Annotated in this window: 112 protein-coding genes, 1 tRNA gene and 7 pseudogenes (1 of these 120 only partly in view); 46 read left to right on the top strand and 74 right to left on the bottom strand. The window is 70.3% G+C overall.

The annotated features are described in order from the left end of the window. A protein-coding gene (locus ABD340_RS11335) for a coiled-coil domain-containing protein (protein ID WP_344588709.1) crosses the window boundary here: on the bottom strand, nt 1-592 show its beginning. Its footprint begins 731 nt before the window's first position; only the first 592 of its 1323 coding nucleotides appear in the window; its start codon is at nt 590-592; its stop codon lies off the left edge, out of view. Between the two features lie 461 nt (nt 593-1053). Further along, the gene (locus ABD340_RS11330) at nt 1054-1551 is read right to left on the bottom strand and encodes a GbsR/MarR family transcriptional regulator (protein WP_344588708.1); all 498 of its coding nucleotides are present in this window, start codon (nt 1549-1551) and stop codon (nt 1054-1056) included. A 98-nt stretch (nt 1552-1649) separates the two neighbouring features. Between ABD340_RS11330 and ABD340_RS11325 the strand changes: the two genes are divergently transcribed. The 3 genes from ABD340_RS11325 to ABD340_RS11315 all read left to right on the top strand — a co-directional run bounded on the left by ABD340_RS11325 (nt 1650) and on the right by ABD340_RS11315 (nt 4501). Next, nucleotides 1650-2594, top strand: coding sequence for an ABC transporter ATP-binding protein (locus ABD340_RS11325; RefSeq protein WP_344588707.1), 945 nt, complete (start codon nt 1650-1652; stop codon nt 2592-2594). Beyond that, nucleotides 2591-4183 carry an ABC transporter permease gene (locus tag ABD340_RS11320; protein ID WP_344588706.1) on the top strand — a complete coding sequence of 531 codons (1593 nt, stop codon included), beginning with the start codon at nt 2591-2593 and terminating at the stop codon, nt 4181-4183. Before ABD340_RS11325 ends, ABD340_RS11320 begins: the two co-directional genes overlap by 4 nt. 129 nt (nt 4184-4312) lie before the next feature. Further along, nucleotides 4313-4501, top strand: coding sequence for a hypothetical protein (locus tag ABD340_RS11315; RefSeq protein ID WP_344588705.1), 189 nt, complete (start codon nt 4313-4315; stop codon nt 4499-4501). Here ABD340_RS11315 and ABD340_RS11310 read toward each other — a convergent pair. From ABD340_RS11310 to hrpA, 6 genes are all read right to left on the bottom strand, one after another. Then, nucleotides 4489-5259 (bottom strand): sugar isomerase domain-containing protein, encoded by a 771-nt coding sequence (locus ABD340_RS11310; protein ID WP_344588704.1) that lies wholly within the window; start codon nt 5257-5259, stop codon nt 4489-4491. The genes ABD340_RS11315 and ABD340_RS11310 overlap by 13 nt on opposite strands. Further along, nucleotides 5259-5759, bottom strand: coding sequence for a PTS sugar transporter subunit IIA (locus tag ABD340_RS11305; RefSeq protein ID WP_344588702.1), 501 nt, complete (start codon nt 5757-5759; stop codon nt 5259-5261). Before ABD340_RS11305 ends, ABD340_RS11310 begins: the two co-directional genes overlap by 1 nt. Beyond that, nucleotides 5756-6052 carry a PTS sugar transporter subunit IIB gene (locus tag ABD340_RS11300; RefSeq protein ID WP_344588701.1) on the bottom strand — a complete coding sequence of 99 codons (297 nt, stop codon included), beginning with the start codon at nt 6050-6052 and terminating at the stop codon, nt 5756-5758. Before ABD340_RS11300 ends, ABD340_RS11305 begins: the two co-directional genes overlap by 4 nt. Nucleotides 6053-6144: 92 nt before the next feature. Further along, nucleotides 6145-7641, bottom strand: a complete 1497-nt coding sequence (gene ulaA / locus ABD340_RS11295; protein WP_344588700.1) for a PTS ascorbate transporter subunit IIC — start codon at nt 7639-7641, stop codon at nt 6145-6147. Between the two features lie 135 nt (nt 7642-7776). Beyond that, complete coding sequence (locus ABD340_RS11290; protein ID WP_344588699.1) at nt 7777-8508, bottom strand: GntR family transcriptional regulator; 732 nt, start codon at nt 8506-8508, stop codon at nt 7777-7779. 152 nt (nt 8509-8660) lie between these two features. Next, nucleotides 8661-12611 (bottom strand): ATP-dependent RNA helicase HrpA, encoded by a 3951-nt coding sequence (gene hrpA, locus ABD340_RS11285; protein WP_344588698.1) that lies wholly within the window; start codon nt 12609-12611, stop codon nt 8661-8663. A gap of 219 nt (nt 12612-12830) precedes the next feature. Here hrpA and ABD340_RS11280 point away from each other — a divergent pair, with 219 nt between their 5' ends. Next, nucleotides 12831-14249: a serine/threonine-protein kinase gene (locus tag ABD340_RS11280; RefSeq protein WP_344588696.1), complete on the top strand. Its 1419-nt coding sequence runs from the start codon at nt 12831-12833 to the stop codon at nt 14247-14249. Nucleotides 14250-14313: 64 nt separating this feature from the next. Here ABD340_RS11280 and ABD340_RS11275 read toward each other — a convergent pair whose 3' ends face one another. From ABD340_RS11275 to ABD340_RS11265, 3 genes are all read right to left on the bottom strand, one after another. Continuing rightward, entirely contained in the window at nt 14314-15774 is a 1461-nt protein-coding gene (locus ABD340_RS11275; RefSeq protein WP_344588695.1) for an NADH-ubiquinone oxidoreductase-F iron-sulfur binding region domain-containing protein, read from the bottom strand. Further along, on the bottom strand, nt 15771-16484 hold the full coding sequence (locus ABD340_RS11270) for a hypothetical protein (RefSeq protein WP_344588693.1): 714 nt from the start codon (nt 16482-16484) through the stop codon (nt 15771-15773). The genes ABD340_RS11275 and ABD340_RS11270 overlap by 4 nt, the downstream gene beginning before the upstream one ends. A gap of 166 nt (nt 16485-16650) precedes the next feature. Further along, a complete protein-coding gene (locus ABD340_RS11265) occupies nt 16651-17172 on the bottom strand; it encodes a hypothetical protein (RefSeq protein ID WP_344588691.1) in 522 nt (173 codons plus the stop codon). Nucleotides 17173-17291: 119 nt separating this feature from the next. On the opposite strand from ABD340_RS11265, the gene ABD340_RS11260 reads away from it, so the two are divergent. Next, nucleotides 17292-17453 (top strand): hypothetical protein, encoded by a 162-nt coding sequence (locus ABD340_RS11260; RefSeq protein ID WP_344588690.1) that lies wholly within the window; start codon nt 17292-17294, stop codon nt 17451-17453. A 21-nt stretch (nt 17454-17474) separates the two neighbouring features. Here the strand turns inward: ABD340_RS11260 and ABD340_RS11255 are convergent, their stop codons facing one another. The 3 genes from ABD340_RS11255 to ABD340_RS11245 all read right to left on the bottom strand — a co-directional run bounded on the left by ABD340_RS11255 (nt 17475) and on the right by ABD340_RS11245 (nt 20062). Next, entirely contained in the window at nt 17475-18317 is an 843-nt protein-coding gene (locus ABD340_RS11255; protein WP_344588689.1) for an NAD(P)H-binding protein, read from the bottom strand. Nucleotides 18318-18395: 78 nt separating this feature from the next. After that, nucleotides 18396-19304, bottom strand: a complete 909-nt coding sequence (locus tag ABD340_RS11250; protein WP_344588687.1) for an SDR family oxidoreductase — start codon at nt 19302-19304, stop codon at nt 18396-18398. Next, entirely contained in the window at nt 19301-20062 is a 762-nt protein-coding gene (locus ABD340_RS11245) for an SDR family oxidoreductase (RefSeq protein ID WP_344588813.1), read from the bottom strand. Before ABD340_RS11245 ends, ABD340_RS11250 begins: the two co-directional genes overlap by 4 nt. A 61-nt stretch (nt 20063-20123) precedes the next feature. On the opposite strand from ABD340_RS11245, the gene ABD340_RS11240 reads away from it, so the two are divergent. The 4 genes from ABD340_RS11240 to ABD340_RS11225 all read left to right on the top strand — a co-directional run bounded on the left by ABD340_RS11240 (nt 20124) and on the right by ABD340_RS11225 (nt 23611). Continuing rightward, nucleotides 20124-20876 (top strand): enoyl-CoA hydratase family protein, encoded by a 753-nt coding sequence (locus tag ABD340_RS11240; RefSeq protein WP_344588686.1) that lies wholly within the window; start codon nt 20124-20126, stop codon nt 20874-20876. Next, entirely contained in the window at nt 20873-21736 is an 864-nt protein-coding gene (locus ABD340_RS11235) for a CoA transferase subunit A (RefSeq protein WP_344588685.1), read from the top strand. Before ABD340_RS11240 ends, ABD340_RS11235 begins: the two co-directional genes overlap by 4 nt. Before the next feature lie 38 nt (nt 21737-21774). Beyond that, nucleotides 21775-22470 (top strand): CoA-transferase subunit beta, encoded by a 696-nt coding sequence (locus ABD340_RS11230; RefSeq protein WP_344588812.1) that lies wholly within the window; start codon nt 21775-21777, stop codon nt 22468-22470. A 73-nt stretch (nt 22471-22543) separates the two neighbouring features. Continuing rightward, nucleotides 22544-23611 (top strand): NAD(P)H-dependent flavin oxidoreductase, encoded by a 1068-nt coding sequence (locus ABD340_RS11225; protein ID WP_344588684.1) that lies wholly within the window; start codon nt 22544-22546, stop codon nt 23609-23611. A 23-nt stretch (nt 23612-23634) separates the two neighbouring features. On the opposite strand, the gene ABD340_RS11220 is transcribed toward ABD340_RS11225, so the two are convergent. From ABD340_RS11220 to ABD340_RS11140, 17 genes are all read right to left on the bottom strand, one after another. Further along, entirely contained in the window at nt 23635-25248 is a 1614-nt protein-coding gene (locus ABD340_RS11220) for a chloride channel protein (protein ID WP_344588683.1), read from the bottom strand. Between the two features lie 223 nt (nt 25249-25471). Next, nucleotides 25472-26449: a quinone oxidoreductase family protein gene (locus ABD340_RS11215; protein WP_344588682.1), complete on the bottom strand. Its 978-nt coding sequence runs from the start codon at nt 26447-26449 to the stop codon at nt 25472-25474. Beyond that, complete coding sequence (locus ABD340_RS11210) at nt 26449-27456, bottom strand: aldo/keto reductase (RefSeq protein ID WP_344588811.1); 1008 nt, start codon at nt 27454-27456, stop codon at nt 26449-26451. The genes ABD340_RS11215 and ABD340_RS11210 overlap by 1 nt, the downstream gene beginning before the upstream one ends. 102 nt (nt 27457-27558) lie before the next feature. Continuing rightward, on the bottom strand, nt 27559-28422 hold the full coding sequence (locus tag ABD340_RS11205) for a helix-turn-helix transcriptional regulator (RefSeq protein WP_344588681.1): 864 nt from the start codon (nt 28420-28422) through the stop codon (nt 27559-27561). Between the two features lie 46 nt (nt 28423-28468). Next, on the bottom strand, nt 28469-29359 hold the full coding sequence (locus tag ABD340_RS11200) for an oxygenase MpaB family protein (RefSeq protein WP_344588680.1): 891 nt from the start codon (nt 29357-29359) through the stop codon (nt 28469-28471). A gap of 85 nt (nt 29360-29444) precedes the next feature. Further along, on the bottom strand, nt 29445-30629 hold the full coding sequence (locus tag ABD340_RS11195) for a CaiB/BaiF CoA transferase family protein (RefSeq protein WP_344588679.1): 1185 nt from the start codon (nt 30627-30629) through the stop codon (nt 29445-29447). Between the two features lie 24 nt (nt 30630-30653). Beyond that, a complete protein-coding gene (locus ABD340_RS11190; RefSeq protein WP_344588678.1) occupies nt 30654-31835 on the bottom strand; it encodes an acyl-CoA dehydrogenase family protein in 1182 nt (393 codons plus the stop codon). Between the two features lie 23 nt (nt 31836-31858). Beyond that, entirely contained in the window at nt 31859-32635 is a 777-nt protein-coding gene (locus tag ABD340_RS11185) for an enoyl-CoA hydratase/isomerase family protein (RefSeq protein WP_344588677.1), read from the bottom strand. Between the two features lie 107 nt (nt 32636-32742). Further along, nucleotides 32743-33456 (bottom strand): GntR family transcriptional regulator, encoded by a 714-nt coding sequence (locus ABD340_RS11180; RefSeq protein ID WP_344588676.1) that lies wholly within the window; start codon nt 33454-33456, stop codon nt 32743-32745. 90 nt (nt 33457-33546) lie between these two features. Beyond that, nucleotides 33547-34356: an HTD2 family dehydratase gene (locus tag ABD340_RS11175; protein WP_344588674.1), complete on the bottom strand. Its 810-nt coding sequence runs from the start codon at nt 34354-34356 to the stop codon at nt 33547-33549. Then, nucleotides 34353-35540 (bottom strand): CoA transferase, encoded by a 1188-nt coding sequence (locus tag ABD340_RS11170; RefSeq protein ID WP_344588673.1) that lies wholly within the window; start codon nt 35538-35540, stop codon nt 34353-34355. The genes ABD340_RS11175 and ABD340_RS11170 overlap by 4 nt, the downstream gene beginning before the upstream one ends. A 55-nt stretch (nt 35541-35595) precedes the next feature. Further along, nucleotides 35596-36750 (bottom strand): acetyl-CoA C-acetyltransferase, encoded by a 1155-nt coding sequence (locus ABD340_RS11165; RefSeq protein WP_344588672.1) that lies wholly within the window; start codon nt 36748-36750, stop codon nt 35596-35598. Nucleotides 36751-36796: 46 nt separating this feature from the next. Further along, complete coding sequence (locus ABD340_RS11160; RefSeq protein ID WP_344588671.1) at nt 36797-37423, bottom strand: TetR/AcrR family transcriptional regulator; 627 nt, start codon at nt 37421-37423, stop codon at nt 36797-36799. 12 nt (nt 37424-37435) lie between these two features. Next, nucleotides 37436-38227, bottom strand: coding sequence for an SDR family oxidoreductase (locus tag ABD340_RS11155; RefSeq protein WP_344588670.1), 792 nt, complete (start codon nt 38225-38227; stop codon nt 37436-37438). Next, nucleotides 38224-39399 (bottom strand): acyl-CoA dehydrogenase family protein, encoded by a 1176-nt coding sequence (locus ABD340_RS11150; RefSeq protein WP_344588669.1) that lies wholly within the window; start codon nt 39397-39399, stop codon nt 38224-38226. The genes ABD340_RS11155 and ABD340_RS11150 overlap by 4 nt, the downstream gene beginning before the upstream one ends. 33 nt (nt 39400-39432) lie before the next feature. After that, nucleotides 39433-41280: a PP2C family protein-serine/threonine phosphatase gene (locus ABD340_RS11145; protein WP_344588667.1), complete on the bottom strand. Its 1848-nt coding sequence runs from the start codon at nt 41278-41280 to the stop codon at nt 39433-39435. Nucleotides 41281-41406: 126 nt separating this feature from the next. Then, complete coding sequence (locus tag ABD340_RS11140; RefSeq protein ID WP_344588666.1) at nt 41407-42141, bottom strand: hypothetical protein; 735 nt, start codon at nt 42139-42141, stop codon at nt 41407-41409. Between the two features lie 228 nt (nt 42142-42369). Here ABD340_RS11140 and ABD340_RS11135 point away from each other — a divergent pair. Beyond that, a tRNA-Pro gene (locus ABD340_RS11135) sits at nt 42370-42443 on the top strand. Between the two features lie 213 nt (nt 42444-42656). Here ABD340_RS11135 and ABD340_RS11130 read toward each other — a convergent pair. Next, nucleotides 42657-43061 (bottom strand): integrase core domain-containing protein, encoded by a 405-nt coding sequence (locus tag ABD340_RS11130; RefSeq protein WP_344588665.1) that lies wholly within the window; start codon nt 43059-43061, stop codon nt 42657-42659. A 284-nt stretch (nt 43062-43345) separates the two neighbouring features. Then, nucleotides 43346-43735 carry a hypothetical protein gene (locus ABD340_RS11125; RefSeq protein ID WP_344588664.1) on the bottom strand — a complete coding sequence of 130 codons (390 nt, stop codon included), beginning with the start codon at nt 43733-43735 and terminating at the stop codon, nt 43346-43348. A 55-nt stretch (nt 43736-43790) separates the two neighbouring features. Between ABD340_RS11125 and ABD340_RS47950 the strand changes: the two are divergent. From ABD340_RS47950 to ABD340_RS11110, 4 genes and pseudogenes are all read left to right on the top strand, one after another. After that, nucleotides 43791-44471: pseudogene (locus ABD340_RS47950) on the top strand (reverse transcriptase domain-containing protein); the annotation flags it as partial. Nucleotides 44472-44499: 28 nt separating this feature from the next. Further along, on the top strand, nt 44500-44967 hold the full coding sequence (locus tag ABD340_RS47945) for a group II intron maturase-specific domain-containing protein (protein WP_425547336.1): 468 nt from the start codon (nt 44500-44502) through the stop codon (nt 44965-44967). Between the two features lie 750 nt (nt 44968-45717). After that, nucleotides 45718-46983: a serine hydrolase domain-containing protein gene (locus ABD340_RS11115; protein WP_344588662.1), complete on the top strand. Its 1266-nt coding sequence runs from the start codon at nt 45718-45720 to the stop codon at nt 46981-46983. Between the two features lie 1222 nt (nt 46984-48205). Next, on the top strand, nt 48206-50239 hold the full coding sequence (locus ABD340_RS11110; RefSeq protein ID WP_344588810.1) for an SNIPE associated domain-containing protein: 2034 nt from the start codon (nt 48206-48208) through the stop codon (nt 50237-50239). A 314-nt stretch (nt 50240-50553) separates the two neighbouring features. Here the strand turns inward: ABD340_RS11110 and ABD340_RS11105 are convergent, their stop codons facing one another. Further along, nucleotides 50554-51429: a hypothetical protein gene (locus ABD340_RS11105; RefSeq protein WP_344588661.1), complete on the bottom strand. Its 876-nt coding sequence runs from the start codon at nt 51427-51429 to the stop codon at nt 50554-50556. Between the two features lie 395 nt (nt 51430-51824). Beyond that, nucleotides 51825-52832 carry an SDR family oxidoreductase gene (locus ABD340_RS11100; protein WP_344588660.1) on the bottom strand — a complete coding sequence of 336 codons (1008 nt, stop codon included), beginning with the start codon at nt 52830-52832 and terminating at the stop codon, nt 51825-51827. A 48-nt stretch (nt 52833-52880) separates the two neighbouring features. Here ABD340_RS11100 and ABD340_RS11095 point away from each other — a divergent pair, with 48 nt between their 5' ends. The 9 genes from ABD340_RS11095 (at nt 52881) to ABD340_RS11055 (ending at nt 62056) form a co-directional block, all read left to right on the top strand. Then, nucleotides 52881-53720: an MBL fold metallo-hydrolase gene (locus tag ABD340_RS11095; RefSeq protein ID WP_344588659.1), complete on the top strand. Its 840-nt coding sequence runs from the start codon at nt 52881-52883 to the stop codon at nt 53718-53720. A gap of 85 nt (nt 53721-53805) precedes the next feature. Next, complete coding sequence (gene mhpA, locus ABD340_RS11090) at nt 53806-55470, top strand: bifunctional 3-(3-hydroxy-phenyl)propionate/3-hydroxycinnamic acid hydroxylase MhpA (protein WP_425547335.1); 1665 nt, start codon at nt 53806-53808, stop codon at nt 55468-55470. Further along, nucleotides 55467-56759, top strand: coding sequence for a PucR family transcriptional regulator (locus ABD340_RS11085; RefSeq protein WP_344588656.1), 1293 nt, complete (start codon nt 55467-55469; stop codon nt 56757-56759). The genes mhpA and ABD340_RS11085 overlap by 4 nt, the downstream gene beginning before the upstream one ends. Nucleotides 56760-56866: 107 nt before the next feature. Beyond that, nucleotides 56867-57721 (top strand): fumarylacetoacetate hydrolase family protein, encoded by an 855-nt coding sequence (locus ABD340_RS11080; RefSeq protein ID WP_344588655.1) that lies wholly within the window; start codon nt 56867-56869, stop codon nt 57719-57721. Between the two features lies 1 nt (nt 57722). Then, complete coding sequence (locus tag ABD340_RS11075; protein WP_344588654.1) at nt 57723-58643, top strand: VOC family protein; 921 nt, start codon at nt 57723-57725, stop codon at nt 58641-58643. Beyond that, entirely contained in the window at nt 58640-58825 is a 186-nt protein-coding gene (locus ABD340_RS11070) for a hypothetical protein (RefSeq protein WP_344588653.1), read from the top strand. Before ABD340_RS11075 ends, ABD340_RS11070 begins: the two co-directional genes overlap by 4 nt. 38 nt (nt 58826-58863) lie before the next feature. After that, nucleotides 58864-60735, top strand: a complete 1872-nt coding sequence (locus ABD340_RS11065; RefSeq protein ID WP_344588652.1) for an acyl-CoA synthetase — start codon at nt 58864-58866, stop codon at nt 60733-60735. Further along, nucleotides 60732-61016 carry an FAD-dependent monooxygenase gene (locus ABD340_RS11060; RefSeq protein WP_344588651.1) on the top strand — a complete coding sequence of 95 codons (285 nt, stop codon included), beginning with the start codon at nt 60732-60734 and terminating at the stop codon, nt 61014-61016. The genes ABD340_RS11065 and ABD340_RS11060 overlap by 4 nt, the downstream gene beginning before the upstream one ends. Continuing rightward, nucleotides 61013-62056, top strand: a complete 1044-nt coding sequence (locus ABD340_RS11055; RefSeq protein WP_344588649.1) for an MBL fold metallo-hydrolase — start codon at nt 61013-61015, stop codon at nt 62054-62056. The genes ABD340_RS11060 and ABD340_RS11055 overlap by 4 nt, the downstream gene beginning before the upstream one ends. Before the next feature lie 10 nt (nt 62057-62066). Here the strand turns inward: ABD340_RS11055 and ABD340_RS11050 are convergent, their stop codons facing one another. Both ABD340_RS11050 and ABD340_RS11045 read right to left on the bottom strand, forming a co-directional pair. Then, nucleotides 62067-62201, bottom strand: coding sequence for a hypothetical protein (locus ABD340_RS11050; protein WP_344588648.1), 135 nt, complete (start codon nt 62199-62201; stop codon nt 62067-62069). A gap of 513 nt (nt 62202-62714) precedes the next feature. After that, on the bottom strand, nt 62715-63665 hold the full coding sequence (locus tag ABD340_RS11045) for an NADP-dependent oxidoreductase (RefSeq protein WP_344588647.1): 951 nt from the start codon (nt 63663-63665) through the stop codon (nt 62715-62717). A 97-nt stretch (nt 63666-63762) separates the two neighbouring features. Here ABD340_RS11045 and ABD340_RS11040 point away from each other — a divergent pair, with 97 nt between their 5' ends. Further along, nucleotides 63763-64353: a TetR/AcrR family transcriptional regulator gene (locus ABD340_RS11040; protein ID WP_344588646.1), complete on the top strand. Its 591-nt coding sequence runs from the start codon at nt 63763-63765 to the stop codon at nt 64351-64353. A gap of 390 nt (nt 64354-64743) precedes the next feature. Here the strand turns inward: ABD340_RS11040 and ABD340_RS11035 are convergent, their stop codons facing one another. From ABD340_RS11035 to ABD340_RS11010, 8 genes and pseudogenes are all read right to left on the bottom strand, one after another. Continuing rightward, nucleotides 64744-65901, bottom strand: coding sequence for an acyl-CoA dehydrogenase family protein (locus tag ABD340_RS11035; protein ID WP_344588645.1), 1158 nt, complete (start codon nt 65899-65901; stop codon nt 64744-64746). 24 nt (nt 65902-65925) lie between these two features. Further along, nucleotides 65926-66141: a hypothetical protein gene (locus ABD340_RS11030; protein ID WP_344588644.1), complete on the bottom strand. Its 216-nt coding sequence runs from the start codon at nt 66139-66141 to the stop codon at nt 65926-65928. After that, nucleotides 66138-67098: pseudogene (locus ABD340_RS11025) on the bottom strand (NmrA family NAD(P)-binding protein). Before ABD340_RS11025 ends, ABD340_RS11030 begins: the two are co-directional and overlap by 4 nt. Before the next feature lie 27 nt (nt 67099-67125). Next, nucleotides 67126-67593: an SDR family NAD(P)-dependent oxidoreductase gene (locus tag ABD340_RS11020; protein ID WP_344588643.1), complete on the bottom strand. Its 468-nt coding sequence runs from the start codon at nt 67591-67593 to the stop codon at nt 67126-67128. After that, a pseudogene (locus ABD340_RS47940) lies at nt 67496-67882 on the bottom strand (SDR family NAD(P)-dependent oxidoreductase); the annotation flags it as partial. The gene ABD340_RS11020 and the pseudogene ABD340_RS47940, both read right to left, overlap by 98 nt. 69 nt (nt 67883-67951) lie before the next feature. Next, on the bottom strand, nt 67952-68167 hold the full coding sequence (locus ABD340_RS47935; RefSeq protein ID WP_425547334.1) for a CBS domain-containing protein: 216 nt from the start codon (nt 68165-68167) through the stop codon (nt 67952-67954). Nucleotides 68168-68180: 13 nt separating this feature from the next. Beyond that, nucleotides 68181-68531 (bottom strand): CBS domain-containing protein, encoded by a 351-nt coding sequence (locus ABD340_RS11015; protein WP_425547333.1) that lies wholly within the window; start codon nt 68529-68531, stop codon nt 68181-68183. Nucleotides 68532-68646: 115 nt separating this feature from the next. After that, nucleotides 68647-69642 (bottom strand): aldo/keto reductase, encoded by a 996-nt coding sequence (locus ABD340_RS11010; RefSeq protein WP_344588642.1) that lies wholly within the window; start codon nt 69640-69642, stop codon nt 68647-68649. A gap of 129 nt (nt 69643-69771) precedes the next feature. On the opposite strand from ABD340_RS11010, the gene ABD340_RS11005 reads away from it, so the two are divergent. Continuing rightward, a complete protein-coding gene (locus ABD340_RS11005) occupies nt 69772-70632 on the top strand; it encodes a helix-turn-helix transcriptional regulator (protein WP_344588641.1) in 861 nt (286 codons plus the stop codon). A gap of 45 nt (nt 70633-70677) precedes the next feature. Here ABD340_RS11005 and ABD340_RS11000 read toward each other — a convergent pair whose 3' ends face one another. The 4 genes from ABD340_RS11000 to ABD340_RS10985 form a co-directional block, all read right to left on the bottom strand. Further along, nucleotides 70678-71160, bottom strand: coding sequence for a hypothetical protein (locus ABD340_RS11000; protein WP_344588640.1), 483 nt, complete (start codon nt 71158-71160; stop codon nt 70678-70680). Further along, complete coding sequence (locus tag ABD340_RS10995; protein WP_344588639.1) at nt 71157-71681, bottom strand: RNA polymerase sigma factor; 525 nt, start codon at nt 71679-71681, stop codon at nt 71157-71159. Before ABD340_RS10995 ends, ABD340_RS11000 begins: the two co-directional genes overlap by 4 nt. A gap of 1399 nt (nt 71682-73080) precedes the next feature. Beyond that, nucleotides 73081-73737 (bottom strand): integrase core domain-containing protein, encoded by a 657-nt coding sequence (locus tag ABD340_RS10990; RefSeq protein WP_344588638.1) that lies wholly within the window; start codon nt 73735-73737, stop codon nt 73081-73083. Then, nucleotides 73722-74132 carry a hypothetical protein gene (locus ABD340_RS10985; protein ID WP_344588637.1) on the bottom strand — a complete coding sequence of 137 codons (411 nt, stop codon included), beginning with the start codon at nt 74130-74132 and terminating at the stop codon, nt 73722-73724. The genes ABD340_RS10990 and ABD340_RS10985 overlap by 16 nt, the downstream gene beginning before the upstream one ends. A 437-nt stretch (nt 74133-74569) precedes the next feature. On the opposite strand from ABD340_RS10985, the gene ABD340_RS10980 reads away from it, so the two are divergent. After that, nucleotides 74570-75811 carry an IS701 family transposase gene (locus ABD340_RS10980; protein ID WP_344588809.1) on the top strand — a complete coding sequence of 414 codons (1242 nt, stop codon included), beginning with the start codon at nt 74570-74572 and terminating at the stop codon, nt 75809-75811. Between the two features lie 10 nt (nt 75812-75821). Here the strand turns inward: ABD340_RS10980 and ABD340_RS10975 are convergent, their stop codons facing one another. Beyond that, complete coding sequence (locus ABD340_RS10975; RefSeq protein WP_344588636.1) at nt 75822-76244, bottom strand: nuclear transport factor 2 family protein; 423 nt, start codon at nt 76242-76244, stop codon at nt 75822-75824. Nucleotides 76245-76378: 134 nt separating this feature from the next. Between ABD340_RS10975 and ABD340_RS10970 the strand changes: the two genes are divergently transcribed. Next, nucleotides 76379-76981, top strand: coding sequence for a TetR/AcrR family transcriptional regulator (locus ABD340_RS10970; protein WP_344588634.1), 603 nt, complete (start codon nt 76379-76381; stop codon nt 76979-76981). A gap of 274 nt (nt 76982-77255) precedes the next feature. Here ABD340_RS10970 and ABD340_RS10965 read toward each other — a convergent pair whose 3' ends face one another. Next, a complete protein-coding gene (locus tag ABD340_RS10965) occupies nt 77256-78128 on the bottom strand; it encodes a GIY-YIG nuclease family protein (protein ID WP_344588633.1) in 873 nt (290 codons plus the stop codon). Between the two features lie 456 nt (nt 78129-78584). On the opposite strand from ABD340_RS10965, the gene ABD340_RS10960 reads away from it, so the two are divergent. Continuing rightward, nucleotides 78585-80516, top strand: a complete 1932-nt coding sequence (locus ABD340_RS10960; RefSeq protein ID WP_344588632.1) for a hypothetical protein — start codon at nt 78585-78587, stop codon at nt 80514-80516. A gap of 218 nt (nt 80517-80734) precedes the next feature. Here the strand turns inward: ABD340_RS10960 and ABD340_RS10955 are convergent, their stop codons facing one another. Further along, nucleotides 80735-81622 carry a helix-turn-helix domain-containing protein gene (locus ABD340_RS10955; RefSeq protein WP_344588631.1) on the bottom strand — a complete coding sequence of 296 codons (888 nt, stop codon included), beginning with the start codon at nt 81620-81622 and terminating at the stop codon, nt 80735-80737. A 105-nt stretch (nt 81623-81727) separates the two neighbouring features. On the opposite strand from ABD340_RS10955, the gene ABD340_RS10950 reads away from it, so the two are divergent. Continuing rightward, complete coding sequence (locus ABD340_RS10950) at nt 81728-82441, top strand: SDR family NAD(P)-dependent oxidoreductase (RefSeq protein WP_344588630.1); 714 nt, start codon at nt 81728-81730, stop codon at nt 82439-82441. A 639-nt stretch (nt 82442-83080) separates the two neighbouring features. On the opposite strand, the gene ABD340_RS10945 is transcribed toward ABD340_RS10950, so the two are convergent. From ABD340_RS10945 to ABD340_RS10910, 8 genes and pseudogenes are all read right to left on the bottom strand, one after another. Then, complete coding sequence (locus ABD340_RS10945; protein WP_344588629.1) at nt 83081-84535, bottom strand: hypothetical protein; 1455 nt, start codon at nt 84533-84535, stop codon at nt 83081-83083. Beyond that, the gene (locus ABD340_RS10940; RefSeq protein ID WP_344588628.1) at nt 84532-85845 is read right to left on the bottom strand and encodes a GMC family oxidoreductase N-terminal domain-containing protein; all 1314 of its coding nucleotides are present in this window, start codon (nt 85843-85845) and stop codon (nt 84532-84534) included. Before ABD340_RS10940 ends, ABD340_RS10945 begins: the two co-directional genes overlap by 4 nt. A 71-nt stretch (nt 85846-85916) precedes the next feature. Next, nucleotides 85917-86924, bottom strand: a complete 1008-nt coding sequence (locus ABD340_RS10935) for a Gfo/Idh/MocA family protein (protein ID WP_344588627.1) — start codon at nt 86922-86924, stop codon at nt 85917-85919. A 79-nt stretch (nt 86925-87003) separates the two neighbouring features. Then, a complete protein-coding gene (locus tag ABD340_RS10930; RefSeq protein ID WP_344588808.1) occupies nt 87004-87165 on the bottom strand; it encodes an ABC transporter ATP-binding protein in 162 nt (53 codons plus the stop codon). A 168-nt stretch (nt 87166-87333) separates the two neighbouring features. Beyond that, nucleotides 87334-87774 (bottom strand): annotated as a pseudogene (locus ABD340_RS10925) (ATP-binding cassette domain-containing protein); the annotation flags it as partial. Continuing rightward, on the bottom strand, nt 87771-89462 hold the full coding sequence (locus tag ABD340_RS10920) for a dipeptide/oligopeptide/nickel ABC transporter permease/ATP-binding protein (RefSeq protein WP_344588626.1): 1692 nt from the start codon (nt 89460-89462) through the stop codon (nt 87771-87773). The gene ABD340_RS10920 and the pseudogene ABD340_RS10925, both read right to left, overlap by 4 nt. Continuing rightward, nucleotides 89459-90400 (bottom strand): ABC transporter permease, encoded by a 942-nt coding sequence (locus ABD340_RS10915; RefSeq protein WP_344588625.1) that lies wholly within the window; start codon nt 90398-90400, stop codon nt 89459-89461. Before ABD340_RS10915 ends, ABD340_RS10920 begins: the two co-directional genes overlap by 4 nt. Before the next feature lie 29 nt (nt 90401-90429). After that, nucleotides 90430-90813 (bottom strand): hypothetical protein, encoded by a 384-nt coding sequence (locus tag ABD340_RS10910; protein WP_344588624.1) that lies wholly within the window; start codon nt 90811-90813, stop codon nt 90430-90432. Between ABD340_RS10910 and ABD340_RS10905 the strand changes: the two genes are divergently transcribed. Beyond that, a complete protein-coding gene (locus ABD340_RS10905) occupies nt 90770-91726 on the top strand; it encodes an oxygenase MpaB family protein (RefSeq protein ID WP_344588623.1) in 957 nt (318 codons plus the stop codon). The two genes, ABD340_RS10910 and ABD340_RS10905, sit on opposite strands and share 44 nt — an antisense overlap. Further along, entirely contained in the window at nt 91680-91871 is a 192-nt protein-coding gene (locus tag ABD340_RS10900) for a hypothetical protein (protein WP_344588622.1), read from the top strand. The genes ABD340_RS10905 and ABD340_RS10900 overlap by 47 nt, the downstream gene beginning before the upstream one ends. 183 nt (nt 91872-92054) lie before the next feature. On the opposite strand, the gene ABD340_RS10895 is transcribed toward ABD340_RS10900, so the two are convergent. After that, entirely contained in the window at nt 92055-92894 is an 840-nt protein-coding gene (locus ABD340_RS10895; RefSeq protein WP_344588621.1) for an oxidoreductase, read from the bottom strand. 251 nt (nt 92895-93145) lie between these two features. Here ABD340_RS10895 and ABD340_RS10890 point away from each other — a divergent pair, with 251 nt between their 5' ends. The 3 genes and pseudogenes from ABD340_RS10890 to ABD340_RS10880 form a co-directional block, all read left to right on the top strand. Beyond that, nucleotides 93146-94063, top strand: a complete 918-nt coding sequence (locus tag ABD340_RS10890; protein WP_344588620.1) for a helix-turn-helix transcriptional regulator — start codon at nt 93146-93148, stop codon at nt 94061-94063. After that, nucleotides 94060-94857, top strand: a complete 798-nt coding sequence (locus tag ABD340_RS10885; protein WP_344588619.1) for an SDR family NAD(P)-dependent oxidoreductase — start codon at nt 94060-94062, stop codon at nt 94855-94857. Before ABD340_RS10890 ends, ABD340_RS10885 begins: the two co-directional genes overlap by 4 nt. A 256-nt stretch (nt 94858-95113) precedes the next feature. Then, a pseudogene (locus tag ABD340_RS10880) lies at nt 95114-95572 on the top strand (Tn3 family transposase); the annotation flags it as partial. 87 nt (nt 95573-95659) lie between these two features. Here the strand turns inward: ABD340_RS10880 and ABD340_RS10875 are convergent. Next, the gene (locus ABD340_RS10875) at nt 95660-96565 is read right to left on the bottom strand and encodes a helix-turn-helix transcriptional regulator (RefSeq protein WP_344588618.1); all 906 of its coding nucleotides are present in this window, start codon (nt 96563-96565) and stop codon (nt 95660-95662) included. A gap of 231 nt (nt 96566-96796) precedes the next feature. On the opposite strand from ABD340_RS10875, the gene ABD340_RS10870 reads away from it, so the two are divergent. From ABD340_RS10870 to ABD340_RS10850, 6 genes are all read left to right on the top strand, one after another. Beyond that, complete coding sequence (locus ABD340_RS10870; protein ID WP_344588617.1) at nt 96797-97942, top strand: MFS transporter; 1146 nt, start codon at nt 96797-96799, stop codon at nt 97940-97942. A 151-nt stretch (nt 97943-98093) separates the two neighbouring features. Next, entirely contained in the window at nt 98094-98621 is a 528-nt protein-coding gene (locus ABD340_RS10865; RefSeq protein ID WP_344588616.1) for an SDR family NAD(P)-dependent oxidoreductase, read from the top strand. A gap of 249 nt (nt 98622-98870) precedes the next feature. Next, a complete protein-coding gene (locus ABD340_RS10860) occupies nt 98871-99410 on the top strand; it encodes an alcohol dehydrogenase catalytic domain-containing protein (protein WP_344588806.1) in 540 nt (179 codons plus the stop codon). Next, nucleotides 99335-99643: a zinc-binding dehydrogenase gene (locus ABD340_RS47930; RefSeq protein WP_425547332.1), complete on the top strand. Its 309-nt coding sequence runs from the start codon at nt 99335-99337 to the stop codon at nt 99641-99643. Before ABD340_RS10860 ends, ABD340_RS47930 begins: the two co-directional genes overlap by 76 nt. Beyond that, on the top strand, nt 99556-99771 hold the full coding sequence (locus tag ABD340_RS10855; protein ID WP_344588615.1) for a zinc-binding dehydrogenase: 216 nt from the start codon (nt 99556-99558) through the stop codon (nt 99769-99771). Before ABD340_RS47930 ends, ABD340_RS10855 begins: the two co-directional genes overlap by 88 nt. Nucleotides 99772-99817: 46 nt before the next feature. After that, nucleotides 99818-100861 carry a zinc-dependent alcohol dehydrogenase family protein gene (locus ABD340_RS10850; protein WP_344588614.1) on the top strand — a complete coding sequence of 348 codons (1044 nt, stop codon included), beginning with the start codon at nt 99818-99820 and terminating at the stop codon, nt 100859-100861. Nucleotides 100862-100977: 116 nt separating this feature from the next. Here the strand turns inward: ABD340_RS10850 and ABD340_RS10845 are convergent, their stop codons facing one another. Next, nucleotides 100978-101880 (bottom strand): NADP-dependent oxidoreductase, encoded by a 903-nt coding sequence (locus tag ABD340_RS10845; protein WP_344588613.1) that lies wholly within the window; start codon nt 101878-101880, stop codon nt 100978-100980. 105 nt (nt 101881-101985) lie between these two features. Here ABD340_RS10845 and ABD340_RS10840 point away from each other — a divergent pair, with 105 nt between their 5' ends. Both ABD340_RS10840 and ABD340_RS10835 read left to right on the top strand, forming a co-directional pair. After that, complete coding sequence (locus ABD340_RS10840; protein ID WP_344588612.1) at nt 101986-102384, top strand: winged helix-turn-helix transcriptional regulator; 399 nt, start codon at nt 101986-101988, stop codon at nt 102382-102384. Between the two features lie 490 nt (nt 102385-102874). Beyond that, complete coding sequence (locus ABD340_RS10835) at nt 102875-103663, top strand: hypothetical protein (RefSeq protein WP_344588611.1); 789 nt, start codon at nt 102875-102877, stop codon at nt 103661-103663. A 258-nt stretch (nt 103664-103921) separates the two neighbouring features. On the opposite strand, the gene ABD340_RS10830 is transcribed toward ABD340_RS10835, so the two are convergent. Next, complete coding sequence (locus tag ABD340_RS10830; protein ID WP_344588610.1) at nt 103922-105049, bottom strand: alpha/beta hydrolase; 1128 nt, start codon at nt 105047-105049, stop codon at nt 103922-103924. Nucleotides 105050-105301: 252 nt separating this feature from the next. On the opposite strand from ABD340_RS10830, the gene ABD340_RS10825 reads away from it, so the two are divergent. The 4 genes from ABD340_RS10825 to ABD340_RS10810 all read left to right on the top strand — a co-directional run bounded on the left by ABD340_RS10825 (nt 105302) and on the right by ABD340_RS10810 (nt 106744). Next, entirely contained in the window at nt 105302-105481 is a 180-nt protein-coding gene (locus ABD340_RS10825; protein WP_344588609.1) for a hypothetical protein, read from the top strand. 95 nt (nt 105482-105576) lie between these two features. Further along, nucleotides 105577-105873 carry a transposase gene (locus tag ABD340_RS10820; RefSeq protein ID WP_344588608.1) on the top strand — a complete coding sequence of 99 codons (297 nt, stop codon included), beginning with the start codon at nt 105577-105579 and terminating at the stop codon, nt 105871-105873. Nucleotides 105874-105935: 62 nt separating this feature from the next. Then, nucleotides 105936-106313 (top strand): IS3 family transposase, encoded by a 378-nt coding sequence (locus tag ABD340_RS10815; RefSeq protein ID WP_344588607.1) that lies wholly within the window; start codon nt 105936-105938, stop codon nt 106311-106313. Then, nucleotides 106253-106744 (top strand): IS3 family transposase, encoded by a 492-nt coding sequence (locus ABD340_RS10810; protein WP_344588606.1) that lies wholly within the window; start codon nt 106253-106255, stop codon nt 106742-106744. Before ABD340_RS10815 ends, ABD340_RS10810 begins: the two co-directional genes overlap by 61 nt. Before the next feature lie 48 nt (nt 106745-106792). Here ABD340_RS10810 and ABD340_RS10805 read toward each other — a convergent pair. The 10 genes and pseudogenes from ABD340_RS10805 to blaOXA form a co-directional block, all read right to left on the bottom strand. Next, nucleotides 106793-107133 (bottom strand): annotated as a pseudogene (locus tag ABD340_RS10805) (transposase family protein); the annotation flags it as partial. Between the two features lie 258 nt (nt 107134-107391). Further along, on the bottom strand, nt 107392-107706 hold the full coding sequence (locus ABD340_RS10800; protein ID WP_344588605.1) for a hypothetical protein: 315 nt from the start codon (nt 107704-107706) through the stop codon (nt 107392-107394). 66 nt (nt 107707-107772) lie between these two features. Beyond that, on the bottom strand, nt 107773-108237 hold the full coding sequence (locus ABD340_RS10795) for a hypothetical protein (RefSeq protein WP_344588604.1): 465 nt from the start codon (nt 108235-108237) through the stop codon (nt 107773-107775). A gap of 503 nt (nt 108238-108740) precedes the next feature. Beyond that, nucleotides 108741-109025 (bottom strand): hypothetical protein, encoded by a 285-nt coding sequence (locus ABD340_RS10790; protein WP_344588603.1) that lies wholly within the window; start codon nt 109023-109025, stop codon nt 108741-108743. A 3-nt stretch (nt 109026-109028) separates the two neighbouring features. Next, a complete protein-coding gene (locus ABD340_RS10785; RefSeq protein ID WP_344588602.1) occupies nt 109029-109187 on the bottom strand; it encodes a hypothetical protein in 159 nt (52 codons plus the stop codon). After that, nucleotides 109114-109305 carry a transposase gene (locus ABD340_RS47925; protein ID WP_425547331.1) on the bottom strand — a complete coding sequence of 64 codons (192 nt, stop codon included), beginning with the start codon at nt 109303-109305 and terminating at the stop codon, nt 109114-109116. The genes ABD340_RS10785 and ABD340_RS47925 overlap by 74 nt, the downstream gene beginning before the upstream one ends. 127 nt (nt 109306-109432) lie before the next feature. Continuing rightward, nucleotides 109433-110101, bottom strand: coding sequence for a hypothetical protein (locus ABD340_RS10780; RefSeq protein ID WP_344588601.1), 669 nt, complete (start codon nt 110099-110101; stop codon nt 109433-109435). A gap of 88 nt (nt 110102-110189) precedes the next feature. Next, nucleotides 110190-111095, bottom strand: a complete 906-nt coding sequence (locus ABD340_RS10775) for an MFS transporter (protein ID WP_344588600.1) — start codon at nt 111093-111095, stop codon at nt 110190-110192. A 13-nt stretch (nt 111096-111108) separates the two neighbouring features. Continuing rightward, nucleotides 111109-111315: pseudogene (locus ABD340_RS47920) on the bottom strand (hypothetical protein); the annotation flags it as partial. Between the two features lie 89 nt (nt 111316-111404). Then, nucleotides 111405-112295: a class D beta-lactamase gene (blaOXA, locus tag ABD340_RS10770; protein WP_344588598.1), complete on the bottom strand. Its 891-nt coding sequence runs from the start codon at nt 112293-112295 to the stop codon at nt 111405-111407. Nucleotides 112296-113178: the final 883 nt, after the last annotated feature.

Genomic DNA, 113178 nt, shown 5'->3' with positions numbered 1-113178 from the left:
GGGCCGCCTCCAGCGCGGCCAGCAGTTCGGTCTCGCGGGCGGCGATGCGGTCCCGCTCGCTCTCGGCGGCCAGCTTGGCCGAGACGGCCTGCTGGGCGATCTGGTGGGCCTCCTCCCAGGCCTGCTGGGCGGCGTCGCGCTTGGCGGTCGCGAGCTTGGACTCCTCGCGGGCGCGGCCGGACTCCTGCTCGGCGGTGTCGGCGCGCTGCCGGGCGGACGCGGCCTCCTGCCAGGCGTCCTCGGCCTGGCGCTGGGAGGCGTCCCGCTCGTTCTGCGCGATGGACAGCTCGCGGGCGGCCTCGGCGCGGACCTCGGCGACGCGGCGCTCGACCCCGGCGACGCTCAGCTCGGAGGTGAGCGAGTCGGCGAGCAGGTCGGCGGCCTTCTCCAGCCGTTCCACCATCTCCCAGGTGGAGGCGACCTGGCCGGTCAGCCCGGGGGCGTCGCGGCCGCGCTCGCGGCGGCCGCGGGCCTCGCGGGCGCAGGCGCCTTCGTTGTCCTGGCAGTAGCGGACGGCGCGGACGGCCCCGACGGGCTGCGGCACGGGACGTCCGCAGTTGGCGCACGGCCAGACGGCGACGGGCTCCCCCATGCGGGCCACTGTGGCCTCGGCCACCGGCTCGGGAACCGGCGCCGTCCCTTCTCCCCCGGATGGGGCGCCACCGGACCCCGGTGCGGACGTGGAAGCAGAGCCGGTGCCGGTCCCCTCGCCGGCCGGCTCCGCCCCGGGTCTCGGGGCGTCGGTGACGGTCCGGCCCGAGGGATCCTCGGCTCCGCCATCGTTCTTGGTCATGGAGGGAGGCGGGGCAGGGGGCGCGGCGGGGGTGGCATTGTTGCTCGTTCCAGCCTCGGAGACCGCGCCTTCGGAAGTCCCGGCCTGCCCCCTGGGGCCGCTATTGTCGCGCTCATCACTCGTAGGCATGGAATGAACCATACGCACTAGTCAGCATGGCTGCAGTTACTTGCGCGCCATGCGATATCTCGCACTTCGCGGGCCCACCGCACCGGATCCGCACCATGACCTCCACCAGGTGACGAAGGGTACGATCGCGATCACCGGGGGTCGTACTTGGCGCGCAGTTCGTCCCGGTGCGCCCGCCAGCGTTCCATCATTCCGCCGAGTTCCTGCTGCAAGAACATGAAGAACTCGACGGACTCGGTGAACCGGCGCCCGGCGGGGGTCTCCGGGCCGAGCAGGTCGGCCGCCTCGCTGAGGCGCGCCTCCCACTGGGTGAGCACCGGGTCGCGCCCCATCACGGCATCGTGCCAGGCATCGTTGCGCACCCGATAGATGTCGCGCCGGGTGCCCGGCTGCCGTTCGCGCGTGACCAGGTCGAGCCGGCCCAGATAGCGCACCGCTCCCGAGACCGCCGCCGGGCTCACCTGGAGCCGCTCGGCCAGTTCCGAGGCCGTCATCGCGCCGGAGTCGTGGGTCATCAGCGCCATGAAGACCCGGGCGGACATGCGCTGCCAGCCCGCGTCGCTCAGCAGCGCCGCGAACGTCTCCACGAACTGCGACACGGCCTCCTCGTCCCGTTCCGGAGGGGTCATCTGAGTCACCCGGCATCAACTCCCTGGTCAGACATGCGGAGTATTTTAGCTGGTTCACAAGATTCACGATTTTATGAAAGTAGTGTACCTTCAAAAGCATGAACACCGCCCTCTCGGTGTCCGGCCTCGTCAAGACGTTCGGCCGGACCCGCGCGCTCGATGGACTGGACCTCACCGTCACCACCGGGGAGGTGCATGGTTTCCTCGGTCCGAACGGTGCCGGGAAGTCCACCACCATCCGCGTCCTGCTCGGCCTGCTGCGCGCCGACGCCGGCACCGCCACCCTCCTGGGCGGCAACCCCTGGCGCGACGCCACCCGACTCCACAAACGCCTCGCCTACGTCCCCGGCGACGTCACCCTCTGGCCCAACCTCTCCGGCGGCGAGGTCATCGACCTCCTCGGCCGCATGCGCGGCGGACTCAACCCACGCCGCCGCGCCGACCTCCTCGAACGCTTCGAACTCGACCCCAAGAAAAAAGGCCGCACCTACTCCAAGGGCAACCGCCAGAAAGTCGGACTCGTCGCCGCCCTCGCCTCCGACGCCGAACTCCTCATCCTCGACGAACCCACCTCCGGCCTCGACCCCCTCATGGAAGAGGTCTTCCAGCAGGCCATCGCCGAGGAGAAGAAGAGCGGGCGCACCGTGCTGCTGTCCAGCCACATCCTCAGCGAGGTAGAGGCGCTCTGCGACCGCGTCACCATCATCCGCAAGGGCCGCACGGTGGAGACCGGCACGCTCACCGAGCTGCGCCACCTCACCCGGACCTCCGTCCACGCCGAGCTGGCCGCGCCGCCCGACGGGATCTCCGAACTGGCCGGCGTGCACGACGTCGAGATCGACGGCGCCCGGGTCCGGCTCGAGGTCGACACCCCTCAGCTGGACGCCCTGCTGCGGCGGCTCACCCAAGTGGGCGTGCGCAGCCTGACCAGCCAGCCGCCGACGCTGGAGGAGCTGTTCCTGCGGCACTACGAGGACGACCTCGCCGCCAACGGCCACGGCCGGCACGCGGAGCGGGACGAGCGCGAGCGGGTGAACCGATGAACGCGCTCACGGGGACCGGCACGCTGCTCCGGCTGGGACTGCGCCGCGACCGGGTCATGATCCCGATCTGGGTGCTGGTGCTGGCCAGCTTCCCGATCACCACGCTGTCCAGCTACCAGGGCCTTTACAAGACGCAGGCCGAGCGCGCGGACTTCATCGCCGGCGTCAACGGCAACGCCACGCAGCTGGCCTTCTACGGCGAGGCCCACAGCGCCTCGCTCGGCGGGCTGACTGCCTGGCGGATGACCACGCTGGGCGTCACACTGCTCGCGATCATGACGCTGATGCTGGTCGTCCGGCACACCCGCGCCGAGGAGGAGGAAGGCCGCCTGGAACTGGTCGGGTCCGGGGTCGTCGACCGCCACGCGCCGCTCACCGCGGCGCTGCTGGTGGCGGTGGTGGCCAACGCGGCGCTCGCCCTGCTGGCCGCGCTCAGCCTGGCCGGGCAGGGCCTGGCGGGCGCGTTCGCCTTCGGTCTGGCCTGGTTCGCCGGAGGCTTCTTCTTCGCCGGCGTCGCCGCCGTCGCCGCCCAGGTCACCGAGAACTCCCGCGCGGCACGCGGCATCACCGTCGCCGTGATCGGCCTGGCGTTCGCGATCCGCGCCGTCGGCGACTCCTCCGAAGGGGCCGGCTGGCTGACCTGGCTGTCGCCGATCGGGTGGAGCGAGCACGTCCAGGCGTTCGCCGGGAACCGCTTCTGGGTGCTCGCGGTGCCGCTGGTGCTGGGCGCGGCGCTGATGGCCTCGGCGTACGGGCTGATCGGCCGCCGCGATCATGGCGCGGGCCTGGTGCCCTCGCGGCCCGGGCCGGCCACCGCGGCCCCGGCCCTGCGCAGCCCGCTCGCGCTCGCCTGGCGGCTGCAGCGCGGCTCGCTGATCGCCTGGGTGACCGGGTTCGCCGCCTACGGAGTGATCCTCGGGACCATGGCCGACGGGGTCCGCGACCTGGTCGGCGACAGCGAGGGCACGCAGGACATCGTCACCCGGCTGGGCGGAGCCTCCGACCTGGTCGACGCCTACCTGGCCGCGATGGTCGGCCTGCTGGCCGGGATCGCCTCGATCTACGGGGTGCAGGCCGCGATGCGGCTGCGCACCGAGGAGACCGCGCAGCGCGCCGAGCCCGTGCTCGCCACCGGGATCGGCCGTGTCCGCTGGGCGTGCAGCCACCTCGCCATCGCCCTCGCCGGGACGCTGGCGATGCTCCTGGGCGCCGGGCTGATGATCGGTCTCGCGCACGGCGCCGCCACCGGCGATCTCGGCGGCGAGGTGGCCGACGAGCTCGGCGCCGTCCTGGTCCAGGTGCCGGCGGTCTGGCTGGTCACCGCCATCGCGGTGGCGCTGTTCGGCCTGGCCCCCCGGTTCTCGGTCGGCGCCGCCTGGGGCCTGGCCGGGACCTTCCTGCTGATCGGCCAGCTGGGCCCGCTGCTGGAGGTGAGCCAGGCGGTGATGGACCTCTCCCCCTTCACCCACGTGCCCAAGCTCCCCGGCGGCACGGTGACGGCCACGCCGCTGGCCGCGCTGCTCGCGATCATGGTGGTGCTCATCGGCGCGGGCCTGTACGGCTTCCGCCGGCGCGACATCGCGACCTGATCCGCCGGGAAGGGGAACCGCCGCCCGGCACGGCCGCCGCCGTGCCGGGCGCGCCGTCGACAGCGCATCGTGTTCATGCCGCTACCATCCTGCGGGATGAATGGGATGAGATGCACCCATTGCGGTGCGATGGAACTAGACCCGGGATATATCGAGGACGGCGGCCAGGCGGCCCGAGCCGCCCGTTGGGTGCTGGGGCCGCCCAAGGTGGGCGCGTTCGGAGGGCTGAAGCGCAAGGGCAGAGCCGTGTTCCTGGTCGATGTCTACCGCTGCCGCCAATGCCTGCACCTGGAATTGTTCGCCGCTCACCCCGGCTGAACCTCCGGCCCGGTCCGCGTCCCGCCTTCCAGTTCGGGGACGCGGTCGCCGTAGCGGGCCAGCAGGGCCCGGTTGGCCTCGTCGCCTCCGGGGACGTTGGCGCTGGTCCAGCGGGGCAGCTCGACGCCGCGGGCGACCGCGAGATCGTCCAGCTCGGCGAGCACCCGCGACCAGGTGTAGGCCGCCAGGACGGTGGAGACCGCGGCGGTGCGCGGCGCCTCCGGCGGGTGCAGCACATCGCCCGGCGGTACCGCGGTGTCCAGCACGATCGTGGCGTGATCGGCCAGCACGGTCGGGGCCCGCGGGGCGGCGCCACGGGACGCCCGCGGGGAGGTCACCGCGATCACCGGCACCCGGCGGGCGGCGCACTCGGCGGCGATCTCGACGGGGTAGGGATTGCGCCCGCTGGTGGAGAACACCACGGCCACGTCCGGCGGGGCGGGCGCCGCGGCCCGCACCACCGAGCGGCCCAGGCCCTCGGCGCGCTCCGCGCGGGTGCTGCGCAGGGCGTCGTCCAGGGGCAGCACCGCGGGGTCCCAGAGCGGCCGGACCGCGGCGAGGCCGCCGGCCCGGTAGAACGTCTCGAAGACCAGCGCCAGCGAGTGCCCGGCGCCCGCGACGTGCACGATGCCGCCGGCCTCGATGGCCGGCAGCAGCAGTGCGGCGGCACCGGCGATGGCCGCGCCGGAACGGGTGTCGACCTCGTCGAGCAGGGACCGGACCCGGTCGGGGTAGGAGGGCCGGGGGTCCTCGGCCATCAGTCGGCGCCCCCTTCTCCCGGCCCCTGCCCCGGCGTGCCCGGTGGCGGGGCCTCCTTCCGCAGCGCCCGCTCCAGCTCGGCGGCCATCTCGGCGCGGCCGGCCGCCGCACGCAGCCGGTCGGCCAGCCCGGCGCTCAGCGCCCGCGCCACCGCCGACAGGGACGAGACGTGCGCGTCGGCGTCCGGGGTGCAGAACGCCAGAAGCAGGTCGACCGGGTCGTTGTCGGGGTGGCCGAACTCGACCGGCGCGGCCAGCCTGGTGGCGGCCACGCCGACGCCGAGCCCGCCGTCCTCGGGGCGGGCGTGCACCAGCGCGAGCCCCTTGGTCAGCACGATGTAGGGGCCGTTCTGCTCCACCACCCGGGCGCAGGCGCCGGGATAGCCCTCCCCCGCGACGCCCATCCCGACCAGAACCTGGGCCGCCTCCTCGACGGCCTCCCGCCAGCCGGCGGCGCGCACCCCCTCCCGCGCGCCGACCGCGGCCCCGGCGGCCGTCATGCCAGCCAGCCCTGCGCGGTCAGCCGCTCGCGCAGCTTCGTCTGCAGCCCCTCCTGGTCGAGGAAGTCGGTGACCGTGATCACCACCGGGGCCAGATCGGCGATCTCGCTCGTGTGCATGCCCTGGCCGATGATCACGTCGGGGGTCATGCCGCGGGCGGTGGAGAGGTCGGTGTTCTCCACGCGGGCGTCCACGTCCAAGGCGCGCAGCGCGTCCTCGGCGGTCATCTTCAGCATCAGGCTCGATCCCATGCCCACGCCGCAGACGGCCAACACCTCCAGCGTGCGGTCCATCGCCATCTCCTCGGTTCCCCTTTCTCCGCTGGACAACGCACCGGGCCCGGTCCTTCGCCCACGGTACGCGCAGGCCGGGGCCGCCGCTCGGGTCAGGCCGTCCCGCCCTCCGCGGCGGGTTCGGCGCCGGGCTTTCCTTCGGTCTTCACCGCGGGCTCGGTGCCGGCCCCGGTCGTCGGCGTGTCCTCGGCGGTGCCCTCTGTCAGCGCCTGGCGCCGCTCGCGGCGGCCCAGGATCAGCAGCGTGCCGACCGTGAGGGCCAGCGCCACCACGGGGACGGCCCACACCGAGGCGTCACCGACGATGGGGTCGACCGCCTTGAGCAGCCAGGCGATCGCATACCAGTCGGGGTCGGCCAGGGTGGCCAGCTCGGGCGCGGTCTTCTCGAACAGGCCCCAGGTCACGGCCTGCCCGATCGCCAGCATCAGCCCGGTGATCACGCCGCCGAGCACCGCGCCCCGCCAGCCGGCCACCACGTTCCCGAACAGCGCCGCCGCGCCGCCCACGAAGAACAGCATGATCATGGGCGGGGCCAGCGTGAACCAGCCGGCCGCCGCGAAGATCCCCAGGCAGGCCAGGAACACCGTGGTGGACGCCACGAAGCCGATCATCACCGCGGTGGGCGCCACCGGGAACACGGTCGGGGCGTCCAGCGCGGGCCGGGTGCCCGGGATCACCCTGTCGCTGAAGCCCTTGAACGCCGGGACGATCTCCGCCAGGAACATCCGCACGCCGAACAGCAGGATCGCGATGCCGCCCGCGAAGCGCAGGCCGACCAGCAGCGCCCACACCCACGGCGACAGCTTCTCGTCCATCTCGGCGGCCAGCTTGGCCACCACCTGGTCGTCGGCGAACGCCACCGACACCAGCATGATCAACGAGATGACCAGGGCGGTGCTGACGTTGACGTCCTTGAAGAACGACAGCTGGCGGGGCAGCCTCACCTTCTCGGTGTCGTGCCGCCCGCGGTCCCCGAGCGGGCGGGCGAGGTACCCGGTGGCCAGCGCGGCCAGCGAGCTGGTGTGCGCGAACCCGAACCGGTCGTCGGGCATCACCCGGCGCATCAGCGGCCGCATCCACAGCGGCTGCAGCGTCCAGTACGCCGCCACGAACCCGGCGCCGCACAGCACCAGCGTCGGCTGGTCGGCGCCCGGCGCGACGGTGACCAGCGAGGCCACCACCACGGTGCTGATCCAGAACATCAGGTGCCCGGTCAGGTAGAGGTACCGGGCGGCCGGGAAGATCCGCACGATCGCCACGTGCAGCAGGAACGCCACCGTGATGACCAGCGCGACCGTCCCGCCCTGGCCGGTGAGGAAGTCGGCCAGGGTGTTGCCGGCCTTCGGCGGGGCGGTGCCCATCGCGTCGGCCAGCACGGTCTGGAAGCTGGTCAGCCCGCCGGTGAAGATCTCCACGCCGATGAACAGGATGACCACGCCGATGGTGGCGCGCAGCGCGCCCGCGAGGGTGTCCTCGAACCGCTTGCGCTGCAGCAGCAGGCCGATCAGGGTGATCAGTCCGATGAGGATGGGCACCTGGCCGAACACGTTGTCGGCCAGGAAGGTGAGGGTGTCCTTGACGAAGTCCACGGTCAGGTATCTCCGTTCCTGCGGGGCACCGAACCCTCGGCCGGCTGCGCGGGCGGACGGGCGGGGGGTCGGGTCCGTCGGTGCGCCGGTGCCCCCGCCGGCGCGGGTGAAGCGAGGGGCCGTGCCGCGCCCGGGTCAGCGCGGAACGGGTTTGAGCTCCAGCTCGAGCCGGTAGCGGTCGCCCCGGTAGAGCGACCGGACGTACTCCACCGGCCTGCCCTCCTCGCTCTGGGTGATCCGCTCGAACAGGAACGCGGGCGCGTGCACCGGCACGCCCAGCACCTCGGCCTCCTCGGCCGTGGTGACGGTCGACTCGATCGTCTCCCGGCCGGAGGCGAGGACGATGCCGCGTTCCCGCAGCAGGGCGTAGAAAGACCGTCCTTCCAGATCCTCGCGGCGCAGCTCCGGCACCAGCGCCCTGGGGAGGTAGAGCGTCTCGATCGCCATGGTGGCCCCGTCCGCCAGCCGCAGCCGGCGAATGGTAAATACCTCTTCCATCGGGGAGACGGCCAGCCTGCGGCCGATCCTCGCCCCGGCGGCCTCGGTGCGGAACGACAGCACCCGGCCCCCCGGGCGCATGCCGCGCCGGATCATGTCCTCGCTGAACGAGGTCATGGTCAACGCCACCGCGATCTTGCGTTCGGCCACGTAGGTGCCGCTGCCCTGGCGCCGGTCCAGCAGCCCCTGAGCGGCCAGCTCGTCGATCGCGACGCGCAGCGTGGGCCGCGACACGCCCAGCTCCGCGGCCAGCCGGCGCTCGGACGGCAGCGCGTCGCCGACGTCCAGCCGCTCCAGCATGGCCAGCAGCTCGCGGCGCACCGCCCGCCGTTTCGTGGTCGCCGGGCCCGGCTCACCGACGGATCGCACGCCGCTCACCTCCCGTCCCGTTCGTACCGTCGACCCTCAGGGTAGGCTTCCCCCGACAACTGGTCAATACCAATTTGGAACGGTCTCGCAAACGTGATCACCCCCGCGCGCCGGGGCGCACGGGGGTGCGGAAGGGACGGCGGACGGCGCGGTCAGCGAGGCTGCTGCGCCATGGCCTTGCGGATGCGCTTGTCCGACACCGGGTAGCGGGTGCCGAGCTGCTGGGCGAACAGGCTGACCCGCAACTCCTCCAGCATCCACCGGACCTGCCGCACCTGCTCGTCGTCGCGCCGCGCCGGATGCAGCCGCTGGACGAACGCCTCGTACTCGGCCTCCAGCACCGCGGCCTGGTTCATCAGCTGCCGGTCGCGGCCCGGGTTCTCGGGGAGCTTGTCGAGCCGGATCTGCAGCGCCCGCAGGTAGCGGGGCAGGTCGGGCAGCCGCTGCCAGCCGGTCTCGGTGACGAACCCGGTGTGCACCAGCCGGGACAGCCGTTCGCGGATGTCGGTCAGCGCGGGCACCAGGGTGAGGCTGGTCGTGCCGCGCAGCCGCCGGTCGATCTCGTGCGACTCGGCCAGGATCCGCTCGACCTGCGCCACGATCGCGGCCGTGGCGTCGTGCAGGCCGGCGCGCACCCGGTCGTACAGCGCCCGGTGGCCCGCCTCGTCCCACGCCGGCCCCCCGGCCTCGGCGATCAGCCGGTCGGCCGCGGCGGTCACGCAGTCGTCGAAAAGGGCCGCCACCGAACCGTGCGGGCTGTGGCTGAGCGCCAGCTTGCCCTGGTTGGTGAGGCGGCCCCGGATGAGCTTGACCGGGGACGGGGCGTTCAGCAGGATCAGCCGCCGCGTCCCGCGCCACATGGCGGCGCGCTGCTCGGCCTCGGTCTCGTACATGCGGACCGCGACGCTTTCGCCCTCGTCGGTCAGCGCCGGATAGCCCTTGACCTCGTATCCGGCCTGCTTCTCCTGGTAGGTGCGGGGCAGCTCGCCGATCGTCCACTCGCGCAGGCCGGCGCGCTCCACTCCCCCGGCGGCGGCCGCCTTGGAGAGGGTTCCGCGCACCTTGCCCTTGAGCCGGCGTTTGAGCACGTCGAGGTCGGTGTCCTCGGCGAGGGTGCGCTTGCGGTCGTCCACGACGCGGAAGGTCATCCGCAGGTGGGCGCCGAGTCGGCCGAGGTCCCACGCCTCGCGCGCGATCTGGACGCCGGTCATGTCGCGCAGCTCGCGTTCGAGGGCGTCCAGCAGGGGCTCGGCGCGGGGCGTGAGCCGTTCCAGCACCTTGCGCGCGTAGTCGGGCGCCGGGACGAAGTTGACCCGCAGCTGCTTGGGCAGGGACCGGATCAGCTCGGTGACCAGCTCGGCGCGCAGCCCGGGCACCTGCCACTCGAAGCCGTCCGGACGCACCTGGTTGAGCACCTGCAGCGGAATGTGCACCGTCACGCCGTCGGCGTCGGCGCCGGGCTCGAACTGGTACGTGAGCCGCAGCCGCAGCGGGCCCTGCCGCCAGGCGTCGGGGTAGTCGGCCTCGCTGACGTCCCCGGCGTTCTGGTTGATGAGCATCGACTTCTCGAAGCTCAGCAGGTCGGGCTCGGTGCGCCGGGCGTCCTTCCACCAGGCGTCGAAGTGCCGCCCGGAGACGACGTCCTCGGGGACGCGCTCGTCGTAGAAGTCGAACAGGGTCTCGTCGTCGACGAGGATGTCGCGGCGCCGGGCGCGGTGCTCCAACTCCTCGACCTCCTCCAGCAGCGCCCGGTTGTCGTGGAAGAACCGGTGCCGGGTCTCCCAGTCGCCCTCCACGAGCGCGTGCCGGATGAACAGCTCCCGCGACAGCGCGGGGTCGATGCGGCCGTAGTTGACACGGCGCCGCACGACGATCGGGACGCCGTACAGCGTGACCGTCTCGTACGCCATGACCGCCGCCTGCTTCTTCGACCAGTGCGGCTCGCTGTGGTTGCGCTTGACCAGGTGCCCGGCCAGCGGCTCGACCCACTCCGGCTCGATCTTCGCGTTGATCCGGCCCCAGAGCCTGGACGTCTCGACCAGCTCGGCCGCCATCACCCAGCGCGGCGGCTTCTTGAACAGCGCCGAGCCGGGGAAGACGGCGAACTTCGCGCCGCGGGCGCCGATGTACTCGTTCAGCTGGCGGCGCCGCTGACCGCCGCCCTCGTCCTTCTTCTCGGCGTCCATCAGGCCGATGTGCGACAGCAGCCCCGACAGCAGCGAGATGTGGATCCGGTCCGGTGGCGCGTCGGTGGTGTTGGGCGTCACGCCCAGGCCTTTGGCGACCTGTTTGAGCTGGGAGTGCAGGTCCTGCCATTCGCGGACCCGCAGGAAGTGCAGGAACTCGTTCTTGCACATCCGCCGGAACTGGCCGCCCGACAGGTCCTGCTGCCGTTCCCGCAGGTAGTTCCACAGGTTGAGGTAGGCGAGGAAGTCGGAGGTAGGGTCGGCGAAGCGGCGGTGCTGCTCGTCGGCGGCCTGCTGGTGCTCGGCGGGACGCTCGCGCGGGTCCTGGATGGACAGCGCGGCCGCGATGATCAGCACTTCGCGGACGCAGCCGTTGGCCTCGGCCTCCAGCACCATCCGGCCCAGCCGCGGGTCGATCGGCAGCTGCGCCAGCCGCCGGCCGCTCTCGGTGAGCCGCTTGCGCGGGTCCTTCTCGGCCGGGTCGAGGGCGCCCAGCTCGTGCAGCAGGTCGACGCCGGCCTTGACGTTGCGGCGGTCCGGCGGCTCGACGAACGGGAACGCGGCGATGTCGCCCAGACCCAGCGCGGTCATCTGCAGGATGACCGAGGCCAGGTTGGTCCGCAGGATCTCCGGGTCGGTGAACTCGGGCCGCGACTCGAAGTCGTCCTCCGGGTACAGCCGGATGCAGATGCCCTCGGACACGCGCCCGCAGCGGCCCTTGCGCTGGTTCGCCGACGCCTGCGAGATCGGCTCGATCGGCAATCGCTGCACCTTGAGCCGGTGGCTGTAGCGGGAGACGCGGGCGGTGCCGGGGTCGACGACGTACTTGATGCCGGGGACGGTCAGGGACGTCTCGGCGACGTTGGTCGCCAGCACGATCCGCCGCCCCCGATGGGACTGGAACACCCGGTGCTGCTCGGCGGACGACAGCCGCGCGTACAGCGGCAGGACCTCGGTGGCCTCGCCCCGCCGCCCCCGCAGGTGCTTGGTGAGCGCGTCGGCGGTGTCGCGGATCTCGCGCTCGCCGCTGAGGAACACCAGGACGTCGCCGGGCGCCTCCAGCGCCAGCTCGTCCACCGCGTCCAGGATGCCCTGGACCTGGTCGCGGTCGGGGTCGGCCTTGGGATCCTCAGGATCGGTGAGCGGCCGGTATCGGACCTCGACCGGATAGGTGCGGCCGGACACCTCGACGATCGGGGCGTCGTCGAAGTGCTGGGAGAACCGCTCGGGATCGATGGTCGCCGAGGTGATGATGATCTTGAGGTCGGGGCGCCGCGGCAGGATCTCCTTGACGTACCCGAGCAGGAAGTCAATGTTGAGGCTGCGCTCGTGCGCCTCATCGATGATCAGCGTGTCGTACCGCCGCAGCAGCCGGTCGGTCTGGATCTCGGCCAGCAGGATGCCGTCCGTCATCAGCTTGACCAGCGTGTCGTCACTGGACTTGTCGGTGAAGCGGACCTTGTAGCCGACCGTCTCGCCCAGCTCGGTGCCCAGCTCCTCGGCGATCCGGTCGGCGACGGTGCGGGCCGCCAGCCGGCGCGGCTGGGTGTGCCCGATCGTGCCGAGCACGCCGCGGCCCAGTTCCAGGCAGATCTTGGGCAGCTGGGTGGTCTTCCCCGAACCGGTCTCCCCCGCCACGATCACGACCTGGTGGTCGCGGACGGCCGCGGCGATCTCGTCCCGCTTCTGGCTGACCGGCAGCTGCTCCGGATAGGTGATCGCGGGCACCGCGGCGCGGCGGCTCGCGACCCGGGCCTCGGCGGCCTCGACGTCGGCGGCGATCTCCCGGACCACCCGCTCGCGCCGGGCGTCGTCGCGCATCTTCTGCGTACCGTCGATACGGCGGCGCAGCCGGTGCCGGTCCAGCGGCATCAGCTCGGGCAGTCGCGCGCGCAGGTCGGCGAGCGGCGCTTTCACAGGAGTCCTCATTAGCTTCGACAAGGATAGGCCGCGGCCGTCAATGATCTTGCAGCACGGGCGGGGCCACGACCTACGCACGTTAGCCGCCGCCCCCGGCCCCGGGCGATCGATTTTCCCACCCGCCGCTGCAACGCCCACAACGGGAGCAGGATTCCATCCCCATCGTGACATCGAGCACCGTGCGAACCGGCCGGGGATCGTTCAGGATGGACGAACATGGGAACTCCCAGTTCGGCGGGACGCTATCGCATAGAGAGATTGCTGGGATCGGGGGGATTCGCGGCGGTCTGGCTGGGCCATGACGAGGAGCTCAACGCCCGCGTCGCCGTCAAGATCCTCGCCGATCACTGGACGCTCCGCGAAGACGTGCGGGAACGGTTCGTCCAGGAGGCGCGGCTGCTGCGCCAGGTCGACTCGCACCGGCTGGTGCAGGTGTTCGACATCGGCGAGCTGGACGACGGCCGCCCCTACTTCGTGATGACCTACGCCGACCGCGGCAACATGGAGGAGCGCCTCACCGCCGGAGGGCTGCCGCTCAACGAGGCCCTGCGGACGGCCCGGGAGATCGCCGAAGGAGTGCAGGCGCTGCACGAGCGCGGCATCGTGCACCGCGACCTCAAGCCGTCCAACGTGCTCCTGCGCTCCACACCGGACGGCGACCGGACCATGCTGTCCGACCTGGGCATCGCGCGCACCGGCGACCGGCTGTCCAGCCTGACCCTGCCGGCCGGCTCGCCCGGCTACATGGCCCCCGAACAAACACAGATCGACGGCGCGCCGGACCAGCGGTCGGACGTGTACGGGCTGGGCGCGCTGACCTACCACCTGCTGACCGGCGAGCCGCCGGGCGAGGCGCGGCGCCCGCCCAGCGCACTCCAGCCCGCGATCCCGCCCACGGTGGACGCGATCGTCCTGCGCGCGCTGGAGCCGGAACGGGAGGCGCGCTGGCCCTCGGCCGCCGCGTTCGGCGCCGCCCTCGACCGGCTCACCAGCAAGATCGACACAGACCCGCTGGCCGAGCTCGCCGTGACCCGCGACCACCGGCCCGAACGGCGCCGACCAGGCCGACGCGCAATGGTGATCGCCGGAAGCGCCGTGGCCGGCACGGCGATGACCGCGGGCGCGTTCCTTGCCCTTGCCGGCGGGGACGACAAGGGCGCCGATCCGGAGGGCCGCTGGCTGCGCACCGACGCCGGGATCCCGGTCCAATACCGCGGGCAGATCGTCCAGGCGGGCACGTGGTGTCAGATGAAGGGCCTGTCCCCGGCGCTGATCGCGGCGATGCTGAAGGCGGAGAGCAACTTCGACCCGCACCTGTCCGACCCGAAGATGGACGAGTACGGCATCGCCCGCTGGACGCCGCGCGTACTCGTGCACTGGCAGTCGGGCGGCCTCAACAACCCCGAACCGCGCCCGGCGCAGATCACGCCCGAGATGTCCATCCCCGCGATGGGCCGCTACCTGTGCTACTGGGGCAAGGACTTGACCGCCGTCCCAGGCGACCCCGCCCTCAACCTGGCCGCGACGTACCGCAGCTCGGCCAAGACAGTCCGAGAGGCCAAGGGCATACCACCCAAGTACCGTCCGTACACGGACAAGGTCGGCCGCTACATCAATGAGTACAAGCCCCGCTGACCCATGGGTTCAGCTCAGGCGCCCGCCTTGATCCCGGCAACGAAGTTCGCCGGATACCGCAGGGTCAGGAGTTGTGGCGGGCCACCAGGCGCAAGGCCAGGCCGGGGCATCTGGCCACGGCTTTGCGGGCGTCGGGCTCGAGGCGGGCGGGGATCGGCTCGGCGGGGATGACCGGGTAGCCGTACTCGTCCATCCGCACCAGGCCGTGCAGGACGTCGGCGCAGAGGCCGTGGCCGTCGCAGCGGCTCCAGTCGACCTCCAGCCGCAGCCGCGCGTCGGTCCCGGCGGGCAGGACGCCGCGAACGGGCCGCCCGCAGCCGCCGTGCCGGACGTGCCGGTCGGCGTCGGCGGCGAACACCTCCAGCGCCGACAGCACGAACCGGGCCGTCCCGTCGGGGTGCGCGCACGCGCCGCGCCCGGACGCCATCCGCGCGGCCCGCCTGATGGTCTCCCCCGCCGCCGCGGTGTCCCGTCCCTGGGTGAGGGCGTCCAGGGCTCCGGCGATGTCGGGGAGGCCGAGGCGGCAAGGGCCGCACTGTCCAGCCGACTCGGCGGCCAGGTAGCGCGCGACCCGGGCGCACTCCCCGAGCGGGCAGGTGCCGCGGCCGAGCGGCATCACGATGCCCGCCCCGAGGGTCCCGCCGACCTCCCGCAGGCCCGCCCGCGACACCCGCGCGCCGATGGCGGCGGCCCCGTCGATCCAGGCGCCGTGGTAGCCGCCGACCAGGACGCCCTCGCCGGCGCGGGCGCCGCACAGGTCCAGCAGGTGCCCGAGCGGCGCCCCCGCCGGGGTCTCCACCACGGCGGGGAAGCGGGCGGAGCCGGTCACCGTCAGCAGGACGGTGCCGGGCTCGTCCGGCGTTCCGATAGATCCGTACCGGGCCGGTCCGAGCCCGGCGAGGAGGGCCAGCTGGGCGTAGGTCTCGGCGTTGGACAGCAGCGTGGGCAGCCCGCCGACGCCGCTGGTGGAGGCGCGCGCCTTGCGGCCGGGCGGCACCGGCGGCCTGCCGTTGATCCCGCGGATCAGCGCGCCGCTCTCGCCGGTGATGAAGCGCTCGGGCAGCCGGACGACGCGGGCCCGCTCGGACAGTCCGCGCTCGTCGGCGGCCCGGCCCAGGGACGCGGCCGCCGCCTCGTCGGTCACGCCGAGGACGATCTCGGCGGCGCCGAGCGCGGTGGCGGCGAGCGTGGCGCCGTCCAGGACCAGGTGCGGGGTACGGCGGAGCAGCACCTTGTCCTTGGCGCTGCCGGGCTCGCCCTCGGTGCCGTTGACCACGACGACCGGCCGGCGCTTCCGCCGCGCGGCGCTGTCGGCGACCGCGCGGAGTTTGCGGGCGAAGGGGAAGGCGGCGCCGCCCCGGCCGTGCAGCCGGCCCTCCTCGGCGAGCGCGATCAGCCTGTCGGAGGTGAGCGGCCGCGGCTCGGGGTGGACGCGGCGGTGGGCGTCCCAGTCGAGGCGGGCGGTGCCGTCGAGGCCCGCGGTGAGGCGGGGCGGGCCGATGTGGCGCAGGGCGAGCGGCGTCACGACCGCCTCCGCAGGACCGGGCGGGCGACCAGCGCGGCCGCCACGCCGCCGAGGCAGCACAGGTAGGCCCCGGTGACCCAGGGGGCGGGGGCCCGACCGGCGGTGAGGCCGTGCCCGATCGCCAGCGGCCAGGCTGCATAGGCGGTCAGGTGAAGCGCGCGCCACGTGCCGGGCCTGCTGGACGCGGCGAACCGTCCGCGCGCGATGCCGCTGGCGATCGCCACGATGAGCAGGTACATGGCCACCGTGCCGGCGCCGGAGGTGCGCACCGCGTCCGCGGTCAGCGGCAGCAGCGCCTGGACGGGCCCGACCCGGTGCCGCAGGAGCTGGGTGGCGAGGTGGAGCAGCAGCATCGCCAGGGCGGTGAACGCCGCGGCCTGGTGCAGCGCCTGCGCGCGGACGCGGTTGCGCGAGGACAGCAGGGTCCGCTCGGCCGCCAGGATGCCGATCATGACCGAGACCGACAGCGCCACCAGGGCGAAGACCCCGCAGTAGAAGTCGAGGAAGTCGCCTGCCGCGGCGAGCGCCGGGGCGGCCCAGCCGAGCGAGATCGCCAGCCCGAGGAGCAGCCCGGCGACGGCCGGGGCGGCGGCGTTCCGCCACGTCAGCCCGCCGAGCGGGCGGGGGCGGCGCGCTCGCGGCGTGCCCCCGCCCGGTCGGCCGAGGCCGAAGCCCGCGGTCAGCCCGGGGGGCGGACGGTCGGAATCCATGGCCTCTACGATGTCGGCGGCGACCCCTACGGTTCGGTGACACCTCCGTTCCCCTCAGTGATCAATGCCGAGGGACGTCCAGGTCACAGCCCGGGCCGCGACCGGTTCCGGTCCGCCCGCCGCGGCCGTGTTCGCCGACTTCGCGGAACACGGGAGTGGCACACGGTCAGAGACGCCACGAATTGGCCAGATCTTCGGTGATCACCACCTGCTGAGGTGCATTTCGCGAGAAGGCCCAGATCCGGCCCGCGGTACTGACCGCGGTCACTGTGGTCTCATCCACGGTGACCTCGCAGAACGGATTGGACCACCTGGAGACCGCGACCCATTCCAAGGCGTCTTCGTCATTCTCCCGGGTCAAGGCGACCCAGCCGATGCTCCCGTGCGCGCATGACTCGCCCGCCAGGGCGCGGCTTCCGTCATGAGCGTGCGAGGAGAGCACAGCTTCGACGTCCACCCAGTTGACAGCACTCCACGCGGTCGCTCGCAGGAGCTCGATCCACTGCCAGCGCTCGGCCTGCGGCTGCTCAGGTTGACCGGGCGGCGGGAGGAAGCGCAACAGGTCCATCACTATGAGAGAGCCGTCGGCGAACATGATGAAGTCCCCGTCGGGCGCCTCCCGAGCGCGCCACCGGCGGTGCACCTGGTGGGCAGCGGCTGTCGCGTCCGGAGCATCCATGCCCAGCATGCTGGCATGGAGCGGATACGGACATGGAACCGCGGCCTGAACGGGCAGGTGCACCACCCGTGGTGGCCACGTCCGGCATCCCCGGCGACAGGGCGACCGGACGCCGGTCCAATGGAGAGGTGAGCAACGAAAGCTCCCACTCCGACACCGCAAACGGCGATGGCAGCGAAGGCGGCGCAGCACCGCCGGGCGCGGTCGACGAGGGATGGCTGTTGTTGTGGAGAGTCGTGGCGCTGGTCGTCGGTGTGCTGATCACGGACCAACCGGCCGACGCCAGTTGATCAAGCCGGCCCAGTTGCCCTTCACCCGCGAACCTTCCAGACACCCGTCGCGGCGGCCTCCTCGACGTAGTCGGCGAACGGGCGCGGGTCGCGGCCGAGCGCCCGGCGGACGCCGTCGCCCACCCGGTCGCCCGCCCCCTGCCGGAGCGTGTCCATCATTTCGGCGACGTCCCTGGCGAGATCGTCCGGCACCTCCTGGGAGCGCAGCAGCGCGATGAAGTCGGGCACCTCCAGCGGCGTGTAGCGGATCTCCCGGCCGGACGCCGCCGAGATCAGCTCCGCGACGGTCCGGAACGACAGCGGCTCGGGGCCGCTCAGCTCGTAGGTCTGCCCGGCGTGGCCGTCCCCGGTGAGGGCGGCCACGGCGACGTCGGCGATGTCCTCGGCGTCCACGAACGCCTCGCGGCCCTCGCCGGTCGGCAGTGCCAGCTCGCCGGCCAGGATCGGCGGGAGGAGGTAGTCCTCGCTGAAGTTCTGCGAGAACCAGGCGGGCCGCAGGATCGTCCACTCGGCACCCGACCCGCGGACCGCCTCCTCGGCCTCCTCCTGGCCGGGCAGGACCTCGCCGCCCGCCGTGCGCGCCGACAGCAGCACCAGCCGCCGGACGCCCGCGGCCGCGGCCTCGCCGACGAAGGCGGTCACAGCGGCCGCGTCCACGAACTCGGCCATCGGGACGAGGTAGACGGCGCCCGCGCCGTCCAGGGCCGGGGCCCAGGTGGCGCGGTCGGCCCAGTCGAAGCGGGTCCCGGACGACTCCGTGCGGGAGGCGGCGCGGAAGGGGACGCCGAGGGCGTCAAGGCGGGAGACGACGCGGCGGCCGGTCTTGCCGCGGGCACTGGTGACGAGGATCGGTGTGTCGTTCATGCGTTCCATCTCACCGGCGGAGGGCCGGGCCCTCCATGGGCGTCCGTACCGCGCGCATGGGCGATCGTCCCGGCCGGTTCAGCCGGCGCCGAAGACGGGCTCGGGGTCGGGCGCCCTCGCGAGCAGGTCCCGGACGGCGGTGCCCACCTCGGCCGGGTCCCAGCGGGCGCCCTTGTCGATCATCGGGCCGTGGCGGAAGGCGTTCATCACGCAGATCCGGCCGCCCTCGGCCTCGAAGACGCGCCCGGTGACCGCGCGGGACTCGGCCGAGCCGAGCCACACGACCAGCGGCGAGACGTTCTCGGGGGCCATCGTGTCGAACTCGCCCTCGGCGGGCGGGGCCATGGTCTGGGCGAACACCTCCTCGGTCATCCTGGTGCGGGCCGCGGGCGCGATGGCGTTGACGGTCACCCCGTACCGGGCCAGTTCGGCGGACGCGACGAGGGTGAGGCCGACGATCCCGGCCTTGGCGGCCGAGTAGTTGCCCTGCCCGACGCTGCCGAGCAGGCCCGCGCCCGACGAGGTGTTGATCACGCGGGCGTCGACCGGGCGGCCCGCCTTGCGCTCGGCGCGCCAGTGCCGCCCGGCGTGCTTGAGCGGCAGGAAGTGGCCCTTGAGGTGGACGCGCATGACGGCGTCCCACTCGTCCTCGGAGAGGTTGATCAGCATCCGGTCGCGCAGGAACCCGGCGTTGTTGACCAGGACGTCCAGCCGTCCGAACGCCTCGACCGCGGTGGCGACCAGGGCGGCTGCGCCGTCCTCGGTCGCGATGTCGTGCGGGCTGGGCACGGCCCGGCCGCCGAGCGCCTCGATCTCCTTGACGACCTCCTCGGCCGGTCCGGCGGCCGCGCCGCCGGTGCCGTCGCGGGCCACGCCGAGATCGTTGACGACGACGAGGGCGCCCTGGCGGGCGAACTCCAGGGCGTGCGCGCGGCCCAGGCCGCGCCCGGCCCCGGTGACGGCGACCACGCGGTCCTTGCAGATCACGTCGATTCCTCCTTGTTGGCGGTGGCGGCGTCCAGGAAGGCGGGGCGCTCTCCCCCGCCGTGCATCGTGAGCGTGGATCCGGTGATGTAGGCGGCCAGGCCGGAGGCGAGGAAGGCGCAGACCGCGCCGACCTCGTCGGGGGTGGCCATCCGCTGGACCGGGATGGTGCTCTCGACCGCCGCGATCCCGTCCTCGTCGCCGTAGTGCAGGTGGGACTGCTCGGTCCGGACCATGCCGAGCTTGAGTGCGTTGACCCGGACGCGCGGGGCCCACTCGACGGCCAGCGAGGCGGCGAGGCTCTCCAGGCCCGCCTTGGCGGCCCCGTAGGCGGCGCTGCCGGGCGAGGGACGGGTGGCGCTCACGCTGCTGATCATGAGGACCGAGCCCCCGGCGGGCGGCATCCGCTCGTACATCGCCTGGGACATGATCAGCGGAGCGATCAGATTCAATTCGATGATCTTGGTGTGGGTGCGCGGGCCGCCCTCGGCCAGCGGCAGGAACGGGGTGCCGCCCGCGTTGTTGACCAGCACGTCCACCCGGTCCAGTCGCTCGGCGAAGGCGCCGACCGCGGCGGCGTCCCGCACGTCCAGGGAGGCGAACCGGGCGGTGCGCCCCGCGGCCGAGGGGAGCCGGTCCGGTTCGCGCCGGGCGACGGCCACCACCTCCGCCCCCGCTTCCAGGAACGCGCGGCTGATGCCGAGGCCGACACCGCGCACGCCTCCGGTCACCACCGCCACCTTGCCCGTCATATCCGGCATCGACACGGCGCCCTCCTCTGCTACCTTCAGTTCTAACAAATGTTTGGTGGAAAGGTAGCCTATGGGAATCTCCACCACGAGCCATGCCGGCGGCGTCGCCGAGATCGTCGTCGACGCGCCACCGGTCAACGCGCTGACCGTCCAGGGCTGGTACGACCTGGCCGACGCGGTCACCGCCGCGGGCCGCGACCCCGCCACCGGCGCCGTCCTGCTCCGCGCCGAGGGCCGCGGCTTCAACGCCGGCGTCGACATCAAGGAGATGCAGTCCACCGAGGGCCACACCGCGCTGGTCGGCGCCAACCGCGGCTGCCACGCCGCGTTCGCCGCCGTCTACGACTGCGAGGTCCCCGTCGTCGCCGCCGTGCACGGCTTCTGCCTGGGCGGCGGCGTCGGCCTGGCCGGCAACGCCGACATCGTGGTCGCCTCCGACGACGCCTACTTCGGCCTGCCCGAGGTCGACCGCGGCGCGCTCGGCGCCGCCACCCACCTGGCCAGGCTCGTCCCGCAGCACCTGACGCGCGCGATGGTCTACACCTGCCGCAACGTCACCGCCGCCGAGCTGCACCACCACGGGTCGGTGCTCGAGGTCGTCCCGGCGGACGAGCTGCGCGCCAAGGCCCTGGAGGTCGCCGGGACCATCGCCGCCAAGGACCGCTACGTGATCCGCCGGGCCAAGGAGTCGCTGAACGGCATCGACCCGGTCGACGTCAAGCGCAGCTACCGCTACGAGCAGGGCTTCACCTTCGAACTCAACCTGGTCGGCGCGGGCGACGCCCACCGCGAGGCGTTCGTCCGGCAGGGGGCGGTGCGATGACCGGCAAGGTGCTGACGATCGAGGAGGTCGTCGGGTCGCTGGAGAGCGGGATGACCATCGGGATCGGCGGCTGGGGCTCGCGCCGCAAGCCGATGGCGCTGGTCCGCGCGATCTGCCGCTCCGATCTCACCGACCTCACCGTGATCTCCTACGGCGGCCCCGACGTCGGCCTGCTGTGCGCCCACGGCAAGGCGCGTGCGGTCGTCGCCCCGTTCGTGACGCTCGACTCGGTGCCGCTGGAGCCGCACTTCCGGATCGCGCGGCAGCGCGGCACGGTCGCGTTCACCGAGTACGACGAGGGCATGTTCATGCTCGGGCTGTACGCCGCGGCGCACCGGCTGCCGTTCCTGCCGACCCCGGCCGGGCTCGGCTCGGACGTCCTGCGCGTGAACCCGCACCTGAAGACGGTGCGGTCGCCTTACGAGGACGGGCAAGAGGTCATCGCCGTTCCGCCGCTGCGGATGGACGTCTCGCTCGTCCACATGAACCGGGCCGACGCGCGCGGCAACGCCCAGTACCTCGGGCCCGACCCCTACATGGACGACCTGTTCGCCAAGGCCGCCGACCGCACCTACGTCTCGTGCGAGCGGCTCGTCGAGACGAGCGGGTTCCTCAAGGAGGGGCCCGTGCAGTCCCTGCTGATCAGCCGGTCGCACGTGACCGGCGTGGTGGAGGCGCCCGGCGGCGCCCACTTCACCCTCGGCGAGCCCGATCACGCCCGCGACGAGGCGTTCCAGCGGCTCTACGTCCGGTCGGCCGGGGACCCGGAGCAGTGGGCGGCGTTCCGCGACCGCTTCCTGTCCGGCGACGAGGCCGCCTACCAGGAGGCCGTCCGGGCCTGGCGGGAGGAGAGCTTGTGACGACACGGGCCGAGGTGTGCGCGGTGGCGTGCGCCGAGATGTTCCGGGGGGACGGGGAGATCGTGGCGGCGGCCGTCAGCGGCCTGGTGCCGATGCTCGGCTCCCGGCTGGCGCGGGCCACGTTCGAACCCGGGCTGCTGACGACCGACGGCGGGCCCGCGCTGACCGCCGAGCCGGTGCCGCTGGGGACGACGGCGGATGACTCGGCGGCGGGCACGGAGGGCTGGCTGCCGTTCCGCGACCATCTGTGGCTGGTGCTGAACGGGCGGCGGCACGTGGTGCTGGGCGCCAGCCAGATCGACCGGCACGGCAACTCCAACATCTCGTGCATCGGCGACTGGGAGCGGCCCAGATCGCAGCTGCTCGGCGTGCGCGGCGCGCCCGGCAACACGCGGGCCAACACCACCAGCTACTGGATCCCCAAGCACTCGCCGCGCGTGTTCGTGGAACAGGTCGACTTCGTCAGCGGCATCGGCTGGGACCGCGGCGCGCACGAGATCCGCATGGTGGTGACGAACCTGGCGGTGCTCGACTTCGCGACGCCCGACCGGAGGATGCGGCTGCGCTCGGTGCACCCCGGGGTGGGCGTCGAGGAGGTCGTCGGCAGCACGGGCTTCGAACTGGTGGTCCCGGACGAGGTCCCCGAGACCCGAGCGCCCACCGGCGAGGAACTGCGGATCATGCGGGACGTCCTCGACCCAGGCGGCCTGCGCGAACGCGAAGTCGCATCATGACCGAGCGAAGCGAGGGCACGATGCGGTTCTTGCCGGAGGGTGCGGGGGGTCGTCCCCCCACGAGGTGGACAGCATGACCGGGCTCGACACCCCGCTGACGCGGCTGGTCGGCGTGCGGCACCCGGTCGTGCAGACCGGCATGGGCTGGGTCGCCGGGCCGCGGCTGGTGTCGGCGGTGGCGAACGCGGGCGGCCTGGGGATCCTGGCGTCGGCGACGATGACGGCGGACCGGCTCGGTGCGGCGATCCGGGAGGTCAAGGAGCGCACCGGCGCACCGTTCGGGGTCAACCTGCGCGCGGACGCGGCGGACGCGGGCGACCGCATCGACCTGCTCATCAAGGAGGGCGTGAAGGTCGCCTCGTTCGCGCTCGCCCCCAAGCCCGACCTGATCGCGAAGCTGAAAGACGCGGGCGTGGTGGTGATCCCGTCGGTGGGCGCCCGGCGGCACGCGGAGAAGGTCGCGGCCTGGGGCGCGGACGCGGTGCTGGTGCAGGGCGGCGAGGGCGGCGGGCACACCGGCCCGGTCGCGACCACGCTGCTGCTCCCGCAGGTCGTGGACGCGGTCGACGTCCCGGTGATCGCGGCCGGGGGCTTCTTCGACGGGCGCGGGCTGGCGGCGGCGCTGGCGTACGGGGCGGCGGGCGTGGCGATGGGCACCCGGTTCCTGCTGACCGCCGACAGCTCGGTGCCGGAGGAGGTCAAGAAGGTCTACCTGGGCACCGCCGAGACGGTGGTGACCCGGCAGGTGGACGGGATGCCGCACCGGGTGCTGCGCAGCGACCTGGTCGACGCGCTGGAGCGCTCGGGCCGCACCGGCGGCCTGGTGCGGGCGGTCCGCAACGCCGCCCGCTTCCGGCGGCTGTCGGGCATGTCCTGGCGGGCGATGATCGCCGACGGGCGGGCGATGAAGCACGGCAAGGAGCTGTCGTGGTCGCAGGTGCTCATGGCCGCCAACACCCCGATGCTGCTGAAGGCCGCGATGGTCGACGGCCGCCCGGATCTCGGCGTGATGGCGTCCGGTCAGGCGGTGGCGGTGATCGACGACCTGCCGACGTGCGCGGAGCTGATCGGGTCGATCGTCGCGGGCGCCGTGGAAGCGATCGAGGCCCAGCGGTCCCACCTCCGGCCCCCGCGCAGGTAGGTCCGGGCGCGGCCGCGTTCTCTTCATGCGTCCATCGCCGTTTCCTTCCGTGCGCCGTCCACGCCGAGAGGCCGTATCACGTTGTGGGCCGTCCCAGTACGAGCATGCGCCCCGGCCAGGCCCGAAGGGGTCGTGGTCGCCGCCGGAACCCTTCGGAGCCGCCTCAGGACGGCGGACCGGACCGGGGCCCTGTCCGCCTTGGGCTTGTCCGGCTGGCTGCGGTAGAGGGTCTGCCCGCCGATCACCGCCCGGGACGCCAGCATGGCCACCATCACCGGCACGATCAGCCCGGGGCTGCGCGTGGCCTCCAGGACCAGCAGCGTCACCCCGATCGGCGCGTGCACGACGGGCCCGAGCAGCGCCGCCGCGCCGACGACCGCGAACGCCTCGGGGCCGTGGGACGTCAGGCCCCCGTCGAAAGTCACGCGCCAGAAGGCGGCCCCGGCCGCCGCCCCGATGAACAGCCCAGGGCCGAAGAGTCCGCCGGAGCCGCCGGTGCCGATCGACAGCGAGGTGGCCACGATCTTGACCAGGGGAAGCAGCAGAACCGGCCAGAGGGACATTCCCAGGACCGCCTCGCGGCTGAGCGACTGCTGGATGACCCCGTAACCGGGCCCCAGGACCGCCGGCACCGCGAACCCGATCACGCCGACCGCCAGGCCTCCGGCCGCGGGCGGCATCCACGAGGGCACCCGCCGCCCGTCCCGTTTCCCCCGCTCCCCGGGGCGCACCCAGCGTTCGGTCAGATGGTGCACACCGTAGAACGTGCCAATGTACAGCCGGCCCAGCAGCCCGCAGAGGAGCCCTAGAGCGACGAACAGCGCCACCTCGCCCAGGCCTGTTTCACCAGGGATCCATTGGTCACCCAGTAGCGGGCCGAAGCCGTTGACCGCCCCGAACACTCCGAAGGCCACCGCGGAGGAGCCGACCGCCGGGAGCAGCACCTCCCAGGCGACCCCCTTCCGGTAGAGCAGTTCCGCCCCCAGCACGGCGCCGCCCAGTGGAGCGCGGAAGATCGCCCCGATTCCCGCGCCCAGACCTGTCATGACCACCGCGCGCGCGTGCCGGTAGGAGAGGCCGGCACGGCGGGCCACGACCGAGCCCACACCGCCGCCGATCTGGGCGATCGGCCCCTCGGTGCCGCCCGATCCGCCCGACCCCAGCGTGATGGAAGAGGTCAGCGCCTTCACCAGGGGGACCCTGGCGCGCATCCGGGACGGAGCGCGGTGGGCGGCGGCGATGGCGGCGTCGGTTCCGTGCCCGCCGGTCTCGGGCGCGGCCCGGACGGCGATGAACGCGGCGAGCGCGGCGCCTCCGCCGGTCACCGGGGGCAGCAGCCACGCGCGGTCGAACCCGGTCGCGGCCCGGGGAGCCCCGTCTGCGGCCGTGGTGGCGGGCTTATGACCGGTCAGGACGCCGAGGAACCCCGTGGTGCCGGCTTTCAGGAGCGCTTGGAAGACGATCGCGGCGCCGCCCGCCAGCACCCCGACCACCAGGACGAGGAGCAGCCACCGGACGGCCGTCCGCCACCGTCCGCCTCTCACGCGGCCCGCCTCGGAATCCCCGGACTCCGGGAGCCGGGTGACCGGGCCCTCCTCGTCCGCCTCCGTCGTCGGATCGTCTTCGGATGGGTGCATGTTCCCTCTCCTCGCAGTCCGCGAGATGTCGATCACGGCCGGTCACGATATTCGGGTCTCCGCCTAATGATCTCACGCGCTCCTTACCATTGCTAAGGAGACCCGGGACGGCCGCTCCGGCAAACCCCCGGCGCTCGACTCACGCAGCAATGTGAACCGCGATCTGCGCGAATGCGGGCGGTGCCATCACGCTGCGCGGCACCGCCCGGCCGACGCTTGCCGGTCACACCTTGAGGGCGAGCTTCCCGGTGGTGCCGCCCGACTCGATCCGGCGGTGCGCCTCGGCGGCCTCCTCCAAAGGCAGCTCCTCCACCTGGACGCGCAGGTCGCCCGACGCCGCGGCGGCCACCGCCCGCCGCAGCGCCCGCCCGATCTCGGCCGGGCGGACGCCCGAATGGGCGCCGAGGTTGAACCCGGCGACGGTCTTGGTCGACAGCCACAGCTCGTTCGGCGAGAGCGGTACGTCCTCGGCCGCCGAGGCGTTGCCCAGGACGATCATGCGCCCGAGCGGGCCGAGGGCGTCCAGGCTCGTCCGGCGCGCGGGCCCGCCGACCATGTCGACCACGATGTCGAAGCCTTTCCCGCCGGTCAGCCCGGCGACCCGGGAGGGCAGCTCGTCGCGCAGGACCACCTCGTCGTAGCCGAAGCCCTTCGCGATCGCCGTCTTGGCCGCGCTGCCGACCGTTCCGACGACCCGTCCGGCTCCCAGCAGGCGGGCGGCCTGGCCGAGCTGGCTGCCCAGGCCCCCGGCGGCGGCGTGCACGAGCACGCTCTCCCCCGGCTCGATCCGCGCCACCCGGTCCAGCGCGAAGAACGCGGTCGTGCTGTTGGACGGGACCGCCGCGGCCACCGCCGGCGCCAGGCCGGCCCCGTCGATCGGCGCGACCAGGTCGGCCGAGGTGACCACGACCTCGGCGTACCCGCCGCCGTCGACGATCGTCAGCGCCGCGACCGGCTGCCCGGGGCTCAGCCCGTCGACGTCGGGGCCCAGGGCGCGTACCCGCCCGGAGACCTCGATGCCGGGCACGAACGGCAGGGGCACGTCCGCGATCCCCCGCCGGAAGAGGATCTCGGCGAAGTTGGCCCCGGCATAGGCGACGTCGATGGAGACCTGGCCGGGGCCCGGTTCGGGGACGGGCCGCTCGTCCAGGCGCAGCACCTCGGCCCCGCCGAACTCGGGGATCGTGATCGCTCGCATCATCAGTACCGGCTCCCGACCGGCGCGGGGACGCCGTCCAGCTCGGCCAGGTCGGCCGCGGTCAGTCCGACGGAGGCGGCGCCGGCGTTGTCGTGCAGGTAGCGCCGCTTCTTGGTGCCGGGGATCGGGATGACGTGGTCGCCCTGCGCGAGCGTCCACGCGATCGCGACCTGGGCGGGCGTCGCGCCGTGCCGGGCCGCCACCTCCTTGACGACGTCCACGATCGCCAGGTTGGCCTTCAGCGCCTCCTCCGCGAAGCGCGGGTTGCGGCCGCGGAAGTCGCCGTCGTCGAAGTCGGCGGCGGTGACGGTGCCGGTGAGGAAGCCGCGGCCCAGCGGCGAGAACGGCACGAACGCCGCGCCGTTGGACGCGCACCAGCCGAGCACGTCGCCCGGCCCCTCGCCGGAGGGCGTGACATCGCCGGAGAACACGCCCGCCGTGCCGCCGGGGGCGCCCATCGGGTCCCGGGTCCACAGGGACAGCTCCGACTGGACCGCGGCGACGGGGTGGATCGCGTGCGCCTCCTCCGCCTGCGCCACCGTGACCTCCGACAGGCCCAGGCGGCGGACCTTGCCCTCGGCGACCAGTTCGGCCATCGCGCCCCAGGTCTCGGCCAGCGGCACCGCCGGGTCGACGCGGTGCAGGTAGTAGAGGTCGATCACATCGGTGCCGAGGCGGCGCAGGCTCTCCTCGGCGGAGCCCTTGACGTGCTCGGGCGCGCCGTCGTGGCCCAGCCCGTACGGGCCGTCGGCGGCGACCAGGCCGGTCTTGGTGGCGACGATGGCCCGGTCCCGGTGCCCTTCGAGCGCACGGCCGAGCAGGCTCTCGTTGTGGCCGGCGCCGTAGGGCTGGGCGGTGTCCAGGAACGTGACGCCCAGGTCGAGTGCCTCGCGGATCAGCGCGACCGAGGCGTCGTCGTCCCGTTCGGAGGCGCTGTAGCCCCAGCTCATGCCCATCAGCCCGAGGCCCACCGCGCCGACCGGGGCGCCGGCGAACGTTCGCGTGGGGATGGGGCTGTTCTTGGTCTCGTTCGTCATGCCCACGATCCTGCGCGCTCCCGGCCGCGGCCGGCAGTGTCGGCTTATCGTGGGTCTGCCACCACCACCCTCGCGCTATCCCGCCTCCGCGAGGCGGGGGCCGCTCATGAGCCGCTCCAGGCGGGCTTCGGTGTCGCTTCCGGGCTTGGGGTTGTGCAGGACGAGATGGTGTCCGGGACGGTCCGGCAGCGGCAGCAGCGTCGACTCGAAGACCAGCTCGCCGACGTCCGGGTGCCGCACCGCCTTGACCGCCTGGCCGCCCGCCGACACCTCGTGCCGCGCCCACAGCTCGGCGAACTCCGGGCTGGCGGCCAGCATGTCGTCGATCAGCCCGGTGAACCCGGGGTCGTCGGGGTAGCGGGCCGCGTCCGCGCGGAACCGGGCGACCACGCCGGGCGCGGCCTTCTCCCAGTGCGTGTGCAGGGCCCGGTAGCGGGCGTTGGTGAAGAAGGTCACCAGGCAGTTGTGGTCGGTGCCGCCGTACCCGAACACCGCCCGTGCGGCGTCGTTGATCGCGACGAAGTTCCAGTGCCGGTCGCGGACGTACCCCGGACGCGGCGCCCAGGCGTCCAGCACGCGCTGCAGCTCAGGTGTGACGGGCACTGCGGGCTCGGCCTCGGCGGGCGGCGGGTTGAGCCCGGCCAGCAGGTACAGGTGCTCGCGCTCGGCGCCGTCCAGCCGCAGCGCGCGGGCGACGGCGTCCAGCACGCTGTCGGAGACCTTGATGTCGCGGCCCTGCTCCAGCCAGGTGTACCAGGACACCCCCACTCCGGCGAGCACCGCGACCTCCTCGCGCCGCAGGCCCGGCGTGCGGCGGCGCCCGGCCGCCGGCATGCCGACGTCGGCCGGGGTGACCCGGGCGCGGCGGTTGCGCAGGAAGTCGCGCAGCTCGTCGCGGCGGCGTCCGTCGGCGGACACGGATAGGGACTCGGTGGTCATGCCGCCACGATATCCGCGGTCCGGCGGTGCGGATCAGACGTGCGGTTCAGACGAAGGGGCGGCCCTTGGCGTGGCGGCGGCGCGCGTCCCGCAGGTACAGGTTCCACGGGAACGCCCGCAGCGGCCTCGGCAAGGCCCGGTTGAGCAGGGCCGCCCTGCGCGTGAAGCCCTCGAAACGCGCCTGGCTGCGCTCGCTCCATGGCAGGCCCAGCTCCTCCCGGAACTCCGGCGGCAGGAAGCCCATGGTGACGAAGCGGCTGAACCGCCCGAGCGTCCACCGCGCCGGGGCGGGCAGGAACGACAGGTCGACCATCGCCCGCAGGTAGCCGCGGGTCACGCGGTCCATCTCCAGCTTGCCGAGCGAGTCCTTCCAGTACTCGGCGAAGGCCTGCCGGTCGGCGGGCCACATGTCCGCCGGCACCTGCAGTGTCGTGCCGAAGCGGGCGGCGTGCCGGTAGAGGTCGTCGAGCGCCGCGTCGCCCAGCGGCCCGTACAGGGCGTTGAGGACGTCCTCGGTGCCCTTGTACAGGCAGGCCGCGACCCACAGCTGCAGCTCGCGGTCGAACGCGTTGTACTTGACCGGGCTGGAGGCGTCCGAGCGGACCGGCCGGTGCGACCTGCCGACCTCCTCGCGGATCCAGGCCCGCTCCCGGTCGGTGCCGTGCCAGGCGACGGCGACGTAGCTGAGCGTGGTGCGCCCCCGCTTGATCGGGTGCTTGTCGAGGCGCCCGCTGTCGACCTTGCTCTCGGCGACGCCGCGGCCGACCGGGAGCCGGGACAGCTGCATGACCACATTGGCCGAGGCGGCGCCGAGCGCGAACCAGCTGAGCGCGTTGCGGACCACGTAGGGGGCCTCGCCGGCGACCCCCGTGTTCCCGCCGGCGGGCAGCGGGCGCCCGCCGGGGACGTCGAGACGGTCGGCTGCTCCGGCGGCCATGTGACCTCACTCTCACGAAGGGCTGTCCAGCATGCCCCACCGTGACATCGGTAAGTATTCACTTGCAATGTGATCTGGGCCACCGTCAGCCGACCGTGCCCTCCTCCCGCAGCCGCGCGACGGTTCCGGCGTCGTAGCCCAGCTCGGCCAGCACCGCGCCGGTGTGCTCGCCCAGGGCCGGGATCGGGCCCATCCGCGCCTCCGCGTCGGCGAAGGTGATCGGCGGCAGGATCGCGCGCAGCGGCCCGACCGGCGAGCCGACCTCCCGCCAGCGGTCCCGCCCGGCCAGCTGCGGATGCGCCGCGAGGCCGTGCCCGTCGTTCAGCGAGGCGTTCGGCACGCCCGCCTCGTCCAGCCGCCGCAGCAGCTCCTCCCGGCCCAACCGCGACGTCGTCTCCGCCACCAGCGCGTCCACCTCCGCACGGTTGCGGACCCTGGCCTGGTTGGTCGCGTAGTCCGGATCGGTCACCAGCTCCGGACGGTCCAGCACGCCGGTCGCCAGCGCCGCCCAGCCGCGGTCGTTCTGCACGCCGATGACCACGTCCACGCCGTCCGCCGTCGGGTAGGCGTCGTACGGCGCGATCACCGGATGCCCCAGCGTGCTGCGCCGCGGCGGCTCCCCCGTGTAGAGCGTGGTGTAGAGCGCCTGCCCCATCCACTCGGCGACCGCGTCGAACATCGACACCTCGATCGACGCGCCCTCCCCCGTCGTGCCGCGCCGGACGAGGGCGGCCAGGACGCCGGAGAAGGCGTACATGCCGGCGGCGATGTCGGCCAGCGGCGAGCCCGCCTTGACCGGCGTCTCGGGCGTGCCGGTGACCGAGATCAGGCCCGCCTCGGCCTGCACCAGCATGTCGTAGGCGCGCTTGTCGCGGTACGGGCCGCGCGAGCCGTACCCGGACATGTCGATCACGATCAGCCGGGGGTGCCGGGCGCGCAGCTCCGCGGCGCCCAGCCCCATCCGCGCCGCGGCGCCGGGCGCCAGGTTCTGCAGGAAGACGTCCGCGCCCGCGACGAGCCTCGCCAGCACCTCGCGGCCCTCGTCGCGCTTGAGGTCGAGCGCCACCGACTCCTTGCCCCGGTTGAGCCAGGCGAAGTGGGTGCCGAGCCCGCCCCGCACATTGGCGTCGTAGGCGCGGGCGAAGTCGCCGCCGTCCACCCGCTCCACCTTGACGACGCGGGCGCCGAGATCGCCGAGCTGGCGGGTGGCGAACGGCGCCGCCACGGCCTGCTCCAGCGCCACGACCGTGATCCCCTCCAGCGGGAGCATGCCCCTGTCCGCTCCGGCCACCGCTCAGCCCTCGAGCAGCCGGCGGCCGATGATCATCTTCTGGATGTCGGCGGTGCCCTCGCCGATCAGCAGCATCGGCGCCTCCCGGTAGAGCCGCTCGATCTCGTACTCCTTGGAGTAGGCGTAGCCGCCGTGCACCCGGAAGGAGTCCTCCACGACCTCCTTGCAGTACTCGCTGGCCAGGTACTTGGCCATCCCCGCCTCCAGGTCGTTGCGCTCGCCGGAGTCCTTGCGGCGGGCGGCCATCACCATCATCTGGTGCGCGGCCTCCACCTTGGTCGCCATCTCCGCCAGCCGGAACATGACCGCCTGGTGCTCGGCGATCGGCCGGCCGAACGTCTCGCGCTGCCGGGCGTAGTCGACGGCCAGCTCGTAGGCGCGGCGCGCCACCCCGCAGCCGCGCGCGGCGACATTCACCCGGCCCACCTCGACGCCGTCCATCATGTGGTAGAAACCGCGGCCCGGCGCGCCGCCGAGGATCTGCCCGGCCGGGATCCGGTAACCGTCGAACACGAACTCGGTCGTGTCGACCCCCTTGTAGCCCATCTTCTCGATCTTCCCGGGGACGGTCAGGCCCGGCGCGACCTCCCCGAACCCCGGCGTCTTGTCCACCAGGAACGTGGTCATGCCCTTGTGCCCGGCGTCCGGATCGGTCCGCACCAGCGTCGCCACCAGATGGGACGTGCCCCCGTTGGTCAGCCACATCTTCTGCCCGTCGATCACATAGGAGTCGCCGTCCGGGACCGCCCGGGTGCGGATCGCCGACACGTCCGACCCGCAGTGCGGCTCCGACATCGAGAACGCGCCCCGGATCTCGCCCGCCGCCATCCTCGGCAGGTAGTGCGCCTTCTGCTCGGGCGTGCCGTGCTGGGCGATCATCCAGGCCACGATGAAGTGGGTGTTGACGATCCCGGACACGCTCATCCAGCCGCGCGCCAGCTCCTCCACCACCAGCGCGTAGGTCAGCAGCGACTCGCCGAGCCCGCCGTACTCCTCGTCGATGACCAGCCCGAACAGGCCCAGCCCGGCCATGCCGTCCACGATCCGCTGCGGGTAGGCGTCGGCGTGCTCCAGCTCCGTGGCGACGGGCAGGATCTCCTTGTCGACGAACGCCCGCACGGTCGCCACGATCTCCCGTTGCTCGTCGCTCAGCCCGTAGGTCTGCTGCAGTCTGCCGCTGCTCATGATCGCCCTCCCGGTAGCACTGGTCATCGGCCCTGAAAACGCGGTCTCCTGCGCTCGGCGAACGCGGCGCGGCCCTCGGCGAAGTCGGCCGTGCCGAACAGCCCGGCCTGCTCCTCCCGCTCGGCCTCCAGCGTGCGCTTGAGGCTGTGGTCGGCGCGCGACAGCACCCGCTTGGCGGCGGCGATGCTCAGCGGCGCCAGCTCGGCCGCCTCGGCGGCGCGCTCCAGCGCGACCTCCAGGGCCTTGCCGGGCGGGGCGAGGGAGTCGGCCAGCCCGATCTCGTAGGCGCGCGGCGCGGGCACGGTCCGTCCGAACAGCAGCATGTCCTTGGCCCTGCCGAGCCCGACGCGCTGCGGCAGCGTCCACAGCAGCCCGCCGTCGGCGACCAGCCCGACCCGGCCGAACCCGGCGACGAACCGGGCGTCCTCGGCGGCGACCACGTGGTCGCAGACGGCGGCCAGCGAGACGCCCAGGCCCGCGGCGCTGCCCTCCACCGCCGCCACCACCGGGGTCGCGCAGGTCGCGATCAGCCGGACGGCGCGGTGCAGCGGCAGCAGCCGGGCCCGCGCGGCCGCGGCGTCCACGCCGTCCATGGTGCGCAGGTCGCCGCCGGCCGAGAAGACCCCGCCGGCGCCGGTGAGCACGATGGCCCGCACGGCGGCGTCGCCGGCCGCGGCGGTCAGCTCCTCCAGCAGCCGCTCGCGGGTGGGCAGGTCGATCGCGTTGCGCGCCTCGGGACGGTCCAGCGTGAGCACGCGGATCGTCCCGTGCCCGGCGTCGTGGTCGGCGGTGCGGATCACGCTGTTCCTCCCGCGAAGGGATCCGGCCAGAATTTTTTATACGATATTGCCCGACGGTGGGGCGCCCCAAGGCGGCCCCCGTCCTTCCGGGCTCACCCCTGCCGGGCTCACCCCTGGCGGGGCCGGTCGCCGCGCTGCTCGTCCCAGAAGCCCTGGCCTTCCAGATGCACGACCAGCAGCGTGCCCGCGTGCCGGATGTGCGTGCGCATCGCCTGCCGCGCCGCCTCGGCGTCACCGGCCCGGAGCGCGGCCAGCACCAGATGGTGGTCGTCGACCGACGCCTGGCTCCACCCCTGGATGCTGGAGTAGAAGCGGCGCGGCGCGTACCGCACCACGAGCTGCAGCAGCCAGGCGGTCTTCGGCGAATGCGCCGACAGGTTGACCACCCGGTGGAAACGGTGGTTCGCGCCCTCGATCGCCTCGGAGTCGTGCGTCTTGGACGCCAGTTCCAGCTGCTCCTGCGTGCGGTCGAGGGTGGCCAGCTCGTCGCCGGTGATGTTGCCGGCGGCGCGGGCAGCCAGCTCGCCGGCGAAGTACGCCTGCGCCTCAAAGAGGTCCTGGACGTCCTGCCGGGTGAGCGGAGCCGGCATGAACCCGCGGCGCGGCTCCAGCTGGACGAACCCCTCACCGCGCAGCGACAGCAGCGCCTCGCGCACCGGCGTGACGCTGACGCCCAGGTCCTCGGCGATCCGTTCCAGGCGCAGGAACTCCCCGTGCCGGACCTGACCGGACATGATCAGATCGCGCACGTAGGCGGCCACCTCGTCGCTGAGCTGGCGCCGCCTGCCGAACGCCTGGTCACCCGTGGGTGCCACTGTCATCGTCTCCCCGTGCCCCGTGCGCCTGCGTGGACGTGACCAACAAAATATAGGAAGAACGTCGACGGGAAGGCCCGGAGCGCGAGGCCGGATTCAGCCGAAGGCCGCCGACATCGCGGTGACTCCGCCGGGCGCCCTGACCGCCAGATCGCCGTCCTCCGGCGACCCGGTCACGGCGAACGGCTGGCCCGCGTACACCGGGCTGCGCGCGCGGAACGACAGCTCGCCGACCGTCCGCCCCGCCCGCCTGGGCAGTTCGAGGCAGAGGATCGCCAGCAGCGGCCCGTGGACGACCAGCCCCGGATGCTTCTCGACCTGCGTCGCGTACGCCTCGTCGTAGTGGATGCGGTGCGCGTTGTAGGTGAGCGCGCTGAACCGGAACAGCAGGGTCGGGTCGGCCGTCATGCGCAGCGTCCACGGTGCGTCGGCCTCGGGAGGCTCGAAGGACGGCGGCGCCGGGCGGTTCGCCGGATCGCCGCTCCGGTAGACCAGGTCCTGCTCCTCGACCGCGACCTCCGTCCCTTCGCGGACGAACGTGTGGCGCACGGTCACGAAGAGCATCTCGCCGCTGCGCCCGTGCTTGAGCGCCGTCGACGCCACCTCCGACCGGCGCGTGACGGATTCCCCCAGGCGCAGCGGCCGGTGGAAGGTGCAGCGGCCGCCCGCGAACATGCGGCGGCGTTCCGGGACGGGCGGCAGGAACCGGCCCGCGAGCGGGTGGCCGTCCGGGCCCAGGTCCTTCTGCGCGGGCCGGTCCAGGAAGTAGAGCCACTGCCAGAGCGGGGGCAGGTCGCGTTCCGGCGGGGCGGTGTCGAGCACCCCGGCCAGCGCGTGCGCCGGGCCCGGCTTGATCGTCTCGGTCGTCTCGTACGGCTCCGGGGCCCAGCCCTCGACGTCGATCACGCCACCGCCCCCTTCGCGCGCAGGTCCGCCGCGTCCAGGCCGAGCTCGGCCAGGACCTCGTCGGTGTGCTCACCGAGGCGCGGGGCCGGCACGGGCTCGCGTCCTCCGGTCGTGCCGGTGCCGCCGTCCCCGCCGGGGGCCGTGTCGAGCGGCGAGGCCGGCGCGTAGATGCGGCCCACGCCGGGCTGGTCGATCTCTCCCATCAGCGGTGCGGCCTCCAGATCGATCTCCGAGAAGCGGCGGTAGGGCGCCCAGAGCACCGAGGAGCCCTTCAGCTCCCGGGTGACCTGGTCCAGGGTGCGGGCCTCGAACCAGGGGGCCAGGAGCGCGGCCAGGGTCTCGCGGTGCACGTAGCGGTCGCCGTCGCGGTCGAAGTCGGCGCCGAGCAGGCGTTCCAGCTCGGTGACCGTCGCGGTCAGGCCGGTGATCTCGCACAGGTCGGCGAAATGCCGCCCGGTGAGCGCGACGACCATCACCCGCCCGCCGCCGGCCAGCGCGAAGTCCCGGCCGAGTCCGCCGAAGAGGTGGTTGCCGATCCGGGGCCGCTCCGCGCCGAGCTGCGCCTCGGCGAGCAGGCCCAGGTTGCCCGCCATGGCGAGGGCGACGTCGTACAGCGGCAGCCTGATCCGCGCGCCCTCGCCGGTACGGGAGCGGCGCCGCTCGGCGGCCAGGATCCCGGTCGCCGCGTACAGCCCGCAGGCCATGTCCCAGGCCGGGAGCACGTGGTTCACCGGGGCGCCGTGCTCGGACGGCCCGGTGATCAGCGGGAACCCGATCTCGGCGTTCACGGTGTAGTCGACGGCCGCCGTCCCGTCATGGTGGCCCTCGATCTGCAGGTGGACGAGGTCCGGGCGCACCCGCGACAGCGCTTCGTACGACAGCCAGCCCCGCCCGACCGCGTTGGTCAGCACGATCCCGGCCCGGGCGGCCAGCCGGGTGACGACCTCGCGGCCCTCCGGACCGCGGAAGTCGACGGTGACCGACCGCTTGGCCTTGTTCATCCCGGTCCACATCAGGCTCGTCCCGGACGGCGCGAGCGGCCAGCGCCCTATGTCGGCCGCGCCGCCGATCGGGTCGACCCGCACGACGTCGGCGCCGAGCTGGGCCAGCGTCATCCCGCCGAGCGGAGCGGCCACGAAGCTGGAGATCTCGACGACCCGCAGCCCTTCCAGCAGTGCTGCCATCCCTCACCCCTCGTCATATATTTCATATGACTATAGGACGAGGGGCATCCGGCGCTCAGAGCCGCTCGATGATGGTGACGTTGGCCTGGCCGCCGCCCTCGCACATCGTCTGCAGCCCGTACCGCCCGCCGGTGCGCTCCAGCTCGTGCAGCAGAGTCGTCATCAGCCGGGCCCCCGTCGCGCCCAGCGGGTGGCCGAGCGCGATCGCACCGCCGTTGGGGTTGGTGCGCTCCGGATCGGCCCCCGTCTCCTTCAGCCAGGCCAGCACGACCGGGGCGAACGCCTCGTTGATCTCGACGGCGTCGATGTCGCCGATCGTCATCCCCGCCTTCTTGAGCGCGTGCGCCGTCGCGGGAATGGGCGCCGACAGCATCCGGATCGGGTCCTCTCCACGCGCGGAGAGGTGGTGGACGCGGGCGCGCGGCGTCAGCCCGTGGTCCCGCACCGCCCGCTGGGAGGCGATGAGCAGCGCCGCGGCGCCGTCGGAGATCTGCGAGGACAGCGCGGCGGTCAGCCGGCCCCCCTCCACCAGCGTCCGCAGGCCCGCCATCTTCTCCACGGTGGTGTCGCGGCGCGGCCCCTCGTCGGTGGCGGCGTCCCCGTACGGAGCGATCTCGCGGTCGAAGCGGCCCTCGTCGATCGCCCGGATCGCCCGCTGATGCGAGCCGTAGGCGAACTCCTCCATCTCCTGCCGGGAGATGTCCCAGTCGCGCGCGATCATCTCCGCGCCCGCGAACTGCGACACCTCCCGGTCGCCGTACCGGCGCGTCCACCCGGCCGACCCGGCGAACGGCCCATCGGTGAAGCCCAGCGGCTCGGCCGCGGTCATCGCGTACGCGATCGGGATCTGCGACATGTTCTGCACGCCGCCCGCCACCACCAGGTCGGACGTGCCCGACAGGACCGCCTGGGCTGCGAAGTGCACCGCCTGCTGGGACGAGCCGCACTGCCGGTCGACGGTCACCCCCGGGACCTCCTCCGGCAGCCCGGCGGCCAGCCACGCCGTCCGGGCGATGTCCCCCGCCTGCGGCCCGACCGCGTCGACGCAGCCGAAGACCACGTCCTCGACCATGGCGGGATCGGCCTGCGCGCGCTCCATCAGCGCGGTCAGGACGTGCGCGCCCAGATCGGCGGGATGCGCGTCCGACAGCGCTCCGCCGCGGCGCCCGACCGGCGTGCGGACCGCTTCGACGATGTAGGCCTCGGCCATGGGGTCTCCTCCTCGGATGGGGCCCGGCCGGGGTGCTCGGGCCGGGTCAGGTCGCCCTGGTCGCCTGGATGCCCTCCAGGACCATGGCGAGGTACTGCTTGGCGATGTCGTCGGCCGACAGCCGCCCGGCGGGCTGGTACCAGTTCGCCGCCACCCACACCGTGTCGCGGATGAACCGGTACACCAGGCCGCGGTCGAGATCGGCCCGGAACGCGCCCTCCTCGACCCCGCGGTCGAGCAGGGCCGTCCACATGGCCTCGAACCGGCGGTGCGAGTCGAGCAGGTAGCGGAAGCGCTCGCCGGCGGCCAGGTGCTTGGACTCGTTCTGGTAGAGGACGACGGCCGGGCGGTGCCGTTCGATGGACCGGAACGACTCCACGACGATGGCCTCCATCGTCTCCCGCGCGTCCAGGCCCGACGCCAGGACGCGCTCGTAGGAGGCCCACATCTCGTTCAGGAACGTGGACAGGATCTCGTCGGCCATCGACTCCTTGGAGTCGAAGTGGTAGTAGAGGCTGCCGCCCAGGATCCCGGCGGCGTCGGCCACCTGCCGGATCGTGGTGGCGGCGTACCCCTGGGAGGCGAACACTTCGGCCGCCGCGGCGAGCAGCTCGGCCCGCCGCTCCGCACGCGCTGCGGCGGTGCCCTCGGTGTCACGCCGACGTGGACTCATCTGAAGGATTCCTTACGGATGCTGGCTGGAGACGGAGACGACCTCGCCCGTCATGTACGACGAATAGTCTCCGGCCAGGAACACTATGACGTTGGCGACCTCCCACGGCTCGGCGTAGCGCCCGAACGCCTCCCGCGAGGTCAGCTCGTCGAGCAGGTCCTGCGAGGTCACCTTGACCAGGTGCGGGTGCATGGCCAGCGACGGCGACACGGCGTTGATCCGCACCCCGTGCTCGGCGGCCTCCAGCGCGGCGCAGCGGGTGAGCGCCATGACCCCGGCCTTCGCCGCGGCGTAGTGCGACTGCCCCTTCTGCGCCCGCCAGCCGATCACCGACGCGTTGTTGACGATGACGCCCCCGGAGTCCTGTTCGCGCATGACGCGGAGCGCGGCACGGGTGCAGCGCATGGTGCCGTTCAGGGTGACGTCCAGGACCTTGTCCCACTCGGCGTCGGTCATGTCGGCCAGCTCGGCGGTGCCGCCGAGGCCGGCGTTGTTGACGGCGACGTCGATCCGGCCGTACCGCTCCACGGCCAGCGCGTACAGCGCCCGGACCTGCTCTTCCGAGGTGACGTCGCAGGGCAGCGCCGCGACCCGCGCGTCCCCGAAGTCCTTCGCCAGCTCGGCACGGGTGCTCTCCAGCCGCCGCTCGTGCGCGTCGGAGACCAGCACACTGGCGCCCTCCTCCAGGCAGCGCCGTGCGGTCGCCCCGCCGATCCCCGCGCCGGCCGCCGCGGTGATCACCACGATCCGGTCCCGGAGGAGGTCGCGCGGGACGGGGTAGGCGGGCGGACGCGTCAGGGTCATGGGCGGCTCTCCCGGGGCAGGCCGAGCACCCGCTCGGCGATGATGTTGCGCTGGATCTCGTTCGAGCCCGCGTAGATGGTGTCGGCCCGGGAGAACAGGAACAGCCGCTGCCAGTCGTCCAGGTCGTACGGCTCGCCCTGCGCGACCAGCCCGGCGGCGCCCAGCACGTCCATGGCCAGCTCGCCCAGCTCGCGGTGCCAGGTGCCCCACACCAGCTTGGAGATCGACGACTCGGGGCCGGGCGCGCCGGCGGCCACGCCCGCCATGGTGCGGGTGGCGTTCAACCGCATGATCTCCAGGCCCATCCAGGCCCGGACGAGCCGGTCCCGCAGCAGCGGATCGTCGACCGCCCCGGTGCGGCGGGCCAGCGCGATCACGCCGTCCAGCTCGCGGCGGAACCCGACCTGCTGGCCGAGGGTGGCGACGCCCCGCTCGAAGCCCAGCGTGGCCATGGCGATCTTCCAGCCCTCGCCGGGGGCTCCGACGACGCAGGACGCCTCGGTGCGCGCGCCATCGAAGAACACCTCGTTGAACTCCGAGGTCCCGGTCGGCTGCACGATCGGGCGGATCTCCACGCCGTCCTGCCGCATCGGGACCAGCAGGTAGGACAGGCCGCGGTGGCGCTCGGACCCCCGCTCGGTACGGCACAGCGCGAAGCACCAGTCGGCTTCAAGGGCCAGCGACGTCCACACCTTCTGGCCGCTGATCGTCCAGCCCTGCCCGTCCCGCTCGGCGCGGGTCTGCACGCCGGCCAGGTCGGACCCGGCGCCCGGCTCGGAGTAGCCCTGGCACCACAGCTCCCGCACCGCCACGATCGGCGGCAGGAAGCGCTCGCGCTGCTCGGGGGTGCCGAACGCGATGATGGTCGGGCCGAGCAGGTTCTCTCCGATGTGGCCGACCCGGGCGGGGGCGCCGGCCAGCGCGTACTCCTCGTTGAAGATCACCTGCTGGCGGACCGTCGCGCCGCGGCCGCCGTGCTCCTTCGGCCAGCCGAGGCAGGTCCAGCCGGCGGCCGCCAGGTGCCGCTCCCAAGCCAGCCGGGTCTCGAACGCCTCGTGCTCGCGGCCGGGGCCGCCCAGGCCGCGGGCGTGCGCGAACCCGTCCGACAGGTGGGTCTCGAGCCAGTCGCGGACCTCGGCCCGGAAGTCCCGGTCCTCGGGTGTCTGCTCCACCCGGAAAGCCTATCAAACAGTTGTTAGAAAGAATTATTCGACCACGACCGCGAACAGCGTGGTGTCGTCGGCCGACCGGTCATGCCCCATCCGCGCCAGCACCCGGTCCAGCACCGGCTCCGGCCCGGCCGACGGATCGTTCAGAATCTCCATCAGCCGCGCGATCTGCTCGTCCAGATCGGCGTCCCGGCGCTCCACCAGCCCGTCGGTGTACATGAACACCAGATCGCCCGGCTGCACCCGGGTCGTGACCGTCGGGTAGCCCGCCGTCGGCGCCGCGCCCAGCATCGGCCCCGGATCCACCTCCAGCTGCGTCGCGCACCCGTCCCGCACCAGGATCGGCGGCAGATGGCCCGCGCAGCTCCACTGAATGGCACCGCCCGGCGGGTCGTATCGGGCGATCAGGGCCGTGCCGGTGGCCGACCGCTCCGGCTCCAGCTGGCTCACCATTTCGTTCAGCCACCCCATCAGCCGCCCCGGAGGCTGCCCGGTGTAGGCCAGGCCGAGCAGGCCGTTGCGGGTGCGCGCCATCGCCGCCGCCGCGGGCAGCCCGTGCCCCGCCGCGTCCCCGATCGCCAGCAGCGACCGGCCGTCCGGCAGCCCACGCGTCGCGAACCAGTCCCCGCCGATCCGGGCCGCGCTCTCCGCGGCCAGGCTCCGGATCGCGATGTGCAGCCCCGGCAGCGGCATCATCTCCTCCGGATCCGGCAGGATCGCCCGCCGCAGCGTCACCGCCACCCGCCGCTCCTGCGCGGTGCGGGCCTGCTGCCGCAGCATCTCCCGCCGGGTCTCGGCCAGCGCCCGCTCGATCCCGCGCCGCCGCGTGATGTCCTGGGAGACCATGTTCACCGACACCGGACGGCCCGCCTGGTCCAGGACCGGCTCGGCGAAGATCCACAGATGCCGGTGCTCGCCGTCCGCGGTCACCACCCGATGCTCCATCTCCACCGGCGTGCGGCGGCTCAGCATCGTCTGGAACCGCTCCTCGACCAGCGGCCGGTCCTCGTCCACCACCATCTTGGACATCTCGTCCAGCAGCGGCGCGGAACGCACCGGGTCCAGCCCGTAGTTGTAGGCCATCTGCTCCGACCACTCCAGCTCGTCGGTCGCCAGATCCCACTCGCCGAACCCCAGCAGCGCCAGCCGCCCAACCCGCTCCAGCCGGCGCCGCATGCGCTCCTCGTCGTCGTGGTACCGCCACGTCACGCACACGCCCGTCGGCACCGGCACGCAGTGCACCGACATCCGCGACGTGCGCGTCACCCCCTCCTGCGCCGTCGAGAACTCGAACGGACCCCGCTTGAAGACCTTGCCCGTCTCCAACGACTCCACGTACGAGGTGAACAACCCCAGCAGCGCCGACCCCGGGTCCATCCGCAGCAGCCGATGCCCCGACAGCTCCGCCGGCCCCCTCCCGAACAGGTCCCGGGTCGCCTCGTTCGCCCCCGCGTACAGGAAGTCCCGCACCTTCCCCTCGGCCCCCCGCACCGGGATCATGTGCACGGCGGCGTCGATCGATGCGTCCAGCACCGCCCGCGCCGTCGGATCCTCCTCCAGCTCGGCCAGCCGGTCGATGTCCGCGGCCAGATCGGCCTCGGCCAGCCGCCCGGCCTCCATCAGCGGCATCACCGCGGGCGCCGCCACCGGACGCTCCAGCGAGCCCCCCGCGAGGCGCGTGCCGGTCACCAGCGCCGCGGCCTCCTCCAGCTCCAGATCCAGATCGCGGGCGAGCCAGATCAGGTGCTGGAGCGCCTCGCCGGGCTGGACGCCCAGGCGGCCCGCGAGCACGACCCGGGCTTCGGCGATGATCGCGCGGCCCCGTGCGGCCCCGCGCAGATCCGCCAACTCCGGAATCAGCGGCGTGCCCTCCGCTTCGCTCACCCGGGCCCCCGTTCCGATTGGGCGTACGAGAGAAGAACCGTACATAAGGCTATGAGGCGCCCTATTCGTAACCTTCGTCCGCGGGCGCCTATTTTGCCGTCCAGTGACGGTGTTGGCGCCGCCGCTTTACGAATCCGCCGCCCGGTAGACCTGCCTGGTCAACGAAGTGAGCCGTTGCGACGCCACCCGGAACGACGAGCCCGCCGGATGCAGCGTCAGCACCACCACGATCCTGCGGTCGTCCGGCCCGACGACCCCCGTCGTGTGCAGTACGGGCCGTCCAAGCCCCAGATCGGGCGCGGCCGCGGGCACCACGGAAGCCTTGCACGGCACCGCGGGAACGTCACCGAACCCCGACCACCCCTGCTTCACCGCCCACGGCCGCGGCAGCGCGCGAGGGATCCCGAAGTACTGGTCGTACCGGTCGGTCCCGCACGGGGTCGCCTTCCGCAACTCCCCCATGATCAGGTCACGGTGTGCACGCGGCGCCTTCTCCAGGACGTACCGGTACACCTTGGCCACGTCCAGCGGGCTCAGCGCCGTGTACCCCCAGAATCCGGGCTTGTCCGCGGGCGGCGGAGCGGTGTCGCGCAGCCCGATCCGCGCGGCCGTCCGCTCGATGATCGCGCCCTTCCCGCCCCGCTTCCAGAACCTGGTCGCCGCCCCGTCGTCGCTCGACCTCAGCATCGGCCGCAACAACGCGAGATCCGGCCGCTCGCCGCGCAGATGATCGAGCGCGATAAGGATCTTCACCACGGACGCCGACCGGAACGTCCGCCGGGCCCCGTCCTGCAGCAGGACCTTCCCGCTCCCCCGGTCGTAGACCACGTACCCGGCCCGCACCCCGGCCGGCACCGTCACCCGAAACACGGCCCGCCCCGGCCGCTCCGCCGACGTACTCACCGGCGCCGCCGGAGTCTTCCCATCCGCACCACAGCCGCCCAACCACACGACCCCGGCCATGACCAGGACCGCACGCCCCACCAACGAGATCACCCGGCCATGCCTACCAGATCCGCACCACCACAACCGAGTACGCACCCACCCCCGGTGTGCGCTACAGTAATCACGCCCGCCCAAGCCGGGCACCGGGACGTAGCGCAGTTTGGCAGCGCACTTGACTGGGGGTCAAGGGGTCGTGGGTTCAAATCCCGCCGTCCCGACCGCATAACCGCAGGTCAGAAGGGCTTCGGATCTCCGTCCGGAGCCCTTTTTCGATCTTGAAAGTCGATGGGGAGCCAATCGGGGAGCCACCGTCACGCGACTGAGACGGACTTCGGGGTGTTCCCCTCCGCCGCAGCCTCGGTCCTGCTGTCCTTACCTTCGTCGAACACGGTGTACCGCTCGAATATTGAGTTGCGAGATCTGAGCTGCGGTTATGCGGCGTGGTGATATTCGTTGATCACGCTTCCAACCACAGGTCTTCGCCGGATGGATCGCAAGTCGGCAAGGTCGGTGGTCTCCGGGACCGCCCCGGTGTCGACGTCCGGAGGTCGTTGGTGTCGGGACTGGTGCGGCCAATGACCGTTGTAGTGGACCATGTACTCGCCCAGCACCAGCGACAGGTGCCCCTCACCGAGGATCAGGATCCGATCCGGCAACTCGCGGCGGAGGGTGCCGATGACCCGCTCGCAAACCGCATTCATCCGCGGCGTCCGGGGCAACGTGGTGATGGTCCGCACCCCCTCGGCCTTGAACACTTCTGCGAACACGGCGGTGAAAAGCGGGTCGCGATCGTGGATCACCACGCGCAGCTCACCGACGCGTTCGCCCAGGTCCATGGCAGGTTGCGGGCCTGCTGCACCGCCCACGCCCCGGTCGGGTGCGTGGTCACCCGCCCAGATGCAGTTTGCGGGTGCCGTGTTCGATGCATACCAGCACCCACAGCCGTTTCAGCAGGACCGTCTTCACCGCGAAGAAGTCACACGCGATGATCGCGTGCGCCTGGGCGGCCAGATACTCCCGCCACCTCGGACCGACCCGGCGTGGCGCGGGATCGATGCCGGCGCGGTGCAGGATCTCCCATACCGTTGACGCGGCGATGGTGTACCCAAGACGGGTCAGCTCACCCTGGATGTCCCCAGGTCGGGTTCTCCCGCGCCATCCGCAGGATCAGCGCTCTGACCGACACGCCGGTGCGTGGTCGCCCGGGTCGGCGGCGGTCGGAGTAGTTCCACTTACGCGCTACCAGGTTACGGTGCCAGCGCAGGAGCGTCTCCGGAGTGACCGGGAAAATCCCTGCCCACTGCTGGCGGTGCACCAGCCGCGCCAGTGCCGCCAACCAGAGCCGATCGGCGTGCTCCCACCGCGGACGGCCGCGTAGCCGACGGCGTAACACCTGGTTCTCGTGCCAGAGCACCAGCAGCTCCACGTCCTTGGACAGCTCCGAGCGGACCAGCACCCCGATCAGGCCGAGCAGGCTCCGGACCAACCGGTACAGCAGCCACAACAACACCCCGGAATGGTCGCAACCACGCCACCGATCGCGCAGCGAAACCCCAGCTCACAGTATGAAACCCAGTTTCCGCGGTACACGGTTCGTTCCGGCCGTTGCCGTGCGGGAACGCACGATCCCCAAACCGGGCGGGTCGGGCAGGGTCCGCCGTCTCGGGATTCCGACGATCGCGGACCGGGTCGTTCAGGCGGCGCTGAAGCTGGTGCTGGAGCCGATCTTCGAGGCCGACTTCCAGCCGGTCTCCTACGGGTTCCGGCCCGAGCGGCGGGCACACGACGCCATCGCCGAGATCCAGCGTTTCGGCACCAAGCAATACCGCTGGGTGCTGGACGCCGACATCGAGGCGTGCTCTGACTCCATCTCCCATCCGGCCCTGATGGACCGGGTGCGGGCCAGGGTCAAGGACAAACGGGTGCTCGCGCTGGTCAAAGCGTTCCTCAAGGCCGGGATCCTCACCGAACTCGGCCAGCAGAAGAACACCTACTCCGGCACACCACAAGGGGGCATCCTGTCCCCGCTGCTGGCCAACATCGCCCTGTCGCTGCTCGATGAGCACCTGCACGGACCGTGGCGGCCGGGCGGGGCCATGAGCACCCCCGGCCGACGTCGCGCCGAGGGCCTGCCGAGCTGGCGGATCGTCGGTTACGCCGACGATTTCGTCGTGCTCGTGCACGGCTCCCGCGACGACGTCGAAGCCCTGCGCGAAGACATCGCTGAGGTGGTGGCACCGCTGGGTCTTCGGCTGTCAGACCCGCATCCTGCGCATGAGCGAGGCGTTCGACTTCCTTGGGTTCCGCATCCAGTGGCGCCGCAAGCGAGGCACGAACAAGTGGTACGTCTACACCTTCATCGCCGACCGGCCCATCCGGTCGCTGAAGGACAAGGCCCGTGCCCTCACCAGCAGGTTGTCGCAACAGCGTCCCAGGGACGCGCTGATCAGACTCAACCAGATCATGCGGGGCTGGGCCAACTACTTCCGGCACGCGGTCTGCAAACACACCCTCGGTCACCTGGAGAACTTCATCTGGCACCGGGTGATCCGCTGGTGGATGCACCTGCACCGCTGGAATTGGAAGGACGTCCGCCGACGCCTCACCGGCCCCGCGGGCCGGTGGCACAGGCCCACAGCGGACGGGATCGAACTGTTCAATATCGCCTCGGTGCCGGTCACCCGATACCGATACCGAGGCAGCAAGATCCCCAACCCCTGGACCACGCCCAACCACGCTTGACGGCAGACGCCGTGGAGAGCCCGTTGCCGAGAGATCGGCACGGCGGGTTCGGCGAGCGGCCTGGGGAAACGGACCCAGAGTGATCCGGGCATCGCGCCCCAGGCCGACTCAATCAGCACGTGGCTCTGTAGGTGAGAAGCGGCACAGTTTGTAGGTGGTTCGGGCACCAGTCCGGGAACTCCGATCCCGAGAGTCATCAGCTCGGTGCCCTCGAATCTGAAGCTTTGCTATCAGTAATTACGATTGCGCAGAAATGTTGGCACGACCTCGTACTCTCGCCGGAAAACTTGGAGTTCACCGTCATCGCGACAGCCTGCGTTCACGGTGGACAGGTGTGCGGGCGTGACGGCGAGCTCGTACTGGAGGCTCGGCAGTGCGATGGTCACCGACGAGTCGTCCAGCACCCGCAATAGCCGGGCTGCCGCGATCACCAGCGGCGGGGCCTTCTCGCGGCTTGCGCCAGTTCCTTGATGCCGGGGATGTCGGGGGTTGGGTGTATCGCGGGCGTATCGAAAATCGCATACGCCACCGCAACACTCTCCCTTTCTTCCATGGAGGCACGGACCACAGCGGTCCGTGCCGAGGGCCTGGTGCTCCGGCTTCGGAGTCCATCGCGGAGTCGGCACCACCCGATTCTGGCCGCAGACCCGGGTCACAGCCGGGTCACAGCTGTTGGCACCGTGCTGTGACCGTCCGTTGGCTAGAAAATCGCGGGTGGAAGGTGATCAGGAAAGGGAGAAGAAAAAGGCCATGGCTAGTGCTAGTGACGGGGAATGGGATCGGCGTTCGATGTTGCGGGGCGCCGCCGTGGTGGCCGGTGCCGCCGCGGCCGCGCCGCTGCTGGGCGGGACGGCCACGGCGCAGGCCGGCGTCTCGCTGGCGGCCGACCAGCTCGGCCACGCCGACACGGCCACGTCCGAGCCCGACCGGATCCCGTCGGACACCGGTCCCGGCGGCGCCTACGACCGGTACATCGCGAAGCTAGCCGCCGAGGACAAGTTCTCCGGGGTGGTGCTGCTGTCGCACCGGGGCCGGACGGTACTGTCGCGCAGCTACGGCATGGCCGACAAGGAGAAGGGGATCCGCAACCACGAAGGTGCCGCGTTCAACCTCTACGGCGGGCCGTTCGTCAGCCTGTCCATCGTGCAGCTGGCGCAGCGGGGCAAGGTGAAGCTGTGGGACACGGTGGGCACCTACCTGACCGGTTTCGCCAAGGAGATCGCTGAGCAGGTGCGCATCCACCACCTGCTCATGGGCACCTCCGGGTTGTCCTTTCCGGAGCACGACTACCAACGCATCTTCCACGGCAAGGAGGAGCAGCACGAGTACTACCAGCAGTACACCCGGCAGGCGAAGCTGGTGGCCGCCCCCGGCGCGGGTTCGAACAAACCCGGCTGGGGTGCGGATGTCACCGTGCAGATCGTCGAGGCGGTGACCGGCATGACGTTCTGGGACTACGTGAACAAGCACATCTTCGGGCGCTGCGGCATGACCGGCTCGGCGTACTACACCAGGCCGCAGTGGCTGGCCGACGAGCACATCGCGCACTCGTACATGAAACAGGCCGACGGCAGCTGGGTGGACGCCGTCCGCAATCTGGACAAGGACAGCCCGAGCCCGGGCATGGCGGGCCAGAACAATGCCCGCAACTTCGTCCCGGACGGCGGGTTCGTCACCGCACCGGACCTGGTCCGGTTCGCGGAAGCGTTGTACGACGGCACCGTGCTCGACCCGGTCTGGGCCGACGTGTTCACCTCGGTCAAGGCCCCCAACTTCCGAGGCTCCCCGGGGTTCAGCACCTACGGGCCGACAGCCCACATCGTCGAAGGCCAGTGGGAGCTCGCGCGCAGCGGCGTCCACCCCGGCAGCTCCACCCACTGGAGCATCTACCCGGACACCGGGTGGGTCGGCGTCGTCCTCAGCAACTACGACGACATACCGCTGCAGGAGATCACTGGACAGCAGACGCAGGCCATCACCGGGGCTTCACCCGGCGACGGCGGCGGTGGCGGCTGACGCGCGGCCACGGCATAGCCGACCCGAAGAAAGAGGCCCGGGCCGGGAAATCCACCGGCCCGCGGCCGGCAACCAGATCGCCCGACGAATCATCGCCTCCGGCAGCGGCATCGGCGATGCTCATGCTCGGCGCCGGCCCGGCGATGGCGGACTTGGTGGCTCGGGCGTCCCCGCCGCCCCCGAGGAAGTGGTCGAACTCGGCGTGGCGACCGCCTGGTTCCCCTCCTACGACGGCACCGGAGTCTGGTGCGTCCTTCAGCGCAGCGGGGCGGGGCCGGGGCTGGACCGGCACGGTGTGTTCGAGACCGCCCTTGTAGGGTTGGACGGCGACGTGCATTCCCCGGCGGTCACCTTCACCGATGGCATCCGGCCCGTTGCCGCCACCGGCGACGGCCTGGTCGTCGAGGTGTCGGCACCACCGCACCGTGCCTATCCCGCATGTGTCGGCAGGGCCCCGGACCATGCGCGGAGGCGTGACCAGGGATCTGGTGGCCGCCGATCCGGCGACCGGCCGGATCGGCGACCACGTCAACGACTACACCACGGTTCTGCGCGCCGGATCCGGCGGTGTGGCGCGGGTCGGCAACAGCGACCCCAACGTCGAGGTGCGGCCCACCCAGGTGCTTGACCTTCAGACCGGCCGGGCCGCGACCCTCCGCGCCCGCACAGCTAGGCTGACGGGCCGGCGCGCAGCCGCACGCCGACCGCGACCGCGTTCTCATCGATCTTCGGGGGCCTCGGCGGCTCACCGTGTGCGATGTGCTGGGCGGTGCACGGATCGATGTCTCCTTAGCCTTTCCACCCCGGCACGTCGTCGACGTCTGGTCGGAGCAGTACTACCTCTGGATCGGGGACACCTTGGTGTTCACCGAGTCCGAGGGTGGACGCGCGCGCATCGCGATGTGGTCGCCACGATCCAGGGTGACGACCCGGCTCCGGCCGAATTCGAGGCCGGGTCCTTCCCGATAGGCGGCTCGATGGGCTGAACGGCCCGCGGTATCGACATATCCGCGAGCAGGCGAGCGTGAGGGAACGGCCATTTCAAATGGGTGCGGTTCGGCTCTGACACGTCGCCGTCCACTGCAGCAGGGTGCGTTGACCGACGTGCCCCTGTGCTACAACGGCTCCCGTGACGCGGCAACTTCTGGCCATCACGAGACTTGGTCGGTCCCGTCGTCCAACACGCTGCTTAAGGTGGGTCCACTTTGCATGAACTGGCGTGATGGGGGACGTGATGGCGGAGGTTTCGTTGGGGGCACAGCCCTATGTCGGGGTGGAAGTTCCTCCGCACGAAGCGGCTGCTCTGCTCGGTACGGTTGGTGGTCGGCTCGCACCCGGCGAGGCCGTGCTCGCTTTGGTGGCCACCGTGAAGGCGCTGCCGTCCTTGTCGCACGTCGTAGTGACCGACCGGCGACTGCTGGGCTTCAAGGCCGCCGGTCTGGCGCAGCAGGGGTTCGTGGTGGAGACACCGCTGTCGGCTGTGGCGTCGGCTCAGACCCGAAAGTCCTATCAGCAGCGCGAATTCTTGGTCACCGTCGGGGATGACGGTGAGGAGACCGACTTCGGGGATGTGCATGGCGACGACGCTCCCCGCGTCCTGCAGATCATCGATCGAGCGGCGTCCGCCGCCAAGAACGCCGGCTCGGCATCGCCCGTCGGAGGGGCCCCGCCCGCCCCGGTTGCGTCCCTGCCGACGCCCGCTCCGGTCATGCCGCCGACGCCTGCCCCTGCTGCGCCGCCAGACCCGGTGCCGGCGCCGGCTGCGCCAGCTGGGCCTCACGGAGGGTGGCGATACAACCCGCCGCCGACCTGGCCGGCTCCACCGGTGGGATGGACGCCGCCGCCCGGGTGGCAACCCGATCCGTCATGGGGTCCCGTGCCGCCGGGCTGGCAGCTGTGGGTGCCTGCTGCTCCCCGAGTGCAACCGCCCGTCGAACTCGCCGCCTCTCTCCCGCCTGCGCCTGTTGGGCGTGGTGCCCCACCACCGGTGCCGCCGCCGCTTGCTCAGACCGGCGGGCACGGCGGAGGACGTGGGCTGTTCGGCGGGCGCAAGCGCATCGAGGAATTGGAAGCGGAGAACGCCAGGTTGCGTCAGTGGGTCGCCGACCTCAACGGGATGGAACCGGCACTGCTGGCCCAGCTCACCCGACAACTGCAGGAGCAGACCGCCCAGCTGGAAGAACAGGTGGGCGCAAGTCGTGCCGAGCTTGACCGGGTGCGGCGGGACATCGTGCAGACCGAAGGACTGGCGCTGCTGCAGGTAGTAGGCGTCTACGAGTACCAGCATCCGCTTGCCGACTCGGTGGCCTACAAGGCCGAGCTGGCCAAGCTCAAAGACAAGATCAAGACCATGGCCCGCAACGACCGCGCGGTGCAGGCCACCACGCACTGGAGCGTCAACGGCTCAGCCGCCCAAGGCACCAAGATGGTGCGCGACTTCTCCAAGCTGATGCTGCGCGCCTACAACGCCGAGGCCGACAACCTGGTCCGCACGATGCGGCCCTACAAGCTGCAGTCGGCGATCGACCGGCTCGACAAGAGCACCCAGACCATCGCCCGGCTCGGCAAGACGATGGACATCCGCATCGCCGCTGCCTACCACCAGGTCCGGATCCGTGAGCTGACGCTGACCGCCGACTACCTGGCCAAGGTCGAGGAGGAGAAGGAGCGGGTACGCGCAGAACGCGAACGCCAGCGCGAAGAGGACAAGGCCCGCCGCGAATTCGAACGGGAGAAGGCACGGCTCCTCAAAGAACGCTCACACGTGGAGTCGGCCCTCGCCCGCCTGATCGACAACGGCGACGAAGCGGGGGCCGAGCAACTGCGCGCCAAGCTGGCCGAGGTCGAATCCGTGATCAACGATGTCGAGGGACGGCAGGCCAACACCCGGGCCGGCTACGTCTATGTGATCTCCAACATCGGCGCCTTCGGCGAGAACATGGTCAAGATCGGCATGACCCGCCGACTGGACCCTATGGACCGCGTCCGCGAACTCGGGGACGCCTCCGTCCCCTTCAGGTTCGACGTGCACGCCCTGATCTTCAGCGACGACGCCGTCGGGCTGGAGAACCGTCTCCACCAGGAACTGGCCGACCAGCGCGTCAACCGGGTCAACCTGCGCCGCGAGTTCTTCAACGCCACCCCTGCGCAGGTACGCGACATTCTGCGCCGCATCGCTGGGCAGCATCTGCTCGAATACACCGAGACACCGGAAGCGCTCGAATGGCGCACCAGCCAGAACGACAGTGCCGCTTGACCCCATACAAACCTCCGGCGCCGACTACCCCAGGGAGACCACCCCAAATGACCCCAGCGGCCGACAGCCGTGTTGGCTCGTAATCCGTAGGTTGTGGGTTCGAGTCCCACGCGACCCACCCATGTTGACCTGGGTTCGCCCAGGCATGCCCCCCGCCCGTTTGGTCCCGTTAGGTTCCCGTGTTGGCTCCATGTTGGCTCGCGGGGCCGAACCGGAGACGATCATGGCCCCGGGCACCGCTCGCACACATTCAACCCGGACATCTGGCTGGGCAGGCCGGCGGCTCGGGTGTCGGTGCCGAGAACTCTGTCACCTCATGCGACCTGCGAGTATTCGTGGATGAGTCCGCCGAGTCGATCACGGCGGGTGAACACCGCGTCGAACACAGCGGTGAACTTGGTGTCGCGGTCCCGGATCAGGAACCTCAACTCCTCGGCGCGCCGGCCCAGGTCCATGAGCAGGTTGCGGTCCTGCTGGGCCACCCACTCTCCCGACGGATGCGCCGTCACGCCGGCCAGGTGAACACGGCGGATGCCATGCTCGATGAAGAACAACACATGCAACCGGCGCAGGAACACCGTCTCCACGTGGAAGAAGTCCACCGCCAGGACCGTTCGCGCCTGCGCGGCCAAGAACTCCCGCCAGCACGGGCCGGCGCGTAAGGGCGCGGGGTCGATGCCATCGTCCTTGAGGATCTTCCACACCGTCGACGGCACCACCCGATACCCGAGGCCGCCCAGGTCGCCGCAGATCCTGCGGTAGCCCCATGTCGGGTTGTCGCGCGCCATCTCCAGCACCAGGCGGCGGATCACCACGGCGGTCCGCGGTCGGCCCGGCCGCCGACCTTGGCAGGTCCAGCGGCTCCGCATCAGGCGGGCGTGCCGGCGCAGCACCGTGCGCGGCGAGACGAACAACCGCAGCCGCCGACGGTGACCGGCGGGTATCTGCCTGACCAGTGCCGACAGCACCGTTTGATCCGCCCACGAGGGACGCGGCCGCTTCACCTGCCGCTGCAGCACTGCTACCTGATGCCGCAGCACCAGGATCTCGGCGTCCTTGGCCGCATCCGAGCGAGCCGGCAGAACCAGCCAACCGAACACCCGCACCACCGCGAGATACACCAGACGTAGCGTCATAGCCACCGACGGTGGCCCATGCTCGTGAAGCCCGCAGCCGAACAAGCCATACAAGCGGGCCCTTCTTCGCAGCTCAAGCCCAGTGACACAGTTCTCGGCACCAACACGGTGACGAACCATCCCGGGGAGCCGTCGGGAAAGATCGCCCGGTTGACCGGGGGTGTCCACGCCCAGCCTGTCGACGTGCTCAGTCGGTGCTTGCAGAAACTGGGCATCGAGCCGAATCGGTGCGCCGCACGTGATTCATGGCGGGTCATCCTCTTTCACTTCACAGCTGAGGAGCAGACCCGATGCAGTGCGCTCTGGAGAGTGGTTCGTATTGCTTGGGTTCGACGGCCGGGACACACATCAACCCGGCCAATGCTCTCGTGGTGTTACGAGCCGGCGTGTAAGTGCTCAGCGCAAGTAACTGAACGAGATTTCTCACCGACGGGGTGAAGGCCTGAAGGTCACCAGCCCACAGGGCCGTTTACGTCGAAGAAGCTGCCGCTGGGACCGTCCGCCGGGAGCGTGGCGGCGCGCACGACGACCTTCGCGCCCTGTGATGGATGCTGCGTTCCGAGGTTGTTGTTCAGATCGGTGGCGTTGTACCCCGGACACACTGAGTTGATCTCGATCGGCGTGTCGTTGAGTTCGACGGCAAACCATCCGGTGAGCGCATTGATGAGGGTCTTCGAGGCAGGATAGGCAAAGGCCGGGAACTGTCCCAGAGGGTTGTCTGGAGATACGAGCGTGGTGATCGACCCCATCATGCTGCTCACATTCACGATGCGCCCGGCCTGCGCCCTCTGCACGAGCGGCGAAAATTCCTGCGTGACACGCAGCGCCCCGTAGAAGTTCACGTCGAACGTGCGCCGGATCGTTTCCAGCCGCACGATACTGGGAAGGCCTTCACCTTCTCCGATCGCGACGCCCGCATTGTTGACCAGAACGTCCAGTGCGCCGATGTTGTCGCTGATGTGCGCCACAGCCGCCCTGACGCTTTCTGTGTCGGTCACATCGAGGCCGACGAATCGAACGTCTCCGTCATCGGCAAGTTCCTTTGCTGCGACTTCGCCGCGCCCCTGGTCGCGACATCCCAGCCAGACGGTGAAGCTCTGCTGCGCGAGCTGACGTGCGGTCTCGAACCCAATGCCCTTGTTGGCGCCCGTGACGAGCGCCGTTCGCTTCGTGGTGCCAGGCTGGGTTCCGCGCTCTGCGTCTCCTGCGCCGGGGTGGGGTGGGGTGCGTTCACGGGCGGGTCCTCCGGGGTTCTGTCGGGAGGTCCGAGTCAACGGCGCGGAATCGGCGGCGTTCTTGGGCGGCGCGCATAAGAATTCTCGCTCGCCTGGGCTGACGGGTTCTGGTCGACAAGCTCTCTCATGCGCGTCGATGGGGCAGCACCCGGTCCGAGCGGCGGGGCGGCCGCTCGTTGGCTTTGCCCAGGAGGAACAGATGACCCGGCCAGTGAAGAACATCAAGGAGGCTCCCCTCCTGCCCTACCGCTCCGATAGGAGGGTCCGCGGGTGACGACCGTGACCTTGACCGGGACCGGAGTCCCGTATCCGGCGCCCGGAAGGGCCGGAGCGGGAACCCTGGTCCGCTCCGGCGACACCGTGCTGCAATTCGACGCCGGACGGGCCACGACATTGCACCTGGCCGAGGCCGGTGTCCTCCCGCACGCGCTGACGGCCGTCCTGGTCACGCATGTGCGCAGCGACCACGTGTCCGATCTGCCGGACCTCGCGATGACCCGGTGGATCCAGCGTGAGGTCTTCCCCGCCGGGCCCCTGACCGTCCTCGCCCCGGCCGGCGGGGCCGCGCTCTTCGTCGACGGAATGCTCGGTCCCTACGCCGCCGACATCGCGGTGCGCACTGAGCACGTCCAGCCGTCGCCTCCCGAGGTGACCCTGCATGCCTTCGCGGTGCCCGACCGGCCCGAGGTGGTGTGGCGCAGCGACGGCGGACTCGTCACGGTCACTGCGGTTGGTGTACGCCACGAACCCGTCAAGGAGGCCGTCGCCTACCGGGTCGACACCCCGGACGGCGCCGTCGTCATCTCCGGTGACACCCGCGTCTGTCCCGAGGTGGAGGCGCTCTGCCACGGCGCGGACCTGCTGGTCCACGAGGCCTGCCGTGCCGCCGCCCTGGCCGAGGCCGTGCGGGGGACGGTCTTCGCGACCATCTTCGACTATCACGCCGACACCGTCGCCCTCGGTGCCATGGCCGAGCGTGCCGGAGTCCCGCACACGGTGCTGACCCATCTCATCCCCGCGCCCGGCAAGGCCGAAGAGGAGGCCGAGTTCGCCGCGGACCTCCGCGAGGGGGCTATCGCGGCCGGATCACCGTGGGACGGGATCTGCTGAGTTTCGACCTCGCCGGCCCGCCCAAAAGCTGAGGGATTACTGGGCTCATGGCCTAAGTCCGTGGCTCTCTTCGCGCCGTTTACTGATGGCGAGATCTCGGGAGCCTGCTCTCGATCCGGGACGGAGGGAGATCAGGATCATGCTGAGCGGTGGTGCGGAGTCCGGCGCCGACGTCGTGGTCGTGGGGTGCGGTCCGGTCGGGCAGCTGACGGCCGTCCTGCTCGGGTCGCGGGGATGGCGTGTCGTGGTCGTCGAGCGGTGGCCTGAGCCGTACCCGCTCCCCCGCGCCGTGACGTTCGATCACGAGATCGCCCGGTTGCTGGCCGCCGCGGGCCTGGGACACCGGCTCGGGGAGATCAGCGAGGCGGCCCGCGAGTATGAGTGGCGCAACGCCGCGGGGCAGGTGCTGCTGCGGTTCGAGTGGGACCGGCCGGGCATCTCGGGATGGCCCCGGTCGAGCATGTTCTCCCAACCGCGGCTGGAGGCGTTGCTGTCCGAGCGGCTGGGCCAGATCGACGGCCTGCGGGTATGCCCGGGCGTGGAGGTCGTCGGCGTCGTCCAGTCCGAGCACCGGGCGGAGGTGACCGTCCGGGACGCGGCCGGTCACCTGGACGTCATCAGCGCCTCGTACGTGATCGGATGCGACGGAGCCAACAGCACGGTACGGCGGCACATGGCGACGACGGTCACCGACCTGGGCTTCCGCTACGACTGGTTGATCGTCGACGTCGTCCCGGACCATGAAGGGGCGTGGACGCCGTCGAATCTTCAGATCTGCGACCCGCTGCGCCCGACCACGGTGGTCTCCGGAGGCCCGGGGCGGCGCCGGTTCGAATTCATGCGGCTGCCGCACGAGACCGCGGAGTGGCTCGATCAGGCTGAAACGGCCTGGTCTTTGATCGAGCCGTGGGGGCTGACACCGTCCAACGCGGTCCTGGAACGGCACGCGGTCTACACCTTCCAGGCACGATGGGCCGACCAGTGGCGGGACGGCAGGATCCTGCTGGCCGGGGACGCCGCTCATCTCATGCCGCCGTTCGCCGGTCAGGGAATGTGCTCGGGGCTGCGGGACGCAGCCAACCTGGCCTGGAAACTCGACCTCGTCCTCGCCCGCAGGGCCGTGCCCGAACTCCTGGACTCCTACACGGTCGAACGCTCCGCGCACGTCCAGCACGCGATCCAGACCTCCATCGAACTGGGCAAGGTGATCTGCGTCCTGGACGATGCGGCGGCGGCCGAGCGCGATCAGGCGATGGGAGCCGCGACCGGCGGGACGGTCGTGGACACCATTCCCGACGCCGCGCTGTCCGCAGGTGTCCTGCACTGCCGCCCCGACGGGACGCCCGCCCCTGCGGCAGGCGAGCTCAGCCCGCAGGGCCACGTCACATGGAATGGAGCCGCCGGACCGTTCGACCAGGTGGTCGGGACCGGCTTCGTGATCGCCGCGCTGTTCGACCCTACGGAGGCGCTCACGGACGAGCACCTCGCGTTCTGTACGGCGATCGGAGCCCGGCTGGTCCGGCTGGCCGCCGCCGGAGAGCCCGTTCCAGGCGCCGTGACCGACTCCGACGGGGTCTACCACGCGCTGCTGAACGGCACCGGCCGGACCGCCGTCATCGTCCGGCCCGACTTCTACGTCTTCGGTACCGCCACGGCCGACGACCTGGGTGGTCTGGTGGACGATCTGCGCGGCCGGCTGACCGGGCGCCCGGCGGACCGGCCGTCGGCCTCTGGTCTACTGAAGCGGTGAGCGATCCGGCACAGGACTGGCTGCTGAGGCTGCGCGGCGAGGAGTCGCCGAGCCTTCGGCCCGCCTGCGCCGCGCCGACCGTCGCCGGCGCGGCCGAGCGTGTGGGCTCGGGGCCGGTGGACTGGGCGGTCCAGGTGGCCCGGGCGATGACCGCGGAGATCATCGAGCGGGTACCCGAGCACGGCGGCGGCCCCGCTCCGTTCGAGACCCTGCGGCGCTCTGTCGAGGCCACCGTGCTGATGGCGCTGTGCGGGCTGCACGCCGGCGGGAAGCCGGAATCAGGTCTGGTGGCGCCCGAGGCGGTGGAGGGCAACCATGAACTGGCCCGCCGCGGCATCCCGCTGGACCGGGTCCTGCGCGGGGTCCGGATCGGGCACGCGCGCCTGCATCGTGAACTGATGGCCGCCATCGAGTCCGAGCCGGAGCCGATCCGGGCGGCCGAGACCCACCGGGTCACCGAGTTGCTGTTCGACTACGCCGACATGCAGGCCAGCCAGCTGGCCGAGGACTACATCGCCGAACGGGACCGCTGGCGTAGCGGCACCGAAACGGCCAGGCGGCGGATCGTCGAGGACATCCTGGCCGGCCGCCGCGTCGACCAGGAGACCGCGATGCGGGTGCTCGGCTACGACCTCGCCCACCATCATCTGGCCTTCGTCGTCTGGGCTCCCTCCCCTGACACCCCGGCCGAAGGCCTCCACCGGTTCGCCGCAGAGTTCGCGCGGACGGCTGGAGCGGTCCGGCTCCTCACCGTCCCGTCGGGTCCGTCGCGGTTGTGGGCCTGGACCGGCTGGGCGACCGGCCCGCCGGCCGACGTCATCGCCGGCCGGCGCGCCCGTTTCGAACCCCCGCCGGAGCTCCGTGTCGCCGTGGGACCTCCCGCGGCGGGGCTCGCGGGTTTCCGGCGCAGCCATCTCGGCGCGGGTGAAGCCGAGCGGATCTGCCGTCAGAGCGGCGGCGAGCGGCTGTGCGACTACGCCGACATCCGGGTGGCGTCGCTGGTGACCGATGTCGCCGAGCACGGACACTGGTTCATTCAGGAGGTCCTGGGAGCGCTCGGCGCCCCCGATGACCGGACCCGGGAACTCCGCGAGACGCTGCGGGTGTACCTGGCCGAAGGACGCAGCCCCCAGCAGGCCGCCGAGCGGCTGCACGTCAACCGCAACACCGTGACCTACCGGATCAAACGCGCACAAGAACTGCTGGGCCGCCCCGTGGGCGCGGGTCTGGAGATCTGGCTGGCGCTGGAGGCCGCCCGGATTCTCGGCCACGACGACGCGGGTGGCTGAGCGTCGCGCACAAACGCGCCGACCGGTTTGGGCGCCACGCCCAAGCGGCCCCGTCGGCAGGCGGCGTTGAATCGGAGACGCCGTCACCGATCGGAAGGCCTCTCCAGATGCGTGTTGCCAATCTCGCCGGACGAGCCGTGTTGCTCGTCGCCGACGAGGCCCTTGACGTCCACAAGGCCAGCGGCGGCCTGTTCGGCCCGGACCCGCAAGAGCTGTTCGCACGGTGGGACGAGCTGCGGGTGTGGGAGGCACGCGGGGAGGCCTCCGCCGAACCGCAGCCTTACGACGCGGCCGATCTGGGGCCCGCGGTCCCCGCGCCGCGGCAGGTGTTCGCGATCGGAGTGAACTACCGCGAGCACGCGGCCGAGGCGGACATCGACGTGTCCGAGCGCCCGCCGTGGCCGCCGACCTTCACCAAGTTCCCCTCCTGCCTGGCCGGCCCGCAAGTCCAGGTCACGTTGCCCGAAGGCCTGGTGGACTGGGAGGTGGAACTGGTCGTGGTGATCGGTCGCCGGACCGACCGGGTCACGGCCGCCGGCGCCTGGGATCATGTCGCGGGCCTGACCGTCGGCCAGGATCTCTCCGAGCGGATCACCCAGCTGTCCGGCCCCGCCCCTCAGCAGTACTCGCTGGGCAAGTCCTATCCGGGCTTCGGTCCGCTCGGGCCCGCCGTGGTCACCTTGGACGACCTCGGCGACCCGGGCGACCTGCGGATCGGCTGCGAGCTCAACGGCGAGACGATGCAGGACGCGCGCACCAGCGAAATGATCTTCAGTGTGCCCGAGCTGGTCGAGCGGCTGTCGGCCGTCGCCCCGCTGCTCCCCGGCGATGTGGTCTTCACCGGGACCCCGGCGGGCATCGGCGGGACCCGTACCCCTCCGCGCTTTCTCCAAGCCGGCGACGAACTGGTCAGCCGCATCGAAGGGCTCGGAACGCTCCGTACCACGTTCAAGGGGGCCTGAGGTGGCACTGCACCGCCTGACCACCATCACCATCGGAGTGCCGAACCTCGCCGAGACCGCCGCCTACTACGCCGACTTCGGGCTGACGCCGGACGGCGACGGGCTCTTCACGACCGCCGACGGCGGCCGGCAGCTGCGGCTGGTCCGGACCCCGACCCGGCGGCTGGTCGAACTCGGCGTCGGCGCCGAAGATCCGGACGACCTGGCCCGTACCACCGCGAGCCTGTCCCGGCTGGGCCACCGGCCCGACCACCAGGATGGAGCACTGACCGTCCGTGAGCCGGGGACGGGGGTGACCGTACGGATCACGGTCGCCGAGCCCATCGTCCGTACACCCGAGCCGGCACCGGTCCACAACGGGCCGGGCCGCACCCCCAGGGTGGACGCCCGCGCGTCCGGGGTCGAGCGCACCGGGGCCGTACGGCCGCGCAAGCTCGGCCACGTGGTGCTCGGCTCCACCGACCAGGAGATCAGCCAGCGGTTCTTCACCGAGGGCCTCGGCTTCAAGATCAGCGACGAGGTGCCGGGCATCGCGGCGTTCCTGCGCTGCTCCACCGACCACCACAACGTGCTGGTGCAGCCCGCCCCCGTGCCCTACCTCCACCACACATCCTGGGAGGTCGGGGACGTCGACGAGATCGGCCGGGGCGCGCACCGGATGCTGGAAGGCCACCCGGAACGGCACATCTGGGGGCTGGGACGCCACCACATCGGCTCCAACTTCTTCTGGTACCTCAAGGACCCGGCGGGCAACTTCTCCGAGTACTACAGCGACCTGGACTGCATCGTCGACGAGGCCGTCTGGAAGCCCGAGGACTTCGCCGACATGCGGATCCTCTACAGCTGGGGGCCGCCCGTGCCGCCTTCGTTCATCGAGCCCGACGACCTGGGCGCGCTCATGGCGGGAGCGCACTGCGCATGAGCCACCACGTCCACGGGACCGGCCACCGGTCACCCCCTGTCGCCGTGGCTGCGCGGGCGCTACCGGGCACCGACCGCCTCGTCATCCGCAAGGACGCCGCCTCTCGGTTCACCGGGGCTCTGCGCGCCAACGAGATCGACCTGGCGCGGCCGCCGGCCCTGGCCAAGGCGCTGGGCCCCTGACCCCGCGCCTCCCCATCCCCGCCTTCGAGGAGATCCCGATGACCGCTGCCCCGCACACGCAGGGTGACCGTCCGCTCATCCTGCTGCCCGAGGACCTGCCCGCCGTCGAGATGGTCGCCCTGGACGAACGCGACCTGCCCGCCAGCACGTACGAACTCCTGCACCGGACCGCGTCCGCGCATCCCGGCAGGCCCGCCCTGTACCTGCTCGGCGAGGACGGCCTGCCCTGGCGCGAGGCCGCCTGCTGGACCTACGGCACGCTGCTGGAGCGCGTGCACCAGGCCGCGAACGCGTTCTTAGCCCTCGGCGTCCCTGAAGGCGGCGTCGTCGCGTCGATGCTGCCGAACTCCGGAGCCGCCTACGCGGCCTTGCTCGGCGCTCAGGCCATCGGGATCGCCAATCCCGTCAACCCGATGCTCGCCGAGGACCACCTGGCGGAGATCCTCAGCCTCACCGGCGCGCGACTGCTGCTGGCCCCCGGGCCGGGCCTGTCTCCGGAGTTGTGGGCCAAGGCACGGCGCATCGCCGCCCGGCTGCCCGGCGCGCTCGTCCTGGCCGCCGTCGGCCTCCCGCCGGACACAGAGGGAGTGGCCTTCGACGCGGTCGCCGCGCGGCAGCCGTCCGGTGGACTGCGCACCGGGCGCCGCCCCCGCCCGGACGACCTGGCCGCCTACTTCCACACCGGCGGGACGACCGGGGTGCCCAAGGTGGCTCCGCACACCCATGCCATGGAGGTGTACATGGCCTGGGCGCTGGGCTGTTCGGGCGCCTATCTCGACGACTCCGTCGTCCTGTCCGGCCTGCCCTTGTTCCATGTCAACGCCGTCCACGTCACCGGGCTCGGTCCATTCCTGCACGGGACGCCGGTCGTCAGCATCGGCCCCCTCGGCTACCGGGACAAAGCGCTCATGGCCGACTTCTGGCGCATCATCGAGCACTACAAGGTGACGAGCTTCTCTGGAGTCCCGACCGTCTACGCCCGGCTGCCCGAGGTGCCCGAGGACGTCGACCTCTCCAGCCTGCGCGCCGGGGCCGTCGGCGCAGCCCCCCTGCCCCGGAGCGTGCGGCGCGCGTTCGAAGAGACCGCCAAGGTACCGATGCTGGAGGGCTACGGTCTGACGGAGGCCACCTGTGCGACCGCCGCCACGCCCGCGCTCGCGCCGCGTGCCGGATCGGTGGGGCTCCGGCTGCCCTACCAGCAGGTCAAAGCCGTCACCGTGGACGCCGCGGAACGCCCGCTGAGGGACTGCCCACCCGGACGGACCGGAGTCCTGGCGATCAAGGGGCCCAGCGTCTTTCCCGGTTACCTGCGGCCTCGACCCGGCGGGCCTGTACCCGACCCGTCCGGGAAGGTATTCGACGGGTGGCTGCTCACCGGCGACCTCGGGAAGGTCGACGCCGACGGCTACGTCCACCTCACCGGCCGCGCAAAGGACCTGATCATCCGCGGCGGCCACAACATCGACCCGCTGCCCATCGAGGAGTCCCTGCTCGGGCATCCCGACGTCGCCGCCGCGGCCGTCGTCGGCGCGCCCGATCCGCACTCGGGAGAGGTCCCCGTCGCCTACCTCGTCCTCTCCCCGAGGGAAGCCTGCGCGGACGAGGCGGAACTGCTCGCCTGGGCGCGCGCCCACGCCCCCGAGCCCGCCGCGGCCCCGAAGGCGGTGCACGTGGTCGCCAGCCTGCCGACGACGCTCATCGGCAAGATCTTCAAGCCCGCGCTCGTCGAGGACGCCGTCCGCCGCCTGGTGAGCGCCGCGCTGGACCGGACGGGCCTCACCGGGCACGTCGAGGTCGAGACGCGCGACGGGCAGCCCCACGTCTCGGTCCGGCTGACCGGCGGTGGAGACCCGGGTGGGCTGACCGCCGACCTCGGCAGGTACGCCTTCACGCACGAGGTCACCGCATGACCGCCGCGGCCCCGGAGCCCGTGCTGATCGTCGGTGCCAGGCCGACCGGGCTGACCGCCGCGATCCTGCTCGCCCGGCCCGGCGTGCGTAGCCACGTCGTCGAGCGCCACCCGACCTCGACCCGCGGACGGGCGCGTCCGCGGTCGTCGTCCAGCCCGACCGGAACCGTTTTCACCGCTCCCCCGGCCACCGGACGTCCGGCGCCCAACCGGCTGACGCTCCTCTCTTCCTCTCCCCATAACGGAAGCCCAATCCACGCAAGAGGAGAAGCCCCCCTGTGAAACTGAGAAAGGCGCGGATCGTACTGGCGGTGCTGCTCGCCGTCACGCTGGTCGCGGGGATCGCGGCCTACCTCGGCCGCAACCGCATCATCGACGGCGTCATCCGCGACCATCTGAAAGACGACACCGATCGCGCGTTCATCGAGGACACCGAGCACATCCGCGTCCTGCTGTGCGGCACCGGCTCGCCGGAGATCAGCGCCGCCCGCGCCCAGGCCTGCACCCTCGTCGCCGCGGGCGGCAAGCTGTTCCTGTTCGACGCCGGCGAGGGCGCCACCAAGTCGCTCGCCGAGTCCAAGGTCCCCGTCGCCCAACTGGAGCGGGTTTTTCTCACCCACTTCCACTCCGACCACTTCAACGGGCTCGCCACCCTCGTCAATGCGACCTGGATCTGGGGCCGCACGAAGCCGCTGCCCATCTGGGGCCCGGTCGGCCTCGACAAGGTCGTCGGCGGCCTGAACTCCGCCTACGCGCTCGACCACGAATACCGCAAGGCGAACATGCGCGACTTGGAGGCCACCGGCGCGGCGGCCGACGCCGTTCCCACCGAGATCGAGTTCCCCAACGGCGCGCGGTCCGTCCGCGTCTACGACGAGGGCGGCGTCACCATCGACGCCCGTCTCGTCGTCCACGATCCTGTCGCCCCCGCTGTCGGCTACGTGCTCACGTACCACGGCAAGAAGGTCTTCATCAGCGGCGATACCGAGGTCAGCCCCGTCAACCTCCCCGCCATGCAAGACGCCGATCTCGTCGTCCACGAGGCCTACGCCACCCACCTCGTCCGCCGCGCCATCCCGCACATGCGGGACCTCGGCCAATCGCACAACGCCGAGGTCGCCGAACGCACCATCCCCTACCACGCCGACACCATCGCCCTGGCGAAACAGGCGCGGCAGGCGCGTGTGAAGCACCTGGTCCTCACCCACCTCACGCCCTACCCAAGCGGCATCATGGCCCGCCGCCTCTTCACGCAGGGCATGACCGACCATTACAAGGGCGAACTCACCTTGGGTTCCGACGGCCTCCGCATCGTCCTGTGACGACCGATGTTCACGCTGCCGCGTCACGACTCGAGATGACCTGAGAGGGATTGATTCGGCCATCCTGCGCCATGAACAGCGAGAAGCCGAGCTGCACCGCCAGCGCGGCGGTCCACGAAAGGTGGCCGCCGGGACCGGCCGTCACCCCCGGCTCCCCCTGGCCGAGCGCCGACGATCGCGCACGTGCCGATGACATTAGTGATCAGCAGCAGTCCCGGCGGGCAGGTAGGCGAGAGGGACGGGCAGGCTCTCGCAATCGCTCGACGACTCAATGCTCGAGTGGGCCGCGCTCTGGAAGCCGCTCCCGAAGGTGGTGTTCTCCACCACGCTGTCGGCGGTGCAGGGCAATGCCCGCCTGACTGGTTTCAGCGGCTCAGCGGGGGAAGAGCGACATCAACAGCGGCCGGCAGCACGGGTCCGAACGAGGCGACCACCCGGCGAGTGCTCCGGTGACCCGGCGGGCGGCGCCGCGGACGAGTCAGGTCAGCAGCGCGGCGAGCAGGCCGCCCATGACCAGGGGCAGGGCCGCGCCGGCCAGGCCGGCGCCGCGTTGCCCGTCCTGCTCATTCACTGCAACGGGCAAATTGTGGGCGTGAGGCGGTGACGAACATCGCGCCGTCCGAGGATTCTGCTGGGTTACCCCGGGTGAGCCGATACCTCATGCGCTGACACGGAGAACGGTCTTGCCCTGCGATGTACCGGACTTGATGGCTTCCTGGACCGCGGCGATGTTCTCCCAGGGCTCCACGCGCCAGACTGGAACGCTCAGGGAACCGGCGGCGACGCCGTCGGCCACCATTTGCAGGGCGTCCCAGCGGAAGACGGTGTTTCCGCGCCCGCTCGTCCGGACCCCGAAGGCGTCAGCGTTCGCGAAGTCGCTGATCGTCAGCACGCGTGCGGGATCTCCGGTGATCCTGATCAGCGTGGGGAGTGCGCCGCTGGGGCCCATGTCCAGCACGAGATCGACGCCGTCCGGTGCGAGGGCGCGCACGCGCTCGTCGAGGCCCTCGCCATAGCTCGTGACTTTCGCGCCGCGCTTACGCATGGTCGCGGCCTTCGCGGTTCCAGATGTCACGATGACCTCTGCTCCGCGACGCACTGCCAGCTGGGTTGCAAGCTGCCCGACGGCGCCGCTGCCCCCGTTGATGAGCAAGGTGTGTCCGTCCTGTACTCCGAGTTCATCGAGGGTGCGGAGTGCGGTTTCAGCAACCATCGGTATCGCTGCCGCCTGCTCGAGCGACATGCCGTCCGGGACGGTCGCCCAGTGGTCCATCAGCGCGTACTCCGCCGCGCCGGCTGTGGTGCCCCCGAAGTCGAGGTTCCCGAAGACGAGGTCCCCAACGGCGATGTCCTCAACGTCGGCGCCCACCGCGGACACGGCACCCGCTGCCTCGAAGCCGCTTCCCAGTGGCAGGGGTAGGCCGAGCACCCCTTCGCGCACTGCCCAGTCGGCGGGATTCATGCCGCACATGCGAATCGCGACCACGATCTGCTTCGGACCGGGGACGGGCACATCGATCTTGACGAACTGGAGCACCTCCCGCCCACCGACCTGGTGGAACTGGACGGCCCTCATCTGGGCTGGCGCGGTCTGCCGGATGACGGACATGGCGGACACCTCCGAGAAATGGCACGACAGAAACTGTCGTCACTGACGACGGTAGCATAGGTGATGACAGCATCTGCTGTCGTATATTCTGGGGCGCATGGCGAGGTGGGAAGCGGATCCGCGCGGCCGGCTCGAACGGGCCGCACTGGAGTTGTTCACCGAACGGGGATACGACCAGACGACGGTCGCGCAGATCACAGAGCGGGCAGGACTGACCGAACGCTCGTTCTACCGCCACTACGCCGACAAGCGAGAGGTTCTGTTCGGCGGCGGCGAGGAGCTCGAGAAGCACTTGGTCGCAGCGGTCGGGGATGCGGGCGCCGGCCTGGCACCACTCGATGCGCTCATCACGGCGCTCCAAGCGGCAGAGGCCGTGTTCAGGCCGAGGGACGCCGCTCGCAAACGCCGGGATGCCATCGCCGCCAATCCCGCCCTGTACGAACGCGAACTGATCAAGCTCGCCTCGTTGTCCGCCGCGCTGGCCGACACCCTGGCGCGCCGCGGTGTCGACGCGCGCACCGCGCAACTGGCCACGGACATGGCGATGTCGGTCTTCCGCCTGGCCTTCGAACGCTGGATCGCCGAGGACGATGCACACTTCGCCGCACTGGTGCGCGAGTCGGCGCACGAATTGCGGCAAGTGGCCAACACCACCGGCTCAGGGCCGTCCTCAAGCCCGACGCGGTGACTCGGTCTGGAGATGGTGACTGGCAGCTCTCAGCGCGCGACGGCAGCGAGCCGCTGCACGCTGTCGGCATGCGGCTGGTGGCGTCCGAAGCCCGGGAGCGGTTCATCGCCGCGCCTGGCCGCGGTCGGCGGCGGGTCACCACTGGGTGATGAGCGGCGTGTCCGGTTCGTGCTGCCTGCGGGGTGCGGAAACCCTGGCTCAGGGGTGTCAGCCTGCGTTTTCGCTCGTTGGGCTACGCGGCGTTCTGGTAATCGCTGATCAAGCCGTCAACGGCTTTGCGGCGGGACAGCCAAAGGTGATTCAGGTTGGTCGGAGCCGCCGGTGGCCGTTGGGGTGGGCGCAGGTCTCGTGATCGGTGCGGGCGGTGGGTGTTGTTGTGACGCTTCACGATCATGGATCGCGAACCGCAGCGTGCTCACGCGCTCCCCCAGGTCCATGGTCAGATTGCGGGCCTGTTGCACCGCCCACGCCCCGGTCGGGTGCGCGGTCACACCTCCCAAGTGCAAGCGCCGGGTGCCGTGCTCGATGAACACCAGCACGTACAACCGCCCGACCAGGTGGCGGTGCCAGCGCAGGATCGTCGCCGGGGTGACCGGGAACATCTCCGCCCAGCGACGGCGGTGAACCAGCCGCAACAGCGCCGCAAGCCAAAGCCGGTCGACGTGATCCACCGCGGCCGACCACGCACCTGCTGACGTAGCACCTGGTTCTCGTGACGCAGCACAAGCAGCTCGACGTGGCCCGGGAGCGCAGGAAGAGGCGACGTGGGTCCCGGGACGCGCCCGCGCTGGAGTGCGTCGCGGGCTCGTGGGGCTCATAGGTGTCGTAGAGCAGCGCTTCGTCGCCGAGCAGGTCGAGGCAGAGCTCGTAGCCGGCCTTGTTCAGCTCAGCGAACCCGACCTTGCTCACCGAGCTTTCCGGACCGGGCGCCCCGCTCGCCCTTCTGGCAGCGCGAGCGGCGTACAGGCGGAGCACGTGGCCGCGCAGCCACACCTGCACCATCCGCGACCGGAGAGCCGGATCATGGCCATCTCTCTCGCGGTACAGGGCGAGCGCGAGCTCGACGGGGCCGCTCTCGGTCGCCTTCGTGCCGAACATGTCGCGCTCGTTCATGAGCGTCGACATCGCGACCTTCCAGCCCGCGTCGACCGGACCGAGCCGGTCGGCATCGGGGATCCAGACGTCGGTCAGGTACACCTCGCTGAACTCCGCTTGGCCGGTGATCTGGCGCAGGGGCCGGATCTCGACACCAGGGGTCGTCAGGTCGAGCACGAAGTAGGTGAGTCCGCGGTGCTTGGGCTGGGCGGGGTCGGTCCGCGCGAGCAACATGCCCCGCTGGGAGGAGGTGGCCATGGATGTCCAGACCTTCCGCCCGGTCACCCGCCAGCCACCGTTCTCACGCACGGCCCGAGGGCCGATGGCGGCGAGGTCGGAGCCCGCCCCGGGCTCGGAGAACAGCTGACACCAGCGTTCCCCGGTCGCGATGGCCCGCAGATAGCGTTCCTGCTGCTCGGCCGTACCCCACGCGACCACGCTGGGCGCGCCCATCGAGTACGCCAGCCTGCTCTCGACCTAGAGAATCGGCGTACCGGAGGCGGTGAGCAACTCGAACACTCTTCGCTGGGCGGCACGCTCGACGCCGATCCCACCGTGGCCGACGGGGTGGTGCACCCAGGTGAGCCCCGCGTCGTACTGGGCGGCGAAGAAGTGCGCGCGGTCGGTGGCTGCCGGGGGGTGCTCTTCCAGGAGGCGGTGGGTCAGGGGCTCGACCTGCTCCTCGGGGCTCATCGGCCCGCGGAGGAGGCCTGCGCCCACGCCTCGAGACTCAGCGGCTCGACCCCGAAGGACCTGAGCTGCTCCGGGGTCGCGGGCTGGCCCACGTCGCGGTTCCACTCGCTCGCCTGCACGATCGGCGCGACCATTCCCTTGGCCAGCGCCTCCTCTGCCGTCATCGGCAGCTCGGGCGGGAGGATCTGCTCGCCCCAGGCGCGCGACAGAACCTCGGCGATCTCGTCGAAGGTGAGGACGTCACCCGCCAGTTGCAGTTCGACGCCGTTGAACCGGTCGGGGTCCATGATGGCAGCAGCGGCTGCGCGGCCGATGTCCTTGACCGCCACGAGGGCGTAGGTCGTCTCGGGGTCGACAGCTGCCAACAGGCGATTGCTCGTGCGACCCTCGAAGTACACCGATGGGCGGAGGAACATCTTCATGAACGTGGAGGGGTAGAGGATGGTCCAGGCAGGGAAGCCCGCCTTCCGGACCAGGTCGTTGACCTCTTCCTTGCTGGCCCAGTACTCACTGATCGGCGGCACCTGATCGCTGTACGAGCGGTGCCAGCGGTCCTCGTCCCACCCGGGCGCTGCCAGGTGGTGACCGGCGCCTGACGCCGACGTCTGGACGAAGTGGGGCACCCCTGCTGCTGCGGCCGCCGGGATGAGGTTGCGCGCGTGAGCCCGCCCGGCATCGGCCTCGGGGTTCGCCATGTCCGGGCTGAGCACCGAGAAGACCGCCCGCACCCCGGTGCACGGCTGCACGAGTGATTCCGCGTCGTAGAGGTCGCCCACCGCCAGGCTCGCCCCGAGCTCCACGAGCGCCTTCGCGCTCGGAGTCAGGGTCGCGCACTAGGGCACGGACCGGGACCCCGGCGGCGAGGAGTGCTCGTGCGGTGGCTCCGCCCTGCTTCCCGGTCGCCCCGACCACGAGAACCGGGCCGTCGGCCGCAGGGTCGGTTCGTTGCTCGTTCATCTGCTCCTCCATGTTTGGCGCCCCTCCTCAGGACGTCGTGTAGCCGCCGTCGACGACCAAGGTGTCGCCGGTGTGGTACGCCGAGGCGTCGGACGCCAGGTAGACGGCGATGCCGGCGAAGTCCTCGCTCGTGCCCCAGCGTCGGATCGGCAAGCGCTTGAGGATCGCCTCCTGCACTTCCGGCCGCTCGAAGCTGCCCTCCGTCATCTCGGTGCGGATCCAGCCGGGGATGATCGTGTTCGCACGGATGCCGTGCCGTCCGAACTCGGCCGCGAGCCCCTTCGTGACCGAGACGAGCGCGCCCTTCGCGGCGGCGTACGACTGCAGCGTGGGCGCCCCGCGGACAGCGGAGACGCTCGAGGTGGTCACGAGCGAGCCCCCTGGATCGCCGGTGCCGCGCCGCCCCGCGCAATGTCCACAGAGCGCCCTCGAGGTCGATTGCCAGCACCCGATGCAGCTCGGCAGCGTCGAGATCCAGGAACTTGGTGCGACCACCCACGCCTGCGTTCGCGAAAACCGAGTCGATCCGGCCGAGGGATCGGACCGTGGCGTCGACGGCGGACGCCACGGCGTCGGCGTCGCTCACGTCGACCACAGCGGCGTGCACCTCGGCGCCGTACTGGGACAGCCGTCCCACGGCTTTGTCGAGCTTCGTGGCGTCCCGACCCCAGATGGCGACCGCGGCGCCCGCACGAGCGAGCCCCTCGGCCACGCCGAGACCGATGCCGCCCTTGCCTCCGGTGATCAATGCGACCTTGCCAGTCAGATTGAACGGCGCGTACATCGCCCCGCCACCACTCGCAGTCATGGTGGCGAGACTCGCCGGTTCCAGCGGTCCGGTCGAGCGACTTGTTCAGCGGGGTGGAACTGGGACCGTACGAGCCACCGTCCGGTGTGGCCACCTCCGTCCCGTCCGAGCGAGATCAGGTCGAAGTGATCCCCTTGAGTCCGGGTCGCGGGCGGCGTCGGGGTGCTGGTCGGACTTCACATAGTCCTTGACGGTGATCAGACCGAGCAGCCGGTTTTCGTCGTCCACGATAGGCAGCTTTTCGATCTTGTGTTGGCGCATGAGGGCGAGTGCGTCATCGCCGCTGATTCCGCGTGGTGCGGGTGGAGCGCGCGGGGGGCATAACGTCGCGGACGGGGCGCTGCGGATTGTGCTCGAACCGCATGTCACGGTTGGTGATGATGCCCAGGAGGGTGTATTCGTCGTCGACGACCGGCACGCCGGAGATCCGGAACTGTGCGCACAGTTCCTGGGTGAGGGTGGCGCCGGGGCCGCAGGTGACCGGGTCGGTGACCATGCCCGCTTCGGAACGCTTGACCTTCACGACCTGGGCGGCCTGATCTTCAGCCGACGCCGCCCTCGCCCGAAAGCCAACCGTGATCGATAGCGGCCAGGTGCGGGTAGGTGACTGGCCGCCAACGGTCACTGAGCGTTGATGGAGCATGTGCCGGTCCGACGCAGCTGGGCGAAGGTGGTTTCCGGCTGTTGTGCGAGTCCCCGACGGCGCCCGCGCTGGAGCGGAACCCACTGGAGGGCCGGACTCAGTTCCCCACGCCGAGGTTGGACATGAACGCGGAGGGGTATCGGTCGCCGCGGGCCGCGCCCGGCGGCACCTGCTTCTCGATCTCGGCGAGGTCGTCGGTGGTGAGGGTCAGCTCCATCGCGGGCAGTGCCTCGGCCAGCCGCTCGCGGGTGCGGGCGCCGACCAGCGGCACGATGTCCTGGCCTTGCGCGGCCACCCAGGCGATGGCCAGTTGGGCGACGGTGCAGCCCTTCGCCGCGGCGACCCGGCGCAGCGCCTCTACCAGGGCGAGGTTGTGTTCCAGGTTCCGGCCGGCGAACCGCGGGCTGAAGCCGCGGCTGTCGCCGGGGCCGGCGGTGCGGCCGGCGGACCAGTGCCCGGAGATCAGGCCGCGGCCCAGGACACCGTAGGCGGTCAGGCCGATGCCCAGCTCCCGCAGCGTGGGCAGAACCTCCGCCTCCACCGCGCGGGAGATCAGCGAGTACTCGATCTGCAGGTCGGCGACCGGGTGCACGGCGTGCGCCCGGCGGATCGTGGCCGCATCGACCTCCGACAGGCCCAGGTGCCGCACGTACCCGGCGTCGATCATCTCCTTGATCGCACCCACCGTCTCCTCGATCGGCACCGCCGGGTCCAGCCGCGCAGGGCGGTAGATGTCGATGTGGTCGGTGCCCAGCCGGGTCAGCGAGTACGCCAGGAAGTTGCGCACCGCTTCGGGACGGCCGTCCTGCCCGCCGAACTGGGGGCCCGGGCCCCGCAGCATGCCGAACTTGACGCTCAGCCGGTAGCTGTCGCGATCCCGGCCGCGCAGCGCCTCGGCCAGCAGCAACTCGTTGTGGCCCATGGCGTAGAAGTCGCCGGTGTCGAACAGCGTGACGCCGGCCTCCAGCGCGGCGTGCACGGTGGCGACACTCTCCGTGCGGTCGGCCGCGCCGTAAGCACCCGACATGCCCATCGCACCCAGGCCCAGTGCGGAAACAGCCGGGCCGGTCTTGCCCAGGGTCCGTATCTGCATCACGTTCTCCCTTGTTCTCGATGTCGTTCCCAACCCTGCGCCCGCACCGGGGACGCGCGGAAGCGGAGCGTTCATCATGGGAGAGCCGCTCCCTGGATACACTCGCCCGCCGCCAGGGACCATGGGGCCATGCAACGTGACCAGCTCGCCGACTTCCTGCGCCGCCGCCGCGAGGCGATCCGCCCGGCCGAGGTCGGCATTGCCGATGGCCCCCGCCGCCGCGCCACCGGCCTGCGCCGGGAAGAGGTGGCCATGCTCGCCGGCATGTCGGTGGACTATGTCGTCCGCCTGGAGCAGGGCCGCAGCAGTCAGCCCTCGCCCCAGCTGCTCGGCGCGCTGGCCAGGGCGTTGCGCATGTCCGACGACGAACGCGACCACCTGTTCCATCTGGCCGGCCACCGGCCCCCGCCCGCCGACGCGATCGCCCGCCTGGCCCGCGCCGGCCTGATGCGCATGCTCGACCTGCTCGGCGACACCCCCGCCCTGGTGCTGTCGGACCTGGGCGAGATCCTCGCCCAGAACCGGGCAGCCGTCCTGCTGACCGGCGATCACACCGGCTTGTCCGGCGACCGCCGCTACGTCGCCTACCGCTGGTTCACCGACCCCGCCGCCCGCGCGGCCGCCCCGATCGAGGAGCAGGAACACCACGCCCGCCAGCTCGTGGCCGACCTGCGCGCGGCCGCCGGCCGCCGACCCGGCGACCCCACGCTCACCGGACTCATCCAACGACTGCAGGCCGCCAGCACCGACTTCCGCCAGCTCTGGGCCGAGCACCACGTGGCGGTCCGGCGCGCCGACCGCAAAACCATCCTGCACCCGCGCGTAGGCCGCCTGCTGATGGACTGCGAGACCCTCGTCACCCCCGACCAGAGCCAGCAACTGCTGGTACTCACCCCAGCCGACGCCGAAACCCGCGAACGGCTGGAACTGCTGCGGGTCCTCGGCATCGAGGACTTCCCCGCCGGGGCTACCGACACGCCCGCACGGTGAAACGACCGACCACGGGCGCCGGTGCGTATTCGGCGGTCCGGCCAGCTAGTGCGGGCCGGATTCGGTGAGGTCTGCCTTTCGGCGTAGCAGGGCCGCTCGGCGTGCGCGGGCGCGGGCCAGGAGCAATCCGGCCAGGGTGATGAGGATGGTGCTCATCGCCAGGGCAAGGACCACGCCCTGGTCCCGTACGGCGGCCAGCGTGATCGTGATGGTCGTGGTGAGCAGCGCGGCGGCCAGGGCAAGCCAGCCTGCGATCACGCGGTCCAGGGCGAACAGCGGGGCGCGGCGTGTGGTCGACCAGATGCCGTAGCCGGTCCAGGCCAGGCAGATCAGGAGGAGTAGAGCGAAGGACAGGTGGGTGCGGTCCGGAAGGGCGTCGGGCTCGGTGGCCCACAGCACCGTGGTGAAGGACGCTCCGGCCAGTCCGGTGAGCAATGCCCCGACACCTCGCAGCCGCCGGCCGCGGGAGAGTACCGGCGCCAGCCGCTGCAGCATCTCCTCCGCAGAGGTGGGTGGTTGGTCGTTCATGGCTGGTATCCCCTCTCGACCAGGTGGTCACGTAGCAGGCGACGGGCGCGGTGGAGGCGGGACTTGACGGTGCCGACCGGGATCGCGCAGATCTGCGCGCAGTCCTCGATCGACAGATCCTCCAGATAGAACAGAATGAGGATTTCCCGCTCGGTGGCCGGCAGGCCGGCCAGGGCGGAGATCAGCTCGTTGCGTTCCACGACCTCCTCGGCCAGATCCCCGGCCGACGGCTCTTCGGCTCCGCCGGGCGTCTCAGTGACCGTGTACTCGTGGCGGAGCCGGTTGAGCACCGTACGCCGGGCGATGGTGAACAGCCAGGGCGTGAACCGGCCGGGGTCGGCCAGTCGCGGCAACCCCCGCAGCACCGCCACCCAGATCTCCTGGGCCACGTCGTCGGCCCGCTGTTCATCCAGCATCCGACGGACGAACGTCCACACCGGCGCATGCCACAGGCCTACCAGCTCAGCGAAGGCTTCCCGCTCGCCGAGCTGGCAACGGACCACCAGCAGCTCATCGTCCATCCCCGTCCTCCCATCCCCCACACAGTCGCGGGACACGGCCGTCGGGTTCACGCCACCGCACCGGGTGATCGTCGACCAGCGGACGCGGCGACCGCTGACAGACGGTGCCGAGGCACTGCGGGTCGTTCCTGAGGGAGGGATCCGGGGCCACGACCAAGCAGCGGCAACCAGCGCTGATTGCTCTGCACGTCTACCCGTACGGAGCTCTGCACATCAAGGAGTACACCGACACCGTGAGCGGCATCCCCGCATGCACGGGGAACAGCATTCCCATCCGCGGTGGTACTACATCGTCGCGGGTCCATCCGCGTGCGCGGGGAGCAGGTACGGGCGGGCGTGCCCACACACGGCGGACTGGGTCCATCCCCGCGCGGGGATGGTCCCGCTAGATACGCGTCCCCGCTTAGTTACCCGTACTGCTCCCCGCGCACGTGCGCGGGGAGCACCCCCGTGCCGACCGGGCGCCGGCCGCCGTGCGGGGAGCAGTCCCGGCCGGGGCCGAGTGCGTCCCGGATCATGGGTCCATCCCCGCGTGCGCGGGGAGCAGCGGGTGGCCCTCGGCCGGCGCGTCCTCGGATCGGGTCCATCCCCGCGTGCGCGGGGAGCAGGTTGAGTCGGAGTCCGGTTGATGGGGCCGGTCCGGTCCATCCCCGCGTGCGCGGGGAGCAGACTTGCTGACCTGGGCTTCTACCAGCCAGTAACACGATTTGAAGGCACTTTTGGAGAGTTGGACATTTTCAGACGGTCCGATCAGGTCGGAGGTCAGCGACTGAGATCAACTTCATCGCTTGCCACAGCAACGGCACCCTGGCGCCCCTGCCCCCAAGCAGCCGATGCCCCAAGGGAGGATAGTCAGCGGCCCCATCTCACCCCCTGCGCAGGCAAGGCCAACAACGCCGGAGACAGCGGCACGCACACTCCTCAAACAATCGCCGCGCATAAGAAGATGGTCCCACCACGGAACCGAACTCGTGAATTTCAGCTTGACTCCCTCGCACACAGACATGGCTCAGGCGGACAGTGATGTCGGACACCAGGCAGTCCACTCCCCTGCCTCACCCCCTTCGCCCGAACGACACCGTGATCGCGGGCCATGTTTGCTCGTTGTTGGCTCGAGGGCATTGGTACGGGTCGACAAGCCATGGCACAGACCGACACGGAAACGTGGCTGGACGCGGACAGAACAACATAGAGTGTTACCGAGAGCGCCGATCTAACACGAGAGCTCTTTTAATCCGTAGGTTGTGGGTTCGAGTCCCACGCGACCCACCAGCCTGACCTGAGCAAACGCGCCCAGCCGGGTGTCCCGGCGATCATACCTGGGCCGTACTGGGACCTGTGGGGTTCCATAACCCTGTCGCGGTAGCTGACCGGCGACGTTGCGGTCGACTGGTGAGGGTCATGCTGACTGCCGGTACTCGTTGATCAGACCGCCCAAGACCCTCCCCCGCCGGATTCTCGCCGTCGTCATGTCGGTTATCGCGGCCGTGGTGATAGAGCTGTCGTCGCGGTCTGGTGGTCGCAGACTCCGGGCCCGGTGCGGACGATGCCGGTTATAGTGCACGACGTACTCATTCAGGACCGCGTGCAGGTGGCGTGGCCCGGCAATCAGCATTCGGTCGGTGACCTCGGCCCGCACAGTGCGGATCCAGCGTTCGGCATAGGCGTTCGCCCTCGGACTCCGCGGCGGGATCTTCACCACCGTGATCCCGGCAGCCGCCAGTACTGCGTCGAACGCCGCAGTGAACTGCCCCGCCCGGTCGCGGACCAGGAAACCGAATCCGGCGGCCCGATCCCCTAGATCCATCAGCAGATTCCGTGCCTGCTCCACCGCCCATGCTTCCGGGTGCGCGGTCACACCCAGGACATGGACGTGGCGTGTGCTCACCTCCACCACAAAGAACACATAGACGCGACGCAAGGTAACCGCGCATTCGACGTGGAAGAAATCACACGCCAGCATGGTCGTGGCCTGGCTGCGCAGGAACTGCCGCCAGGTGGACCGTTTGCGTTGCGGCGCGGGCGGTATCCGCAGCCGTTTCAGGACCCGCCGCACCGCGCAGGCCCCTGGATGCCCAGGCCGAGCAACTCGCCCTGGATCCGCCGGTACCCCCAACCGGGGTTCTCCCGGACCATCCGCTCGATCAGCACCACGAGCCGGGTATCGACCGGCGGCCGGCCACCGCGATGAGAATAGGTCCACCGCCAGCAGACCAGCCGCCGATGCCAGCACAGCAGCGTCTCCGGGGTCACCAGCCGACTCATCCGCGGCTGTCTGGGGAGCAGCCGCACCAGGGCGGCGATCACCGCCAGCTCGGCCCAGTCCCGCTTGGGCCGGGGATTCTGGCGCCGCAACACCGCGACCTCCTGGCGCAGCGCCAGCAACTCTGCATCCTTCGACGCCGCCGAACGCGCCAGCAGGGCCATCCACCCGACCAAGCGGACGAACATCAAATACAGCATCCGTACCGTCACAAGCACGCGATCCTGCCAGCACAGCGACCACCAGAGGTTGCATACCGGCAGGTCAGACACCTATGCCCCGTTTTGGAACCTCACAGGAGTGCGTTTCCGGTTCTGACCAGGATTTTCTTCTCGGTAGGTGACTCGCGAACCCAGTGGAGCTTGTTTTCGAGCGCGGTCTCGGGGTCGCCGAGCGGCTCGTCGCCGGGGCCGTTTCCTGGGGAATGCGTCCACCAAAGGCGTTCTTCAAAGCCTGCTCGGGCATCTAGTACTCCAGTTGGAGTTCAGGGTGTGAGCTGCGGGGATGCGGCCTGAGGACAGTGGAGGCCGTCGTGATCATTGTCGTTGTGACGCAAGAAAAGAAGACGGTGGCCGTTGCGGCCGGCATAGCGGTGGATCGGTGGCAGTTGGAGCTGGATGCCCTGATGGGGCGCATCGCTCCGTGCTTTCGTCGGATCGAGTCGCGGGTGCGTGCCAGGGCCCTGCTTGGAGCGCTGATGCTCCATGCCGAGCGGCGGAACTGCTGGACCTTGGCCGAGGAGGCCGGGGAACCGAATCCGTACCGGTTCCAGCACCTGCTCTCCCGCGCGAAGTGGGACGATGCAGCAGTGCGCTCGCACCTGCGCGGCTATGTCGCCGAGAGCCTGACGGGCGAAGGGCTGCGGGTGCTGGTGGTGGACGAGACCGGCGATGTCAAAAAGGGCGTCCGGACCGTGGGAGTCCAGCGGCAATATTCGGGCACGGCAGGGCGGGTCGAGAACTGCCAACTGGCCGTCTACCTCGCCCTTGCCACTGCTGCCGGGCACGCTGCGGTCGATGTCCGGCTCTACTTGCCCAGGGTTTGGTGCGAGGATGCCAAGCGCCGCGAGACCGCCGGGGTCCCCCAGGGCATCGACTTCGCCACCAAGCCCGAGTTGGCCGCCCAGATGATCGCATCGGCGCTGGAGGCGGGCGTTGCGGCGGACTTCGTGACCGGGGATGAGGCCTACGGGATCAACCCATCCCTCCGCCGGATGCTCGAGCAGCGAGGCCTGTCCTATGTGCTGGCGGTGGCGAAGACCACCCCGGTGTCCTGCCAGGCCGGGAAACACACCGCCGCGGCCGCGCTCGACCGAGTACCCGACACCGCCTGGGCTCTCTGCTCATCCGGGGCCGGTGCGAAAGGTCTGCGGCTGTATGAGTGGGCCTGGGTCGAGCTGACTGCTCCGGTCGCGGGCGGGCATGCCGGGCTGCTGGCCCGCCGATCGCGCTCGACCGGCGAGATCGCCTACTTCTTGACCTGGACGCCTGAGCCAGTGCCGCTTAAGACCCTGGTCCAGGTCGCAGGGGTGCGTTGGAGAGTCAAGGAGACCTTCCAGGGCTCGAAGGAATTGACCGCTCTCGATGAGCACCAGGTACGCACCTGGACCTCCTGGTACCGGTGGGTCACCCTTGCGATGCTCGCGTTCGCGTTCCTGGCCATCACCCGCACCGTCGAGCACCGGCGCCACCCGGACTGTGAGGTCATCGTCGCGTTGACCTGCAACGAGATCCGCCACTTGCTCGTCTGCGCCACCGCGCCACGGCTGTCGTGGGAGCACCGCCTCCGCTGGTCGACCTGGCGGCGGAGTCACCAGGCGACCGCCAAGCGACTCCACTACCAGCGACAGCGTGCCCTCGCAGCATGAGGTCCGAGCGCTACTGGGCGGGCATGTCTGCGTCGCCGAGGCCCTCCGGCCGTCGGGTCAGCGCCTCGGTGATCGCCGGGATGTCCTGGTACTCGCGCCAGTGTTTGATCAGGCCGTCGCGGACTCCCAGCACGGCGATGCAGGTTACCGAGGACCGCACGCCGGTGGCGGTGACCGTTCCGGTCAGCTCGTATTCGACGACGATGACCTCAGGGTCGTCGGTCTGGTAGGTGGCCAGTTCGCGGAACTGCTCGAACCGCACCAGCAGGCCCGCGCCGCTGGTGCGGTAGTACGACAGCCACGCCTCGCGGCCCTCATAACGCCGCATGCCCGCAGGGGCGAACGGCGTCTCGACTACGAGATCTTCGGCCAGCAGTTCAGCTGGGAGGAGCGTAGCGCCAGCACCGTCCCCGCGCAGGACTGCTTCCTGCATGCGCCGGTAAATCGCGAGCGGACCTGCTGTGCCGGTCGCCGATGGGGCCATGGTCGAACCTCCAGAAGTAAGATGAGTGCGACTCAAGATCCATCATAATGAGTCTGACTCACTTTGTCGACGAGGGAGTGCCGATGAATCGAGACGGTGTGCCGCCTGCCGGCGACGGTGCTGGTGAACGACCAGTCCGTGCCGACGCTCGCCGCAATCGGGCGCGCATCCTGGAGGCGGCCGAGGCTGTGTTCGCCGAGCAAGGCGCGTCGGCCTCGACCGAGGCGGTGGCCGAGCGCGCCGGCGTCGCGATCGGTACGGTGTTCCGACACTTCCCGACCAAACCCGAACTGCTCCAGGCCGTGGTGATGAACCTGCTGGACCGGCTCATCACCGAAGTCGACGCGCTGGTCAACGACCCGGACGCCGTAACCGCCCTATTCGAGTTCTGCACCCGCGTCATGTCGATCAGTGCCCAGAACAGGGCCGTGTTCGAGCGACTCGCTGAAACCGGAACCCGGGTCCACGTCGGCGACGCCCTGACACGTCTCCGGCCCGCCGTCGATCTGCTGCTCGAACGCGCTCAGAAAGCAGGCGCCGTCCGCGACGACCTGCGACCCGATGAGCTGATCGCCCTGCTCGCAGCGATCTGCCAAGAAGCGATGACTGATGAGTGGAGCGAGCAATTTCGTCATCGCGCGCTGACCATCCTCTTCGACGGAATGCGACCGACCGCAAAGCCTTGACCGCAGCCCCGCGCCAGACAGGGGCATCTCAACAACACAGCAGCACACAGCCGAACTACAACTGGAGTACTAGTCGGCAGCGACGCCTTCGGCGTAGTGGTCCCAGTACAGAGGTTGAAAGGTTTGAGGTCTCGCGGCGTGGTTGTCGGAGGCGCCCCGTCCGCTGCGACGCCGTTGGTAAGTGCTTCTGGCGAGACGGATGCGGCCCCGCACCCACCGGCCAATTTCACGTCCTGGACTTCTCACTCAGGATGCAGTTGGTGGGCATTCACGTTTAGTCCTTCCTAATTCCTTCGGGCTCTTTGCGCTCACGTGCACTATCCAACACTACTCGAGCAAGGTGACCTGGTTCGCTGCTGAACTGACTTAGGTTTCCGTCGACATCGATGAGGTACCAGCCATCATCTGCCGGCCACAGGTATCCCACAATTTCACCGTCCGTGGTACGGATCGGCTCGGACTGGCCAATGCGTTCCTGGATACGGGCACGCTCTGCCGCCTCACGAGCCTCCCGACGTTGCCGATATCTCCGCTTCCCCTCTTCGGAGCAGCCTGGTGCGGTACAGCCCTCCACGCGACATCCATAGCCACTCAACCAGGTCCGATCGCAGCCACACTCGTCAGCACAATGACGATTTTTCCGGACGCAGTAAAGATGGTCAGCTTCTTGCAGGAGCTTCAGGAACAGGGGATCACGGTCGTAATTCGCGGTGGCGGAAAAGTACTTCACGTATTCCGTCCAACGGGCCTTGTCGCCTCGTGTGTTCAGGCCTGCCATGGCAGTCACGGCCGCTTTGCATTTTTCCTCATGCGTCAATCCGTGGGATAGGTCTCGTTGGATGGGCTTGGCCATTGCCGCACGAAATAACGCGAGTGCCTGACCGGAATCGGCATGAAAATACTCTCTGCTCTGGCCGGCACGCTTGAACTCTGCCTCAAAGTGGGCGATTAGCTGTTCTTCCCAATCGTCCATGTCATCAACCCGGACGGTTTCCCGAAGAACTTCCCCGGCACCGTGAATAGCCGCAAGACGCGCATGTTCATCCAGGCGTTGATCTGGATTCTTCGACTGGCCGACCTTGACGATTCCTGAATCGAAGGCGATCAGGTACACGTGACCGGGCTTCAGTGTCTTCGACCATGCCATTGTCCGCATCCTCTCAGCCACACGATGTGACTGCCGTGATCTTGAGGCAGCTAGGTGATCTTAGAGCTCGCCTGGCGGACGGCTGGCCTACGCGACAACAACGCCCGTCCTCACCCTTGACAAGGAGGAAGGAGCTTGCTAATCGTCTCGCCTCCGAGGGAACCACCCGAGACCAGCCGTGAGTACTGTGCGCGACCTGCCCGGGACGAGTCGGCGGCGGCGCTGCTGGATCTCCACGACCGCACCGTCAAAGTTACGGGCCGGGCTCTTCTCAACCCTGTGCATCACCGAACTACTTCCGAGTCACTACGCACGACCGGGTGGATCGTGATGGGGCCACTGGTGGCCAGACAGCGGCCCCGCGCTCATGCCGAGGTGGCGAGCCTGGTAAACCCCTACCGACGGCACGCGGCACTCTGGGCCATGACTCGGCTCGGCGATCACAGGAGACCATCCATGGGCCAAGCGAATTCGAAGTCCGGACTTCCGGATGCCTTTCTGCATGCGATGGCTAGGGCCGGGAGGGCCGATTCGCCGGCGGTTCGCATGGTGGTCGAGCGGGTTCGCACCATGGACGCGGGCTTGCAGCGTGACGGCCTGCTGCTGGTCCTCTTACGCGAGACGCTCACCGAAATGGCGCCCGAGTGGATGCTGCGGACGGCGGTGCAGAGTGACTTGGATAGGGAGGCCGAGACTCACTTCTCGGATTCAATGGAGTTGGCTGCGGCGGCGCTCTCCCATCCGTCCTGCAGCGATGTATTGCGTGAGGAGTTCCTGGCACGCTGCACCACCCCTCGACTTGCAGTTCTAGGACGTGCGGGTTGTACGGACGCGATGGCACAAGCCGTCGTTACGGAAATCCAGCGGCGCGGACCTCACGGACAACCGATGACGCGGGAACTGCTGGAGAACCCGGGCACAGCGCAACTCATCCTGCGAGAGCCGCGACTGCACGATGACGTCTTTGCCGCGGCGTTCGCCCTCCTGCCCCGGCCCCCCGAAGTCGACGAAGAAACTGGGGACGACGACACGTGGCAAGCGTTCGACCAGGTGATGAAGGCATGGAAAGCCATATGGGGACAGTTGGTCACCGTCCATGCCCATCGTCACCGTGAGCTCGTTGACCGAGCACGAGGCACACCAGCCCGGTCCACCATTCATGACCATCTCCTAGGGACCATTCCCTGGGAGGTGGACCCGGCGCTTCTTGAGGAACTCGCCGCAGAAGATCTGACGCGTTTCGCGCACAACGTGCTGGTCACCCGGCTGTGTCGGACCGTGCGAGACGGAGCGTCCGCCGAAGAAGCACGTGCCCTGTTCGCCAACGAACTTGAGGCTCTGCCCGCAGATGACCGGCGTCATGTGGAAAGCTACCTCGCCGACTCCGAGTTCTTGCTGGAGTACGGGTGCAAGTCCGCGGTTTCATGGGCGCGGCGTGCGGCGGACGGCGCCTGGCATTACCTGCTCAATCCCGCAGAGGCGACGAACCACTACGGCGATCCTAGAGCCTGGCGCACATCGGGCGACCTGCTCGCCGAACTCGGCCGACGCTTTGCCACGGCAGCGGTCCGGGCATTGGAACTCTGGGAACCGCCGTCCTCCAGGAGGTATCGCGAACCAAGGGACCTCCTTTGGGTGCACGGCATGCTGCTTCACCTCCCTCACGTCACGGAGGAGGTGAAGGCCAAGGTGCGGCTCGTGCTCCGGGATAACCGGCCGGCACCCGAAGGCCGGTGGCGGACTCGAAGCATCACCGCGCGGGACGACGAGCGACGGCTGTCCGAACTGCACGCGGCGATCGAGCGGATCATCGCGGACCCAGCGGCGACCACACGAGAACAGGCCCTGGGCGATCCTCGCCAAGTGAGCCCGCGGGATCTCGCAGCGGCGACAGATGACGTCCTGGAGGACTACCTCAACCGGTACGCCGACGACGAACTCGTAGAGAAAGCGCTCCTCTCCTTTGCCCACAGACCACGCTTCCGGCTCGCCTTTGCCGACGTGCTAGCCCGGCACTCGGCGCCGCAGGCGGCGATTGTGCAGATCACGATGGATCTACGGGGCCGACTCGGCGGGGGTCCCAACCTTCGCGAGGAGTGGACCCGTGCGGCCTTGGCCCTCCCCGACCGCACCGACGAACTGGTTCGCGCCCTGCCCGCTTGGACAGTCCTCTCGATCGGAGCAGGCAATGGGTACTCGCCTCCTGATGAGGTGGTCACCTCCGTCGTTATGGCCGCACTCGGTGAGAACGAAGCGGGCTGGGCGCGATTCGCGGTGAATCCGTCCTCCTATGCGGGGCCGAATGCATGGCTGCGCCTCGGCGAGATCCTCGACGCATCGCTTTCCGGAACACCGTGGCCGAATCCCCGGGCGCCCAGGCAGCCCTAAGAACTGGGCACCCGATTTCGGAGTTGGTCTGGTCCCGTTCTGACGGTACAGGCGGAACATGACCATGAGCACCGACACAGGCACGGCAGGACAGTTCAAGTCGAGAGAGCAACGGGACCTCTCCCCTATGGTTCGACAGCCGGGTCGACATCACCGCCCAACCAGCCTCCCTACGGCATCGACAGCTCAGCTCCCGTTGCGGACGGCTCGTACCCCGCCTACCGGCGTGTGCGCGGGCTGTTCGTGGTGACCGGCGGACCAGCGATCGCGGCGAGCCGCAGCTTGGTCTCGTCCGCGCTGCCGGGCACGGCAGTCATGATCACAATCTTGTGCTCGGAGTCACCGTCGGTCAGCACATCGCAGTCCACCGTGACCGGCCCTACCGAGGGGTGCTCGATCGTCTTGTGGTCCGCACGGTGAGCGGCCACCGTACCGATCGCCCATAGTTCGGCGAACCGTTGGTTGCCCGCACTCAATACGCGGATCAGCTCTGCCAGGCGCGTGTCGTGGGGGAAACGGCCGGTGGCGCGGCGCAGGTCGGAGACGACGGCGGCGTCGGTGGCGTCCCTGTCCAGTTCGGTCACAGGCCATAGCGCGAGGCGAGCAGGACTCGCACCGATCGGGAACCTGTCGCGGACGAAATTGCGCAGCTTCGGTGGCACCGATGAGGCATCGCCCAGCAGCCCAGCCCAGCTGCGGTTCCACCAGATCAGCTGCCAGTCCGCCGCGAACACGGCGACCGCGACGTCCCCGAGCCGGGTGAGCACACGGTGAACGCCGGGTGGAATGTGGTCAGAGATGGCGCCGTCGGCTGGCGGGACGAGACGGGCCAGTCGGTACAGATGGTCCCGCTCGGCGATGGTCAGCTGCAGGGCACGCGCAAGGGACGCGACCACCTGTGTCGAGGGCGTCGTGGCCCGCCCCTGCTCCAGGCGCACGACATAGTCGACCGACACACCGGCGAGTTCGGCGAGTTCCTCGCGGCGTAGCCCGACCGCACGGCGAGCCGGGCCCGCCGACAGCCCCACGGCCGACGGGGGCAGCCGCTCCCGCCAAGTGCGGATCATCGCACCCAGCCCGGCCCCAGGTGTCGTCATGACGCCCATCTTCCTGCATCCTCGGTCATCGAGGTGCAAATCGATGGTGGTACTGCTGCTCCTACCGTTGAGGCGTCCCTGGCCGGGTGCCACGGGTGGACGAACAATGAAGGTATGACCAAAGAACGCATGACGATCATCTTCATCACCGGAGCGAACAAGGGGCTTGGCCGCGAGACCGCCCGCCGCCTCATCGAACTCGGTCACACCGTGCTTGTCGGAGCCCGAAACCCCGAACAGGGCGCGGAGGCCGCCGCCGCGCTCGGCGCGCGGTTCGTCCCCATCGACGTGACCGACGACGCGTCCGTCACCGCCGCGGCCGCAGATGTCGCCGAGCAAGAGGGCTCGATCGACGTTCTGATCAACAACGCCGGCATCCACGGCCCCGCCGGTGATCCCAGCACCCTGACCGGGACCGACGCCCTGGGTGTCTTCGATGTCAACCTCGCCGGTGTGGTCCGAACGACCACCGCGTTCCTGCCGCTGCTACGCCGATCATCAGACCCGGTCATCGTCAATGTCAGCAGCGGAATGGGCTCGCTCGCCTTCACCCACGACCCGTCGCGGGTCGAGTCTTCTGCCATCGCGCCGCTCTACAGCGCCTCGAAGGCGGCGCTCACGATGCTGACCACCCAATACGCCAAAGCGCTGACAGGCATCCGCATCAATGCCGCCGATCCCGGCTACACGGCGACCGACCTCAACGGCCACAGCGGCCCCCAGACCGTCACCGAAGGGACGGACGCGATCGTCGGCCTCGCGACCGAAAAGCCCGGTGCCGGCTCAGGACGCTTCGTCGACCGAACCGGTGAGATCGCCTGGTCTTGAACCCGGCAGACAGCTGCTCGGCGGGACTCGGCGTCGTGGTGGTGTTCGGCTGCGGCGGCGAGGGCTTCGGGGACCCGCCGACACCGCGAGGAAGCCGTTTTGACGCCATCCCGATCCGGCCATGTTCATCGAACCCGACACGCAGCTCAACTGCCGCGGGCGCTGAACGTTGCGGAAGGTTCCGTCCGCCTCTCCCGGCGCGTGTAGTACCGGTATCGCTCCTTCCGGGCCCGCGCGGCTTCGGGCCTCAGGCTGAGCAAGGAGATGCCCGGATGATGTCTTTCCAGGTCGCGCCAGAAGCCGGCCACGACCCGGACGGGCCCGGGCAGCGAGCCGTAGTCGGGAGCGGGCTCCGCTCTTTGAAGTAGTCCACCAGCAGGTCGCGCACGGGCCGACATGCGATGCCATGACGGTCGACCAGCTGCTCGACGCTCATCTGCCCTCAGTCACGCAGAGCGCGCGCAAGGTGGCCGGCGCATCGCTGGGAAACTTGGCCACAAAGTCGCCCCTAGACGCGGCAAGGCCATCGACCGTGGGGCCCCCGGCCATGGCTTGTTCCGCGGGCACGACGCCGCCGCCATCGAGACGACCACCGATGACAAGGCCGGCGCGGCGGCCCGATGATGCCCGCCATTGGTGTCAGGGGCGCCGTGTTCTGCCTGGTTTTGACGGCCTCGGCCTGCGCAGGATGGGGTCGAGGGCATCGACGAGTTGCCAGATGGACCGGGCTCGGGCGTAGGCCGCATACCGGGAGATGTTCACGTTTTCCACAAACCAGGACTCCGGCGTGGCGAAGGCGTGGCCCTTTGTCGTGGCCCCGTCGTCGTAGATCCGGTTCGCCACGGCTTCACTCATTTTCAGGGCCTTGGCGATGAGTTCGCGGTCGCGGGTCCGGCGGCCGATGTGAACGGCGGCCGCGGTCGCCATCCAGGTGGTGCCGGGCCACACGTCGGCGATCTCGGGGACGAAACGGCCGGGAGACTGGATGTAGTTCATCGGGTAGGGATTCAGGTTCTCGTCCAGGATGATGGGCGGACCGGTGGGCTTGCCGTCGGCGTCCTTGGGAGCCAGGAAGGCGTCCAGGGTGTTGTGCCAGTGCGTCCGGGCGCGCCGCAGGTCGATCAGATCCGGCAGACCGAGCTGTGAGGCGACGCATTGGGCGTAGAAGGAGTCCAGGAAGACCGCGTCCGGCGGCAGGACCGGCTTTTTTGCACCGAAGATGTCGCCGGTCCGCCCGTCGATGCCGCCGGTGCCGTCGCAGTAGCGGTAGCGCCCGGTCTTGGGGTTCCAGAAGATCCTTTCGAACTCGGCCTTCGCCGCCGCCAGTTCGGTATCGATCTGTTCGCGAACCGCGGGAGTGGCCTCGGGGACCCCGAGGGCGATGGCCGTGGGGGTGAGTTTCGAGAGGATCTGGAGCGACAGAAGGTACAGCTGGCAATTGTAGATGCCGTGGCCGTTGACCAGGAGCTGGTCGTAGGTGTTCGGCGGATTGTTCGACGGCGGGTCCGCCGGGAGGCGGGAGCCGGGCGGGCGGAAGAACTGCGAGTGCTTCAGCGTCCTGAGCATCGGGGCGTACCCGTAGGTCACCAGACTCTTGTCGCCGGTCTCCTTGTACAGCGCGTACACCCGGTAGATGAGCTTGTGAAAGCAGTCCCGGAACGCGTCGCCGCCTGCGGGATCGAAGAGCGCGCCGAGGTCGTCGGTGTTGGGAGGCGGTGCGCCGAAGACGGGTTCGGACGTCGCCGAGGGGGCGCCCTGGTTGGCTGCCGTCGCGCTGATGTAGGGACCTGTGTTGGCCTCGATCTGCTGGGGCACCCGCCCCCACCGGTCCTGCTTGGTCAGCTGCAGCCAGGCGCGGAGGCGGCCGAGTTCCAGGTTGGGGAACAGTTTCGTGTAGCACACGTACCCGAAGCTGTCGACGTCCATCTCGTTGGCCGATGCGCCGCCGCTTCCGGCGTCGATCAGGTAGAACAAGTGGGTGCCAGGGAGCTCCGAACCCAGGCGAGGCCCGCCGGGGGCGGGAGTGACGGAGCTGCTGACCAGGCCCGCCTCCCAGAACGAGGCGTTGAAGACCATCCCGGACAGCTCGTTCAAGGCCGCCTTCCGCAGCCACACCGGGTACTTGGGGTTCTTGGCAATCGGCTTCCACCACGCCTGGACGGCGGCGAGGGAGTCCTCGCGGCGCGCCAGCTCACGCTTGGCGATCGCGAAGGCCTGCTTGAACGGGTAGGGCCGCAGGCGCCGTGGCCGTGCGGGTGCGGTTGCGACCGGGGCATGTGGCGGGTAGCGGTAGAGGGGCCGGGGCCGAGGCCGTCGTGGACGTCGGAGTCGAATAGGCCGAACGCGACGGCGTACGTGTGGCCTTGAAGGCAGTCGCCGACCCACTCGTTGCCCAGGCCGCTGAGTTGGAGCAGCCGGGCGGTCTCGATCGCCCCGCCGGCGAGCATGATCCGTTCGGCGCGGACGACGCGCGCGGCGCCGTGGGCGGCGATCTCGACGTCGCCGTCGTCGGAGATTCGGACGGCCTGGGCTGAGGTGATCAGGTCGGTTCCCATTTCGATGGCGCGGGGCAGGACGGTGCTGTGGGTGCCGTTGCGGGCGTCGACGGGGCAGGCGAAGCCGATGCACTGTCCGCAGCGGATGCACGGGGCCCGGCCGCCTCGGGGTTCGGTGTTCAGCAGCAGCGGGACGGGGCCGGTCGGCCAGCCGAGCGTCCGGGCTCCCGCGTCGAGCAGCGCGGCCTCGGTGGTCGGGGGGAACGGCGCCATCGGGTAGTCGCGTTCGCGGGGGCCTTCGCCCGGGTGGGCGCGGCCGGCGACGCCGAGTTCCCATTCGACCTGGTCGTAGAACGGTTCGAGGTCGTCGTAGGTGATCGGCCAGTCCGCGAGCGCGGATCCCTCGGGGACGCCGTACAGCGACGCCATCCGGAAGTCGTCTGGCAGGAACCGCCACGCCTGGGCACCGAAGAACCGGGTGCCGCCGCCGACGGTGATCGCGTTGTGGTGGTAGCGCAGGTCGTCGTACTCAACGGCCGTCTCACCGTCGTCGCCGGGCACGGCCCGGGGGTGGCCGGGGGGCGTGTCGAGGTCGCCGCCGAGGAAGAACCGGTGGTTGCGGACGTGGTCAATAGCCAGGTCGCGTGCGCCGAACCACGAGCCGCGCTCGACCACCAGGACCGACGCCCCGCTTCGCGCCAGGACGAACGCGGCCACGCCGCCTCCGGCGCCGCTGCCGACCACGATGGCGTCGTAATGCTCGCGCAGGTCGCGCAGCGCCGGCACGGGCGGGCGCGTCGCCAGGGGCACCTCGACGGGCGGGCGACCCGCTGGATAGGGATCGAATCCGAGCTCTTCCCAGGCACCTGAGTCGGGGTCGGTGTAGAAGTCGAGCGGTTCACGGTCCATCGTGGCCGCCTTTCGTCAGAAGCATGGGCCGGTGGCGTCCACCGGCGAGGTCGGGAGGCACGTCGCGGTCGTCACAGGACCGATCCTGCGGCGTTGGAGGACGGGGTGGAGCGTGTGCCGCCGGCTGGTATCTGGGCGCGGATCGCGTCGAGGGTGGAGGCCAGCGCGATGGTCTCGTCGAGGGTCATGGCCGGGCTCTCGGTCAGGCCTAGGGCGAGGCAGTGGTGGACCTCGTCGATCTCGAACCTCAGCCCGCTGCCTTCGTAGGAGGCGTCGATCCGCTCGGTTCCGCCCGCGTGGGTGGTGATGGTGAGCGCCTGGGGCCAGTGCATGAACGCCGGGAGGTCGATCGAGCCGTCGGTGCCCGCGATACGGGCGGTGCACGCCATGTTCGTGCGGATCGCGGCCTTGACCACGCCGAGTTTCCCACCGGAGTGGCGGAGTACCGCCGCGACCTGCTCATCGACACCGGTCTGGCCGATGACGCCGTCCGCGACGACGTGCGCGACCGGGCCCAGCACCAGCGAGCACAGCTGGACGGGATAGATACCGAGATCGAGCAGGGCACCGCCACCCAGCTCCGGCCGGAACAGGCGGTGCCGGGGGTCCTCCGGCATCCGGAATCCGAAGTCGGCCTCCACCAGGAGCGGCTCGCCGATGCGGCCGCTGCCGATCACCTCGACCAGGGTGCGGTAGGAGGGCAGGAAGCGGCTCCAGACCGCCTCCATCAGGAACAATCCGCGAGCCCGGGCCTCCTGGACCATCCGCCGGGCCTGCCCGGCGTCCAGCGCGAACGGCTTCTCGCACAGCACGTGCTTGCCGGCCGCCAGGAATGCGAGGGTGTCCTGCTCGTGCCGCGACTGCGGGGTCGCCACATAGACCACGTCGATGTCGGGATCGGCGGCCAGCCCGGCGACCTCCCCGTACCTGCGCGCGATCCCGAACCTGTCGGCGAACGCCTCGGCCCGCGCGAGCGAGCGGGACGCCACCGCGACGATCTGTCCACCCCCGGCGGGCCCCATCGCCTCGGCGAACTCGGCCGCGATCGTCCCCGGCCCCACCACACCCCACCGGATCACCGCCCGCTCCCCGAGTCGGGGGCCGGCCGCAGCGGCCCATCGGTTCGCCGCGGTGCGCACCGGGGCGTGTGCATGCTTCTCATGATCTGCTCCCGGGAGAGGAAAGCTCTTCAGTCGTGAGCTCCAGGCGCTCGGCCCGGCGCAGGCGCTGCTTCTTCGGGTCCGCGACCGGAGCGGCCATCTGCAGCTTGCGTGTGTAGGGGTGCTCCGGGTTCGTCGCGACCCTGTGCGCTTTCCCCATCTCGACGATGCGTCCGCGGTGGAGGACGGCGATGCTGTCGCTCACCTCGTGGACGACGCCGAGGTCGTGGCTGATGAACAGGTATGCCACGCCCGTCCCGCGCTGGATGTCCTGCAGTAGCGTGAGCACTCGGGCCTGCGTGGTCACGTCCAGGGCGCTGGTGGGTTCGTCGCAGATGATGACCGAGGGGTCGAGGGCGAGCGCCCTGGCGATCGCGATCCGCTGCCGCTGGCCACCGGAGAACTCCCGCGGGTATCGCCCGGCGGCGTCGGCCGGCAGCCCGACGGCGTCCAGCAGCTCCCGTATGCGCGTCCGGCCCTCCGTGGCACCGGCCGCGGCGAGGGGTTCCACCAGGATGTCCCCCACTCTCATCGCGGGGTTCAACGAGGAGTACGGATCCTAGAAGACGACCTGGATGTCGCGTGCGACCCTGCGTCGGCGGGCCCTGGGGATGTTGCTGACGGTCTCCCCGTGGAAGGTGATCGAGCCGGCCGTCACGGGCGCGAGCCCGAGGATCGCCCGGCCGATCGTCGTCTTGCCGGATCCGGACTCGCCGACGAGGCTCAGCGTCTCGCCCGCGCCGAGGTCGAAGGAGACGCCGTCGATCACAGTGGTGCCGCCCCGGCGTCCGCCGTAGCGGACGACGAGGTCCTGCACCCGCAGATGTCGGCCACGACGCCGAGGTTGTGCGTCACGAGGATCATGGCGAGGCCCCGCTCGTCGCGCAGTTCCCTGAGCAGTTCGAGCACCTCGGCCTGCACGGTCACGTCAAGGGCGGTCGTCGGCTCGTCGGCGACGATCAGGTCGGGCCCGGAGGCCACCGCGCCGCAGATGAGCACCCGCTGGGCCATGCCGCCCGAGATCTCGTGCGGATAGAGCCGGAAGACGTGCTCCGGGTCCTTGATGCCGACCCGCGACAGCAGCCCCAGCAGCTCCTTCTCGGCGTCGCGCCTGGTCGTCTTCTTGACCGCACGAAGGCCGTGCGTGAGCTGCGCGCCGACCGTGAACGACGGGTCGAGGTTCGCCATGGGCTCCTGTGGGATGTAGGCGATCCGCCTGCCGCGCGCGTGCCGCATGAGTTTCTCGCTCGCCAGCAGGTCCTGGCCGTCCAGCAGGACGCTTCCGCCGAGGATGACCGCCTCGCGCGGCAGGATGCCCAGCGTGGAGAACGCGATCTGCGACTTGCCCGAACCGGACTCGCCGACCAGCCCGTGGATCTCGCCGCGCCGCACGTCGAGGTCCACGCCGTGCACGACCTCCCGCAATCCCCCGCCGCCGTCCGGATATCCGATCCGCAGGCCCCGGATCGACACCACCGCGTCCGCCGGAGGCGCCGGGCGCTGCTCGTCGTCAGGCTGGGCCGCCGCCCGCGCTCGCCGGATCAGCTCACGGCGGCGCCGCGCGGACGGCGCCTTGCCGCCGGCCGGTGCCTGGAGCACGTCGCGTAGAACGTTGCCGAGCAGGACGAGGGACAGGATCGTCAGGCTGATGAGGATCGCCGGCCCCGCCACGCCGGGCCGGTTGTCGTAGATGTTGTTGAACGACTCCTGCAGGACGCTTCCCCAGGCCGGCCGGGACGGGTCGCCCAGGCCCAGGAAGCCCACCCCGGCCTCGATGCCGATGCCCGCGGCGAGGATGAACGAGCTCTGGATGATGATCGGTGCGCGCACGGCCCACAGCACGTGCCGGGCGACGATCCTGAGATCGGAGAGGCCGACCACCTTGGCCGCGTCGATGTACAACTCGTTGCGGACGCCGACCGCGATCGACCGGACCAGACGGAAGTACGTCGGCGCGACGAGCACCCCGAAGACGGCCATGGCGGTGACGATGTCGGGGCCGGTGCGGGTGTAGAGCGCGATGAGCAGCACGATCCCGGGCATCGACATGACGACGTCGGAGAACCAGTTCGCGACCGCTTCGAACCTGCCCCGGTAGAAGCCGGCGGCGAGTCCGCTCGGCACACCGAACGCGACGGAGACGACCAGCACGACCAGGCAGGCGAGAAGGGTCTGCCGCGTGCCCCACATCAGCCGCGACAGGATGTCCCGGCCCGTCGCGTCCGCGCCGAGGAGGTGGCCGGAGGTGAAGGGCCTCGCGTTGACCGCGCCGAGGTCCGTCACGTTCGGACCCGTCGGCGCCAGCCAGGGGCCGGACAGCCCGAGAAAGATCACGAAGAGGAGGAAGGCCAGGCAGCAGGCGCCCAGCGGGTCGGTGAGCATGCGCCGCAGGAGGGACCGCACCGCCGCGGCCGACCGGTTCTCGGCGGCGGGCACCAAGGCCGGGGTCGTCGTCACCGGGTCCTCGCCTTCGGATTGACGGCCGCGTTGGCGAGATCGCCCAGCAGGTTGACGACGAGCACGATCACGACGATCACCAGGACGCACCCCATGACGACCGGCACGTCGCCCTGCTGGGCCGCCGTGTTGGTCAGGTCGCCCATGCCGGGGAGCGCGAAAACGACCTCGATGATGACCGCGCCGCCGATCAGGGCGATCGTCTGCAGGCTCAGGACGGTGAGTCCGGGGCCTGCGGAGTTGCGGAGCACATGCCGGAAGATCACAAGCCGCTCCGGGACGCCGCGGGCCCGCAGCGTGCGGACGAAGTCCCGGGAGAGCGTGTCGAGGACCGCCCCCCGGAACTGCGAGGCCGCGGAGGCGACCGACCCCGTCAGGAGGGCGAGCACCGGAAGCGTGACCGATGAGATCCAGCCCCTCAGGCTCTGGTCCGGCGACACGTATCCCGTCGCGGGGAACAGGCGTACGGAAATGGCCAAGGCGAAGATGAGTCCGATGGCGACGATGAACGGCGGGACCGCCGCGCCGAGGACGGCCAGCACCTGGACGACCCGGTCGATCCACCCTCCGTGGACGGCGGCGGCGACGCCGATCAGGACGCTGACCACGACCGTCAGGAGGAGCGACAGGACGATCAGCGCGAGGGTCACGGGCACCCTCGTCGCCAGCGCCGAGGCAACGGACTGCCCCGTGAAGAACGAGCTTCCAAGGTCACCGGTGACGACTCCCCGGAGCCACTCCCCGAACTGCACGAACAAGGGCCGGTCCAGTCCGAGCCTGGCGATCTCCGCCCGGACGTCGGCCTCGGCGGCGTCCTTGCCCAGAACCGCCCGTGCGATCCCCGGCCCGTTGCCGAACATCAGGACGAAGGTCACGAAGCTCACCACGAGCAGGACCACGACCGCTCGGACGACCTTCTTCAGCAGTGCGACCAGCACCGGAAATCCTCTCGCTCACCGATGTCGGGCTACTGGAAGTCCCACAGCTGCGGGTTCAGACCGTTGAGGTCGGATGCCGGCCGGACGTTGATCTTCGGGTTATGGGCGTAGAACCCGTCCGGGTAGGCCATCGGCGCGAACCAGGCCTGGCCGATGATGTGGCGGTTGATGTCCTGCTGGGCCTTGACCGACTGATCCTTGGTGCCGTTGATGATCGGCTTGTAGAGCTTCTCGATCGTTTCGTCGTGCTGGTGCATGACGTTCCAGTTGCCGTCGGGCAGGACGTAGTCGGCGATGTCGATCAGGGACTCGCCGTAGTTCCCGAGCCGCCACAGCAGCAGCGGGTACTTGCCGCTCAGCAGTTCGCCGATGGCGTTCCGCCGCCTGTTCGAGCAGGCCCTCCAAAACGGCATCGAATCTCTCGACGCCCCACCCCGCGAGTTGGTGGACCTGTTCGCCGAAGTGGACGCCGTCCCCTACTGGGTCGACCCTGACCTGGTGCGCACCGGCGACCTGGACACCATGGCCCCGCGCCGCCTGGCTAAGACCGCGAGTTGGTGGGTGGACGTCACCACCCCCGGCGGCCTCGGCCGTTTCGAAGCGGGATTCAGGAGCACCTTGCGCGTGCGCGTCATGCACGCCCAGGTCCGAGCAGCCATTCATGAGCGCGACGACTGGGACTTCGACGCCTGGGACGCGCCGATCAACCAGATCCAGCTCACTGGGACCCTGCTGCTGTTCTCCCTGGTCATGCTGCTCGGATCGCGGACCCTCGGGCTCAGGTTCTCCGCCGCCGACCGGGCTGCCGCCCTGCACCTGTGGCGCTATGCCGGCCACCTGATGGGCGTCCATCCCGACCTGCTGCCCGCCACCGAAGCCGACGCATGGCGGCTGCTGTGGCTGGAGGCGGACACCGAGTTCATGCCCGACCAGGACTCACAACGCCTGGCCCGCTCCCTCATGAACGCCGCCGCCCCGCTCCTGCTACCGCCCCGCTGGAAGAACTCCGCCCTCGCCCGGCGGGCGCTGACCAACTACCTGCTGTCCTACAGCCGCCTGATTCTCGGTAAACGCAACGCCGACTTCCTCGGGGCCCCGGACGACAAGCGCTATCAGGCCGCGGTCGCCGCGGCCTCCGCCGCCGTCTTCGTCCTGGAGACCGCCCGCCGCCTCGTCCCTGGCGCCACTCGCCTCAGCGAACATTTCGGCCACCACCACCGCACCACCATGGTCCGCCGCATGATCCGCGAACAACGCGGCGACCTCACCCACAGCCGCCATGACAGCCTTCGCCGCGCCGCCCCACCGGCGCCTGACCCGAGGTGACCTCCGGCCGCCGGCCGCGCTGCTGCACTGGGCGTGGGACAACCCGGTGCCGGCCAAGGCGCTGGGCGGCGAGCCGGACTTCGCCGGCCGTTCCATCACCGTGCACATCGGTCCTCTCTTCGACCAGGGTGCGGGGTGCTCGTGACCCTGCTCGCGCGTGCTGGCACCATGTACTTCCTGACACGGGCGATCATCCACTGCATTTGTGTGGCCGTCGAGAAGGCCGTCAGATGCGCGGCGATGACTGTGATCCTGTGGTACGCCCTGCGTTTGTCGGGCGCCTGCTGGTCGCGGGGCCCGCAGCAGGTGCAGCGGGCCCCGCGGGTGGTCAGGCAGTGGGGAAGTCCGCGCTGCGGGTCAGGGTCTCCCAGGTGGTGAATTCGGTGCGGAGCTGGTCGAGCTTGTCGATGGCCATCTCGTAGGCGGGGCCGCCGAGCAGCAGGCGCAGCGGGGGCTGATCGGCCTCGACGGCGGTGATGATGGCGGTGGCCGCGCGGGCGGGGTCGCCGGGTTCATTACCGGTTCCGGCGCGGAAGTCGGCGCGCTGGGCGCCTGCGGTGGCCGTGTAGTCGGCGAGGCCGTGCTCAGGCAGGGTCTCCTTGGCCGAGCGGCCGGCCCAGTCGGTGCGGAACGGGCCCGGCTCGACGAGCAGGACCTTGAGGCCCAGCGGTGCGACCTCCTTCGCCAGCGCCTCCGAAAGTCCCTCGACGGCGAACTTGGTGGCGTTGTAGTAGCCGACGGCGGGGAACGAGCGCAGCCCGCCGATGGAGGAGAAGTTGACGATGGTGCCGGTGCGGCGCTGCCGCATACCGGGCAGGACGGCTCGGGTGACGTCGGAGAGTCCGAAGACGTTGATCTCGAACATCCGGCGAATCTCCTCGTCGGTGCTCTCCTCCACCGCAGCGAAGTAGCCGATGCCGGCGTTGTTGACCAGCACATCGATGCCGCCGAAGCGGTCCTGGGCTGTCTGAACGGCGGCGCGGACGTGCTCGGGTCGGGTGACGTCCAGCGGGAGGGCCAGGGCGCGGTCGCCCGCGGCCTCGACGATGTCCTTGATCTGCTCCACGTCGCGGGCGGTGACCACTGCCCGGTCCCCGTGGCTGAGCACCGCGCGGGCCAGTTCGCGGCCGAAGCCGGTCGAGCAGCCGGTGATGAGCCAGGTCTTCACGGAAGGTGTCCTCTCGAATAGGGCGGAGGGACGCCATCGGGTCGATGTCCCTCCGGCCACGGGTCGGATCTGGGCTCGGCGTCGGCCCGGTGAAGTCAGGTGGCCGGGGCGCCGCACATCCAGCAGAGCACCGTCGGCCCACCGGTCAGGGCTCGATGGCTGGGGCGAAACTTCCTGGTCAGCGGCTTCATAGGACGCACAGACCCAGCTTCGGGCCGTGTCCGGCGGGGCGGGCGGGGCAGCATGGTGGCATGGCACGCAACGTGGATCTCAGCGAATTTCTGCGCCGCTGCCGTGCCCGGATCAGCCCGGAATCGGTGGGGCTGCCCGAGCGCGGCGCCTACCGGCGCGTGCCCGGCCTGCGGCGTGAGGAAGTGGCGCAGCTGGCCGGGGTGAGCACCGACTACTACACGCGTCTGGAGCAGGGCAGGAAGATCAGCCCCTCCCCGAGCGTGCTGGAGGCGATCGCCGCGGCGCTGCGGCTCGACGACGCCGAGCGTGCCCATCTGTTCGACCTGGTACGGCTGCAGACGGGCAGCGGGGCCCGCCGCGGTACGCCCGTGGTGCAAAGGGTCCGGCCGGGCCTGCGCCGGCTCCTGGACTCCTTCACCGACCAGGCAGGGTTCATTCTCGGGCGGCGAGGAGACATCCTGGCCACCAATCACCTCTGCCGTGTCCTGATGGCGGACTTCGACGCCATGCCCTACCGGGATCGCAACCTCACCCGTTGGATCGTCCTGGACCCGGCCGCCCGGGATCTCTACGTGGACTGGGAGAAGATCGCCTCAGAGATGACGGCGATCCTGCGGCTGGACGCGGGCCGCCACCCCGAGGACACCCGCACCGCGGAGCTGGTCGGGGAACTGTCCATGAAGAGCGACCACTTCCGCCGCTGGTGGGCCGACCACAAGGTGCTGGACCGCACGTTCGGCCACAAACGCTTCCGGCACCCGGTCGTCGGACTCCTGACCATCGACTACCAGGCGTTCACCATGCCCGGCGAGGAAGACCAGACCCTCTTCCTCTACCTGCCCGCCAAGGACCAAGCCTCCCAGGACGCATGGAAGCTGCTGACCAGCTGGAACGCCGACGTCCCCGCCAGGGAGCGGGCCCCTGGACAGAGAAAGACCACACCTCAAAAGACCACACCTCACAGGAGTAGACCATGAGCACCACTCCCTCCCGCCGGCCGCTGGCCTTGGTCACCGGCGCCTCGGCCGGGATCGGCTACGAGCTGGCCCTGCTGTTCGCTCGCAACGGCTACGACCTGGTGGCCACCGGCCGCAGCGACAAGATCCACCAGGTCACCGCAGACCTCGAGCAGAACGGTGCCCAGGCGATCCCCGTCCAGGCCGATCTCGCCGACTACCAGGGAGTCGAAGACGTCTGGCAGGCGGTCGAGAGGACCGGTCGGCCGCTGGAGGCGGCCGTCCTGAACGCCGGCCGCAGCCTCGGCGGAGCCTTCCTCGACACCAACCTCGACGAAGAACTCAGCGTCCTGTCGCTCAACGTCACCTCCGTCGTCCACCTGGCCAAGCGCGTAGCCCGCCACATGGCCGACCGCCGCCGCGGCCGCATCCTGATCACCTCCTCGATCTCAGCCCTGACCCCCACCCCCTACGAGACCATCTACGGCCCCTCCCGGGCATTCACCTTCATGTTCGCCGAATCGCTGCGGCACGAACTGAAGGAGCACGGCGTCAGCGTCACCGCCCTCCTGCCCGGCGCCACCGACAGCCAATTTCACTCCCGCGCCGGCATGGACAACACCTCACTCGGTCCCGGAGCCAAGAAGAACAGCCGTGTCGAGGTCGCACGGCAAGGCTTCGAAGCCCTTATGGCGGGCAAGGACCACGTCGTCGGAGGCGACCGCGCCACCAAGCGCACTGCCCTGATCAACCATGTGCTTCCCGAACCCGTCAAGGCCGCCCGCCAGGCACGCCTCACCAAGCCCCACGCCTAGAGCCGGAGCGGACGTGGCTCCAGACGCCGTGTGTTCGGGCTGAACGGCGTGCCCCCAGGGTGAAGATCTCCTGTGCATACGCAGGCTGCTACGAAGGACGGCGTGAGCGTCTCCCCCGAGAGGCGGCAAATCACGCCGAGTCCCGCGTGGCTTCGCCCTGTCCCCTCGCCTTGTGAGGCGTCGGGGTCACCTGCGGTCATGTAGGTACTCTGCGGGCGGTGGGTGAAGGAGGTACGGCGGGCCGAAGCATCCGACGTACCGGGCGATCGAGGAACTCGGGCGGGCGGTGCGTGCGTTCATCTGCGACTACCTCGCGGACGCCGACCTGCGTCGCGAGATCAACGACGGGCTCCAGGTCGTGGAGAACTGGAACAGTGCCAACCACGACCTGTTCTACGGCAAGGACGGCGACCTGACTGGCTCCGACAAGGAGTCCCAGGAGGTGTCCATGCTGGCCCTGCACCTGCTCCAGTCGGCGTTGGTGCACGTCAACACCCTGCTGCTTCAGGACATCCTGAGCGAGGAGAAGTGGCAGAAGCGGCTCACGGACGCGGATCGGCGGGCTCTGTCCCCATTGTTCTGGACGCACGTGAACCCTTATGGCCGGTTCGAGCTGGACATGAACAGCCGTCTCGACCTGGACCTGACCGCCCTGGCGGCGACGGTGCCCGCGCCGCGCGTCCCCGAGGGAAGGCCGACGTTGCCCGTCATGTGACCGCGCCGGCGTGAGCATCAGGGCGGCCTGGGTGCGGTTCGGGCTGGTGCTTGACCGGTGGGCCGGGAGCTGGGGGGAACGGGCCGCTCAGCGGAGTCGGTCGGTGGGCTCTGCCGCCCGGGAGCGGGTTGCCGCCATGCTGGCGAGGAGCTTGAGTCGCTCTTCGGAGGTGCTGCCCGGTTCGGCGGTGTAGAGGCTCAGGTCGTGCACGGCCCGGCGGGACACGGGCAGGTCCAGAGACTGGTAGGTCAGCTCCAGGGGGCCGACCTCGGGGTGTTGCAGGCGCTTGATGCCCTCGTGGCGGATACGGACGTCGTGCGCGGCCCACAGGGTGCGGAAGTCGGCGCTGAGGGTGGACAGCTCGCCGATCAGTTCGCGCAGGGCCCGGTCATGCGGTTCACGCCCGGCCTCGGCGCGCAGCAGCGCGACGGTGGCGGCGGCGCCGGCCTCCCAGTCGACGAAGAAGTCCTGTGAGCCGGCATCGAGGAAGTGGTAGCGGGCGAAGTTGGGACGGCCGCGCTTGTCGGTAGTGGGGCTGTCGAACATCGGCGCGTGCAGGGCCCGGCCGAGGGCGTTGTGGGCGATGACGTCCAGGCGGCCGTTGCGTACGAAGGCAGCGGACATCGTCATGGAGTCCAGCAGCCACTGGATGCGGGGCGGGACCTCGACGTCCCTGCGGCGGGACGGCGTGCGGCGTGCGGGCCGGGCGGCGCGGGCCAGGTCGAACAGGTAGGTGCGTTCGTCCTCGTCCAGCTGCAGGGCCTGGGCGACCGCGGCAAGGACGTCCTCGGACACGCCGCTGATGTGGCCCTTCTCCAGGCGCGTGTACCACTCGGTGCTCACGCCGGCGAGCACGGCGACTTCCTCGCGCCGCAGCCCCGGGACCCGGCGCCGGGCGCTGGTGGGCAGCCCGGCCTGCTCCGGGGTGATCTTGGCGCGTCGGCTGGCGAGAAAGTCCCGAATCTCCGTGCGGTGGTCACTGTGGTCGTCCATGCCTTCCACGGTAGCCACCGGGCTGCGCGGAGGGAGGTTGCGTTTGTCCCCCCATAAACGCAACCTTCTCCACCTGCGACAAAGCCGGTTTCGTGGGATCAGCACACCGAACACCACGCCCACGGAGTTGATGCATGAGTAACGCGAGGAGCAACCCTCCACGCCCCCGCCGAGACCGTACGGGCTGACAATCCCCAGCCTCCGTCCGCCCGGCTGCCGCTCGTCGTCTACGTGCTCGCGCTGGGCACGTTCCTGATGGGCACCACCGAGTTCGTCGTGGCCGGCCTGCTGCCCGAGATCGCGGGCGACCTGCAGGTCAGCGTCGCCCGGACCGGCCTGATGATCACTGTCTTCGCGGTCGGGATGATCGTCGGCGCGCCGCTGATGGCGATGCTCACCTTGCGGTTGCCCAAGCGGCTGACCCTGATGCTCGCCCTGGGCGTCTTCGCCGCCGGGCACGTCATCGTCGCCCTCAGCTCGAACTTCACCCTGGTTCTGGCGGCACGGTTTTTGACCGCGATCGCCACCGGCGCCTTCTGGGCAGTGGCCAATGTGGCCGCTGCACACGCCGCGGGCCCTGCCGCCAGTTCCCGCGGCCTGGGGCTGGTCGGCGCCGGTGCCATGCTCGCCAACGTCGTCGGCGTGCCGCTGGGCGCGTTCGCCGGACAGCTCATGGGCTGGCGCGGCCCGTTCTGGGCGCTCGCGGCCCTCTCCGCGGCGGCCATCGCGCTCATCGCCCGCACCGTCCCGAACGACGGCGGCGACCAGCGGTCGGTGTCGATCCGCTCCGAGCTGACCGCTCTGCGCTCCGGCCGCCTGTGGCAGGTGCTGGCGGCCTGCGCCACCACGACCGGCGGCGTCCTGGCGGCCTACTCCTACATCTCGCCGCTGCTGACCGACCGGTCGGGAATCGCCTCCGGGATCGTGCCGCTGGTCCTGGTCGGCTTCGGCCTCGGCGCCCTGGCCGGCTCGCTCGTCGGAGGCCGCCTGGGCGACCGCCGCCCGCACACGGTGACCATCGTCGCCGCCGCAGGAGCAACCCTCCTGCTCCTGGCGATCTCCCTGCTGGCCGGCTACGCCGTGCCCACCATCATTCTCGTCGCCCTGCTGGGCTTCTTCGGGCTCGGCGCCAACCCGGTGCTGATGTCCCTGGCCGTCCGCTTCGCACGCCAGGCACCCGTCCTGGCCTCCGCCCTGACCGTCTCGGCATTCAACCTCGGCACCGCCATCGGCTCCTGGATCGCCGGCCTCACCCTCGACACCTCGCTCGGAACCACCGGCCCCGCCATGGTCGGCACCGCGATCGCCGCCCTCACCCTGATCCCCACCACCGCCATCGCTCTCACCCAGCGCCGCCGCTCCGCAGCAGTTGCCTAGGCACGGCGCACGCCGACACCGCACGGGACACAAAAGCCAAAATGCCCCCTTATGCGTCGAAACCTCGCCGAAACGGTGAGAGTGGTCGCGACTGTCCCCGCTGCTCAAAGCACGCGCAGCACGCACCCCTTCCCGGAAATGAGGAACGAAAATGGCACGCCTGGACAACGCGGTCACGGTCGTCACGGGAGCAGGCGGCGGTGTGGGCCGCCAGGCGGCGCTGCGGCTGGCCGCAGAGGGATCGCGCGTAGGACTGACCGACCTGGGCGCCTCCTCGCTAAAGGAAACCGCGTCCCTGGCGCGGGAGGCCGGGGGCGGGTCCGTCGTCAACGTGTCCTCGATCGGCGCACTCGCGGCCCTTCCCAACATCGGAATCTACTGCGCGTCGAAGGCCGCCGTCCTGGGCCTGACCCGCTCACTTGCGATGGAGTACGCGCCCCACAACGTCCGGGCGAACATCCTGTGCCCGGGGCTCGTCGACACGCAGATGGCGGCCGAGCACCAGAAGAGCTTTGCCACACCTCAGGACGCCATCGACGCGCTCGCCGGACGGCAGATGCTCAAGCGGTACGCGCAGCCGGTGGAGATCGCCGAGGTGATCGTGTTCCTGATCAGCAAGGAAGCCTCCTTCATGACCGGCGCCACCGTCCCCGTCGAAGCCGGATGGACCGCCAGGTGATCAAAAACGCGTCACCGCCGGGGTCCCGGTGCGCCACGCCGCCTCCACCGGCCTGAAGACCGCAACGAAAAGAACGGGGGGTCTGCCGCGCGACGCGCGGAGAAGCCGGTCGCGACCAGGCCGGCCCCCCACCGAACCGATGCGAAGCAGGACAGCAGATATGACTGACTCTCCCAGCACGACAGACGTCCGCGCGATGGTCGTCAACAGCTATGGCGGACCGGCACCCTCACCGCGGAAGAAGTCCGCCTGAAAGCTCCCGCCCGGGGCGAAGTCCTTGTCCGCCTGGCCGTGGCGGGGGTCAACTTCGTGGACATCTACATGCGCCGCGGCCTGAAGGCCGTGGAGCTGCCCTTCACCCCCGGCCTGGAAGGGGCCGGCGTGGTGGAGGCCGTCGGCCCCGGCGTGAGCAACGTCCGGCCGGGCGACCGCGTCGCCTACGCGCAACAGCAGGGCGCCTACGCCGAAGCCACCGTCGTGCCGGCCGACAGCCTGATCCCCCTGCCCGAAAACATGTCCTTCGAGGAGGGGGCCGCGTTCCCGCTGCAGGGCATGACCGCGCACTACCTGATCCACGAGTACCGCAAGCCGTCCGAAGGGGACGTGGTCCTCATCCACGCCGCCGCGGGCGGGGTGGGACTGCTCCTGGTGCAGGGGGCATGCCACCTGGGCGCACGCGTCATCGGGACGGTGTCCACCGAAGAAAGGCAGAAGTGGTCCGCCAGGCAGGCGCCCACGACGTCATTCTCTACACCGAACAGGACTTCGCCGAAGCGACCCTGCGTCTGACCGACGGGCACGGCGCCGATCTCATCATCGACGCCGTCGGCGCGAGCACCTTCGCCGGGAACCTTCAGGCAGCCGCCCTACGCGGACACATTGTGATCTTCGGTGCGGCCAGCAGCCCCGCCGATCCATTTCACCCAACGTGCTCATGGAACGCTCCCTGTCGCTCTCCGGCGGCGACCTGCGGCACTTCATGCAGACCAGCGAGGAGATGCTGTCGCGCGCCAATGCGGTGATCGAGGGCATCGAGAACGGCTGGCTGAAGCCACGCATCTCCCGGGTTCTCCCGCTGGCCGATGCCGCCGAGGCACACCGCCTGCTGGGAGACCGCCAGACCATCGGCAAGATCCTGCTCTCCACCTGATCCACATCACCCCCCTCACGTACTACCTGGAAATGGAGCATCACTGATGCGCGCAACACTCCTGTACGGCGCCGGCGACGTCCGTGTCGAGAACGTCCCCGACCCCGTCATCAAGCACCCCACCGACGCGCTGGTCCGGATCACCGCCTCCTGCGTCTGCGGCAGCGACCTGTGGCCCTACGCCTCGCACAAGCCCGAAGACGGTCCCGCCCGGATGGGCCACGAGTTCATCGGCATCGTCGAGGACACCGGCTCGGAGGTGACCACCGTCAAGCGCGGCGACCTGGTCGTCGCCCCGTTCGCCATCTCCGACAACACCCGCGAGTTCTGCCGCGAGGGCCTGCACACCTCCTGCGCCCACGCCCAGGCCAACTTCTGGGACGGCGAAGCCGAGGAGGGCGGCCAGGCCGAAGCGGTCCGCGTTCCGCTCGCCGACGGCACCCTCGTCAAGCTCCCCGTCGCCCCGGACAGCGCCCTCATCCCGTCCCTGCTGACCCTCTCGGACGTCTTCGGCACCGGCTACCACGCCGCCGTAGCGGGCGGCGTCAACGAGCGCACCCGCGTAACCGTGATCGGTGACGGCGCGGTCGGCCTGCTGGGAGTACTGTCGGCCAAGCGCCTGGGCGCCGAACAGATCGTCCTGATGGGCCGTCACCAGGCGCGCACCGACCTCGGCCGCGAGTTCGGCGCCACCGATGTCGTCTCCGCACGTGGCGAGGAAGGCATCGCTCAGGTGCGGGAGCTGACCGGCGGGCACGGCACGCACGTGGTCCTGGAGTGCGTCGGCAACATGCCCGCCTACCAGCAGGCCACCGGGATCGTCCGCCCGGGCGGAGTCATCAGCCGCGTCGGCGTCCCGCAGTACGAGGAGGCGCCGATCGGCTTCGGCAGCCTCTTCCGCCACAACATCCGCCTGGCCGGCGGACCCGCACCGGTCCGCGCCTACATCGAGGAACTGATGCCTGACATCCTCAACGGCACCATCGAGCCGGGGAAGGTCTTCGACGTCACCACGAACCTCGACGGCGTCCCGACCGGCTACCAGGACATGGCCGATCGCAAGAGCCTCAAGGTCCTCATCAACCCCTGACGTCACCCCTCACCGATACAGCACAACGGCTGGTGCCCTGTCGTATTGGACTGTGTCGTATTCAGGTGCTCGGGCGGCCCGCGAGCATGATCGCGACGGCCCGGCTTCGGTGCGGGTCAGGGGACGATCACCACGCCGCCGCGCACGCCGCCTTGGGCCAGCCGGTCGTGGGCGGCCGCCGCGTCGGCGAAGGGGTACACGCCGGCGACCCGGAGCGGGATGTCGCCGCTGGTGACGAGTTTGACCAGTTCGCCCAGCCGGGATCCGTCGGGTCGCACCTCCAGCGCGAATGTCCGGATTCCCCGCACCGGTTCCGGGCGAAGCGGGGGTGACGCGGCCACGTAGCCGCCGCCGTCGCGGATGAGGTCCAGCAGCGAGGGGCCGATCACCGCGAGGTCGATGACCGCGTCGAACGTCCCCGTCGGATCGCCGGAGCGCGGCAGGAAGGCCGCGCCCAGCGACTCGACGAACTCACGGTCGTCGGCTCCGGCGAGTCCTGTGGCGTGCAGGCCGGTCGCCCGGGCCAGCGCCAGGACGAACCCGCCGACCTGCCCGGCAGCGCCGGTGACGAGCACGGTCGAACCCGCCGGGAGCGCCAGCAGGTCGAGGGCCTGGGCGGCGGCGAGGCCGTTGGTCGGCAGAGTCGCCGCCTCGGTGGCGGGGGCGCCGGTGGGTGCGGAGGTCAGCCAGGCGGCATCGAGCACCACGTACTCCGCGTGGGCACCGACCGTGGTTTGCAACCATGGCGAGAAGCCGATGACCTCGTCGCCGATCGCGAGCTCCTCGACCGATGGGCCGACCGCGTCGACGGTGCCGACCACGTCCCAGCCGGGCGTGTACGGCAAACCGGTCGGCAGTGGGGCCGGGAACCGACCGGAGCGGACCATCAGGTCGACCGGGTGCACAACGGACGCGGCGACCCGCACCCGCACCTGCCCCGGCCCGGGCTCGGGCACCGGCACGTCGGCCACGTGCAGGACCTCCGGCCCTCCGAACTGTGAATAGCTGATTGCGCGCATCGTCGTCTCCTTCGTGGGACCTCGTGATCACCACGACCGTACGAATCAAAGGAACTGTGAGAAAGTAGGTACCGTGAAGTGCCTAGGGAACCGGAGGAGGGGAAGATGGCGACGACGACCGCGGCACAGCGCCGTGAACAGGCCAAACGCGACTACGACGCGTTCCTGGAAGGCTGTCCGACCCGTGAGCTGCTGAGCAGACTCACCGACAAGTGGGTCGCGCTGGTGATCCCGGCGCTCGCCGGCGGCCCGCAGCGGCACGGCGAGCTCGCCCACCGCATCGCCGGCGTCAGCCAGAAGATGCTCACCCAGACCCTGCGGACGCTGGAGCGCGACGGACTGGTCACCCGCACGGTCACCGCCTCGGTACCGGTCCGCGTCGACTACGAGCTCACCCCGCTCGGCCATGAACTGTTCCCGGTCATGATCGCGATCAAGGACTGGGCGGAGACGCACATGGCCCGCGTCTTCGAAGCCCGCGCCCAATTCGACGCACGCCCCTGAAACACAGGACGCCGACCGCCTCACAGGGGTGTACGCGCCTGATGCGCTACGACTCAGAGGACCGGTCGTCACAGAAGACCGGTGTCCTGTCGTATTCGACCGTGTCGTATTCAGTCGGCGTGTCGAGGCCGCGATCGTCGTGGTTCCGCCCGTGCGGGTGCTCTGAGAAGATTGCCCGCATGCAAGATCGCGTGCCTCACCGTCCCCTCCATGGCTTAGGCACGGCATGAGGCGCAGGCCTAGAGACTGGAATGAGTGGGATAAGCGCAGGGCTCGAGATGCCGAACGCAGACTCCGAGCCGCCGAGCGCAAGGTCGATAAGTTGCGTGCGGCTGAGCAGACGATCGCCGTCGAGGATGAGATTAGTACTGCGGACCGCGACGGTGTTGGACGAGCATTCCGTGCCAGTGGGCGCGAGCGCCGGGCCATCGCCCGTCGGCGTCGGGCAGCCGAGCGCGCGGTGGCCGAGCGTCGTCAATACGGGGCGGGGTTGTCGTGGGACGAGAAGAAGGCGGCCGAGGTCGAGCGCCGGACCGTCGAATACCGGGCCGTCGAGCGCGAACTTGCGGCCGATGGGAAAGAACTTGAGGCTGCTGGGCGCGAGTTGGAGGCCGCCCGGCGTGAGCGCTGGAGGCTGCTGAGCGCAGGGGTTTGCGGGCTGCCGAGCGTGAGGTCACGGCTGCCAAGCGGGAGCTTGAGTCCCGCCCGACTCGAGTTCATCCGCAATGAGGACGAGCTCTGGTCCATTGGACAAGAGATCAAGTATCTTGCGCCGGGGGTCGCGGATGGGTTGCGCGCCGAACGGAAAGTTCCGCCCCTGACAGTCCGGCGGCCTGCCCGCCCCCTAGGCAGGACGACGACGAGTCCTGGACCCGTGACTAAGTCGGACCATCCTGTGGGGAGACGGCGTCGGCGTGTGCAGGGCGGGCGGCGGTCCCGGGCGTTCGTGCGGTTCACCGAGGGGGAGTTCGAGCTGGTGCGGGCAGCGGCCGATGAGGCCAGGGTGACCGTGTCCAGCTGGGTGGTGGTGTCCGCGCTGGCGGCCGCGCGGGAGAGCAGGACGAGTGTGCCCGATGATGCGCTTTTGCTTGGAGGGGCTGCGGGCGCTGCGACGACTTCTGTTGTCGTTTGGGGACGGTTGGTGGAGCTCGCCGAGGCGCGGGGCGAGGGGCCCGTTGGGTCGGGGGTGGACTCGGCGGGGCGAGCGCTGGACGCTCTCGGTGCGCGCCTGACTGGCCTGTTGGACGACCTGGGTGAGGTGTCGGTGCGTAAGCGCTGAGCGGGGTAGCGGTGCCAGGTTCCGCCGGCGGGTGGAGAACGGCAGCCCGGACGACTCGTCCTCGTTCGGTTCGTTGCGCTTGCGCAAATGATCGGGTCCATGCCGACTCTGTGCGCGAGGTAGGCAATCCGTTGCTGACCACGGTGGCATCGGGGAGCTCCGCGGGGTGACCGTCCCGACCGTTCCCGAGAGGCCGCTTCCGCCGTGGGGGCTCCCGACAGGCCGGTGGCGGTACCGGCCTGTCGGGGACACTTCCGGTCAGGCGAGGTTCTTGGTGAAGAACTCGTCGAGCCTGTCGAAGGGGATGAGGTCCTTGCGGTCGTACAGGTCGACGTGGTCCGCGCCCGGGACGATCACGAGGTCGACGGTGTCGGGGGCCTTCGCCTGGACGTCCTCGGAGTAGTAGCGGGAGTGCGCGTCGGCGCCGGCCACCAGGAGGGCCTTGCGGGGCGCCAACATGTCGATGTTCGTCATCAACTGGAAGGCGAAGAACGACATCGGCGTGGTCGCGGTCCACGCGGTGGTGGAGTTGATCGAGCGCGGGTGGTAGCCGCGCTCGGTGCGGTAGTAGTCGAAGAAGATCGCCGTGATCGGGTCGGCGTCCGCCGGGAGGGTCTTGGGCAGGACGCGGTTGGAGGGGGCGACGTTGCCGTTCTCGTCGAAGGGGACCTCGTGGGAGAGCCGCGCGTAGGTGCCGTTCTCGGCGTCGATCCAGCGCTGCCGGCTGAGGTGGTCCACGACCTTCTGGCGCTGCTCAGGCGTGTAGTAGTCCTCGTGGCCGCGGGACATGCTGCGCGCCATGTCGTACATCGAGGCCGTGGCGACCGCCTTGATACGGCTGTCTGCAGCCGCCGCGGTGAGCGCCATACCGCTCAAGCCGCAGATGGCCTGCGCGCCGATCCGCTCGCGGTCGACGATCTTCTGCAGGCCGAGGAAGTCGACGGCGGCGCTGTAGTCCTCGGTGTAGATCTCGGGCGAGCCCACGTCGCGTACCGTGCCGCCGCTCTCCCCGGTGAAGGAGGGGTCGAAGGCGAGGGCGACGTAGCCGCGGCGGGCGAACTCGTTGGCGTAGAGCCCCGAGGACTGTTCCTTGACCGCGCCGAACGGGCCGCTGACCGCCAGGGCGGGCAGCTTTCCCCTGGCGTTCTTCGGCACGTAGAGGTCCGCGGCGACCTCGATGCCGTAGCGGTTCTTGAACCGCACCGAGGTCCGCTTGACGTTCTTGTCCAGCGCGAAGGTATAGCCGCCCTTGGCCGTGGCCTTGCCCTGTCCTGTGGCGCCCGCGGCGCGGCCGGTCTCCGCACCGAAGGAGGGCAGAGCCGTGAAGGAGGCAGCGGTGGCGGCGCCGGTGGCGGCGATCAGTCCGAGCGCTTTGCGACGTTCCATGGAGTGGACCTCATATTCGGTCGGTGGAGGAAAAGGCGCGACGGTCGGTGGTGTCGTGACCGAGGCGCGATTCCAGGAGACCGCTTCTGCGCCAGGCGTGGCAGGTCGGGTTTATGGGGGGTACAAGCTCGACCCCCCACCCCGCGGGGTGTGCGTCGTAACGTGGAAGGCATGGCACACCGACACCTCCCGGACACCCGCACCGTGTCAATCCCCTGATTTTGCAGAGACGTTGGTCATGCACTGGCTCTGGTGACCGGTGCGGCCACGCGCTTCTCGGATGGTGTTCTCGAACGTGACGGCGGCAACTCGCCGGCGGCGCTGTGGCGCCGTTTCCGCACCAGCCCGACTTCTCGCAAACGTTTTCCTTTGCGCGAGCAAGATCAACAGGTGGTCGCCGATCCCCCATCGGATCCCGATCGGTTCTCATAGGAAGTTTTGTGAGGGATTGTCCTCGTGTGAGCTTCCCCCCACAGCACGGACACATGACCTGAGGTCACCCTTGATCATCAGGAAGGATGTCCGTCATGCCCTCACCACACCCGCCCGAGTTCCGCCGCCGCGCCGTCGAACTGGCGCGCCAGGGTGATAAGTCACTCGTCCAGCTCGCCAAGGACCTGGGCATCAGCCGTTCCTGCCTGCAGAGCTGGGTGAACCAGGCCGACGCCGACGACGGCGGGAAAGGCGAGTCCGGGCGTCTGACGAGCGCTGAGAAGAGGGAATTGGCCGAGCTGCGGCGCCGTAACCGGCAACTGGAGACCGAGAACGAGATCCTCAAGCGGGCCGCCGCCTACTTCGCGAGAGAAAACGTCCTCCCAAAGTAATCTACTCGCTGGTCCGTGAACTCGCCGCCGACTCGATCCCGGTCGCGGTGGCCTGCCGAGTATTGAACGTCTCCGCCTCGGGATACTACGACTGGCTCGGGCGCCCCGAATCACCGCGTGCGCAGCGCAACGAGGAACTCACCAAAATGATCCGCGAAATCCGCGCTGAATCCCGCGGCAGCTACGGCTCGCCCCGGGTGCACGCCGAACTGACGCTCGGGCTGGGCGAGCGGGTGAACCGCAAGCGGGTGGAGCGGCTGATGCGCCGGGCCGGCCTGCAGGGCGTCTACCGGCGACGCGGCCGCCCCAGCCTGGCAGGTGCCGCGACCGAGGAGGACCTGGTGCAGCGCCGCTTCGACGTCGCCGGCCCCGATCGCTTGTGGCTGACCGATATAACCGAGCATCCCACAGCGGAAGGAAACTGTACTGCGCGGCCGTAATGGACGCCTTCTCCCGACGGATCACCGGATGGTCGATCGACGTGCGTCAGGATACCGATCTGGTCGTCAATGCGCTGGCCATGGCCATCACCCGACGTAGTCCGGCTCCGCACTCGACGATTCTGCATTCCGACCACGGGACGCAGTACACATCCTGGGCGTTCGGGAAGCGTCTGCGGGATGCCGGGCTGCTCGTATCGATGGGCACGGTCGGCGACTGCTACGACAATTCCATGATGGAGTCGTTCTGGGGAACGATGCAGTTGGAGCTGCTCGACACCCGGACATGGAGAACAAGGAAAGAGCTGGCCAGCGCGATCTTCGAATGGCTCGAATGCTGGTATAATCCATACAGACGACATTCCAGTATTGGGATGTACAGCCCGATCACGTTCGAAGGGCTCAACCTGCCCTCAGACAGCCGCGAGTGACCTCACCTCCGGTGTCCGTGCAACGGGGGGAAGCTCAAGTACCCTTTTTCATCCTCGGGTGACCTCGTAGTTCTGTAGAACGGCGATGGCTTGACGAGGTGACCGGCCTTGCTGGGGCTGCAGCGGAGTTTGCGGAGCAGCTTCCATGGCTTTAACTGGGCATTCGCGCGTTCACCGGGCCCGCGGAGCCGGGCGTGTGAGCGGTTGGCCTGCTTCTGGGACTCCGGCTTGTTCCGCCCTTTGTAGGGGGTGAAGACGATCGAGGCCTCGGCGCCTTGGTAGCCCTTGTCGGCCAGGGTGATGATGCCGGCGTTGTCCAGCTCGCGCAGGATCCCCCAGACGCGGGCGGCGGTCATGCGCTCGACAGGTCTTCCCGGACGGTCACTGCTGGAGGGATGTCCTCCAAGTTCACCTCAGAAGGGGAGGAACAGCAGTGACCATCACCGAGGCACGAAGAAGCGTGTGCCGGTCCAATCGCCGGCCCGCGCGCAGGCTCTGCAGGGCGCGAGTCCATGCCGGATCGACCGGACCGACCGCAGGCGTAGCGTGCGGCAACTGCGGCGGGCCGACCGTACTGCGCTCTGGTCAGTGGGTCTGCCAGGCGGGGTGCGGCTGACATGACCACCTGATAGAAGGTGGCGCAAAGGTCAGGGGAGACGATGATCTCCCCTGACCTTTCCCGGTTGGCCCCGGCCAGGGCCCAGCTTCCCGGCGGCCTGGACAACCTCTGAGTTTCCCCCGTTGCGGCTGTTGCCGCTGCCCCGGCCCGACACCTCGTGCTTGTCGTAGCCGACGGTGATCCCGCCTTCCAGAGTGGACTCCAGCACCCGTTTGGTCAGCTGCAACCCCTGCATCCGGGCACGGTCCACCAGCATCGAGATCAACTGCTCGTCCGACGCCGCACTCGACGGTGCCTGAACTGGCTGCTCCCCGGACTCGTCCTCAACGACGGTGTCGGTCATCTGGCGTCTCCTTGATCATCGGCCTGCTCACACCTGCGACGCTAAACCTTCGACCCGGCTCGAAGGTCAAGTAGCCACCAGCGACTGACCAGGAGCGGCAGGGGCATGGCGCACGATCTCGCAGGGTTCGTCGACGCCCAAGTCTTCGGCGGGCAGTTCTGCGTGCTTGATGGCGGTGATGTAGCGCTGGGCGGCCCCGACGGTGAGGCCGAACAGGTCGCAGAGGCGGCGGATGTCTCCGGCGCTGGCTCGCGCTTCGTCGAGGATACGGTCGTTGCGGAGCTGGTGGGCGGGGACGCCAAGACGGTCGTTGACCCACTTGTAGGTGACCTCGGTGGTGCGGCCAGCGCTGCCCACGTGGATGAACAGGTGCGGATTGGCGGTGTTCGGCCAGCGTTGCGTGCGGTAGCGAAGGTAGGCGGCGAGTCGGATGGTGACGTGTGGCGCGAGCAGGATGACCTGGCCGTCGATGTGCAGCCTCCCGTCGTGCAGATCGGTCAGCAGCAGCTGGCGGAGCTGGCGGGGGCGCAAGCCGTGGAAGATAAGCAGAGCCGCCAGGGCGTCGCGAGTGGGGTCGCTGGAGGCCAGCGCCTCGCGCAGGACGTCGAATCTCTGCGGCAGCGGGATGGTGCTATCGCAGGTTCCGGCGGGGATCTGGCTGGTCGGATCGCTGAAGACCCGGCGCCGGCCTTTTGAGTACGGAAGATCGCGCGTAGTCCCAGTCGCAGGTCGATGCGTTGCGCACCGGCCTGGACCAGGGCGGTGTGGACCTCCGCGCGGGTGATCTCCCGCAGCGACTGGTGGCTGCGGGCCCACTGCCGAAGCACCGGCATCACCACGGTGAACTGGTTGCGGATGGGTGCAGCTCCCGCTAAGTGAGAACCTCTGTCACCTTGGCGGCTGTGATCAGTGAACATGTGGACAAGCCGCCGACCCGCGGGTGGAGGCCCCAGCAAGCCGTGAAGCCGCTGATCGGCACGGCCTGGCGTCGATTGTTCGGCGGTGGATACGGACTCAGCTCCTAGCTGCGCTCGTTACTTCTGATTTCCAGAAGGTCCCAGACGCGGACGGTGCGGTCTCGGCGGGGATCCGTAGGTGCCGCCCGAGGCGGTGAACAGGCGTTTGATCTCCTCATCCAGATCGGCCCGCCGCTGCTCGCGGACGGTGGGCTTGCGGTTGATCCACTTGTAGAACCAGGACCGCGAGACCTCCAGGGCCCGGCAGGCGATTGCATGGGGATACCGAGCTTGGTCCTGCAGGACGCGATGAAACTCCGCCACGATCACCGGTTCATCGAGTCCCTTCACCCACAGGACCACCGATCACTTGAGCACCTCACGCTCCATCTCAAGCTCAGCGCGTTCGGACTCCCACTCGGCCTTCTTCCGGTGCAATCGAGCCAGATCCTCACGCTCGGACTCGCCCAGCGCCTCGCCCGCGGCCTCCCGCTCCCGATCGGCCTTCATCCAGTTGTGCAGCATGTAGGGGGTTGACTCCCAGATCCCGCGCGACCTGCGCGACAGATTTGCCGGTCTCCTTGACGATCCGCACCGCTCCTTCACGGAACTCCGGATCAAACCGGCGTCTCTTATCTCCCACGACCCGACCATCTCTCTGGTTCAGGTCTCCACGCTACGAGGGGAAGCGCAAAGTCGCGTCCATCAAGATCTGGCTCCGCGACCCCGTTCCGAGAAACACGGCCTGGCGGAGGCCGTGCCGTTCGGACTCAGCGGTGCAAAGCAGTGCGCCGTGCCTTGACGTACCCCGTCACGCACACTGCCAGGAGGCCGACGAGAACGGCCAGCAGCGGGTTGACGATTCCGGGCACCGTGTCGGTGCCGCAGGAGGTGTCGCTCAATGGCAGCAGGCTCTGCCCTCCGCTGGCCCCCACCTGTCCGCCCGAGGAGTCAAAGCGGCACACCTTTTCCTTGACGTCCAGCATCCCGTCATTCAAGTGGCCGGCCCCGTACCCGTAGGTCGCCACGGCGCCCAGCAGCCAGGTCCACGACAACCGTGCCCACGTACGCCGCGCCGCCTCCGGGCCCGGCAACAGTGCCGATCTGGCGGCCGCGGCCGCCGTCACGCAGGCGGCACAGGCGACCCAGGGCCAGCCGATCAACAGGTACAGTGCGGCGAGAATCACCAACAGCAGCGCGCCCTCCGGCACGGCTGCGGCCAGGAGCAGCAGCCCGCCGCCCGCCACGGCGGCGGCCCACCCTGCGATCCTGCGCCGGGAATGGGGCTGGGCCGACCGCAACGGCACTACGAACAACGCGACCAGCAGTCCCGGCATGCCGACCATGTACATGCCGGAGAGGACGCCCTCGCCCGATGTGGCCACCGCCAACGCGGTTCCGCCGAACAGGACGGCGGCGGCCGCCGCTGCATATCTCATGCGCGGCATCCGATGCCGCGGTGAGCATCCGTCTGCCCGTCGCACGGATCTTGCGGGCGTTGGGCGGCTGGGGGGCGCATGTTCTGATTCATGGCTTCGGTCGCAAGTCCAGCGGGCCGCCAGAGACGCCCACATACGGCACGACCTGGGCTTCCCGGCCAGGAAGGGCGCGGGTCGCGGCCGCCGCGGCGCAGGCGACCAGTGCTAGTGCGGTCAGCGCTGCCGCCGCTCCTTGCGGCCCGTACTCGAACAGCCGGCTGACGGCGGTGCCGCCAGCAAATGCGAGCAGGCCGGAGAGGAACGCCTGCACGCCCAGATAGGTCCCGTAGCGCGAAAGCGGGGCGAGTCGGGCGACAGTCTGGAACACCGCCGGTTTCAGCAGGCCGCCTGCGAGCCCCTGCAGTACGGCAACCGCGATCAGCCCCACCGGCCGGTGCCCCGCGCCAGCCGCTAGCAGCAGGTAGCCGCCTGCGGCGCACAGCAGGCCAACGCGCAGCACACCGGGCCGTTCGGCACGGGATCCCGCCGCGCACCATGGCTGGACCGCCGCCGACACTATCGCAAGCACGTAGGCGAACACCGTCACCGCGGTCGGATCCCCGCCGCCCAGCGGTACCACCACCGCCGCCTGGTCCGTCAGCAGCCGCGCGGGCAGCGACACGGCCACGAACCACATGAATATCCGGTCCCGCAGCGCCGTCCGCACCCCGATGGCGGCCTCGTCCCCGGCTCGGGCGCGCGGAACGTGCCGGAGCAGTGAGAACAGCAGCGCCGCCGTGATCCACAGCCCGGCCGCGGTGAGCGCCACCAACCAGTAGCCGACGTTCAGCAGCGCCAGTCCGAGTACCGGGCCGAACACCGCCGCCGCCTGCAACGTCATCGCGTACGCCGCGTACCCGCGGGCGCGCCGCCGTTCGGCGAGCCCTGCCAGCAGCAGCTGCGCCGCCCGGGTGGAACAGCGCCCCGCCCGTGCCCAACAGCACCGCTGCGACAACCAGCCCGGGCGGAGAGGACACGGTGCCTAGCAGCACGAACCCGGCCGCGCGCAGCAGGCACGCCAGGATGCCCGCCCGGGCCGGATGAAGTACGTCCACCAGCGTGCCGACCGGCAGAGAGAGCGTGTGCTGCACCAGGTTGCGCAGCGCCAACAGCAGGCCGATCAGCCCGGCGGCCAGGCCCAGGTCCCCCTTCAGATGTACGACAAGCTGCGCCATCGCCGCGAAGTAACCCAGCGAGATGGCCGCCTGGATGGCGACGACCACGGTGACCGTGCGACGGTCACCGTGGTCCGGAGAGGAGATGCTCACGCGGTGGGCAGCACGTTCAGCCGGTGCAGCAGTTCACGCGCGACCGTCGCGCGCTTTCCGGCGTCGCCGTCCTTGGCGATGTCGATGTTGAGCGCGAAGGTGTACACGCGTCCGCCGCGCTCGACCCACCCTGCCCACCAGCCGGTGCCGGGATCGGGAGCGTTCTGCCAGCCGGACTTGGCGAACAGCGCGTACCCGTCCCTCTCCTCCTGCTTGATCAGGTCGCGGACGGTGCGCTGGTGCGCACGCGAGGCGGGCAGGCGAGCGGCGGCCAGCCGCTCCATGAAACGGGTCTGCTCCACTGCCGAGATCTTCAGCGGTCCGTCCAGCCAGAACCGGTCCACCTTCGTCCCGGTCTGGCGGTTGCCGAAGTCGAGGCGGTGCAGCCACTGCCGTTCGCGGTCCATCCCGATGCGGCGCGCGATCACCTGGAACGCCGCGGCGTTGGAGATCTGGACGGCCTCCCGCATCGTCATGTCCTTCTCCCATTCGGGGTAGGGCTGCGGTGTCCCGTCCCAGGGGATGACCTCGTCGGGACTCTTGACCGCCCCGGTCTCCAGCGCGACCAGCGCGTGCGGGACCTTGAAGGTGGAGGCGGGCACCATCGGCGTTCCGGCGCGCCGCCGGTCCACCACGGTCGTGTTCCCCGTCCTTACGTCGCGCAGAGCGAAGGTGCCGCGCACGCCCGCAGCGTCGAAGACCGAGCGCAGGTCATCGCGCACGGTCGTGCCGGGCCGGAGGTGATCTGCCGCCGCGACGGCGGCGGCGCCGCGCGGGGCGGCGTCGTGGGCGGCGGCACCGCACGCGGCGGTACCGAAGACGGTGAGGGCGGCGAGCGCCGTGGCGCCCAGCCGAGCACGAAGAGCCTGGGAAGAACGTTTGATCACGAGACCACGATAATCACGCCACGATGGCGGCTGTCCAATATTGATATCAATCGAGAGTCGATATCAAGACTCATATCGACGCAGCTCGGAAGCAGCTGCGGGGCCAGTTCCAGCGGTTCGACCGATTGCCGCCGCCGATTAATCGCGACGCACGGTGATTACCTAACCGCGATCCGGAGCGCTTTAACCAGTTCACTTTGAAGTGGACCACCTCAAAGTCCGGCCGGACGGGTGTCGTCCAGGCCCGACCTTCTTGCAGCGGAAACACCTGACCGACCCAGACCAGCATCCACGCCAAGGAAGATCATCTTCCAGGGAACCAGGTACCGAGGTGGATCTGACAGGCCCACGGGGGGCATCAGGAGACGACGAGAGTCTGAGTGGCCATGTCGAGGTCGTTGGTCCGCCGCCGGCGCGGTGCGACCGCCGCCGTGCGGTGTAGCCAATGAGGATGGCCTTCTCTCAGTCTGCGGCCTCGCCGACCGCGTCGGTCTTCGACCGCGGTAGGGGGCCCGGCGGGCCGTCCGCCGGCTTGCCGCCCCCCTCGAGCTGGCGGGTGGTATCGATCGCAATCGCGCCTGCCGCAAGCAGGCCATCAAAGCACCGGCACATCTACGAAAGCGACCGCCCGTCTCGGATGATCACGCGGGAGTGTGGAGAATCGATCGATTCTCGACATGCGTGTCGCTCCGTCTGACCATTCGGGCTTGCAGATTGAGGCCTCTGTCCGCACGTACCTGCTGACTGCGGCGAATGGAGGAGATGTGCCCGAGCACAGCAACACCCCAGAGAAGCCGGCGGCGCCGGAGTGATGCGCCGCGGGTCTGATGGAGGCTCGATTCCCTGAGAGGATCGAGTCATGGCACGTCCGTCCCGTTATCCC

Origin of the sequence: Actinomadura vinacea (assembly GCF_039532545.1) — a bacterium.
Classification (GTDB): domain Bacteria; phylum Actinomycetota; class Actinomycetes; order Streptosporangiales; family Streptosporangiaceae; genus Spirillospora; species Spirillospora vinacea.
Note: the sequence above shows the minus strand (reverse complement) of the source record. Positions and strands in the feature narration are given on the sequence as shown.

Coding starts and splice junctions, on each gene's coding strand:
- ABD340_RS11330 (WP_344588708.1), bottom strand. CDS start 1,551: ATGACCCCTCCGGAACGGGACGAGGAGGCCGTGTCGCAGTTCGTGGAG.
- ABD340_RS11325 (WP_344588707.1), top strand. CDS start 1,650: ATGAACACCGCCCTCTCGGTGTCCGGCCTCGTCAAGACGTTCGGCCGG.
- ABD340_RS11320 (WP_344588706.1), top strand. CDS start 2,591: ATGAACGCGCTCACGGGGACCGGCACGCTGCTCCGGCTGGGACTGCGC.
- ABD340_RS11315 (WP_344588705.1), top strand. CDS start 4,313: ATGGAACTAGACCCGGGATATATCGAGGACGGCGGCCAGGCGGCCCGA.
- ABD340_RS11310 (WP_344588704.1), bottom strand. CDS start 5,259: ATGGCCGAGGACCCCCGGCCCTCCTACCCCGACCGGGTCCGGTCCCTG.
- ABD340_RS11305 (WP_344588702.1), bottom strand. CDS start 5,759: ATGACGGCCGCCGGGGCCGCGGTCGGCGCGCGGGAGGGGGTGCGCGCC.
- ABD340_RS11300 (WP_344588701.1), bottom strand. CDS start 6,052: ATGGACCGCACGCTGGAGGTGTTGGCCGTCTGCGGCGTGGGCATGGGA.
- ABD340_RS11280 (WP_344588696.1), top strand. CDS start 12,831: ATGGGAACTCCCAGTTCGGCGGGACGCTATCGCATAGAGAGATTGCTG.
- ABD340_RS11270 (WP_344588693.1), bottom strand. CDS start 16,484: ATGGATTCCGACCGTCCGCCCCCCGGGCTGACCGCGGGCTTCGGCCTC.
- ABD340_RS11265 (WP_344588691.1), bottom strand. CDS start 17,172: ATGCTGGGCATGGATGCTCCGGACGCGACAGCCGCTGCCCACCAGGTG.
- ABD340_RS11255 (WP_344588689.1), bottom strand. CDS start 18,317: ATGAACGACACACCGATCCTCGTCACCAGTGCCCGCGGCAAGACCGGC.
- ABD340_RS11245 (WP_344588813.1), bottom strand. CDS start 20,062: ATGCCGGATATGACGGGCAAGGTGGCGGTGGTGACCGGAGGCGTGCGC.
- ABD340_RS11240 (WP_344588686.1), top strand. CDS start 20,124: ATGGGAATCTCCACCACGAGCCATGCCGGCGGCGTCGCCGAGATCGTC.
- ABD340_RS11235 (WP_344588685.1), top strand. CDS start 20,873: ATGACCGGCAAGGTGCTGACGATCGAGGAGGTCGTCGGGTCGCTGGAG.
- ABD340_RS11230 (WP_344588812.1), top strand. CDS start 21,775: ATGTTCCGGGGGGACGGGGAGATCGTGGCGGCGGCCGTCAGCGGCCTG.
- ABD340_RS11225 (WP_344588684.1), top strand. CDS start 22,544: ATGACCGGGCTCGACACCCCGCTGACGCGGCTGGTCGGCGTGCGGCAC.
- ABD340_RS11220 (WP_344588683.1), bottom strand. CDS start 25,248: ATGCACCCATCCGAAGACGATCCGACGACGGAGGCGGACGAGGAGGGC.
- ABD340_RS11215 (WP_344588682.1), bottom strand. CDS start 26,449: ATGATGCGAGCGATCACGATCCCCGAGTTCGGCGGGGCCGAGGTGCTG.
- ABD340_RS11205 (WP_344588681.1), bottom strand. CDS start 28,422: ATGACCACCGAGTCCCTATCCGTGTCCGCCGACGGACGCCGCCGCGAC.
- ABD340_RS11200 (WP_344588680.1), bottom strand. CDS start 29,359: ATGGCCGCCGGAGCAGCCGACCGTCTCGACGTCCCCGGCGGGCGCCCG.
- ABD340_RS11195 (WP_344588679.1), bottom strand. CDS start 30,629: ATGCTCCCGCTGGAGGGGATCACGGTCGTGGCGCTGGAGCAGGCCGTG.
- ABD340_RS11190 (WP_344588678.1), bottom strand. CDS start 31,835: ATGAGCAGCGGCAGACTGCAGCAGACCTACGGGCTGAGCGACGAGCAA.
- ABD340_RS11180 (WP_344588676.1), bottom strand. CDS start 33,456: ATGACAGTGGCACCCACGGGTGACCAGGCGTTCGGCAGGCGGCGCCAG.
- ABD340_RS11170 (WP_344588673.1), bottom strand. CDS start 35,540: ATGGCAGCACTGCTGGAAGGGCTGCGGGTCGTCGAGATCTCCAGCTTC.
- ABD340_RS11165 (WP_344588672.1), bottom strand. CDS start 36,750: ATGGCCGAGGCCTACATCGTCGAAGCGGTCCGCACGCCGGTCGGGCGC.
- ABD340_RS11160 (WP_344588671.1), bottom strand. CDS start 37,423: ATGAGTCCACGTCGGCGTGACACCGAGGGCACCGCCGCAGCGCGTGCG.
- ABD340_RS11155 (WP_344588670.1), bottom strand. CDS start 38,227: ATGACCCTGACGCGTCCGCCCGCCTACCCCGTCCCGCGCGACCTCCTC.
- ABD340_RS11130 (WP_344588665.1), bottom strand. CDS start 43,061: ATGGACCTGGGCGAACGCGTCGGTGAGCTGCGCGTGGTGATCCACGAT.
- ABD340_RS47945 (WP_425547336.1), top strand. CDS start 44,500: ATGAGCGAGGCGTTCGACTTCCTTGGGTTCCGCATCCAGTGGCGCCGC.
- ABD340_RS11115 (WP_344588662.1), top strand. CDS start 45,718: ATGGCTAGTGCTAGTGACGGGGAATGGGATCGGCGTTCGATGTTGCGG.
- ABD340_RS11110 (WP_344588810.1), top strand. CDS start 48,206: ATGGGGGACGTGATGGCGGAGGTTTCGTTGGGGGCACAGCCCTATGTC.
- ABD340_RS11100 (WP_344588660.1), bottom strand. CDS start 52,832: ATGTTCTTCACTGGCCGGGTCATCTGTTCCTCCTGGGCAAAGCCAACG.
- mhpA (WP_425547335.1), top strand. CDS start 53,806: ATGGCGAGATCTCGGGAGCCTGCTCTCGATCCGGGACGGAGGGAGATC.
- ABD340_RS11080 (WP_344588655.1), top strand. CDS start 56,867: ATGCGTGTTGCCAATCTCGCCGGACGAGCCGTGTTGCTCGTCGCCGAC.
- ABD340_RS11070 (WP_344588653.1), top strand. CDS start 58,640: ATGAGCCACCACGTCCACGGGACCGGCCACCGGTCACCCCCTGTCGCC.
- ABD340_RS11065 (WP_344588652.1), top strand. CDS start 58,864: ATGACCGCTGCCCCGCACACGCAGGGTGACCGTCCGCTCATCCTGCTG.
- ABD340_RS11060 (WP_344588651.1), top strand. CDS start 60,732: ATGACCGCCGCGGCCCCGGAGCCCGTGCTGATCGTCGGTGCCAGGCCG.
- ABD340_RS11045 (WP_344588647.1), bottom strand. CDS start 63,665: ATGTCCGTCATCCGGCAGACCGCGCCAGCCCAGATGAGGGCCGTCCAG.
- ABD340_RS11040 (WP_344588646.1), top strand. CDS start 63,763: ATGGCGAGGTGGGAAGCGGATCCGCGCGGCCGGCTCGAACGGGCCGCA.
- ABD340_RS11035 (WP_344588645.1), bottom strand. CDS start 65,901: ATGGGCGCGCCCAGCGTGGTCGCGTGGGGTACGGCCGAGCAGCAGGAA.
- ABD340_RS11030 (WP_344588644.1), bottom strand. CDS start 66,141: ATGAGCCCCGAGGAGCAGGTCGAGCCCCTGACCCACCGCCTCCTGGAA.
- ABD340_RS47935 (WP_425547334.1), bottom strand. CDS start 68,167: ATGCGCCAACACAAGATCGAAAAGCTGCCTATCGTGGACGACGAAAAC.
- ABD340_RS11010 (WP_344588642.1), bottom strand. CDS start 69,642: ATGCAGATACGGACCCTGGGCAAGACCGGCCCGGCTGTTTCCGCACTG.
- ABD340_RS11005 (WP_344588641.1), top strand. CDS start 69,772: ATGCAACGTGACCAGCTCGCCGACTTCCTGCGCCGCCGCCGCGAGGCG.
- ABD340_RS11000 (WP_344588640.1), bottom strand. CDS start 71,160: ATGAACGACCAACCACCCACCTCTGCGGAGGAGATGCTGCAGCGGCTG.
- ABD340_RS10995 (WP_344588639.1), bottom strand. CDS start 71,681: ATGGACGATGAGCTGCTGGTGGTCCGTTGCCAGCTCGGCGAGCGGGAA.
- ABD340_RS10985 (WP_344588637.1), bottom strand. CDS start 74,132: ATGTTCGTCCGCTTGGTCGGGTGGATGGCCCTGCTGGCGCGTTCGGCG.
- ABD340_RS10980 (WP_344588809.1), top strand. CDS start 74,570: ATGGGGCGCATCGCTCCGTGCTTTCGTCGGATCGAGTCGCGGGTGCGT.
- ABD340_RS10975 (WP_344588636.1), bottom strand. CDS start 76,244: ATGCAGGAAGCAGTCCTGCGCGGGGACGGTGCTGGCGCTACGCTCCTC.
- ABD340_RS10970 (WP_344588634.1), top strand. CDS start 76,379: ATGAATCGAGACGGTGTGCCGCCTGCCGGCGACGGTGCTGGTGAACGA.
- ABD340_RS10965 (WP_344588633.1), bottom strand. CDS start 78,128: ATGGCATGGTCGAAGACACTGAAGCCCGGTCACGTGTACCTGATCGCC.
- ABD340_RS10960 (WP_344588632.1), top strand. CDS start 78,585: ATGGGCCAAGCGAATTCGAAGTCCGGACTTCCGGATGCCTTTCTGCAT.
- ABD340_RS10955 (WP_344588631.1), bottom strand. CDS start 81,622: ATGGGCGTCATGACGACACCTGGGGCCGGGCTGGGTGCGATGATCCGC.
- ABD340_RS10950 (WP_344588630.1), top strand. CDS start 81,728: ATGACCAAAGAACGCATGACGATCATCTTCATCACCGGAGCGAACAAG.
- ABD340_RS10940 (WP_344588628.1), bottom strand. CDS start 85,845: ATGGACCGTGAACCGCTCGACTTCTACACCGACCCCGACTCAGGTGCC.
- ABD340_RS10930 (WP_344588808.1), bottom strand. CDS start 87,165: ATGGGGAAAGCGCACAGGGTCGCGACGAACCCGGAGCACCCCTACACA.
- ABD340_RS10905 (WP_344588623.1), top strand. CDS start 90,770: ATGGCGTTCCGCCGCCTGTTCGAGCAGGCCCTCCAAAACGGCATCGAA.
- ABD340_RS10910 (WP_344588624.1), bottom strand. CDS start 90,813: ATGCCGTTTTGGAGGGCCTGCTCGAACAGGCGGCGGAACGCCATCGGC.
- ABD340_RS10900 (WP_344588622.1), top strand. CDS start 91,680: ATGACAGCCTTCGCCGCGCCGCCCCACCGGCGCCTGACCCGAGGTGAC.
- ABD340_RS10890 (WP_344588620.1), top strand. CDS start 93,146: ATGGCACGCAACGTGGATCTCAGCGAATTTCTGCGCCGCTGCCGTGCC.
- ABD340_RS10885 (WP_344588619.1), top strand. CDS start 94,060: ATGAGCACCACTCCCTCCCGCCGGCCGCTGGCCTTGGTCACCGGCGCC.
- ABD340_RS10875 (WP_344588618.1), bottom strand. CDS start 96,565: ATGGACGACCACAGTGACCACCGCACGGAGATTCGGGACTTTCTCGCC.
- ABD340_RS10865 (WP_344588616.1), top strand. CDS start 98,094: ATGGCACGCCTGGACAACGCGGTCACGGTCGTCACGGGAGCAGGCGGC.
- ABD340_RS10855 (WP_344588615.1), top strand. CDS start 99,556: ATGGAACGCTCCCTGTCGCTCTCCGGCGGCGACCTGCGGCACTTCATG.
- ABD340_RS10850 (WP_344588614.1), top strand. CDS start 99,818: ATGCGCGCAACACTCCTGTACGGCGCCGGCGACGTCCGTGTCGAGAAC.
- ABD340_RS10845 (WP_344588613.1), bottom strand. CDS start 101,880: ATGCGCGCAATCAGCTATTCACAGTTCGGAGGGCCGGAGGTCCTGCAC.
- ABD340_RS10840 (WP_344588612.1), top strand. CDS start 101,986: ATGGCGACGACGACCGCGGCACAGCGCCGTGAACAGGCCAAACGCGAC.
- ABD340_RS10830 (WP_344588610.1), bottom strand. CDS start 105,049: ATGGAACGTCGCAAAGCGCTCGGACTGATCGCCGCCACCGGCGCCGCC.
- ABD340_RS10820 (WP_344588608.1), top strand. CDS start 105,577: ATGCCCTCACCACACCCGCCCGAGTTCCGCCGCCGCGCCGTCGAACTG.
- ABD340_RS10800 (WP_344588605.1), bottom strand. CDS start 107,706: ATGACCGACACCGTCGTTGAGGACGAGTCCGGGGAGCAGCCAGTTCAG.
- ABD340_RS10785 (WP_344588602.1), bottom strand. CDS start 109,187: ATGCTGCACAACTGGATGAAGGCCGATCGGGAGCGGGAGGCCGCGGGC.
- ABD340_RS10780 (WP_344588601.1), bottom strand. CDS start 110,101: ATGAGATATGCAGCGGCGGCCGCCGCCGTCCTGTTCGGCGGAACCGCG.